The following is a 96,662-nucleotide window of genomic DNA, read 5'->3' as shown; positions in this document are numbered from 1 at the left end:
AACTAGCCGTTAGGACGCAAGCCTGTCCCACACCTCGCTAGCCAGCGCTTCCGCGTCGTCGAGCACGCTGCCGAGCGAATCTGGGGTAGTACCGGGCGTGCCGAACAGCGCGTGGGCACGGGCGGCGAAATGTGCGGGCGCGTTGGGAAGACCTTCAGTGGCCTGCACCGCCCCTTTCTCATTGAGCACCCAGCACCCGGCCTGAGCATGCAGCGCCTGAACAAGAAGGCCAACAACTCGGAAAAGGCTACCGGCGACATAGAAAGCATCGCCGCGAGCTGCTCCCTTACGAGCACCTGACAGAGTAAACGGCACCGCCCATCGCGCATTGGCGATCAACGCCGAGCGGAGCGGTTGTGGGTAGCAGCGGGTCTCTTGCTGCAACGCCACCAGTTCCTGGCTCGGATCAGCAAGGACCAGGCCGAGGGCCAGCTCACCCACGTAGGCGTGCGAGTACACCCCCAGCGGGTGGCCGGCCTGGGTTCCCACCTCGAACTGCCCGACCTGGCACTCCTGCCAGATCCGGTGCACCCGGTTCAGGTCACGATAAATCCAGTACACCTGGAGATCATCCACCCTCAACCAGGCGCCGCCGTCCACCCACGGGCCCCAGCCGCCGGGCTCGGTCACCTCAACCGCCCTGCCTGTCAACTCAGCGGCGAGTAGCCGCAAAGCAGCAGTATCCAGCGGGGGGCGGTAATACAGGCCAAGGTCATAGTCGGAGTCAGGACTGTGAGTTCCCCTCGCCCGGCTACCGCCTAGACACACCCCGACGACACCGCCGATGCTGACGAGCCGGTTTGCGATGTCCGTCAGACGATCCACAGCCCTGAGTCTGCTAGCCGAGACCGGCCGTGGCCAATCGGTTATCCACAAGCGGCCGTGTTGCATGCAGCGATCTCGGTAGGTCCTCGTCCGCATCACCGGGCACCGCCCGTCGTGTCGCCGTGAAGAAGCCGGGCCGATCAAGTCCGCTGCACCGGCAGGCCTCGGTCACCAAGGCTGCGACATCCCGCCTGCGCCTGGAATACGACGCAGTTCGCATACACGTACTCCGCCAGTTGAACCCCGACCAGCGGCCCTCAGGCCGGACATCCCCCTTGTCGCCTCCCGGCCAGCTCGGCCGGAGGTTCCCGCACAAGCTGATGGAGGTTTCACCGTGAGCTGTTCCACCCTCATTGGGGTCACCGCGACCGGCGGCGCCTACGCCGCACGCTGGTTGCATGGGGGCGGCGACCCCGAGCAGATGCTGCGCCTGCTGCGGCGGATCTGGCAGCACGCCTTCGGCCGGCACACCCTCGCCATGAGCGAGGCGCTACTGCGCCACGACTGGGTCACCCTCGACGGTGCGGCCCCCCGCACCGGCCGGCGCACCAGCGAACGCCCGGTGCATGGCGTCGGCTACACCACCGACCTCCAGGACGGGATCCGCCGCGGTCGGGTCGACGACCCGGCGCCCGGCTACCTCGAGTGGATGTACCCCATCGATCTGGCCACCGACACCATCCTCGTGTACGAGGCCACCTGCCACGGCCGCTGGCTGCGGCACAGCCAGCACCCCCTCGACCCCGATCTGGCCAGTCCAGTGCTGGGTTGCGGCGGCCGCTACACCGACCACGGCCACAACTGGGCTTCGGCCCACCTGTGGCTGCCGGATGCCCGCGCCGGGCTCGACGTCGAGATCTGCCTGGCGGCCCACCCGCACGGCGCGCCGGTCATCCGGTTCACTGACGCCGCCGCCCACGCGATCACCGCCGCCACCACAGCCACCACCGGCATACAGGGCGGGCCCGGGCGGCAGGCGCCGTGGCTGCGCAGCGTCGGCACGGAGTTCGACCTGATGTGGCCCGACCGGCGGGCGTCCCGACCGTACCGGCTGCGCCGCGACGCCGACGGGCTCCTGCTGCTCCAGGCCGACGTGCCGGCCTGGTCGTGGCGGCTGCTGCCCACCCCGGCTGAGGGGACGCCGCGATGACCTACCAGCCGGGCGAGCGCGTGGCGCTCGTGCACACCACCGACCCGCACACCCCGCTGCGGCCCGGTGACGAAGGCACGGTCCGCCGCTACGACCCCGACCGGCGGATCGTCGACGTCGACTGGGACAGTGGCTCCCGGCTGGCGATGGTCCTCGACACCGGTGACCGCATCCGCCGCATCGCCGGACAAGACGTGAGGGACCCTGACTGGCAGCGGGTGCTCGACGCGCTGCGCGGCGCGGGCACCGCCGCCGGACGGGAAGCGGCGCAGTGGTGGGCCCAGGACGTTCTCGGTGGCCGCGCCCGCGGCAGCGTCGCCGCGACCGCACGGCAGGTCCTGACCGCGGTCGACGACGGCGATCCCGCAGTGCTCGACGGCCTTCCCGCGGCCGACCGATACTTTCTCACCGAGGACCGGGACCGGTATGCCGAGGCGGCCCCGGACGGAGCGCCGGCGTGGGACGGCCTGACCACGGCCCGCTGCGACCAGACACGGTGGGCGTGGTGCGACGGCTTCGACGCCGCGGTCACCGACGAGGTCGCCCGGCAGTGCCGGGTGCTGTTGAACCCCACCGGGGACGACCGCGACCTGAGCCACCTGCACCCGAAGCAGGTGCGCATCGGTGAGCCCGGGGTGTTCACCGGTGACTGGGCGTGGACACCGAACCCCGACGGCGAGATGCGGATCCCGGTGGGATTCGTCGGGACGCTGGTCGACACCTGGAACGGGTGGGCGGTGTTCACCTGCACCCGGCAGGTGGCCGAGGCGATCGTCGCCGACCAGCAGGCCGCACGCGACCGGTACCGGCAGCACCTCGCCGACCAAGGCGTCACCGGCAGCGACCTGGACGATCTCGTGGACGAGTCGATGGCCCGGATGCGCTTCGACGGTGACGTCATCGACGTCGACGAAAGCCGGGTGCACTACGACCCGGAGGCGATGCAGCGCATCGCTCCGAACGCGGACGGCGAGTACATCGTCATGGGCTGGGCGTGGACGTGGATCCCCGTGCACCCCTACGACTGCGACCACCTTGTCGGCGACATTCCCGCCCCCGGCGAGCAGCCGAGCTCTGCTCCCGGCGCCCCGTGACCCCGCCACCAGTCATGGCAATCCCACGACCACGATCGGAGCAACGCGGATGCGCGACGACGTTGACGACGAGTTCAGCGACTACGCCCACGAGGAGATCCTGCAAGCCCTGGTGCTCCAGCTGCTCACCAGCGACGAGCTGGACCAGCTCTGCGACGACGCCGACCTGCCCCAGCTCACCGCCGGCGACGGCGACGGCCAGCCGGTGCACATCACCTCTGCCCGTACCTACCGGGACGCCCAGGTTCTGACCCTCGACCGCGGTGTGTGGCTGGAGCTGTCTGACGGCAGCGTGTTCGGCCTGACCGTGCAGGTCTCCCGACGGCCAACCACCGAGGTCACCCTCCGCCGCCGATAACGCCGGTTCGCGCACCAGTTGCCCGGCTCGACTTGATCGGTGCGGTGCCAGGTGCGTTCATCGTCGTCGCCCACCGCCGGGTGTGCGCCGGCATCCGCCTACCGGCAGCCCTCCGGGTTGCCCCCTTTGAGCAGCTCATGGAGGTTGCTGGCCGTCCTGCCACGGGATCGGCCCGCCAATCCCCATCTCCGCCGCGCGGACACCGCACCACCGCCGCGCACCCGGAGACGGGTGCGCGGGCCCCACCCCTACGACAGGAGACCAGCATGGACCCTGCAGCCCCACCCGCCAGCCCCGACGACAGCGCCCCGGACAACGCGACGTCCGGGGACCGTCGTCCCGGCTACCTCTACCGGCAGGTCGCCGCCTACCTCGCCAGCCACCCCAACCAGGTGCTCAAGGTCGGTGAGATCACCACCGCGATCGCCGCCCGCTCCTCCGGGGCGGTGTTCGAAGCCCTGAAGAAGATGGCCGCGGCCGGGTACGCCACCCACCACACCGGCCCGCACCGATTCCAGATCACCCAGGCCGGCATCGACGCCGCAGGCACCCTCCCACCACCCCTGCCCCGCACGCCGACCATCAGCGGCGGCGGCCGGTCGAGACGGCAGCCGGTAACACGGCCGAACGGGGACCTGTACTTCCCCCGCAAACTGGCCGGCGCCACCGACGTCGACGTGCTGCGCCGCCTGCGTGAGAAGCGAATCCCGGTGCTGCTCTACGGGCCGCCCGGCACCGGCAAGACGGCCCTCGTCGAAGCGGCCTTCCCCGACCTGCTGACCGTCGCCGGGACCGGGGACACCGTTGTGGAGGATTTCCTCGGCAACTTCATCCCTCTCCCGGACGGCGGCTACGAGTTCGTCTACGGCCCCCTCGTTGCCGCGATGCGGGAAGGGCGGGTGCTGCTGGTCGATGACGCGACCCTCATCGCGCCGAAGGTCCTCGCTGTGCTGTACCCGGCCATGGACGGCCGGCGGGTCATCACCATCCCCGGCTACCGCAACGACCGTGTCGAGGCCGTCGATGGGTTCTACGTCATCGCCGGCCACAACCCCGGCGTGCATGGCGCGATCCTCACCGAAGCCCTCGCGTCCCGCTTCGACGTGCACATCGAGGTCACTACTGACTGGGATCTCGCCCGCCACCTCGGCGTCCCCGCCCCCGCCGTGCAAGCGGCCATCGCCCTCAACACGGACCTGGCTGCCGGCCGGGTGTCGTGGGCGCCGCAGCTGCGCGAGCTGCTCGGCTTCGCCCGCGTCCGCAAAACCCTCGGCCTGCCGGCGGCCGTCGCCAACCTCGCCGGCCGCGCCCCCGAAGACGACCGCGAGTCGGTTGTCGCCGCTCTGCGGCAGCAGTTCGGCACCGACATCACCGCGCTGACCCTCGGCAAGCAACGCTGAAAGGAGCCCCATGCCCCACCCCCGCACCCACCTGCAGCCCGACACCACCACATCCGGCGTCGCCGATCCTGCCTGGCAGGACTGGAGCACCGCCTGGACCCGGCACGTCCCGGTCCTGACCGGCCGCACCGACCTGACCGTGACGGTCGCGCCCGGCGCTGGCGGCGGCGCCCCCGCCTGTTTCTACCCGGACACCGGGCGCATCGAAGTCGACGCCAGCCACATCGGTGCCCCCGATGTCGCCAACCCCCGCCGCGCCGGCCACAAGAAGCTCGTGCCCACCGCCTACGGGCTGCTTGTGCACGAAGCCGCCCACGCCGCCCACAGCCAGTGGCGCACCCCGCCCGGCACTCCACCAGTGGTGGCCTCCGTCGCCGAGGTCCTCGAAGAGTCGCGTATTGAGTATCGGCAGCGCAGCCGCCGGCGCGCCGACCGGCGGTGGCTTCGCCACACCGTCACCACGCTCCTCGACCCCGGCGACGCGCCCGTCGACGACCTGTGGCACGCCGGACACCTCGCTGGACTGCTCCTCGCCCGCGTCGACGCCCGCATCATCACCGCCAAAGACATCCGCGGTGTCCGCGCCGCCGTCACGGCGATCCTCGGCCGCAAACGCCTCCTGCAGCTGCGTGACGTGTGGCGGCAGGCCCACACCGTCGACGACACCGACGCGGAGGCGATGATCGACCTGGCGTGGCGGTGGTGCCGCGTCCTCGGCATCAACCCTGATCAGCAACCAGATACCCCCGTGCCGGATCCGGGTGTGTTCGCCGGCCGGCTCGCCCAGGCCCTGACCGACTACCTCGCCCACGCCGCTGGCCTCACCCCCAGCGAGTACCAGGCCCGGCAGATCACCGCCCGCTTCTCGGTGCCCGCGACGTGGACCCGACGCGACCCCACCGACGGCGAACGCGCCGCCGCCCGGCACCTCGCCGCCCGACTGCGCCGCGCCCGCACCCACCACCCCGAACCCGACACCCGGCCCAGCGTCATCCCACCCGGGAGGCTGCGCACCCGTCACGCCATCACCGCCAAGGCGCAGATCGCCGCCGGCACCATCCCCACCGCCACACCCTGGCAACGCCGCGCCGCGCTGCCGCCGCCGAAGCCGACCCTGCACCTGGGCGTCGTCGTCGACGTGTCCTTCTCCATGCACCCGTACGCGGCGCCGATGTCGTCGGCCGCGTGGATCCTCGCCCACGCCGCCCGCAGCAGTGACGCCATCGCGGCCACCATCGCCTTCGGCAGCGACGTCACCCTGCTCATCGGCCCCCGGCAACGCCCCACCCACGTGCAGGAGATGCGCACCTTCGGCGGCAGCAGCACGTTCATCGACGCCGTGAAACTCGCCGACGAACTGCTGCAGCTACGCCAGCCCGGCAGGCTGCGGATGCTCGCGGTCGTCTCCGACGGCGACCTCTACGACATCCCGGCCGCGCAGCGACTCGTCAGCGCCTTGCACCGCGCCGGCTGCGCCGTGCTGTGGCTCCGCCCCGCCGACCTGGACGGGCACACCTTCACCGACACCACGACCCTCCTGGTGGCCGACCCGGTGCAGGCCATCGGCCACATCGCCGACGCTGCCGTCACCGCCCTCGAGCAGGCCTGACAACAGCCCGCTCCACCCGACCGGACCTGGACAGACGGCCGCCACTGCCGCCGCCAGACGCCGCGGATGACTCCGCGTGCCTGCTCGACCGGCACGGGATCGGGTTCTTTCCCTGCACCGCCTCAGCCGCTTGCCCGGCTACGCCGCGCAATCCGCGCACCCCGGGCACGGCCGCACGGCCGTGCCCGGGACCCCCGCCTCTTACATCTCGGGAGACACCGTGAGCGACAGGCACCGCCTACCGATCACCTCACCGGCTGACCTGATCACCGCCGTGCCCTACCTGCTCGGCTTCCACCCCACCGACAGCCTGGTCCTCGTCGGCCTCAGCGGCTCCACGGTCGCCGTCGTCAGCCGCACCGACCTCCCCGACCCGGCAGATGCGGTCGATTGGGCCGACGAGGTGATGCCTCAGCAGCTGCGCATGCTCCGCCACGCTGACGTGACCGCCGCGATTGTCATCGGCTACGGCCTCGCCACCCAGGTCACCTCAGCCGTTGACACCGTCACATCCCGGCTGCATACCGCTGGCTTCGACGTGTTCGACGCGCTGCGGGTCACCGACCGCCGCCGCTACTTCTCCTACCTCTGCCAGAACCCCACCTGCTGCCCCATCGACGGCATGCCCTTCGACCCCGACCGCAGCGACCTCGCCCTGCATGCCATCGTCGCTGGCCACACCACGCTGCCCGACCGGCAGGCGCTGATCGCCAGCATCGCCTCGATCGACGGCCCCGCCCGCACCGCCGTCACCCGCGCCACGTACCAGGCCCGGGCACGCCGCCGCGCCCTCTCCGCACAGGGTGGCCGTGGCGCGCTGATCCGCGCGGGCGAGGCGATCGTGCGGGAGACATTCACCCGCTACGCGAATGACCAGGTGCTCACCGACGACGAGCTCGCCTGGCTCACTGTGCTGCTGCCCATCACGGCGATACGCGACGCCGCGTGGCGGGCCACCGACTCCCAGCTGTGGCATGTCGCGCTGTGGAGCGACATCACCCGCCGCGCCCAACCCGACCTCGCCGCCCCACCCGCCAGCCTGCTCGCCTTCGCCGCCTGGCGCAGCGGCGCCGGAGCCTTGGCCTCCGTCGCCGTCGACCGGGCCCTGCAGGCAAATCCCACCTACACCCTCGCCCAGCTCATCGACCGGATGCTGCGCGAAGGACTCCCCCCGGCCGTGCTCGACGGCTGGCTCGACCAAAGCGCGCCCACCACGCCCTGACACGACTCGCCGCCGCCCATCAACCCCATCGCCTTCGGGGGACACCTATGTCTGACGACCTCGACATCCTGCGACGACTCACCGACGGTGAGGGCTACGCCCTCGACGCCGACGAACTGGACCAAGCCTGCGCGCAGCATCCCGACACCGTGTGCGCGCTGATCTCGGCGGCCGCCACGATCGCTGCCGCCGACGCGCAGATCACCGCGCTGACCAACGCCGCGAACCTGCTCTGCGACGTTCACGCCGACGGCGGCGCCGACACGGTGCTGTCCATGCGCGAGCGCCTCGACCGGATCGCTGACACTCTCACCCGCGCCCTCGCTCAACGGGACAAGGCCACCGCCCGCCTACGGCAGGAGTGCCGTGCCCTCACCGAGCTGGGCGCCGGCCTGATCACCCGTCCAGTGACAGCCCCAACCCGCCCGCTGACTAACGGCCAGCGCACACCCGGTCACGCCGGACCGCTGTCGCCTACACACCCACCGGTACTCATCGGCACTCACGGACCTCTACCGGCGGCGCCGGCAACTCCCGCGCCCCGCACCTCATCCCGGCTGTGGGGGCGCCTCCATGTCCGCTCACTGAAACCAGAAGAGGAGAACACCACAGATGACCAGCACAGACATCACACCCCGCGAGCCGGCACTCGAAACCATCCTCCGCGCCAGCTGGGAGGCCTTCCACCCCGGCCAGCAGGCGCCACTGGGCTGGCTCACCCACACCACCGCCCAAATCCTGTCCCACCTGCGGCAGGCCCAGACCTGCACCCCATCCGATAACGCCCACCCCGACGCGCCGAACCGGTTCCACCGGCAGGTACGAGAAGCGCTCGCCGACGCCGTCCACACCAAGCAGGTCAGCATCGACGCCGCGAACAGCCTCCTGGAGGTCCTCGACCTGCCGCTGCTGCCCCGCCGCTGGCAGGTCCGCCTCACCCTTCCCCTGCTCATCGACGTCACCGCCACCACCCGCGAGGACGCCTTCACCCGCGCCGAGAACACCATCGAAGCCGCGCTGGCCGACCTGCCCACAAGCATCGAGTGGGACGGGCAGGACGGCTACGAAGCCCTCGGCGGTGACCTCGACGCCGACGAGCCACCCACGTACGACAGGCCGGAATTGACCGACAGTTTCTCGGTGGCGTCCTGCGCAACCGCCGACCCGGCTGATCGCACCGCTCACGGCTGAGCCTCGGCGTCCTTCGTTGACCGCCGCCGACACCCGACCCGTCCTGACGCGCAACGAGGCGGCCAACAATGGTCTCCGCCGTGCGCGATGTCACCCGTTCCTTCCCCGCGGCGTCCCAGTCTCACGTCCTAGCCGGAACGCCGCCGCTGCTCTCTCCGGGCAGAGAGTGATCTCGTATCCCTCGTGCTGGCACACCGAGGACGTGCCGCCCCTCACCAAACCCACCCTGCCACCAGCCCGGGCCGCGATGCCCGACGGCCGCAGCCCCGCTCGTGCGGGGGCCAGGACCTCTCTGTCGAGAAAGTAGGGGGAACAAGGCCTGGCACGGCGTCCCCGGTGCTGGAGTTCCGACGGGTGCTCCCGTGCGTTGCTACCGGATCGGCCGACGCAGCCCGTGGCGCCTACCCCCCGTTCACGCCTTCACCGGTTGCGCTGATCACCATTGCGGTCAGCGCTTCCGGCGGCGGCCGGGTTTGCTGGGAGGCCGCGCGGCGCGGGACGAGCGAATCCGCCCAACGTCACGACGGCGACTTGATCTATCCGAAAAGTCGAGCGTCACTCGTCACGGCCGCCACCCCGGCGAACCCGACAGCGGGTCCCCACACCGCTGGCCAGGGGTGGCGGCCACCCGAGTCGCACCGCACCGGAAGGGCAGCAACTGATGTCGCAGCCGCACCGCCGCGCCATACCGCACCACGTCACCGACGTCCTGCTGTGGCGCCTCGCCACCGACGTCGCCGCCCACCACCTCCCCGACCCCGAACGGCCCGGCCACTGCGCGAACCTGCGCCGCCACGACGAGGCATACCCGTGCCCACCGGCACGCGACGCCCAGCATGCCGACCAGGCCGCGACCCGACCCACGCTTCTCGCCCGCGGCCGGGCAGGTCTCGCACCGGCCGCCGCCGCCGCGGCACGGTTCGCCGGCTGGTTCGGACCCCAACAAAGCCTGGCAACGCCACCGCAGCGGCAGACATCGTCACCACGAGCCGCCTGACCTTGGCCGCGCAACCTGCGACATCCGCCGCCGTCGCGCCCCCCGTCCACGCTGGCGATGCGACCAATCGCCGGTCCCCAAACGAACCGAGGACTTATGAAATCAAGTTGCTCACCATGGGCCAGTGGATGGCACGGCGACCTACGCATTACGAGATCAAGTTGGTGACCTGCGCCTACCTGGACTCGACTAGCCTGACGTGCGGAAATGCCTCTCGGCGTCTCTCAGCGTCGGTGGTCGCGGTCCGGCCTCTTGAGGACTAGATGAGGACTGCTGCCCGCCGCGCACCCGACCGCCTGATCCGTAGATCCCAAAGAGCACTTCGCAACCGTTCGGCGGAGTTCGCGTCGCCCTGGTCGTCCGCACGCTCGGCAGCTCCATCGGTCCGGTCTCGTCCGGCGTCGTTCGCCCCAGTGGCTCCCACCGAGGACTGAGACCTACAGCGGCGCAGTCCTGCACAGTGGGCACGTGTGCCGCCCGTCGGTGAACTCGGCGATGTAGTACTCGGTCGAGCGAGCCGTGCCTGTCTCGTGATGCTGTCCCGTGTTCCGGTCTACCAGGATCGGTGCGTTACCGGCGACCGAGTCGAGGAAGGATCCCGACTCGATGTACCGCACAGACTGGTAGTAGAAGACCCAGCAGGTGGGGTGCTCCTCTACGTTTGTGATTGCAAGCGGTGGCACGCCCGGCTCCGAGGACATGTCCCGCAGCACCGCCTCCGCCGTCCTTCTTGCGTCCTGTTCGTTGATCACCCGCACATCATGCCCATCACGCCGGAAACGCGTGACCTCCGCCTTGCAAAGATCAAGCTCTCTGTCGGCTGGCGTCGCTCCTCGTCGTTGACCTGCGCGAGCTGTCAGCCACCGTCGCCCACTCCCGACCGATGTTGGTCGGCTTGGCTGTACCGGTGGCTGTACCGTTGATCTATGACAGCGGCCGAGAAAGGGTACGCGGGACGCTTCCGCGACCCGAAGTATTGGCTTCGTGGCTTGGCTGCTGGCGAGATCTTCGTCCGTTGCCCACGCTGTGCCGGACGGGCCTCGGTCCTTCCTGATTCTGAGTCAGCCGATGGCACCCGGAATCATGTCTGGCTGCGCCGTAGGCTCAGTTGTCTCGGTTGCACGTATACGGCCGACTGGGATGCTCCTCGCCGCGCAGGCGAAAACGCCCGAATATTGCCTGAGTTCTCGGGCCCGAATGACCCGTACTTTGGCCTACCCCTCTGGCTTTCGGTTGACTGCCGCGGCCGAGTGCTCTGGGCATACAACGCCGAGCACCTGGACCTGCTGGAGGCGTACGTGTCCGCTCGGTTGCGGGAACGCGGGCGGGACATGGGGTGTCAAACCCTTGTCGAGCGCTTGCCAGCGTGGATCAAGGATGGCAGGAACCGCGCCGACGTGCTGGATGGGGTAAGGCGACTTCGGGCACTGCTGGCCTGACCGTCGACGAACGGCACCGTCAGTTTGGAAGAGCGCGCTCAACCGGTCGTGATGCCCGAAACGCCTGCTCGTGGCTGCCGGCCCGCTCACCTCTCGTGCCCGCCGGTGACCGTTCGGCCCGATTGCTACTGGCCCGTCGATGGCCCGGGCGGCTCACCCCACAAGGTTCAGGACCCCTAGGACAATCGACAAGGCGATCGCGACCAGCGTGATGCCGGCGACGGCGCGCACGACTGTCCGGGTGGCCCGGCTGCCTCCGGTGGCCTCAGCAAGGCGGCCCATCATCTCCGTCCGCGCGTCGATGGAGTACGGGTTGGTGCTCGTATCCATGTAGCTGCGCTTCAACCAGTCGCGGTCGGGGTTCGGGTCCTGAATCGTGCCCATGCACCCAGTGTGCGCCGTGGCGCAAGTGCAAGAAAGACTCCGGACGGAGCACGGATCTCCTCGTCGGGCAGTTGAAGACCGTCCAGCCTCCCCGGACGGGGACAAGGTGGAGAGCCCTACCGGACGAGTCTCAATGGCGGTTGCCAAGCGTCGGCGTGGGCGCCGGCGACCGGAGGGCCTGGGGTTTGGAAGAAGATCGCGGATGACTGGTCACGGTAACCTGCCCTGCTCAAGCCGTCCGCCGCTGTCGGATTACGTCGGCGTTGGTTGGCGGCCTTGGCTGTACGAATGGCTATATGGCGGTGGGGCGCTGGCCACACCACGGCGCGGGCCGGGCTCGCTGGGCACCAGGCATGGATCTCCACGGCTACGCTGTGACGCACCATGGCAAGGGGAGGGTCGGTGCGACATCGACTGCGGGGCGTCGCAATGCTGCTGCTCGGCGCGGTGCTACTAGGCACGGCCGGCCTGAGCATCGGCTCCTGGTATGGCGGTCGCGGCACCGTACCGCTCAGCCCCGACCGGGCTCAGGAGGTGGCAGCGGAGCTGCTGCCCGGGGCCGAGCCAACCGGCAGCAACATGCTCGTCCGCGCCTTTCGGTACGGCGTCGTCCTGGCTCCTGATGATTTCAGGTCCGCTCACGCTGACTTCCACTACGGCGACGGCTACGGCGACCGCGCCGACTGCGCGCTCTCAGACCAGCTACGGCGCAACGCCGCATCGCGGGGGTGGCAGGACCTCCATCGCGTTCCGGGCGACCCGTGCGACGGCTGGCGAGCCGAGGCGGGCGGTCTGATGGTCACGCTCACCCACCGGCCGGCCGGGTCGACGCTGAACGTCATGCCGGCCGCGCCGGACAGGTTCCTCATCTCCACGCTCATTGGCACCCTCCTCGGCGCCGCCGCCGGCACGGCGCTTTTCTGGCTGGTGGCGCGGCGACGTCCGCCCGTACCCCGGCTGGTGCGCACGCTTGTGACGGTCGCCCTACTCCCGGGGGCCGCCCTCACCTGGGCGGACCTGTTCACGTACCGGCTCGCCGAGCCGGTGTGGCCCATCTGGCGGTCACTCGCTCCCCTGCTGGTGCCGCTGTGGCTTGTGCTTCTGCTGGCCGGATTGATCGTTCTCGCAAGGCGGCAGAAACCGACCGGCCCCGCCATCGAGACCACGGCTGCCGTGAATGGAACTAGCCCAAGTGCCAGCAGGGGTGGCTAGCAGGTTGTGCCCGTCGAGCTGGCGCGGGATGGGATCTTGCATCCTGACGGACTGTGCGGATCTCCTCGTCGGGCAGTCGTAGACCGTCCAGCCTCCCCGGACGGGGACAAGGTGGAGCGCCCTGCCGGACGAGTCTCAATGGTGGCTGTCAAGCGGGGCTTGCGGCGGGCAGGGTCTCCTCGGTCGGGCAGGCTTGCTCCTGCCCGGGGTTCTCGGTCGGGTCAAGGCTCGCCGTAGGCGAGCGCGTAGCGGCTTGGCCTTGATCCGACCAAGGTTCTCGGGCAGCCCCTGTGGTGCCCGGCCGAGGAGACCCGTTGCGGTCTCTGAGGGAGGGTCGGGGGTGCGGGGCAGCGCCCCGCTCCTTAGGGACGGCAGGGTTGGTGGCGTCGACGCGTCGTGCCTGTTCGGGTCAGGGTTGAGTACCGCGCCGTGCTGCGAAGTTCAGGAAGTCTGGTGCCTCCAGCATTGGGTCGTCGGCGTCGTGGTAGTGGAACCACACCTCGTCGCTGCACCGGCGGTCGAGGACGGGGAAGTACCAGTAGTCGCCTGTGCCGACGGGTGCCACCGCGACGAACGATCCGTCCGGGAACTCGGCCTGGCTGACGGAGACGACGTCATCGACGTGCTGCGCGGATCCTGCTGTGGGTATGGGCAGCAGGTCGAGGAATCCGAACTGCCCGCCGCCGTAGCGCCTCATGAATGCCTTGTACTGCTCGGGCAGGGTCGCGCCCAGCGCTCGCTCCGCCGCGGCGACGTCCTCCGCCGACGCGGTCAGCCCTTCGATCACCTTGAAGTCTTCGATTTCCTCGAAGCCGGACCTGGCCTCCCGGGCGCGGAGTGATTGAACGTGCTGGTCGAACTCCTCGAAGTCCATGCCGTCGATCATCTCCGACTCCTAGCCCGGTGTTGTTGGTGCTGGTGGTTGGAGTTGGAAGCAGCGGTTGTCGCGGAGCAGTGCCCAGAGGACGTCGACGCGGCGGCGGGCGAGGGCGATCAACGCCTGTTGGTGCTTGCGTCCCTCGGCGCGTTTGCGCTGGTAGTAGTCCCGGTTCGGGCCGTTCATCCGCAGGGTGCTCAGCGAAGACATGTAGAACACGTGGCGCAGCCGCCGGTTGTAGCGCTGCGGCCGGCGCAGGTTGGCGACGCACTTGCCGGAGTCACGGGCCACCGGCGCCAGGCCCGCGTAGGCGGCCAGGTGATCAGGGCTGGCGAAGGTCGACAGGTCCCCGACCGCGACGATGAACTCTGCCGCTGCCAGTGCCCCCATGCCGGGCAGGCTGCGGATGATGCCGGCCTGCGGGTGGCTGCCAAACGCCTGCTCAATGGCCTTGTCGGTGTTCTTCAGGCGCTGGTGCAGTTGCAGCAGGTGGCTGGCCAGCCCGGCGGCGAGCGCAGCAGCGGTGTCCTGTCCCGGCAGGGTGAGATCCTGCTCAGCCGCGGCGGCCAACGCCTGATCGGCCACCTTGGCGGCGTTCACTGCCCGATGCCGGCGCAGATGAGCGATGAGCTGCTTGCGTCCGGCGGCGCGGATCTGCTCGGGCGTCTGATAAGCGCTGATCAGAATCAACGTCGCGACGTTGGTGAAGGTCAGCGCCCGTTCCAACACCGGGGAGATTCCGAGCATCAGCCTGCGCAGCCGGTTCACGGTGCGGACCCAGTCTTCGACCAGGTCAGCGCGGTGCGCGACCAGCAGCGCCAGCTTGGCGATCAGCTCGGTCGGCGTCTCGACCGGCAGGAAGTCATGCCGCATCCGGGCAGTGTTGGCGATGACCACCGCATCCCGGGCGTCGGTCTTGGCCTCGCCGGCGAACCCAGCCGACATCGTCTTGACCGTGCGGCCCGGGATATACACCGTCTGCTGCCCGGCCAGCGCCAACATGGCCCGCAGCAGCGCGGTCTCGCAGCCGACCAGGTCGATTGCCCACACCACCTCGTCATCCGCGCTGACCCGGCCGATCAGGTCCGAAATCGCCTGCTGATCGTTAGCGACCCGCGTCGACCACAGCACCCGCCCTGTCGTGTCCACCGCCGCGGCGTGGTGAGCCTGCTTGCCCGCGTCAACGCCTACCCATACCTGCGCCAAGCCGTCCTCCCGAAGCACCCTGATCCAGGTCACCTCGGACAACCCCGCCGGCAGTTCCTTAGCAAGCGACGACTCGCAGATCTCAATCAGCGGCCAAGGCGCCCTGGGCTGGTTGGGCGGCCGCTCGTCCATGGCCACCTAACGGCAAACGACCTTGAGCCACACCCAACCAACCCGGCGGCCCGGAACACCATCCAGACGCAGCAACCCTAAGGAACGACCTTGTCACCCTGGCCCTGGCCTGATCGGCTCGCCTGGGTCGGCGGTAGGCGGGGTGGCATCCCACCACCCACGAACCGGAACCGTTCGGCAACCCCATCCCGGAGTCGTCTGGCCCCCGCCGGAGGCATGCCCGTAATCTGCCGGCGCGCCGGCCGATGCCGGCGCTTGCGCCGCCAGCAGGCCGAGCGCGTCCGGCGCGGCCCGCCTGCGGGCAGCCTTGATCTAATAGAGCGGAATTCGGCAATGCGCGTGGCCGGCGCAGTGTCCTCCGTCGACTGATGTGCGAACGTGTCCGCCAGCTGATCTGCGACACCTCAGCGCGCTGATCGCGGCCATGAGCGGTCATGCGGCTACCGGGCATGTGGTCGGTTCAGAGGTGTGCTTCGGCCATGGAGTAGGGCACCATCTGCGGTATGACGCGACCCGGCGGCAGCCATCAGGCCAGAGTCCTTGCTGCTACCTCGTTGTTGCTCCTCGTCGGCATTGCCGCGGGTGCCTGCTCATCGGAGGATCGAGCAGCCGTGGCTTGGCGAAGTGTGCGCTGCCGGTGGCCCAGAACGCCGGCTTCCCGGAGGGCTCCTCTCCTCGGCGCGAGGGGATCGAGGTTGAGGATCTCGGCAAGGGCAGTTACCGGGTCACCGGTCGATCCGTGTTAGTCGGCGAGCAGACCAGCTCCGTGAGCTTCGTGTGCGAGGTGGCGCCTGACGCAAGCGACAAGTTGCGCGGGTTCAAGGTCACCCGCCTGGACGTCACGCCAGACTGAGCCGACTTGGGCTCACCGCCGTTGCGCACCGACGGCGGCAATTGCGGAAACCGCCACGCGTGTTGCGGGATGGTCAGGGGCGTTCCGTGGCCGGCGCAGCGGACGTGCCTAGCTTTGGAGCTCCTGGGCGGCCCGGACGATCAGTCGGCGTGCGTCTTCGCCGGTGACGGCTTCCTCCCAGAGTCGTTCGATGGCTCTGGTGTAGGTGGCTGCTTCGTCGTCGCGGTAGGTGGTCTCGCCGACGAAGGTTTCCACGATGGCGACGTCGTCGTACATCTGGAAGGAGTTCTGCGGGGTGGTGGCGAGCGGGACGCCGAGCGGCAGGATGCCGAACCGGATGTTCGGAACGCCGACGACGGTTTGCAGCCGGTCGAGCTGGCCGCGCATGACTTCGGGCGAGGTGAGTAGCCACCGGAGCACGGGCTCGGCGAGCAGGAACTCGAACCGCTTGCTGGTGTCGTAGAGGAGCTGTTGGCGCTGCATTCGGGTGGCGACTGCGGTGTCGACGTCGGCGATGTCGAGGTTGTGCAGCTCGACCATCTCGGTCAGGACGCGGCGGGCGTAGTCGGCGGTCTGGACCAGCCCGGGTACGTACACGGTCTCCAAGTGCCGGATCAGGCGCGACTCGACGACAAGCTGGTTGTAGCTGTCCTGAACGGCGGCCTGACCTTGACGCATCCGGCGACGCCAGCTGCGGTGCGCGGCCTGGACCTGGCCGAGCATCCGCAACAGGTCTTGAGCGGCGGTGTCGTCAGCACCGCAAGTCCGCGCCCACGCATATAGGTCGGCGGGGGCCGGCATTTGGCGGCCAGACCGGCGCGACCCTGGCCGACCTGATGAAGCGACTCGGGCACTCGTCCATGGCAGCAGCTCGCCGATACCTGCACGCCGTCGACGGCCGTGACCGGGAGATCGCCAAGGCGCTGTCGGAACTCGCTGGGCACGGCGACGTTGCACGGCTACCTCGGCACATCACGATGCGGAACTAGTCGCACGTCGGTTGCACGACGGCCCTCTGCGGCTTCCTGACCTGCGGAAATGTACGTGCCTGAAAATCGGAAGGTCGGCGGTTCGACCCCCGCCCCTGGCCACATAGCCTTTCGCCGGGCTACAGAGATCCCGACCAGCGGAAACGCCGGTGGGGATCTTGCTTTCTGCGCTCCGGCCGCATCGGTCGCCGTTGCCCGTGGCTGCCCGCTCTTGGCTCGCGATCACCGCCACTAATCGCACGCAGATCGCACGCCGCCCCGCTTCTGCTGCCATCCGGTACGCCGCTGCCGGCTTCGGGGACTCGGCCTCGTTGTCGATCAAACGTAGACTTGCAGGCATGAAGCGCCCGCGTCTCCGGATGACGCAGCTCGTAGGGCTCCTGCTCCTGCTTGCGTCGGGTGTCGGGTTGTGGCTGGGCTGGCCCGAACAGGTCACGTCGCCACTTCTCCTCGCTGGGGGACTGGTGGCTCATGGTCCGACTGCCATTGCTGCATGGCGGGAGAGGGAGTCCAAGCCGCCGAAGTCTGCGGAAGAGGTCCTGAGGTGGTACCCGAAGTGGTGGGCCTGACCGCCTCCCGCTTCTGCTGCCATCCCCGTCACCCCCTGGCTAAGCAGGGGTCTAAGGAGGTGGGGCGGGCGGGGCTCGAACCCGCGACCGAGGGATTATGAGATCAAGTTGCCCGCCCCGCCGACCTGGGCACATGAGGGCCTAGCAGCGGAAAGGCCTCTCGACATCTCACACCACTCCCCCGCCGTCCGCCGACCTCTTGCGGACCAGATGCGGACCGCTCACGGTCAGGAGCCGGGCAGAGGTGACCGCAGCGTCCGCCTTACCCCTGACGGCTTGGCAGACTGACTGCGTGACGGATGAGCACGGCCAAGACGAACCCAACATCGGCCAGCCGCCCCGGACACCAACTCTGGAAATCGCGAGGCAGTTGGCAACGGAGTTGGCAGGGGTGGCGACTGTGGAGGTGGACAGCATCGAGGGCGGGATAGCGGTGGGCGTCACACCACGTAACCCCGATGCTCGTGCCTTCGGATGGACGGACTTCTCCGATGAACTCATCCTGGGGGTCGGTGACTACGGCGGCCGATGGGAACTGGAAGCCGGCCCTGAAGACGTCGCCCTGCTCCAAGACATCGCCCGTTCAGTGATCGCCGGCAGGGTCCGGGAGGTGTTCGCTCCCGGCCGCTCGGCCGTCTCGGTCACGCTCGCCGATGGATCAGTGGAGACCGAGATCGGAGGCGAAGCGCCGGCCGGCTGCCTGCCGCTACCCTTCTGGCGGCGTTGGTCCCGCAGCGTCCACTACGCCCCCTACAGGTAACCCGGTGTGAGCGTCAGATTGGAAGGGCGCGCTCAACTGGTCGTGATGCCCGAAACGCCTGCGACCGGCCGCTCGCCGGGTCGCTTCTCGCGCCCGCTCGTGACAGCTGCGCGCCACGGTTACTGGCGCGCAGATGGCCCGAGCCGCCCCCGGATCCCTAGCTGGGTCGCCCCGTCAGCTGTGGCAGCGAAGGTCTTCCCCACCGGGCTTAAAGCTGATGTTAATCCCGAGCTCGCCGTAGGTGTGCGTGCCTGGCGTAGCACGCCCATACCCAAGGAGTAGACGGACTTGCTGCCCGTTCGTTGTCCGGTCGGCGCAAAGCAGATTCCAATCTCCTGGCTCCGAGGCGATCCTCCAATGACCCGCCGTCAACAAGGTGCGGTAGTGGTCAAGGACCGGGTCCATCGACGTGCCCGGCGGCAAGCCGATATCCGCCGAAACAAGCCCCCAATCGTCGCTTTCACCCCCGCACGGGGCCTGATCGACACGGTCGAGGGTGGTGCCGGATGGAGGAGACTTCAGCACCCGGTCTCGTGTCAGCTGCTCGGCCAACCGATGATCGGCATCCGCGCACTCGATCGCCCGCGCGCCAGGGCTCTTGATCGGCTCGCCTAGCTGCTGGACGACGACGCCACACAGCACCAGAACACCGAGCAGCGCCGCGCCGACTACGGCGATGCGGGCAAAGACTTGCTGGGGCATCCGCCGAGGGTAGAACAGTAAACCGTCGGGGCGGTCCTGGAGGATCTCCTCGTCGGGCAGGTGTAGACCGTCCAGCCTCCCGGATGGGGCCAAGGTGGAGCGCCCTACCGGACGACCTTGGCCCCATCCGGGAAGGCTGGTAGCCCTTGTGGTGCCCGGCGAGGGGATCCGCAGCTGATGTCTGAGGGGGGTCGGAGTTCGGGGCGGTCCCCGAGGTCTTCCCAAGGTTTGTGCCCGTCAGCGGGGCCGGCCGGCCCGGCCGGTGCCGGCCGGAGGTCGCCTGCAGGCCGGGGCGGACTGCTAGTGCTTTTGCCCGCTTGAGGCTGCGCGCGGCTGCCGGACTTCTTTTTCGGGGATGACGTGCTCCATGCCGGCGTCGGTCAGCCGTCGGTTGAAGGTGGTGAACAGGTCTTCGGCAGCGGCGTGGTGGCCGAGCGCCTCGAGGGCGTGTATGGCGCGGCGGTGCAGGTCTTCGTTGTACGGGTCGACGCGGATCGCGTCTTGCAGCAGGGACAGGGCGCGCCGCGGGTCGGGCTGGGTGGCGGCCAGGGCGGTGTAGGCGTCGATGACGTGCCTGCGTAGGGCTTCTCGTGGCGGGTTGAGCCATGGCCAGTCGTGTTCGGCGGCGAGGTTGCCGGTGTAGGCGTTGATGACGGTCTGCCAGGCGGCGGGGCGTGCGGTCACAGCGGTGGCGGCATGTTCTACCGCAGCGTGGAACCGCCACAGGTCTACCTCGATGTGGTCGCGGCGCAGGCGGTAGCGGTCGCCGGCGTGCTCGATGAGCGGAACGTCGCTGACGGCGGCGACGGCTTTTCTGAGGTCGCTGAGGGTGGTGTAGAGGCGGGCGGTGACGGTGTGTGCGGGAAGGCCGGGCCAGATGGCGGTTGTCAGGTCTCGGCTGTTGGCGCCGCCGGAGTGCACGGCGAGGAAGACCAGGGCTTGGCGGGCGGCGGTGCGCCGGATCGTCACCGGCTGGCCGTGGCTCTTCAGCGTGGTGTCGCCGAGGATTTGCAGGTGCAGAGGCTGTTTGGTGGTGTGGCGGGGCGTGGTTGGCGCTTGGCCTCGAGCGGTCTGCCGTGGGACGCGCGCCCGGGTCGGCGGTGGGTCGGCTGCCGAAGTGAGTGGCGTGTTGTGTCCCGGGTGGGGCTGGGCCTGGCTGATCACTGTGAGCAGATCGGTGGCAGCCGCCGCGTTGAGAACGCACATTCTTGGCGTTGCCGGCTGCTCCTGGGTGCCGTCGTAGGCGTGACCGGTTGCCGTGATCTCCCAGGTCGCGCCGTGCCGCCAGGCTCCGACGAGGACTGCGATGGCGGTGCCGCCGGTGGCTGCGAGTGCGGCCTTGAGGCGGCGTGCGGTGCCGGGATCCTGCGGTGTGTGGGTGAGCAAGACCCGGGGCGGCTGGCGGGATGGGCAATTCGCCGAGCTGCTGCCCTGCCCAGTGGTGGTGTCAGGAGTCTGATGGTGCGGGTGTTCCTCCAGCACCGTCACTGCTTCCTGAAGTGATGCGGCGACGGTGAGACCCGAAACCGAGTGGATCCGTTGTGCGGAGGGGCCGAGCAGCCTGGTCAGGTCCCCGATTGTGGTGATGAGCGCCGTCCCTGCGCTGCGCTGGTGCAGGGCGCGCAGCAGGACGGTGACGAGAACGCCGCGAGCAGCATCGTCGGCGGCAACCCCTGTGAGCCCGACGCCCGCCGGGGGCACATCCGCCAGCAATGAGTCCGGCGGCTGTTCCGTGCGCTGATTCGGTGCGGTGAGATCGGATGGACCGGTGCCGTCAGAGGCGGCCAACGCTGCGTGAGTTGCGGTGACGGTCTCTGGCAGCGGGGCGAGGTCGAGGTTGTCGCGTTGCGCCGGCCCGGCCTCATCCGGGCGGTAGGCGCGCCGGCGGCGCAGCCACACGAGTGCTGCGGCCGCGGCAACCTGTTCGGCGCTAGCGTGGGGTATCCAGCCACCCGGCACCGTGACCCCGTCTGGGTCGATGGTGACCGTCGTACCGCGCGTCTCGGCGGTACGGGTGGTGGTCGTGTGGTGGTCGGCGGTGCCGACCGTCGTCGAGGGGATGTCTGCCGGTGGTGTGGGCGTCGTACTGGCGGAGGCGCTGAAGACCGCGGCGCCGGCCATGCCGGTGGCGGTGGCCTGAAGCGGTGTGGGAAGCGGTACCCGGCGCAGCCACCGCATCCCGGTGCGGGTCCTCGCGACCAGTCGGACGAGGAGTGTGCCGGCGAGCAACAGCCACACCAGCCAGGCGAGGATCGCCAGGGCGCCGGTCAGGGTCTGCTCGGTCAGGGGCTGTTCCAGCCACTGCCGCGCCTGCTGCGGGCTCGGCCACCGGCGAAGTGGCCATCCGACAGTGCGCGCCAGCAGCAGCGGCGGGCCGGTCAGCAGGAAGACGAGGAAGAGGCTGGCGCCTATCCTGCGCGGCCACCGCATCGCGGGCACCTCCCCCCGCAGGTTGCGGACCCGCCGTCGGGTCGGCTGACGCTGCCGCGCCGGCTCGCGCACGTCGCCCACCGGCAGCCGATGCAGCGTCTCGCGGCGGCTAAGCCGCGGTCCGCGCTCGTCATGGCGGCCCCGTTGCCGTGGGACGGATCAAGGGGCATGGGCGGCGGGTGCGGCGGGGCGGATGACGCGTGTCCACAACCGCGCGGCCCACCAGACGGCGATGGCGATGGCGTAGATGACGCCGAGGATGCCGGCGGCCTGTGAACTGACGATCGCGGCGGTGATCACGGCAAGGGGTGCGGCGAGGATGAGACGGAACACCAGCGGCGTCACGACTGCCATGACCACCCCGACGCCGAGGAGCAGGCCACCGACGCGGCCGGCGATGTCGATCCACAGGATGAGGTCGGGCCACCGGTCGGCGGTCAGGGAGTACTGGATCAACGCCATGCCGACGGCTGCGGCGACGACGGAGCCGGTCGGCACGGCCAGCAGCGCCGACCAGCCACCGTGGGGTGCGCGCCATTGCCGGGCGGCGACGACCGCCATGGCGGCGGCCATCAGCACAGTCGGGGTGATCGGCCAGAGGGCCCATCGGAGGAACGCGCCCACTGGCTGGCCTAGGTACTGGCTGGCAACCACTGCGTAGAGGCCCGCGATCGCGAGGCCGAGGGAGACGGCGGCGAGGATGCCGATGCTGATCTTTCCGCCTTCGGACCGGGTGTCGGGGGTGGGGCTGTGGGCGGCGGCGAGGGAGCCGAGGATGGTGCCCGCTCCGAGGCATGCCAGCAGGGCGAACACGGCAGCCATGGTGAGCTCGCCCCAGTTCAGGGTCACCCAGTAGTGCACGTTCAGCGTGCTGTGCTGCTCTGCGGTCATGAGGCACTGCCAGATCAGCGCCAGGGACGCGAAGCCGGGCACGGCGATGGCGACAGCCCGCCGCACCGGCGGCACCGGCACCTCGACGGCGCTCGCCATGCTGGGGTTGGCGGCGCCGGCGTCCGCGGCGCCTCGGGCGACAACGAGCGCCGGCTCCGTGACCACCGTCGGAGCGACGCCGGTCTCATCGGCGATGAGTTTCTCCAGTTGCGGCAGGTGCGCGCCGCCGCCGACGCAGTAGACGCCGGCGAGTTCATCGGTGCTGATCTCGGCTGCGGTGACCGCCTCGCTGGTCAGCCGCGCAGCGCGCTGCAGGACCGGGCGGGCGGCCTCCTCGAGCATGGCGTTGTTCACGATGATGGGTGGCCGGTCGGGAAGCGGCACGGTCACGGCCGGGTGATGCGCCAGGGCTTCCTTCGCAGCTTGAACGCTGGCGGCCACCGTCCACCGCAGTGCGCCATCACCGCCGTCCTCGGGCATGGGGTCGCCGGTGAGGAACGCGGCGAGCGCTTGGTCGATGGCGCTGCCACCGGCGCCCGGGTCGGCGAGGGTCGCGAGGACCTCGAAGCCGGCAGGGCCACGGCGCAGCACAGTGACCTCCACGCCCGCACCCAGATCGCAGACAGCGATGAACGACCCCACCGGCCATTGCAGGCCGGTGGCCACCAAATGCTCGGCGACGGCCACCGGCGCTTCCACCAGGCGTGGCTGTGGAAGACCGGCCCGGTGGGCGGCCTGCCGCATCCAGGTGCGCCGCCGCGGCCCCCACCCCGCCGGCACCACCAACCGCACATCCTGCACCGGGCCCCCGACGACCCGCTCGGCCTCGGCAGCGACGCGGCGCAAGGTAGCGGCCGTTAGCTCGAGAGCGTCAACAACAGCTCCGTCGACGGTGAGCCGGTCGTCGGCGGGACGGCGCGGTGCCGGGATGAACCGGTTCGGCTGCTCCGCCCCAGCCTGCCAGGCCCGCTGCCCTGTCCACATCTCGCCGTCCGGGGAGAGATAGACGGCGCTGGGCAGGTGCGGTGCGCCGTCGAAGGACAGTGGCGACCAACTGCCGTCGGGCCAGGCAAGGACGGCGACGGTGCTGGTGGTGCCGCAGTCGATCGCTAGCCGCGCCTCCCCCGCCTGCATAGGCATAGTCAAACATGAACATCTCGCATACGTCACCCCGCCACTACAGCCAGGAATGAGGGCCCGTCCGCTTCGCTTCTCGTGACGTCGCATCGGTGGCCTGTGCGCAGGGCGTCCTGACCTTTGCCGTCGTCCTGCGCCCGCCGGTCCCGCGTGGTACGTCAGTCGGATGGAGGTGTTGTTGCGCGGCGGGCCAGGCGACGGGCACGTCATCGACGGGGGCGGCGAGTCCGTGGTGTGGGGTGCGTGCCTGTACGAGCGCACCTCGAACATCGGGCGATCCCGCGGCCGGGACCTGCGCGTGTACCAGCACAGGCCCGACTGTTGCCAGCCGTACGGGCGCGGCTCGGAGGACCGCTGCGAATGACCTCGACGGGTGGACGGCACAGCATCCTCAACCAGTCAGCCCAGCGACTGGGTTCCTGCCGGACGTGCGCGTCGTCGCCGACCGCGTCGAGGGGGCCGGGTCGGCGGGCTCCATGTGCAGGGGGCACTCCGCTTCGGCGACGGCGGTCCACCACAGGTGGTCCCCGGTCGCCGAGGCCGATGAACCCGATCGGAGGTTGCGCGGTGGTCGTGTTCACGACGCGATGGCGTTCAGTTCGGTCAGTGCATCCTTGGGGAGGGTCAGCCCAGCAGCGTTGACGTTCTCACGCAGGTGCGTGACCGATGAGGTGCCGGGGATGAGCAGGAGGTTCGGAGAGCGCTGGAGCAGCCACGCCAGCGCGACGGCCATCGGTGTGGTGTCGAGGCGGTTGGCGACGGCGTTCAGTTCCTCGGACTGCAGCGGGGAGAAGCCGCCGAGCGGGAAATAGGGCACGTAGGCGATGCCCTGTGCGGCGAGGGAGTCGATCAGGTCATCGTCGTTGCGGTTGGCGATGTTGTAGAAGTTTTGGACGCATACGATCGGCGCGATGAACTGTGCTTCGGCGATCTGCTCAGCGTTGACGGTGCTGAGACCGAGATGCTTGATCAGGCCCTCCTGCTGCAGCTGCGCGAGCGCGGTGAACGGCTCGGCGATCGGGCCGGGAGTGGGTCGGTCGAGCCCACCGACGCGCAGGTTGACCACGTCGAGTGCGTCTAGCCCGAGGTGATCCAGGTTGTCGTGCACAGCCTGGCGCAGCTGCTCAGGAGTGAGCGCCGGCGGCCAGTTCCCCTCGGCGTCCCGCAACGCTCCAACCTTCGTCACAATGTGTAGATCGTCAGGGTACGGGTGCAAAGCCTCCCTGATGATCTCGTTGGTGACGTACGGGCCGTAGTAGTCGGCGGTGTCGATGTTGTTGATACCCAGGAGAACGGCCTCGCGCAGCACCGCCACGGCAGCGTCGCGGTCGGCCGGCGGACCGAAGACGTGCGGGCCGGCCAACTGCATCGCGCCGTACCCCATCCGGGTGAACGTCAAATCCTCCGCCAAGGTGAACGTCCCGCCAGGCAGTGGGGTCGATGTCATGAGAGTCCTCTCCTCGTTGTCGCAGGTCCACGCGCTTCCCGCCGACGCGGGCGCCAAACCGCGGCGCCCGCCAGAGGTGATGGCTAGCGGCGGATGTCAACGAGCGCCCATAGGCCGGCCGCAGGACGCGAGCGGGACTCGCAGGTGGCGCTAGGGAGCCGTCTTCTGACGCGATTCACAGCCGAGGACACCGATTATTCTGCTCCCCTTACACCCCGAAGCCCCTGCGGCGCCCCGCCGGCATCGCCGTGGTCCCACTTCATGTGCGTGGTCGATCGGCGAGGCCGCTACCTCGCCGGACCCTGCTGCGCGGCCTGCTGCACCGCCGCCACCACAACCTGCCCGACACCGACCCGGAACGGATCCTCGCCCTGGTCGAGTCGGGGCGTACCGCCCGGTCGGACGCGGCCGACCTGACCGAGCTGCTGCGGATCCTGGTCGACCAGGGCCGCTCCCTCGGCGAAGACCACACCCCTGGTCTCCCAGCTGCATCAACTGACGGCTGCAGTGCGAGCGGGTGCCTCCGTACGCACTCGCGCCCTCAGGACATACCTGTGTTGCGAAAGTTTGGTGACCGCCGATGTAGCACATAGATAGGCGTCACACACGCTTCCAGAGGAGTCCCCTCATGCTTCGAACCACCCCTCCCCTGATCGCCGGCGTCCTTGCCGCGGCGCTCGTCGCGCCGGTCGCGCCGGCGCAGGCGAGCAACCCACTCGCCCCGATATCCAGTTCCCTGGCGCGGACGCTGACGACAGCCTCCGGCGCGATCCCGGTGTTTGTGCACGGTACGAGCATCGGCGCCGCCCGGCAGGCGGCCGCCGATACCGGCCTCAAACTCATCACCACCTGGAACAAGATCGGCGTCGCGGTTGCGCGCGGCACCGCCGAGCAGATCTTGGCCGTTCGCGGTCATGCCGGTGTCACCTACGTCGAAGGTGACCAGCCGCTGCGGCCATACCTGTCGACCTCGAACGTCGCTACCCGAGGCGAGCAGGCGCGCGCTGAGCTGCGCGACGGACAGGGACGGCCGGTCGACGGGCGCGGTGTGTCGGCGGCGATCATTGACACGGGCGTGGACGGCACGCACCCGTTCTTCCGCAACGCGGACGGTACCAGCGCAGTGAAGCTCAATCTGAAGAACATTTGCGGCCCGCTCACCGACCTGGGTCTGCCACTCCCGCTACCCAACGACTCGTGCTTCCTCGACCTGACCGCGGCCAACGACACCGACACGCTGTCGGCCGGCGGGCACGGCACGCACGTCGCGGGGATCGTCGCCGGGCGGGACACGACGCTCACCGACGGCACCCGGCTGCACGGCGCTGCCCCTGACGCCACGCTGATCAGCCTGTCGGTCGGCGCGGGACTGAGCATCTTCGGTGCGGACAGCGCGCTGAACTGGGTGCTCGACCATCACCTGAACCCGTGCGCGGGCTGCCCACCGATCAAGGTGAGCAACAACTCGTACGGCCCCAGTGGCGGTGGGGCGTTCGATCCGAACTCGGCGACCACCAAGTTGCAACGGGCGCTGGCCGCCGAGGGTGTCGTCACCGTCTGGGCGGCCGGCAACGACGGCCCGGACAACAGCGCCACCAACCCTCCGGGTCAGGACGCCACTCCGGGCATCCTCATGGTCGCCTCCTACGACGACCATGGCACCGGCACCCGCGACGGTAGCGTGTCGACGTTCTCCAGCCGCGGGGCGGCGGGACACCCGGAGACCTACCCGGACGTCTCGGCACCCGGATCGAACATCACCTCGGCCTGCCGGCCATACCTGCTGATCTGCTCGACCGGTCTGGACCCGCACAACGGCCCCGGGCCCCTGGACCTCGGCACGTTCAACACGATCAGCGGCACCTCGATGGCAACCCCGCACGTCGTGGGCATCGTTACCCAACTGTTCCAGGTCGCACCGAACGCGACCCCGGCCCAGGTCGAGGACGCGCTCAAGGCCACGGCGTACAAGTTCACGGACGGCGCGGCCTACCAGACCGTCGGGCCCTACACCACCGCGGTCGACAAGGGAACCGGCCTCGTCGACGTATACGCCTCGGCAGTCCTGCTGGGGGCGACACCTGCCTGACGGCCGATCAGCTCAACGGCGCAGTAGCGATTTCAGCCGGCACCGTCACCGACAACAAACAGCACCACGGAGCGGACGATCACCGGCTGGCGACATGCCGCGATGACCGTGTTTGCCCTGGCACAGCTCACGATCCACGACCAGGACCGCCCGTACGCCGGGACGTTCATGAACTAGTACCGGGGGAAGACTCCTCGCCGCCGACGAGGCGCCGGAGCGCCTGACAACAGGAGAAGGTCATCCCGACGGCGTCCGAGGACAGGCAACACTTCGAACGCTGGGCCTGCTCCCCTGAACACCGGAAGCCTTCCGGAGACCGGGCGTCCGCGACGGACAGCCCGGTCCTCCGGGTCAGGCCGGCCCGGCTGCCCTCTACACCGAGCGACGCGTCAGCACCTGCCCACCATCGGCAGGCTGCACGCTTCATCGCCACCGTGGTCCTGGTGTCGGGTGCGCCGACGGGCACCGCATTAGTTCAGCCGAGTGGGCCGCCTCGGTTACCACCATCCAAACAGCAGCGAAAAGATTGGCAGGACCGGGCCACCATGACCCCCCCCCCGCTCATCGACGTGTCCGGACGTCTCTTCGGACGCAAGCGGTCAAAATCCGTAAATTGCGGATCGCGGCAGAAGCGGATGTTCGCTGCGAGACGATGCTCTCGGTCTGACCCATCTTGAATGTGCTGGTGAGCCCGCAGTGGGTGGTGTCAGGAACGCTGAAGGGTCGCCCTGATGCTGGAAATGGCCCCGTTCCGGCGCTGAGCCGTTCACGACCGGTCACTTGGTCTGCTCGGCCAGCGCGACGATAATGCCCGCGGGGCCGCGGAGGTAACAGAGCCGATAGCTGTCCTCGTACTGCACCAGCTCGCCGATGAGTTCGGCGCCGTGTGGTCGCAAGCGGTCGAGGATGTCGTCGATGTCTTCGACGGCGAACATGATGCGATGTGCGCCCAGCGTGTTCGCCGGAGCGCGCGGGTCGCCCTCTCGGCTCGACGGCGTCTGGTACTTGGTCAGCTCGAGCCGTCCGTGGCCGTCCGGGGTGCGCATCATTGCGATGTCGGATCGGACTCCCTCGAGCCCGACGAGGCGATCCACCACACTGCCCTCGACTGTCGCCTCGCCTTCCAGCTCCAACCCGAGCTCGACGAAGAACGCCTTCGCAGCCGCGAGGTCGTCGACGACTATGGCGATGTTGTCCATCCGCTGGATCGTCCCGGGGTGGGGGCTTCGCTGGTCGGTGTCGTTCATGATGATCTCCTTTCCGGGGGCGGCCGGCGGGTCTGGCGGCGCATGTGCGTGTTCAGGCGCGCTGGCGTTCGTTCTGTTGCTGCATAAGCTCCTCGATGGCGGTGGGCAGGGTGGTCTCGAAGTCGATCAGCTTGGCCCAGGTCGGCTTCACCACGACCCGGACCATGCCGGTGTAGAGCGACTTCACACCTTCCTCCCACTCGGCCCGTTGCTCCGGCGTCATCTCGTAAGTGCCGTTCCACTGGAGGTACTCGTGCGGGATGCCGTCGACGACATCCAGCTCCGCCTGGCCGCGGATGAGCAAGACCCTCGGTGGGTGCGACTCGGTGTCGATCGTCAGCGCGACCGCGGGATTGCGGCGCAACGCTGGTAGTTTCCGCGCGTTCGTCGCGGTGCACATGACGATTTCCGTGCCGTTCCAGACGATTCCGATCGGGATCGACCTCGGGGTGCCGTCCAGTGCGATGAAGGCCAGCCTGGCCAGGTCACGGGCCAGCAGTTCCTGGCTGAGTGGGCGGTTCAGTACCTCGTCGATGGCGTTCTGGTCCATGGTTCGAGCTCCTCAGTTGTAATAGCGGCGGGCGCTGGACCCGACGCGGGAGATGTCGGTGCCGTAGATGTGCAGGCTGATGGCGGTCTCGTCGCCGGCGTTACGGATGCGGTGGATGTCGCCGGGCGGCGCGAAGCCGCTGACCTCGCCGGGACGGTTGTCCCGCCCGCCAATGGGGTTCAGCGCTTCGTCGAACAGTTCCTCGTGCTCGATGCCCGACAGCACGCCCACGACGCACCAGGTGATGTGGTCGTGGATCCGGGTGGTCTGCCCAGGGCGCCAGACCAGGCCAAGTATGGAGAACGCCCCGTCGGGCTCGGCGTGCAGCAGGTGGCCCGCGACCCGGTCGGGCCGGCCGAGACGCTGATCGGGCGTCAGGATCTCGGGGCCGGGCAGGTGCACGCGGAGCTGATCGGCTACCAGTTGCGAGGTGTCCGTCCAGCCGGTCCGCACGTCGATCGCCTGGCGCAGGGCCGCGACGAGATCGGTGAGCGTTGCCAGAGAGCGGGTCATGGCCGCGTCCTCCTTCACAGAGCGGGTTTGTCCCCCTTCAGCGTCCCGCGCGCCGACTTATTCGTCTAATGACAATTCTTGGGCTAACTCATGTGTATCGTTTATGCATGCTGGATATCCTGCGGCTACGGGTTCTCGCAGCGATCGCCGCGCAGGGCTCAGTCACCAAGGCCGCCAAGCACCTGAACTACTCCCAGCCCGCCGTCAGCCACCATCTGGCCAAGCTGGAGGCCGAGACCGGGGCCAGGCTCGTCCAGCGGGTCGGCCGGGGCATCCGGCTCACCCCCGAGGGCGAACACCTGGCCCGCCGCGCCACCGAGATCGTCGGCCGGGTCGACACCGCCGCCGCGGAACTGTCCGCGATGGTGGGCCTGCGTACCGGCCGCGTCCGGGTCGCCGGCTTCCAGTCGGCGCTCGCCGCGCTGGTGCCGCACGCCGCAGGCACCCTGCGCCGCGAGCACCCCGGCATCGAACTGCACCTGATCGAGGCGCACCCGCGCGTGGCACTCGATCTGCTGCGGGCCGGGCAGGTCGACGTCGCGGTCGTCTTCCGCTACGACGACACGACCCCGGACGACATCCGCGCCACGCACCTGTTCGACGACCCGATGTACCTGCTCAGCCTCGAACCCGGCCAGACACTGGCAGGCAACCGCGACTCCGCCTGGATTGCGGGCTGCGAGAACTGCCGCCGCGAGTTCCTCGATGCCTGCGACAAGGCGGGCTTCGTCCCGCCCATCGCGTACACCAGCGACGACATCATCGTCCAGCAGGCACTGGTCGCCGCGGGCATGGGCGTGACCACCATGCCGGGGCTGGCCCTGCGCACCCACCACGCGCCCGGAATCGAGGCCAGCATCCTTCGCGACTTCCAGCGGCACGTCTACCTGGCCACCTATGGCGACCCGCCGGATCCGCCGGCGACCACGGCCTTCGTGAGCGCACTGCGCCACGCCGTCCAGCAGGCCCGACCAGGTGAGCCGACCCCACCCACGTAGGGTCCCGCACTCGACGAGCACCAAGGAGCGACCAGAAGATACCGAATCCACAAAGCCATCCCGGACGTCCGCTGACCGAGCCGTCTAGATCGACACAGGCGAGTCCCAGCTCAGTGAGTCGACCAACCGTCAACCTGATCAGGACGGGATGTCAGCTGGCACCCGCAGCCTGTCTGTCCCACGTGGATTGACAGGCAGAGGCGTGCCAGGACCGGGATCCAGCCGGCGTTGACGCAGCACGCCAAGACAAGCACAAGGTCACACATTCACATCGACAGAAGCGGATGCGCCGCCATGTCGATGGCACATCGCTGGTCACGGAACGTCAGAACAGCCACCGACACTACCCATGGGTCTCGCTGAGGCACCGCTGGTCGGCTCGGGAGCGGTTGGAGGTGCCGGGTGGCGTGCGGCTGGCGGCGGCCAGTACCGGCGGACGGTGCGTTCAGACCGGCCGATCCGCGCGGCTATATCGGCTGGGTGCAGGTTGGGCTCACGCCAATACCAGTAAGCCACCGCGCCGGCGGTCTCCGACGGCACGAGTCCCCCATCGGAGACCGCGCCCCCTGCGGTATCCGTCTGCGTTCTGGGTCCCTTGTCCGGCCTCCGTGGCGGCGGATCCACGCGCTGCGCGTCGTCGAGCCGACCTAGCGTCTGTCGGTTCGCGGATCGCTGGTGCGGGCGCGCGGAGCGGGACCCCTTCCCGTTGGCGGTGTCGGCGGGCGTGGCGGGGTCGCTGGCAGCGGCCGCCTGCGGCAGGTGGTCATCGACGGCAGCGGCATCAACGTTGGCCGTGTTTCCGGCATCCCGGCGGGCACCGTCAGGTGCGGCAGTGGGTGCGCCGGCCGTTTCCTGCAAGGCGGTTGGCACGGTGACGGCTCCGACCGGCCGTCGAGTCCGTGTGCCGGCTGGCGCGGCCTCCGCCCGAGCGGCGGGGCGCTGCTCGGGAGCGAGTGTGCTGGGCTGCGCCGATCGCTGTCGGGGCACGTGGGTGGCGGACTCTGTGGCGGCCGGTGGGGATTCGGGCGATGCGATCAGCGCAGGCTGGTGGTCAGGTGTCGCCGCGCGGATCCTGGCGGTGAGCTCGACGAGGCTGACGCTGGCGACGATGACGAGTCCGTCGACGGATATGGGCAGCAGGTATGCGGCGGCGGCTTCGGTTTCCCCGTATCGGGTGGCGACGCCGACGAGGTGCCAGTAGCTCACCCAGGTCGCGATGGCGGCGATGATAGCGGTCGCGATGATCCGGATGATGCCGAGGGAGCGGCGGTGGTGCGGGACGCGGGAGATCAGCTCGACGGTGAGCAGCAGCGCCAGTGGTGGCCATGCGGCGATGATCTGGCTGATCGGGTTCGGTCGGGCGTGCAGGACGTTCGCCGCCACGGAGGTGGCGACGCCGAGGGTGAGCGTGGCCCGTACGGCCCAGCGCAGCCGCCGCAGATGCACACTGCTGTCAGCCCACGCCGCGGCGTTCGTGGTGGTGGTCGGATTGCCGGTGTGCGGTGAGGTGCTCATGCGGGCGCTCCGTCTGCGCGCGTCGCGTGTGGCGTCCGCGCATGATGGCCGGGGTGGTGCAGGTCGGCGGTGAGCTGGTCGGCCAGGGCGAGGGTGTCGTCGGTGGGTTCGGCGTCGATCTCGGCGAGCCGGCGGGTCAATGTCCGGCGCAGCGCGCGCACGGCGTCGAGGTGACCGAGGTGGGCGCGGGCGCGCATAGCGGCCTGGTACAGCTGTTCGGCGTAGGGGTGTTGGCTGATCGCGGCGTCGAGGACGGCGAGTTGCTCCGTGGGTTGGCCGGCGAGTTCCTCGGCGAGGGCCACGGCGGCGTCGAGGGCGTCCTGGCGGATGGCCTCCCGGTAGGGCTCGAGCCATTCGTATTCGCGGCCCTCGGCCAGTGGCCGGTAGGTGTCGACGGCGCGGCGTAGCGCCGCGACCCGCTCGGGTTTAGAGGCGGCGGCGTCGGCGGCACGGATCGCGGCGCGCATCCGCCACAAGTCGATGTCAAAGCGTTCGGGGTTGAGTTCGTATCGGCGGTGGGGGTGGGTGAGGTAGGTGCCGGGGCCGCCGTTGCGCCGCAGGACGCCGCGCAGGTCCGAGACGTAGGTGTGCAGCCGGTGCACCGCTTTGCTGGCGGGCGCGTCGGGCAGCAGGTCGTCCAGGATCGCCTCCGTGGACGCGCTGCCATCGCGGACCGCCAGATACACCAGCAGTTCGAGGGACTTCGCGCGCAGGCTGCGTTGCGGGTCGCCGTCGACGATGGCGGGTACGCCGAGCACGTTCACCCTGACTCGTCCGGGCTGCGTCGTCGGCTCGACGCCAACATCACGGTGACTCGCGGCTGGCGACCGCCCGGCGACGGCGGCCCGCCGGTGGTTAACGGCGGTGGTCGGGTCGGCTGGTGGGTGGGCGTCGCCGCCCTCGCGGGCTACGCCGGTCAGCTGGGCGGGAACCGAGACAGCGCTGCTGGCGACGGCGCCCGCCAGGGCCTGTTCGTTGTCGGTGGCGCCGGTCCGGTCGTGGCCGGCCTGCACGTTCTGCTCGGCGTCAGCGTCTGTGTCAGGCGGTGCGACAACCGGTGTTTCTGTCGGTGTGGTCGCGGCGGCCGGGATGGGCGTCGCGCGCTGCGGCGGTGATGCGGCTTCGGTCGGGGCCGGCGGCCGCGGTAGGCCGGTGTGCGACTCGGCGAGGGTGGCCAATAGGTCCGCGGTTTCGGCAGGCGTGAGGATCGCAAGCCGGCCCACGTCGGCGGGATGCCTGCCAGGGCGCTGGCTCTCTCCATCGGCGGGGGTGGTGACGCCATCGTCGGCCACCATGACGGTGTTGCCGTCGGGCCACGGGCCGAGCAGCACCCCGCGGATGTCCAGGCGTTGGCCCTGCGCGAGCAGTGCGGCGACGCGGGCGCGTTCGTGGCGGGTGCTCACGTCGGCCAGGAGCATGATCGGTGGCTGTGGTTCTTCGTAGGGGTCGGTGTGCCGCAGGTCGGCGACAGTGTCGACCTCATGCCGGTCGACCAGCCGAGTGCGGTGCATGGTCCGCGCCTCGAGAATTTCAAGGGCTTCGTCGAGCCCGGCGGTGATGGTCAGCCGGGGTGTGCGCGGCAGGTTGACCGCCGGGGTGCCGAGCAGCGTGGCCGCGGTCGGGGACGGCATCACCACCTCGGTGCGGGCGTCGGGGTGGTGCAGGCCGCCGGCGGCCAGGGCGGCGGTGAGGAACCCGCGGGCGGCGGCGTGCGCACCGGGACCGGTGAGTCCGAGTCCGGCGGGCGGCCACAAAGCCGACAGCGGGTTGGCCAGCGACGGCAGGACGGGCCCATCGCCGTCTGCTGTGGTTTCGCGGCGGGTGTCGGCCTGGTTCGGCTCGTCAGCGCCGGGATGGGTATCGGGGCGGGTGCCTTTGCCTTCGTTCTCCGTTTGGGCGCCACTGCCTACGGTGAGGCCGTCGGTGTGCATGTCGACGCCCACCGCGGGGATCGTGTGGGGGGCGTCGCTGGTCGGCGCGTTGGCGTGGCCGGTGGTGAGCCGGCGCAGTCCTCGGCGGATCTGGCCGATCACCGGTGGCATCGGCGCGAGATCGGGATGGGGCGTGCGTGGTGTGGCCGTGGGCGGCCGGGGAATGTAGCGGCGCTGGCGATGCGCCCACACCAGCGCTACGGCGCCCGCGATGGCCAGGGCTAGGCCGATGTCTACCCAGCTACCGCTCGGCAGAGACACGCCGCGCGCATCCCGATCGTGGGTGGGGGCATCGCCCGCATCGGCGTTGGCGGCAAAACCGGTCGCGGTGGGGGCGGGCTCCGGGGCGCCGCTGCTCGGCGCTGCGGCCGTCCTGGTCGACGCGGGTGTGTTCGGCGTGACCGTGGCCGGGGCCGAGCTGCCTGGGGCGGGGGTGGGGCCGTTCAGCGAGGGTTGCGGTGCCTCGGCGTCGGGTTGATCGGTCGGCGGCGGCGTAGGCGGCCCCGCATCTCTTGGGCGGCCGTCTGGGCTGGCGTGGGCTGGCAGGTTGAGGGTCCAGCCGGGATAGATCAGGTTCGGGTTGCGCAGCGTCCCGCCGACGCCGGGGAAGCGGGCGCCGCGGTTGAGGGCGAAGATATCCGGCCAGCGGCGGGCGTCGCCCAGGCACCGCTCGGCGATCTCGGAGAGCGTGTCTCCACGCTTGACGATGTAGGTATCCCCCTGGCCGGTCGCGACACTGTTGAGCTTGGTGCCGCTCGCCGCCGCGTGGCTGGGGAGGGTGTGACTGACTTGCGGCGGGGTGAGGTGCACCGCGTCGGGCGAGTTGGTCATCTCAGCGTTGGCGGGCGCGGCGGCGTTTGCGGGGATGGCACCCGTGCTCGCGCTGACCGCGGTGGCTCCCAGCACGGCCGCGGCCAGTCCCTGCAACGGTCCCGGCAGGTGCAGCGTGGGTAGCCACCGCAGCGTGCGAGTGACCCGTGTGTAGGTGCGGGCGCCGACGGCGGTGACGAGCAGCGCCCAGATCAGCCAGGCTGCGGCCTGCGCGAGGCCGGCAAGGAATCCGCCGGTCAGCGGTTGTCGGACCCAGTCCCAAATCGCCCCGGTCGATGGCACGTCAGGCGTTGGCCATTCACCGAGGTGGAGGAGCGCGGCCGGAACGGCCGCGACCAGGAGCACGGATGCCATCGTTGTGGCGATAGAGCCCGTTCTGGTTCGCATCACTGCCTCCTGCCGGATTGGTGTCGCCTGGCTAACATGCGCGCCACGGGACATCGCAGGCGTGGAGCTACAGGGGCGACGGGCGGTGAGTGGGGGTTCCTGGCCGTTGGGTCGACGGTATGACCACAGGCGGTCGAGGAAGGTGCCGTGAGGGCTGACAGTGCCTCACACAGCCTTACAAGACCTCACATCAGCAGGTCAGAGGCCCGCGCCGCGACCACCAGAGAGAAATCGAGGGACTCCAGGGCCTCGCCCATGCCCTTCCCCAGTGAGGTACGTAAGGGGCTTGGGCTCGCTCCTGTGCTTCCGCCCTGACATGGGGTGGGCGTTATTGTGACGTGGTGCCGACCTATTAGTGGGGTGGTCAGCTCCTACCGTTGCCCGACTTGGGGCCGCTTCACCGCGCCAGCGTGGCAGTGCGCCGATGGCCGTTCGTCGTGGACCTTCTGCCGGTAACGGACGCGGTCCTCCCGGGGGAAGGCGCCCTGCGAGACGTCCCTGCCCATGTGTCCTCCCGACGCCCGGCGCCGTCGGGATCCACGCCCATGATCTGGTACCGGACGTAGCCGGCCCCAGGTCGACACGGACACCAATCTGTCCTGGCCTCATTGCTGTTCCTGCTGTTGTCGCCCGGAGCTCGGGCCTAAAGTCGGCGAATAGGGAGCCGAGGTGCACGTCTCAACTCAGACCGGGTCCACGCACGCTTTGAGATCCCGCGTCGAATCGCCGCCCAGTACCCATGTCCCACTCCCGAGTGCTTGCCGTGCCGTCGCAGCCGACATGGACCTGCCGTTACTAGTGGCACCGAGTGGCGGGGCCCTAAAGGACGCCCGCAGACAGTGGGTCAGTTCTCGGACGGCATGAGGCAAGGGACATGTGGGAGGGTTGCCGCGCCGTGAAGTCACGCCGAGAGGACCATGTCGATGGACAGTATCCTGGCCCACCTCCTGTTGGGAGTATTTGCGGTCACGGCGATCTTCCTCGCTGTCATCCTCGGCGTCGCCCTGCTCGCCGGGACACCGCTTCGTCCGCGCACACCCAAGGCCATGGAGATCGGCGACAAAAGCGCAGGTAGCAGGCGTGGATGAGCCTTAAAGCCTGGCCTTATACCTACCTCTCGTGCGGCTCACGTCCGGATAGCGAGGGTGGGTGTCGAGGTGGTGTGTCCGCTGCTCGCAGCACCTGGTGATCGTGGAAGAGTCGCGGGCACGACACCTGGAAGCAGGAACGCAGCGACATGGGCGGCCGACGGCATGCCGACGGAACGAACCACACAGGACAGACGACGAATCAGACGGCGAGCTCAACCAGGCCAGCATAGGCAGCCCAGCAGCTCACGCGACCGCAGTTCGTCATCGCCCCGGCGACAGTCTGCCATTGTCCTGACCGGGTGCCGGACGTCCACGAGGAGCAGCCTGCCCGGTCAAAATCTGATCTGGACGCTCATTCGCTACGCAGGCCAGCCGAGCAGTCGAGCACCGAGCACGGCTGCTTGCAGGGTGAACCGTTGGGTGGGCTCGCCGGGGTGGTAGCCGGTGAGGTCGCGAATGCGGTCGAGGCGGTAGGTGATCGCGCGGACGGACAGATGCATCTGCCGAGCCGTCGCGGTGTGGTTGCCCTGGTTGTCGAAGAGCACGGACAGGGTCTCGAGGTACGGCTTGGCGCCGCCGCGGGCCGTGGTGAGCGGCCCGAGGACGGTGGTCACCAGGTCGGTGATGGCGTCGCGGTCGCGGAGGAGCACGGGGAAGACCAGCAGGTCGGCTGCGTTGAGTACGGGCGCGGTGAAGCCGAGTTTGGCGGCGTGGTCGAGGGTGTGGCGGGCCTCTTCGAGTGACGTGGCCAGGCCGTGTACGCCGGGTTGGGTGCGGCCGACGGCGATCTGCCAGTTGCCTGCGCCGAGTTCGGTGAGGAGCAGGTGGGCGAGTTCGGCGGCGATGCCGCGGAGGCCGCCGGCGCTGATGCAGACCGCGTCGCCGTCGCGGAGGGTGGTGAGGGTGTTGCCTTCGCCGAACCTGGCTGCGAGTGCGACATCGATGCGGTGTGTGATGGCGGGATTCAGGCTGGCTGCCCGGGCGATCAGGACGGTGTGGGTGGCCGACAGGCGGATGCCGTATCGGTGTGCGCGCTCGGCCAGGCCTCCCGGGTCGGCGCGGCCGGTGAGCAGGTCGTTGACGAACACGGCGCGTTCATTGTCGTGGCGGTCCAGCTCGGCGCGGTTCTGCCGGGTGTATCCGTCGACTGCGGCGGTGAGCAGGACACGGGCGGTGTCCAGCAGTGTTTCGGCGCGGGCGTGCACGGCGGTGGTGGTGTCGGCCTTCCCGACCGGGGTGGCGCTCCAGTGGGCGGTGGTGGCATTGAGCAGGCCGGCGACAAGGTCGCGCAGCTCCAGCCCGTCGTTGGCGGCGCGGGCGCCGAGGTTGACCGCTGCCTGAAGCCGGGCGCTGGCTGGGACATCCAGCAGTCGGTGACAGTCGGCAGTCAGCCAGATGTGGTCAGTCATGGGTTGTTCCTTGTCGGGGTGCTGGTGGCCGCCGGTGCATGGCGGCCACCAGGCTCGGCTTACACACCGATGTCGCGGCGGTTGAACAGGATCACCCCGGTGGTGGTGGTTGCGGCTCCGAGGAGCACAAGGGTGAGAAGCTCGACCGGGTGCCAGCCGGTGTGCAGCGGGTCCGTGCCGATGAAGTAGTGGAACGGTGACAGCCATCGCAGCCAGTGCCATCCGTCGAGCATCCCGCCGATGGCGTTGGCCATGTAGGTCGCCACAGCGAGGCCACCGGTGATCGCGAGAACGGCAGCCCGCTTCCCGGTAGCAGCGCCAACGAGGAAGGCGATGCCGGCGAAGCACCACACCAGCGCGACCAGGCCAGCGGACGCGGCAGCGACGTTGGACAGGGGAATGTCCATGCCGATCCGAGGAACGATGATCATCAACAGGATCCAGGGCACCGCGGCGATCGCGGTGAGCGCGCTGCCGGTCGCAGCCACACGTTGCCAGGCGAAAGCGGCTCGCGAGATCGGGTTGGCCAGCATCAACTCCATGCCACCGTCCTCCTCCGGCCGAGCGATCGTTCGGGCGGTCAGCGTGACGGCGCACATCAGGACGAGCAGTGGGCCGACCAGGCTGAAGATGGTCGCCTGCAGGTAGCCGGCAGCCGACAGCATGTCGGCGATGCCGAGAAAGTCCAGCATGCCCTGGGGCAGAGCGTCCTGCTTCAGCTCCGCGGCCCCCTGGAACTGGCTGTAGAACGAGGTGTAGATCCCGGTGAAAGCGGCGACGCCGACGGCCCAGCCGATCAACGACGAGCGGTCGTCACGCCAGGTCTTACGCACCAGCGCGGGAAGCATCGCCGGCTCCTTCCGCGTGGTAGTAGAACGACAGGAACGTCTCTTCCAGGTCGGGCTCGGCGGACAGCATGTCCACAACCTCATGCCGCGCTGCCGCCTTGATCAGCGGGTCGATGCGACCGTCGACGGTGCATTTCAGCACCGGTCCGGACACGACCACGTCGCTCACCCCGGGCAGGGCGCTGAACTCGGACGGGTCCACCGGGTCATCGAAGTGGATCTCGACGGCGCGGACTGCCCGCTTCCCGAGTGACTCGACCCGTTCGACCGCCGCCAGCTGGCCGTCGCGGACGATGGCGACCCGGTCGGCGGCCTGCTGCACCTCGGCCAGGACGTGGGAGGACATGAAGATGGTCTGACCGGCGTCGCTGGCGTCACGGACCATGGCCAGAAATTCCTGCTGCATGAGTGGATCCAGACCGCTGGTCGGCTCGTCCAGGATCAGCAGCGCCGGCTGGTGCATGAACGCCTGCACCAGGCCGACCTTCTGCTTGTTGCCTTTACTCATCGTGCGTACCGAGCGGGACAGGTCCAGGTCGAGCCGCTGCGCCAGTGCGGTCACCTGCGACCAGGCCAGGCCACCGCGTGCCTCAGCGAAGAAGCGCAGCAGGTCTTCCGCCCTGTCCCGACCGGGGAACATGAGCTCACCGGGCAGGTAGCCGATCTGACGATGCAGTGCAGCCTTGTCACGCCGAGGGTCGAGCCCGAGGACGCTCGCGCGTCCGCGAGTCGGGCGCAGGAAGTCCAGCAGCAGCCGGATGGTGGTGGTCTTCCCTGCACCGTTCGGTCCCAGGAACCCCATCACCTCGCCGGCACGAACCTCCAGGTCGAGGCCTTCGATGCCACGGCGCTGGCCGTAGAACTTGGTCAAGTCCTCCGCCAGCAGGGCGATGTCGCTTGTCATGTCCACATCGTCGCGAGCACCCCGGTCCGGCATCCAGGTCAACATCCGGCCGACATCCCGCTGATGCCGTTGCCGGGAATCGGCAAACCAGCAGCCTGTGCCCTCGAGTCGACCGCCGCCACAGACACGGCACAGGACACCGATGCCACTCCCCCAGTCCGAGACGGCGCCCGCGGCGTCCCGGAAACCCCAACCTCGACTCCGAGGACGAATCGCGCGCGGAATTTCACCGAGCAGCCCGGTTGTCGGGGACACGTCACCTCGTCACCCGCGCAGATCACGTCGCCGGTAAGCCGCCGCGCCGCCGGCCGTCAGGGCCGCTGCGAGGCCCGCCATCACGAGTGCACCCGGCCAATTGGCGGGGGCCAGCGGCACCGGGGCGAGATGAGCGAAGGGCGAAAGGTTCCCCACCCACGTCGGCGCGCTGGTGCTGTCCGCGGTTACCTCGAGCAGGAAACCGCCGGTAGCCGGTAGGCAACCGACGGCGGTGACAGCACTGGGCGCGACGCCGGTGGCGAGGACGGCGGCGCCGACGCTGAGCAGAATGATCGGCACGGTGTTCCACGTGCCCCGAAGGGCCGCGGTGAGTGCGAAATCGCCTCCGATGGCGGCGACGCCGGCCCAGGTGGCGATCGCGGCGATGGTGACGAGGACGAGCGCACCGCCGATCGTGGCAGTTGTCTCGGCTGCGAGCAGCCGGAGCCGGCTCAGCGGCTGGGCGGCCAGCAACGTCAGGCGCCGATCGGACTCCGCAGAGACGAACGCGCCCAGGCGTACCGCGGTGAAGGCGCCGACAGGGAGGGCGAGTAACGCGAAGATCGTGGCGGTGAAACCCGCGACCGTGTCGAGCCGGGTGAAACCCACCTGGGCGGCGGCGTCGACGAAGGCGGAGTTGTCAGCCAGAAAGTCCGTCACGGACGTGGTGGTCATGCCGATGAGCAGAAAGTACGCGGTGATGCCGGCGGCCCAGGCCGCCAGCGGAACCAGCATCCGGCGCACGGCGAACGCCTCCACCGTCGCCAGCAGCCACAGGCGAGCTGGCCGACCCGTGGCTGGCGCCACCAGACCAGCGCCAAGATCGCGGCGCCCGGCCGCCGCCAACGCGGCGCCGTACACGAGGACCGCCGCCGCGAGCAGGATCAGCAACGGCAGCGGACGGTTCCGTGCGTACGGTGCACTGAGTTCCAACAGGCCGAACGGTGACAGCCAGCGCAGCCAGGCCAGGGCGGTGAGACCGTCACCGACCATACGCGCCAGCAGGCCAGCGCCAAGCACGGCGATCGCAACGCCGGTCGCAGAGGCCCGGGCCGGGAAGATCTGCGCGGTCAGCGCGGCGACGGCGACGGCGAACAACCCGAGGACGGCCAAGCCCGCGCCGTGCACCACCGGGCCAGCCCGATCGGGCCCGGCGCCCCACAACACGGCGGTGACCACGAGGCCGGCAGCTACCGGCACGAGAGCGACGACGGCGACGTGCCGAACCACGACACCACGCAACGCGGTCCTGCCAGCCAGCAGCACATCCCACCGCCCGGCGTCCTCCTCCCCTCTCGTGATGCGAGTGGTAGCCAGCACCGACCACACGCCCAGGACAACGGCGACGACGGTCCCGACCCGCCACACGGTGAACCCGCCCGCTTCGCCGAGCGCGACCGGCTCACCGAACAGGGTACGAATAGCCGGGTTGCCCGCCAACGCATCGAGTCCTGCCACTGCGGCCGGGTCCGCCATCATGCTGTCGTAGCCGGCCAGAACGATGGCCGGCATTCCCGCCGCGAAGGCCAGGACGAGCAGGCCGCCGCGGCGAATCTGCCGGACAGCCAGACCGGTGACGCCAAACCCCGGCGCGGACCGCACGATGAGCGCCGCGCCGGTCATCGTGCCTTCTCCGCGCCGTAGTAGTTAAGGAAGATTTCCTCCAGGCCAGGTTCAAGCACGGTGAGCGCCGTGACGTCGGCCTCGGCGAGCACCTTGAGGACGGGTGCGGGCGGACCGGTCAGGGAGAACCGCAGCCGCCCGTCACCGACGGCCGCCACCGCGTCGACGCCCGGCACGGCAGACAGCGGCGGTGGGGTGCCGGTGAATGCGACGGTCACCTCGGCACGGTGCAGAGGCCGCAGCCGCGCCACGGACGCGACGTCGACGAGCTGACCGGCGCGCAGAATCCCCACCCGGTCGCAGACCGCCTCCACCTCGGCGAGCTGGTGAGAACTGAGAAAGACTGTCTGCCCACGGTCGCGCGCCTGCCTCACCACGGCCCGAAACTCGCGTTCCATCAGCGGATCCAGGCCGCTGGCCGGCTCGTCCAGCACCAGCAGCGGCGCGCGGGTGGCGAACGCCGCGACCAGCGCGACCTTCTGCCGATTGCCGCTCGAGTAGGTCCGAGCCGGCTTGGACGGGTCAAGCCGAAACCGCTCCACGAGCGCGTCCCGGTAGGCCAGATCTGTGCCCGGACCGATGCGCGCCAACAGATGCAGGATCTCCCCGCCGGTCAGTCGCGGCCACAACGCAACATCGGCGGGCACGTAGGCCAGTACCCGGTGCGCGCGGGCCACGTCCGCGGCGTCGATTCCGACGACGCTGGCATGCCCGGCGGTCGGCCGGATGTGACCGAGCAGCATCCGGATGGTCGTGGATTTGCCGGCGCCGTTCGGTCCGAGAAATCCGAACACCTCACCGGACGCTACGTCGAGGTTCAGGTCATCGACAGCCGTCAGACGACCATATCGTTTGGTTAGCCCGACGGTACGCAGCGCGGAGTCGCTCATCGAAGAAGCCCTCTCGGTCGACACGGATCATGACCGCCGACCAGACTTCCCGGCACACCTGTGGCTCACCGTACTCGGCCGCGACCTGTCGCGTCAGTAGCCGCAGGGTCGTGATTGACGGTCAGCACCCCGCGCCTTGAGCAAGTTTCGACCCGGCTCGCAGTCGCCTGGTGGCCCGATATCCACCAGCCGTGGGTCACGGCCCTGGTCGATGCAACGCTTTCTGGGCGGACTGCGAGGTAAGTTCCTTGGCTGAGCTGCCTACCGGATTCTCAGCTGCGCCTGGGGTGGCAAACGTCGGGTGATCTGCGAGGCCAGCTGCGGCGGTGCGCCGGCGAGCAGCCGTACCAGCCGGGCCCGACGCTCGATCGGTGGAGCGCTGAGCACAGGCTCCGGCCAGCATCTGAATGAATCCCCACGCTACGGCTAGATGGGCGTCACGGCCGGGTCGAGGCCGACGCGTTCGGCCACCATCGCCTGGAAGTGCGGGCATCGGGGGATGCAATCGTGATCGCAGGCGAGTGCGCAGTCGATCAGTTCCAGTGATGCCTGGGTCTGCGCGATGCGCTTTGCCAGCTCGGTTCGGTGCCGCCGCAAGGTTGCTGTGCGCTGCGTCGGACTGGGCGCGACGGACATCTGCCGGATGTTGTCCAGGGCAATCCCGGCCTCCTCCGCGCACAGCATGACCGCGATCTGGTGGAGGTGCTCCGCGCCGTAGCGGCGACGGCAGGCCACCGCGCGCGACGGTGACAACAGCCGTACAGACTCCCAGTGCCGCAACACATGCGGGGCGAGATCGAAGCGGCGGGCGATCTCGCCGATGCTCATCGAGCCAGGATTGACGGTTGACTTCACGTCACATTAAGTAGCACCGTATTGCGGATTATTGTGTCCCCTTCTCACCCTAGGCCCTGTAATCCCTCACCCGCTGCCGCCTTGGGCCAACGTCACTGCTTGGCCGGCGGTCCGAATGTCACCGGATCGCAGTCCGACCTGCTGCACGAAGATGGCCCGTCGAACCACGGCATCGCCCTTGATGTTGAGTAGGTAGCCCTCGAGCCAAAGCAACCCGTAAACGTCCGCCAGTCGAGCACCCGGATTACCCGGAAGAAGATCGGGTTGATGAACTGCACGCTGGCCGCCCGGGTCACGTAGAGAACATCACCGGAGCGGGGGTGCGGTCACCGCACCCACCCGAGGAACCGGCGATGGAGAAGCCCGGCCGGCGCCCAGCCCATGTCCTGGCTCGCGGCCACCAGGCACGACCCCATGTACAGAGCTAGGGATATCGGCGCTTCTTCGAACTCGGCTTGCAACTCCTGCCTCCGAGTACGGCACGGCCAAGGGGCACCACACCCGCCGCAACTCCATATAGGCAGAACAGGCCCGTGGGCGGTCATTCCGCCTCCCCTGGCCAATGCCGACGGCTGACGGGGATGCGGTGTCTCGAGCGGCACGGCAGCTCGCCGCCGCAGCGACAAATCCTCTGGGCTCTCCTCCAAGACCACACCGGCCGATGCCGGCGCGCCAGGGTCAGGGCGACTGCAATGACGTACTGCTCGTAGGAAACCTGCCTGCCCATCGTGACCCTCCTCGCGTGAGGGGCATGGCAGCCGGGCCACGCTGGGTCATCCGACCACCACACCCAGCAAACACCCTGCCATGCATCACGCCGATCCGCAATATGCGGAATGCGGTGATGCGTTCTGCGTGTCTGCGAGCGGAAGTCGGGTCTTCCGCATGGCAAGATGGCGGGGTGTCTCAACGCCAAAGCCCAACCGTCAGGCGCCGACGACTGGCGCTGACCCTGCGGCAGCTCCGCGAGAGGGCTGGCATCACCTCGGCTGAAGCAGCCAGGCGAGTGGATCACGACGCGAGCTGGCTCAGCCGTATCGAGACGGCAGAAGTACGCCCCCATCCCAATGACGTGCGGGCGCTACTGGCGCTATATGGGGTGGAAGGCAACCAGGCGGAAGCCGTTATTGCGGTAGCGCGCCAGGCTAAGCAGCGCGGTTGGTGGCAGCGGTACAGCGACGTCTTGCCGGACTGGTTCGCCGCGTACGTCGGGATGGAGTCCGAGGCGTCGGTGATCCGCACCTACGAATGCCAGATGGTGCCTGGCCTCCTACAGACCGCGGAGTACGCGCGGGCCGCGTTCCAGGGTGCGCCAATTCCCATGCGGGACGACGAGGTAGAGCGCCAAATCGCGCTGCGGATGGAGAGGCAGGCCATTCTGTCAGGAGACGATCCGCCGCTGCTGCGTGTGGTCATCGACGAGGGAGCAGCTCGGCGGGTGGTCGGCGGGCCCGAGGTGCTGCACAGGCAACTCAGCCGCTTGATCGAGGACTCAACCAAGAGCAACGTCCAGATCCAGCTCCTTCCCTACTCCGCCGGAGTTGGCTTCGACGGGAGCTTCGTAATCCTCGACTTCCCGCCGTTGCCCGAGCCCTACCCCGACGCCGCCGAGGAGCGGATGGTCTACGTCGACACGCTGACCGGCGCGCTGTACCTAGACCGGCCGTCCGAAATCGCCGCATACGCCGCAGCACATGAGCAACTCCAAGCCCAGGCACTGGCACCCAAGCCCACGCGAGATACGCTGCGTGCGATTGCTGCCGAGCTAATTACGTAGGAGGCCACGAGCCATGGACCTGTCTCGCGCTGTCTGGCGCAAGAGCACGAGGTCCGGTTCAAGCGGTAACTGCGTCGAAGTGGCCACGCCACCCCAGGTCGTCATGGTCCGCGACAGCAAGCAGCCACAGGGACCCATGCTCTGCTTCTTCCACGACGATTGGGTCGCCTTCATCCAGAGCATCAAGGCCGGTAGCTCCCAAGCGTAGAGCGATTCCGCGCGGGCACAGGCTCGTCCTTCGCCTCGATGACGTAGCTAGTCCGAGGCAGCACCGCACATCGCTGAAGTGGTTTACACCTCGCTCGACCTGGAACGTCGGACCGTCGGCCTCGTCTCGCGTGTTCAGTTCGCTATCGAACTGCCGACGGGCGAGGGCGAGGTGGTCCTCGCCGGCCTTTTCCCGCCGCTGCACGGTCTCGGCCGAGTCCTTGGCGCTATTGGCCTGACTCTTGGCGCTCGCCGCCTGCCAGACCGCAACCCCGGCGGTCACGACCGCGACCCCCGTCGGTCCCCAGGTCGACGAGTCGTTGGCCATCGTCCGCCCTCACGCCCGCCTCTACGGTCGAGCAGGCTACGCGACCCTGCCGAGGTTGCCGACCCCGCTCCACCGGCAGCCCAGCGTTGAACGGCAGCGGCAGTGTCGGCCCCGGCCGATACCCTCGGAAGACGGCGCATGCACCTCTGCCGATTCCGATGGCTGAGCACCGCCTTGGGGGACCGACTAGTGACCCAACCTGTCTGGGAACAACTCGACCCGCTCGCCTACAACGACGGGGTGTTCTACGTGCCCGCCATGGTCGAGTTGCAGCCACGGCTGCCCGCCTGGGGGCACCCCGACGAGCCCGATCTGCGTGACCGCCTGGTCAGCGATCGCCCCCACGGCATCGGCGGTGCAAAGCTGCTCTGCCTGCTTTGCATGCGCCATCAGGCCCAGAGAGGACTCCCTCAGGCGCCGGTCTGGCTGACCTTCGTTGAGGGGCGGCACGGCCCCATGTTCCGGCACGAGGACGGGCGCTCGCCGCACCCGGAGCACCAGCCGGAGACCGACACGCACAAGGCGCTCAAGGAGCGCAAGGCCCGCACATGGGCGTCCGTCGGCGGCACCGTCGAGATCGAGGTGTGGCGGCCACGCGCCCGCCGCCGCCCGGATGTCGTGGCCGTCGGCCCAGTCCTGACCGTGGCAGGCGAGATCCAGCACTCCAAGGAGACCCCGCGGACCATCCGTGCCCGACAACGGGCGCTTCACAAGGCTGGCGACCGCGTGGTGTGGACCACCGACCGCGGCGCCGACGACATCACCTTCCTGCACCCGGTGCCGCACCTGTCGGTGCCCGCTCTCAGCGACCATCGCCTGTACCTGACCGAGCCCCGGCTAGAGATCGGCGCGGGTGCCATCACGTTCGAGACGCAGAGGTGCGGGTGGGCGGACCTCTGGACCGGAACGAGCCGCTGCCCGGTCACCCGCAAGGCCGTACCGTGTGGCCGCTTACACCTCTACCCGACGTTCAATCCCCGCAGCTACAGCCGCCAGAAGGCCGCCACAACCGCTGTATTCCCGTGCGGTCCGCGCCCTCACCTGGACCACCTGCTGGAGGGCATCCTGCACGGGTCCTGGCTGCCGTACCGGCATCGCGACCGGGTCACCTGGATCCCGGCCGGCGACCACAACGAGGTCATCGTCGAACGGGGCGGAACTGTGGAGCTGGCCGAGAACGGCAGCGCCCCACGCCGTGACCGGACGACTGAACGAGCCTGCGAGCGCCGATACGGAACGGGCATCGCCCAGGGCGCCGCGCCCGAGGTGGAGAACCTGCCCCTGTGCTGCGGCGAGAAGCCGCCCGGGCGGGCCGGTCAACCGCTGATCCTCGCCTGTCAGCTCTGCCGGAACTCGCCGACCTACTACCGGCGCGACGAACTTAACGCGTAGGGGCTGGCAGCAATCTGTGACCGGTGATCATGGGCCCGTCTGGTATGCCGACCGCTACCCTGCAGCCGGCAGGGTCAGGCGGTAGTCGAACGAGTCGCCGTTGCCGCGCTGGGCGATCAGGCCGCGACGGGTCAGTTCGTACGCGGCGTCCATGAGCACCAGTTTTACAGGTAGCCGGACGGCACGCCAGCTGGGCTGGACGCAATCCAAGGTTTCGAAGGTAGAGACTGGCAAGCAGATGCCCACCGATGAGGACCTGGATGGCTGGATAGATCCCTGCCAGGCGTCTGATGTCGCAAGCGCCACGCTCAAAGACGCTTCTCGTCGAGCTCAGGGTCTGCACCAGGAGTGGAAGCAGGCAAGTCTGACTCGGCCAGTCCGGATCAGCTACCTCTGCGTGATCAACAGATGACGTGAACGAGATCTTCATGTTTGACTGTGTGTATGCAGGCGGGGGAAGCGCGGCTGTCGATCGATTGTGGTGACGCCGCGAAGGATCGGATCGAGGCGAGCCTCCTACCCACTCGCATAAGATCGCGCCACCCACCCTTCTTGGATTCCGCCTCGATTCCCTTAACCATCCATCGAATACCTGGCCCCGTAAACGAGCTTCAGCCGTCTCGCCGAAACAGTGACGGCGCGGGTGGGCTGGGATGCTCGGAGATTGGGTAAGACTGGTCTATGCGTATCCCAGCCAGGTGTGGGCGGGATCCGTTGGTCGAGTTCGAGGCGCTTCTTTAGGCAACGGGGCGCTGGCGCAACGACCCTGCCCACCTGGCCGATCGGTCGAAGCGGCGAGAGGGGCGTGAAACACGCGCCCTCTCGCCGCTCCTTTCACGTCGCGCGCCTACCGTCGGCCAATTTGCTCAGACGCTCGCTGGTGGATCGATGCGCTTGGCTCTGCTTCGATGCCGATGCCAGAGAAAGTTGGCGAACTGCGCTCCCAGGACGATCATCATCGCGCCGGCCAGAATTCGCGAGAGTAGATTTTCGTGACTGAGGAAAAACGCCAGCGCAATTAGGAAGTACACCACCAGAAACGCAGGATGGTGAGCTGACTTCCTGCGAGGCGCCTGCTCTCCGATCGGATTTTCGTTACTCATACGACAAGATCACCTGCATCCTGAGTACATTCCGCGGGAAGCCCAGCGGCTCACTTTTCGGGCACCTCTGCAGTATTTCGCGCCACCGGCGCGCTTGGTGTCCCCCCAGGCACCCCGGAATCCCCGCCAATCATTCTTGAAATCGTGGTAGCCCATCCAAGATGCACCACCAGATACACCGTATTGAAAGCGCTCTTTCCAGCTCATCCTTTTGATCGGCCGCCAGGTCGCCTTGAAGCCGCTCTTTTTGATGGACTTGTAGGTCTTCCAGCTAGAACGGAGCCCACGGTAGCCGGCTCGCGCTGAGCTGATCGGCGCGACCATTGCCACTTCGTCGGCCTTTGTCCCGGTCCCCCTGCAACGCTCTCCGGCCGCCCGCTTCTATCCGAGGAGCGCGGCGGCGGGGCGCCGTCAGGAGCCGTTCATCGCGCGCACCCACGCGCGTTCGCCGACGTGTCCCTCGACGCAGAACGCGACGCTCGACCGCGCTGGGTCCCCGCATGTCACCAGCCACTGCCCGTTGACGGCGAGCAGCCGTTGGGACCGCGCTGGCGGTGGCGCCTCTGTGACCTCGACCGACCACAAGTCTCCCTTGCGGCGCAGCGTCCGCCATCCGTCGGCGCCGCCGATGACCCGGTAGAGCCTGCCGACTGCATCCGGCAGGTGGGCTGATTCGGCTACTAGACGGTCAAGGGGCTCGTCCGACTCGGTGCGCAGGTACCGCTGTCCCGCCTCAGCGGATAGGTTGGCCTGAAACGCCGCCTGCTGCGGTCCAACCAACACAATCGCCCGGCCGGTGCAATCCGCTGATGGGTTGTCTGGGCAGCCGACCCCCACGAGCGTCTGATTAGGTGCCTGCGCGGTGGCCGCTTCGCCGGCCCACTGTTCGGCCAAGTGCTTCCACCGATGTGCGGGCAGCGCGCCCTCGTTTGCTGGAAGCTCCTCCCACCAGCCGGCGCAGACCCGGGCCAGGGCTGCGGCGATCCCTGGATCGGTGAGCCGAAGTGCAGGCCGCAGCTCGCCGTCTCGCTCTGCCCCGCCGAACAGACCTGCTCCGATGGCGGCCACTGGCCCGTCCGCCGTCGTGGTGATGATCATGTCGGCGACCCATTCCGTCCGCGCCCGGTTGAACTGCACCTTGCCCGGCAGCGAGTCGTCGGCTCGGATCGCGGTGACCCGTCGCTGGATGCTGTCGACTGCCGCTTCGTCGTCGCATGACCAGAGCACGTCGCAATGCACACCGCGGCGGCGCAGCGCGATCGCCGCGTCTTTCGTGGCGACCGCCGTTGGCTCGTCCAGGTTGCCGGCGACGATCAGCACGCTACCCTCGGCCCGCGCTAGGAGCTCCTCCGCCAGAGCCCGACCGTGGTCGCCCCTCAGTGTCAGGTCGGCGCACGTGACGGACGCCTGGGCGTACGGCACAGCCCAATGCGCGACGGTCGGGACGTCGTCGTGCACGGCCTCCGTCGAATCCTGCATAACTCGCTGCAGCTCGGACTGGAACGCCGGGTCGGCCTCAAACTCCTCGCGCCGCTCGCGGGCCTCATGGCAGATCATCTGGGCGAGGTGCTGCCACTGGTAGGGCAGGCCAAGCACTTTGCCGCTGTCTAGGTCCACCCGCACCGGCAGGTAGTGCAGGTCCTGGCTAACGCGAGCCGCCGAATCGATCCACCGCACCCACTCCTGATGTTGGTCGGAGCGGGGCAGCAGCCGTTCAGCCTCGCCGCCGTTGATCTTGGTACGAATCACGCGCGGCTGCAGCGCCTCCTTGTGCACCGCCCGGTTGGCGGTCCGGCGCAGAGCATTCACGGTGATCAGCGGCAGGTCTGAGGCGCGTGTCATCTGGCCGGTCAGCCGCTCCCGCACGATCTTTGCGTGCGCGGTACGCACTCGCAGATTGCTCGGCCGCCGCCCGGACGCGACCGTCGCACGTCCCTGCTCGGTCACCAGGTAGTAAATCTCGGAGCCGCGCTGCTCCATCACGACCCACCCCTCCTGGATTAGCGTCACTAGTCCCTCGGTCAGGAGCCGGATATGGACCTTGAAAATGTCCCCGAGTTCGCGTGAGGTGCGGCCTCCCGTGTCTGTCGACTCGTTGATCGCCTTGAGCAGCAGCTCCTCGAACTTGCTGTACGGACGGCCGTAGGCGAGCTGGTAGGTGACCACGTACATATTCAGCGGCACCAGGGTCCGGACCATGGTCATGATGCTCACTTCCCGGCAGAGAGCTTGGGGCGAACAAGGGCAGCCGGGGGTTCAAATCCGGCCAGATCGGCGGGTATCAGCGCGGCTCGTCCCTCCTTGAACCACGCTTCCAACCGGTCGACCATCAGCGCGAGGTGCTGCAGCGGCGCCTGCTGCTGTGGGTCTCGTGAGACGTAGTGGACCTGCGAGCGGAAGAATTCCCACGATCCGACCAGCACCAGCAGTCGCTCGGCCCGGGAGATGAGCACGTTCATACGCTGCGGTTCGACGAGGAATCCCAGTCCTGCCCCGCTGGCGGCGGTGTTGTTGCGGACCAGGCTGATCGCAATCACCTCGGCCTGGTTGCCCTGGAAGGAGTCGACGGTAAAGAAGCCGTCCCTGGCCTGCGGGCCGGTGTCGTACTGCGACCGCTGCGGGTCCGGTGCCAGGCGCAGACCTGCCTCGGCGAGCGTCTCACGGAACTCCGGCCCGTCGAGCTGTTGGCGCAAGTAGCCGACCTGCTGCGCGTACGGCGAGAGGATTGCGAGGTCCATCGGCGGCTTGTTGTCAACGCGCAGGGTGCGTAGGAACCGGTCAAGCGCGAACGCCTCGGCGGGGTTGCGGTATTTCGGGGTGCCGTGTTCCATGGCCCGGGTTTCGTCGGCGGACGCCATCGGCAGATCCAGCCACACTATGGCCCGGCCGCCGATCTCTGTTGGAGCGTGCAGGTTGTGCAGGATGCCAGGCTTGGGCTGGCCGCTGTCGGGATCACGGGTGTAGTGCGAAAGTCTCCCCTTGTAGTAGACCTCGGACACCAGTTCGCCGATGTCCGGGTGCATCCGGTGCTGTCCGGTAAGTAGACCTTCCTGCGGTTCGTGATGGGCGCACAGCTTGTGTAGCTGAGCGAACAGCTGCAGCCAGCGCTTGCAGTACTGCTGGAATTCCCCACGCTGCTCCGGGGTTCGGTCACGCCAGCTGAGCAGTACCTCCCGGTCGACGTTCTTGTTTGGCGCCGGCAACGCCTCGAGGGCGGCAACAGTCGAGCTCAGCTCGGCCACCGCCTTTTCGTAGTCCTCAATGCGGTACGGCGACAGCTGCTTCGGGTCACCGATAAGGAGCCAGCGATGCCCTAGGAAGAGCGGCAGGGCGAGTTCGAAGCCGTGGACCTTGCCCGCCTCCTCCACGATCGCCCAGTCGTAGGACACCTCCCCAGCTAGTGCGGCCAGGTCGCCATCCCCCGTCGTGCTGTAGGTGATGCTGGCGCTGCGCTTGACCAGCTCGCGGAACTCCTTGGGGGTCGACGCATCACGTGTGTTGAGTTCCGCCACCATCCGCTTGCAGATGGCCAGCCATTCCGCCTGCACGGGCGAGGTGGCGCATGCGGGCTGGACGGCCTCGATCCGATTGATTGTCTGCTCCAGCAGCTCCCGGGTCACTTGCTGTTCCGAGCCCTGCTCCTCAGCGCTGAGGCCGCCGGGCTGGTCCGGCTTGGCGCGGCGCAGCCGGATTGTCAGCGGCTGGCGCTCCTCAGAGACGTCGGCGAAAGCGTCCTGCTCGACCTTCGCTCGTAACACGTCGACCGCGTGGTGCGCCTGGGCCGTGATGAGCACTTGGGCAACGGGATCCTCTTCCAGAATCTCCCGCAGGAGCCAGGCAACCATGTGCGTCTTGCCGGTGCCCGGAGGTCCCTGGACGGTGTAGATGGGCCGAACACCGAGTATTGTCTCGATTTGCGTGAGCTTGCTCGAGTCGACGGTCTTGGGTCCCAGCGGGACCGGCAGCCGCACCGGACCGCTGTCCATGAGGACCTGTCCCGGCGTGGTCAGGCTTTCCAGCAGGTACGTGTGCTTGGCGAGCTTGGCGATTGCCTGCTTGCGCCGTTTGATCTGCAGCACCTGCCCGCCGAGCCCCTTAGTCCGTAGCACGTGCACGTCGCCGGCCTGTGGCATCTTCGGCAGATCTTGGGTCGGCGTCAGCTTGGCGGTACGTCCGGGTATATCGACGCTGTGCACCACCCACTCAGGAGCCGCCGGCCGATCCTCAATGCTCTCTGAGTTTGGCGAGCAGAGCTGGATGAGGTTGCTGCCTGGCTTGCCGCTGTGCTTCTCGCGGAATAGGAACTCGGCCATACCGCCGTCGATGGCAAACATCCCCGACGGCGGGTGCTCTCGAGCGATCTCGCGCACCTCGACCTGTGTGCAGCTGCCGTCCTCTTCCTCGACCTCGACAATCTCGCAGCGGAACAGCTCGGCGTCTCTGACGAGGATGTCGACCTGATTAGTGATGCGCAGGAAATCACTGAAGCGCTCCTGCTCCTCGCGCCGCTCGCGGGCTTTGTCGACGCGCGGCAGCAGGGCCTCCCACCGGGCCGAGGTGGCGAGGTGGGAGCCAAGGGCGCGCCGTTCGCGGGTGTTGAAGAACTCCAACTGTCCCGGCGGGATGCTGACCTGGTTCGCCGCTGCCCCTGACAGATAGTCGGAGGTCCCGCTGCAAAACGCGTTCTGCCAGGTCGGCTTGCCGTCGACCTCGCTGACAGAGGGGCCGATGATCAAATGCATCCGCCGGCCGGAGAGCACGTACTTCTCGCGATTGGGCACGGGAGTCAGGGTGGCGCCGTCGGCGAAGTCCTTGTACAGAAAGGTGTGTAGCGCACTACGGTGCTCCGCCCGCTTCGGGTCGAACGTGTCGCCCGGTTCGAGCCGTAGCAGCTCGCCGAGGCCGCGGTCGAAGCAGTCGGTCACCAGCCGGCGGTTAGTCGGATCGATGATGACAAGGTGCCGACGGGAAGTGTCGTCGTTCTGCCCCGGATCCTGTAGGACGCCGACGATCTCCCTGATGGTCGCCGAGATGTCCGACTGATGCCGCAGCCGCGTCTCCGGATCCTCGGCGATCAGCCGACTAATGAAGTCGACTTCCAGCGCGGTGAGCTTTCCCTTGGGCTTGGCCAGCAGCTTCAGGACACCGCGGTACCGGTCCCACGGAGCGACAGACGGCGTGTCAAAGTGCTCGAGGTTGAGCATGCAACGGGCGGCGAGCATCCCGAAAGCGAACCAATCGGCGTCCGGCCCGAACGGCGCCCGCCCGGCGAACGCCTCTGGGACGGTCTCCCAGCCGATCCGCGCCGCCCGCGCCGCAGGCCTGCCCAGTCTGATGCTCCATTCGAAACCGCCAAGTCGGGCGGACTCAGGCCCCTCGCCCGGCTCCAGAAAGACGGAATCAGGCACCACGTTGCGGTGCACGACCTGCTGGTCGTGCAATAGTCCCAGCCCGTCGGTAAACCGTTCGAGCATCTGCCACAGCGCGACCCGGTCCTCGGGCCGCCCGCTCAGCCACGCATGGTCTCCACGCTGCAGACCGAGGAGGCTGGCCAAATTTTGCAGTCCCTCCGTCTTGAACACCATCACAAAGCACCGAGCGTCATGATCGATGCCGACGTCGCGCAGCTGCAGCAGTGACTCCTCGGAGCCGGGCGTGCTACGCACCCGGTAGAGCGTTCGCAGTTCCGCGTCCCACAAGGCCCGTTGGACGTCGTCGGGCCGGTCATCAGTGAAAGGCCAGGCCTTGAGTAGCAGCGGCTTGGAGACCTCCTCTTGGTCGAGTGCGCCCCAGAGCCCGCCGTCACCGGGCTTGGAGATCTCTGAGCCGATAAGTTTGTAGCGGCTGTTGAGCAGCAGCGCACCGGACCCGAGACTCATGTGGACCCCCACCTTCGCCGGATGTTCATCACGAACCTAGCCAACGCCGGAGGCGCAGACATCCCGCACGCGTTCGTCTTACCGGACCGAAGGTACGAGCCGGTCCGCGTATCGCGGTTCACCGCGGCAAGGGACTCGCGCACACGTGAGCCATTGCCGCTCCGGCGGAGCCGCGAAGTATGAACGGCACTTCAAGACCTGCCCCCGCCGGAGCAGGCGACTTAATAGTCCGAGCGGACGGCACGGTGCGTCGCGGGGCGGGGCGGGGCGGGTTTACTCGGTTCACCGGAGCCGCAGCCGTCCCCAGTACCGAAGCGACGCCCAGCTAAATGCCATGCATGGTGCAGTGGACCTTCGTGCAGTGTTGCCGATTCTCAAGCACTTAACAATCCCCGCAAAGCCGATCCGGTTGACGGCCGCCGTATCCGGCTGGTCGGGGCCCCGCCAACGCGTCCCCACGTGCAAGTCAAGGGCTGAGCAAATTCTCATGGGGTTGGGCTTCTCTGATCGCCTCTAATCTGCTTGAGTATGCACGTGACCTGGACACCGGCTGGCATGCTCCCTGCAGCGGTGAAGCTCGTCACCTACTCGATTTTGCCTCCATCCAGGAGCTGCCCGTGATCTCGCAGGAGATGTTGGCCGGGTATTTGCTTGAAGAGGTTCTGGCGAGCCTCATGCAGAGCGCCGGATACCGATTGCTCACACACTGTTCTCAAGATCCGGCAGATCTCAGGAGGGGACGATCGGGAGATTTGCAGGTCCGAGGCCGCGGAGCGGATCATCAGGTAGATGTACTCGGCGAGTTTACCGTTATCCCCGCGTTCAGCCATCCATTGCGCCTGTTCGTTGAAGCGAAGGCCCGGGGCGGACGTGTCCGACTACCCGTTATCCGGAACGCTGTCGGAACCATAAACGACATCAACGACGCATGGATGGTCAACTACTCAGAAAATCGGGCCCGGCGTCAATACCGATACGCGCTTTTCTCGACTAGCGGCTTCAGCGAGCCTGCTCAGAAATACGCGATCGCTCACCAGATTTCCATCATCGATTTGTCTGGTCCTGAGTGGGCGAGGCTTCGAGGGGCAGTGAATGACAGCGCGAGGGAGCTATTGCGCAATGTCCCGCCATGGTTGGAGCAATACCCGGTCCGTGTCCTCCGGCAGGTCTTGCGTGGCGTTTTGGGCACCGCACCCGAAGGCGAGTCCCTCGGGCCAGACACGGAGGCCATGGCGGCGGATCTGGGATTGCGCCCAGCTGCCCATAGTGTCAAGCAGCGCCTTGATCACGCCGTCGACGGCGCCCTGCTGGCCTTCCCCGCGGGTCCGCAAGTGCTATTGGTGCGACCCGACAACTTAGATGCGTTCTTGCAGATGGCGAGCGAAGAGCCAGAACACCAGGTCAGCTTATCTGTCGCTCGTGACCAAAGCCATGACACGGCAACCACGTGGGTAGTGCGGCCAATGTCCCGAGACGGCGGCCAATACACGCTACGGTTGACGCTTCCGTCTGCGGTGGAAAGACGAGCGCTCGCGGAAACCGATCGTCGGCTGCAGTCGTTGGCAGCGAAGGGGGAGCTTGGCGGCCGACTTGACATCTTTTGGGATCCACATGGGAGCGGGCCCTCCCGGCTTCGCGGACCACGTCTGTTCCGCCTGATCTTTTCTCGACGAGAACTGCGTCGCCGTAGAGTGGAGGACGGCAGTTCCTAGGCGATGTCCCCCTGCCTCGGCGTCGACAGGGCCCGGTACGTACTCGACCTCGGCAAGCAATAGCAGGACTCAGAGCACTCGATCAGGCGGGCCGCCTACCGATCATGTTACGAGCGCGGCGGCCATAAGGGTCACTATGGTGTTCCCCTTAAGAAGACTCACCCACACACTTGTCTCGACCGAACGCGCATCGAGGAGCCCCAGGCACGCCAAGTGGCAACTACCGGGCGGGTGTGCCGGCCAGTCGCGCACGGCGGAGGTTCGGTAGCCGATCATCACGATCACCGCCTCGCGCAGGCCGGCGAAGAACTCCTTTGACGGCCCATGGCGGCTGCGGCCGTCCGTACCCGTCGGCTCAGATCGCCACGGCGAGTCTGGGCGCGCGGCCGGTGCGGAGTTTTACTGACCTCAGCCGAGTGGGAGCGGCGGTGGGCAGTGAGGTCAGCCGGCGGAACCCGGCGGCGCAGGTTATTGCGGTGAGCGACGTTGTAGGTGTCCTTGACGGAGCGCGGGTCGTCTCCGTCTCCGGCACGCGCTGTCAGGGCCTCCGCTGGTCTAGCGAAGGCCCGTGGAGTCCTCTGGCAGGATCGAAGTCCTTCATAGCGTGCCTGCCGGGAAGTCTGATGCCAGCTGAACTACTCGTCGGTCGGAGGGACGAGCAGTCTGCGGTCAGGGCGCTGATGAATCGCGCTTGCAGCGGCCGTGGCAGCTTTCTGATCATCACCGCAGTTCCTCGCCAGCCGGCGCATGCCGGCCGCAGGCCTCGGTCTCCCGGACCACCTCGGGCCAACGCAGGTATCACATCTTCGCGCTCAACGACAAGTTTGTCAGGTGCGCCATCATGTAGCGATGCCGCGACGCCTGTCCTATGCCGACGCCGTCAAGATTCTGGGTGGTTCCGGGCCGTTTGCCAAGGCTGTCGACAACCTGCTCGGCAGCGCACTTACTGCGGCGACCGCCGGCGGCAGCGATCTCGCGATCAGTCTCTTCGACGCCAAGACCGAGGGAGTCCGACTCGGTAGCCAGGTAGCGGCCAAAATCGGTGATTCGCTACGTGGGCTGGGGCGCCACGACCGCAGCGAGCGGCTCCAGGCCGCGCACACCGTCCTGGTGGTCGCCGCGTTCTTCGAAGAGCTTGACGTTTGCCTGACCTCGGCGGGCATTCACGACCCGAAGTTCACCCGGGAGGACCAGCTTGCGTTTGCCGGCGGCCAGGGCGAGGGGACGCTGGTTGGCCGCTTCCTGCACGCACCCATTCCGTTGCCGACGCCCGATCGTCCGTACGCGGCTCTCCTGACCGCTCTTTGGCGCTGGTTCGCCGACGAGTCGGAGCACATGAGCCGCCACCTCACCGGGCTGGCCGTTTGGGACCGGGCCGACGAGCGCGCGCGTCGTAAGCTGGCCGACCTGCTCAACCGGCGACTGCCCGATGCCGCCGTCGACCGGTATGACGAGATACACCGCCGCCTCGCCGAGGAGATCCCCGAGTTCGCGTTCTGGACCGATCGCCTCGAAGCGCGGGCTACCGCCCGTGGCCTCGATCGCCTCGAGGCGCTGCTGCTGCAGGCCAGCTCGGGACGCGACCCCGGCCTACACCGGGCCGCACTGTCCCGCGCCTATCGCGCCGAACTCGACCGTCCGATCCTCGGTGGCAATGCGGGGGAACTGCTCATGCCTACGCTCGAGACGGCGTACCTCGATCCGCGCTTTCGCGTCCGGCCGGCCGATCCAGGTGCCCGCCCTGCAGACGACCAGTGGTGGGCCGCCGTCGACGTGCGCAACGACTTCGCCGAATTCCTTGCCGCCCACCTGACCACGACCCGTGCCACCGAAGCTCCGATGCTGCTGCTCGGCCAGCCAGGCGCCGGGAAGTCCTCGCTGACCCGCATCCTCGCCGCCCGGCTGCCCGCCGGGGACTTCTTCGTCTGCCGGGTCCCGCTGCGCGAGGTGCCCGCCGAAGCCGAGATCCAGGACCAGGTTGAGCAGGCCTTGCGCCTCACGATCGGCGAGACGGTGTCCTGGGCAGAACTGTCCCGCCACACCGACGGCGCCCTACCGGTCATCCTGCTCGACGGCTTCGACGAGCTCCTGCAGGCCACCGGCGTGCACCAGTCCGACTACCTGCACCGGGTCGTCGGGTTCCAGCAGCGAGAGGCGGCGCTGGGGCGGCCGGTCGCGGTTGTGGTCACCACCCGAATCGCCGTCGCAGACCGCGCCCGCCTGCCCGCCGATGCCCTTGCCGTGCGCCTCGAGCCGTTCGACGAGGCCCAGATTGGGCGCTGGCTGACCGTCTGGAACGAGACCGGTCGGCGAGTCAGGCCCCTGATGCCGGAGGTAGTCCTCCGCTTCCGCGACCTCGCCGAACAGCCGTTATTGCTGCTCATGCTCGCCCTCTACGATGCCACCAGCAGTGGTCTACAGGACGACGCCGCAGCCCTCGATGACGGCCAGCTTTACGAGCGGTTGCTGGCCTCCTTCGCCGAGCGCGAGGTGCGCCGGGTGCACAAGGGCCAACCTGAGTCAGTAGTGTCGGAGTTGGTCGAGCAGGAGCTTCAGCGACTGTCGGTGGTCGCGTTCGCGATGTTCCATCGCCTGCGACTGTGGGCGACGGAACGCGAGCTGGACGATGATCTTACCGGCCTGGGCATCACCCCGTCGAACCCGGGCCGCACCCGGGCCTTCCGCAGCCCGCTCACCGCCGGTCAGGAGATGATTGGGCGCTTTTTCTTCGTGCAGCGGGCTCAAGCCGTTCAGGAGGACCAGGCCCGGCAGACTTACGAGTTCCTGCACGCGACTTTTGGCGAGTACCTCGTGGCCCGGCTCGTCGTACAGGCCATTCACGACACCGAGGCGCGTGAGTCGGCGAGCACACTGGCCCTGCGCATGGGCCCCTCGAGCGACGACGACCTGCTGCGCTCCCTGCTCGGCTTCACGCCGCTGACCGCTCGTGCCACCGTTCTACCATTCGTCGCCGGTCTGCTCGATAGCCTCGACCGCGACCGCACCCGCGCCTGGTTGACCGGTCGCACCTCCCAGGCCATGACCCGCCCGCACTACGTCGAGAGCCGATACCGCCCAGTCGACAAGCGCATCGACCACTGGATGGCCACATACTCCTTCAACCTGTTCCTGCTCACGTTGGCCTGCGGCGGCGAACTGCGAGCGTCGGAGCTGTTCATCCGGACCGACGACCCGGCGGCCTGGCTGCGTAACTCCGCTCTGCAATGGAAGGCCGCTGTGCCGGCGGAGATGTGGATGGACGCCATGGAAGTTCTCAGGGTCAGCCGCGGCTGGCACGACGGCCGCCGCGACGTCGTGCTCGAGTACACGCGTGACTGGACGGCGGACATCCCGGACCCGACCGATATTTACTGGACCAACAGACTCGCGCCGGGCGAGAGCCGCGACGAGATCTTCAGAGCCGCCTTCGAGGTACCGCCCGCGCTCAGGTCCATGCAGCTGAGCAACGACGTGAGCGACGACATGCTGCTACACGCCCTGGAACCGTTGATCCGCCGGATGCCGGCGGCGTTGACCCAGGTCGGAGAGCGCGAACGCGGCGGCCATCTTTCGGTCGCACAGGCCCTCATCCGGATGTGGCTGGCGGTCTCGCTGGAAACTCCTACAGAGGAGCTGGTCACCGCTTGCGGAGATGCTTCCTCGGCCGTGGGGGAGCTGGCCTCGCTCGACCAGCGGAATACACCAGCGGTCCGGGCCGCCACGGAGCTGGTGTTAAGCACCATGCGGACGTCCGCACACCGGCTGCCGCCGGGCAGGGTGTGCGAAATGGTCCACGAGCTGATCGACGAAGGGTGCATGACTTCCCGTGCGGCGATCAGCGCGATCAGTTGCCTGGTCGTCTCTAGAGCGGCGGAGGACCCGTACGGAGCCTCGCTCGCCTCGGACCTGATTCGACAGCATGCACGGGAAGTTCCCGGTGCCCTGCTTGTTCCCGCATTGCGGGCCATCCTCGGTGGCGAGGGAGCCGGGCCGACGGCCATCGCTGGCCTGTCCGAGGCCCTGGTCGGGGCCGGACGCCGGTCCGAACTCGAACGAGCAACCCCGGACCTCGCCGATGCCCTGTTCAACCATCCAGGCAGCCGCACCTGCGACGCGCCCTCGCGAACCGAGTAAGCAGGTCTCCTTGAACGGCTCCACGTCGTTGATCGGCTCGGCCAGTTTGCCGGGGGCAACGTCGAGAGCTTCACCCTCGCAGACGCCATCTCCGCGCGGGTCAGCTGGCACTCGTACCGGTCGAGGTCGTAGGCAACAGCACGGACGAGGGTTTGAAAGGGTGTCCGCAGCGACTCGGCCGCCGCCACTCACGAGGTGCGGGGCGCTTGCCGGCGTGCGAGGAGGGCCTCCGAGTGGCCCTGTAGCCTCGGGGCATGCCTTCGCCGAGTAGCCGGGCGCGTGACCGTGGCCCAGCGTTTCGTTGAGCGACTCGCGGCTCTCGCCGACGAGTTGCAGGCGATGGATCCCCCTCGAGGCACGGCCATCCGCAGTGAGCTCCGTGAAGCCCTCGCGGCTGAGACGAAGCGGCTAGACCAGGCCGCTACTCGCTTGGACCCAACACTGCGGCCACGAGGGCTGTTTGATCCCAGCGCTCCCAGCACCACGGGTCGTATTGTCGCCCTGACCATGATCGCCCAACAACGGCATCCGTTGATGTCTGTCAGACCTTTTTATGGTTCCGGGGTATATGCGCTGTACTACAATGGCCCCTTCGACGCGTACTCACCGATATCCCGCACTGAGCAGCCGATATACGTCGGAAAGGCGGATCCGCAAGTAGCCGAGGCCAAGGACGCGGTTAGCCAAGGAACGAGATTGCATCGTCGTCTTAGTGATCACTGCAGGAGCATTCGGAAGGTCACCTCGCCCTTGCGCCTGGAGGATTTTGAATGCCGGTTCCTCATCGTTCAGACAGGGTATCAAAGCGCAGCGGAGAAGCAACTCATTCAATTTTTCCGACCGATTTGGAATAATGATACGAAGATCTGCTTCGGCATGAGCAAGCATGGCGATAAGGCCAAGACTCGCAAGAACAAACGATCACCGTGGGACACACTTCATCCAGGCAGGCAGTGGGCGGATGCATTGCCCGAAGACCAGAAGCCGGCGAGTGTGATCCGCAAGGAGATCGACACCCATTTCAGGCGATTGCCACCGCACCAAACGCTTGAATCGATCATGGCGGGCGTCATTGGCGACCTGGCGCAGCTGGCACCCACTAGCTTCACCACCGCCGCAGGCAGAGACATACCTATTGAAGCCGGCCCCGATGGGGATGTGCCCAGCGTCGGCTGACTAGGGTGTCGCTGTCGAGGCGAGGTGAGTCCGAAGGCTCTCGATGACAGCGATAGCTTCTTCTTCCTCGATGTCGTCAGCCCATCGAAGCCGCCAGGCTGAACCCTCCGCTAGTACTTCGCCGAGCGCTCGCACTGCCAGATCTCGAATTGATGAATCGACTGCCATGGCCTCCCTGTCGAACAGGAAGCGTGGAGCGTATGCCGAGTTCGAGAACGGTACGCCGCTGAGGGATTGGAGCGCCGTGGCGGCCGCCGCAACGGCTCGAGCGGCTTCCCCCGCCGTAAGGTTCCGCCCGGCCGCCGCCACCGCCAGGGTGACACGCAGAAGTTCGGCGCGTTGGTCGAGCGGGGCGGCCTCGATGGCGTCGCACCACTCGACCGCGTCGTCGTTGTCGAACGGGCCGAGCTGCCAGGTTGCCATCGCCCTCCTCACGTTGGCGATACCCAACCACACCCCGGGTTGCGCGGGTGCCGCGGCTCGGACGGAGTCACTCGGCCACCGAGGCGGGGTGACCGCCACGCGGCGGTTCGACTTTCAAGATCCACAACTCCGCGGTATGCTCCGCCCATGTCTGAGCCGCCCGGAGAGCAGGTTAGGGACCGCACGTCGGTAGAACTCTTCGCGGGCGGCGGCGGCTTGGCGATGGCTGTTCACCGGGCGGGATTTCGCCCTCTCCTGGTCAACGAACTAATGAAGTACGCGTGCGACACGCTCGAGGCCAACGCCGCCATCGACCGCGGCGAGACGGAGCGTGTTCCCGCTCCCGGCGAGAGGTGGCCCTTGGTCAGGGGCGACGTCAGCGGGGTCAGGTTCGACTATCTCTGGGATCGGGTGGATCTCCTCGCGGGCGGGCCCCCGTGCCAGCCTTTCAGCCTGGGCGGCGTCGCGAGGGGCGACGAGGACAAGCGGAACATGTTCCCGCAGATGTTTCGCGCCACCCGCAAGATTCAGCCCAAGGCCGTCATGTGCGAGAACGTACGAGGCCTCCTGCGCCCATCCTTCCGACCGTACTTCGAGTACATCGAGCGCGAGTTGCAGCTTCCGTTCGAGGAGCGTGACCACGACTCGACGTGGCGCGACCATGACGAGGTACTGAAGGAACGTCTGGCCGAGGAACCGCCTGACCCCAAGCGGCGGTACGACGTGGTCACCACCACGGTCAACGCCGCCGATTACGGCGTTCCACAGATCCGCAACAGGATCATCATCGTGGCGTTTCGATCGGACCTGGGTGTCGACATCGAACGCTTCAAGCGGTCGGTGCGTCCACGGTTCTCGGAGGCGGCGCTGGTTCGATCAATGCTCGACGGCACCTACTGGCGGAGGCATCCCCAGGTGCCGGAGCACGTACGCGAGCGCGTTATGTCACGACTGCCAACCACCCCTCCCGAGGATGACGGCAGACTGCCGTGGCGGACCCTGCGGGATGCCCTTCAAGGACTTGACGGACAGCCTCCCCTTCCGCCCGTTCCGTGGGACCAACTCGATCGGCGAGAGCACAATCTCGGTGGGTTCACCGACCATATTGGCTGGCCAGACGCGCGCATCTACGCGGGACACACACCTAACGAGCTGGATCGACCTGCCAAGACGGTCAAGGCAGGGGTGCATGGTGTCCCTGGCGGCGAGTCCGTGATCTTGACCGACGACCTGTGGCCTGAACCGGCCGGCGATAATCCATATCCCTACAGGCATCGATACATGACCGTACGGGAGACGGCACGCGTCATGACCTTCCCGGACAACTGGGTGCTCGCTGGTCCTCGGGGCGAGAAGATGCGCCAGCTCGGCAACGCTGTACCCGTCCTCCTCGGCGAGTTCTTCGCCAAAGCCATTGCCACAGCCCTCGACGAGGCCGAGAGCCATCGGTGACTACCACTGCCGCCAGATCCGAGAGTCCCTGGGCGGACAAGCCCCCAGACTTAAGAGCGTGGAGGGGCCGGCGCGGCCGCAGCCGGAAAGCGGCATCCCTCGAGCAGGACCGCGCCGCCGGCGGACCCGACCGGCGGTGGGTCGACCTCGGCGATGGACGTCGAGCCCGCGCCTCCGTGGACCTCAAACTGCTCCCCCGAACTCGCCGCATTCGGGCCTACCTGCGATGGTCTGACAGGGGCCGCTCACCCGCTCGATACCTCGGCGAGGTCGAACACGCCACCCGGGCTGACAACCTGGCCGAAGGATGGCGGTTGGCCTGGGACCGAGGGCTCCTCATCCCACCGGACACCACCTCATCGTCCTGGGCGAAGAGCCCGGCCGTACGGACAGTCATGCGCGCGAACAAGGCGCGAGACACAGGCCCAGAGCGACGAATACGCTCGCTTCTGCACAAGATGGGCTTGCGGTACCGAGTAAACGCCAGACCACTGACCGGCCTACGTCGAACCGCTGACGTCGTCTTTCCCGCGGCCCGCGTCGCGGTCTTCATCGATGGCTGCTACTGGCACGGCTGCCCCGAGCATTACCGCCCCGCTCGCGCCAACGACCGCTTCTGGAGCGACAAGATCTCTGGAAACCGCGCCCGTGACGCGGAGACCAACGGACTGCTCGCCGAAGCCGGCTGGACCGTGATCAGGATTTGGGAGCACGAGGATCCACACGACGCTGTCAAACGCGTCGCGGCCGCCGTTCGGGCGGCGGCCAGTCGGCGAGTTCATTCGGAACGGTCCGCTCCGTCGTCTTGATCTCGCGCCCGGCGCGAGTGGTTCGCCAGGTCGCGGGCAGATACTGGCGACGGAGAGCCAGCGGGTTCCGGCCGCGCTCGCGGTCGGAGTTCGCTGGGCGCCATCGATGGCGTGCCTCCATAGACATGGTGGTGATGCCAGTTCAGATACCTCGCCCGCGGAGACGGCGCGGTCGCGGGCAGCAGAAGGGAATCCGCCAGTGGCGGTCGGCCAAATGCGGCTCGAGCCGCCGCGTCCTTAAGCACGGCGTCTGCAAGTGACGGCTTCAGATGGATACGCAGGCCGCCGTTGACAGTCATGAGCCCAGTGTCGAACGCGACGTCATGCGTGGGGCAGGCGGTAAGGCCGTTACGTGCGTCCAAGCGCTCGGCCGGCGTACTCACCCGCCATGGCTTGATGTGGCTGGCCACCAGCATTCGAGCGGCTCTGTCACCCGCAATCTTCACCGACAGGCCGCAGAAGACACAGCGATGGTGATGGTTGCGTAGCACCTCGTTGGCGAAGCGGTGCTGACCAACACGCACGGCTGCGACAAGGAGACGTTCCGTCGTCTGTTCGTCGAGATCGGCCCGCGACTTCAGCCATTCAATCGAGGTAGCTTGTACCGCGCTTTCAACCGCTGCCGTCTCTAGTCGGTCCTGACCGCTAAGTCGCAGTTCACCGCCGTCGTCGGCGAGGCTGAGGAAGTCCGGTAGGTTCTTCGAGCCGATGCCAAGGTCTCGCGCGGCGGCGAGTATGACCCGGTAGATGACCCCAAGGCGCCCAGGTACCGCGAGGAGATGAGCGGCCACCTCGATCTCGTGTTTGGCACCATTGCGTCGACTGCCGTCAAGGTTCGCCATCTTGGCCAAGACGCTGCTGTTCGGACGCTGGAACAGGCGCCCGAGCGTGGGGACAGGCTCCTCGGCCAAGTGGGCTGTAGAGCCACCGTACTTCCGGTGGTTGACCAGGAAACTCGCGGCGAGACACGTCAGCGTCTCGACAGGAAGGAAGTTGACCTGCCGGCCCGCCGTGACCGGAGTACGCGCAAGGACGGCCTGCCACTGCGAACGCGCGGCGGCGGGACCAATGTCGACGTAATCGATGAAGTTGGGCATTTCAAAATGCCTCTACTAATTGCCGTTACGCGTCGAGCTCGAAGAGTGATGCGGCATCGCCACTTCCCGAGTCCGCTGCCTCCGCGTCCACCGCTCCCGCGGCGAACTGGCGGGGACCCGGGGTGAAGAGGACATCACCGCCCGGCTCCTGTCGCCACCAGCCGAGAGCGCTGCCATACCGTCGATGCTCTTGATACAGGATGAGGTAGCCAGGCAAGGCGGTCATCTGCCATCCCGCGGGTAGGGCGGCGACCAGATGCTGGGCAAGGTCCTTTGCGGTCAAGGGCCCTGCGGGGACGACCATCGACAGGTCCCGGAAGGTCTTCCTGGCGGAAGCGCTACTTTCGAAGCGGAGAAGGTACGGGAGCTGGGCCTTCGCGGCCTCCAGCACGACCGCGACCGACTGCTCGCTACGCCGCAGCTGGCACTGGTACTCAAGGTCGATGGGATAGGTGGCGTCGAAGTGCGCCGCCTTGACCACGCTCGTGTCGCGATTGCGCCCCGGGTCCTTGTTGCCGAACCCGTTGGTGTTCCAGGGGATGCTGTCGTGTTTCCGATACTTCTTGATAAGCAGCTTTTCCGGTGCCGCCGCGTCCAGATCCTCGTCAACGTAGACACAGACGAACTCAACGGCTGCGGAGTCGAGCCCTGTTCTGCCGGACAACTTGCGCAGGTGTTGGGTCAGCCGGTCCTGCAGTGACCTAGCGGCCTTCCCGACGTAGACGCGTTCCCCCTTGAAGAACAGTGCGTACACGCCGGGGCGCCCTAGCACCGCGGAGAGCGCGACGGCTGTCAAGGGGGCGGGCTTGAGTGGCCGTAGGGTGGTCTCTAACTGATCGGCGAGCGCGCGAGTGATGCTGAGGCGAAATTCAGCCGCCCACTCTTCTGCCAACGTCGCCTCCGAGAGTTCGCCGATCCGGGTTTCGCAGTCTGACATGTCCCGCCCGGCGTGCCAACCAGTCGGGGAGACCTTCGCTCCGGCCGCCAGCACCGTCAGTCCAAGTTGGCGATGAGGCGGCAAGCTGTAACCGGTCGAGCCGCGACAGGACAGCGCCCGGGGGTAATCACCCTCGCGGGTCAGGACCCGGCCACCCGCGCACCATTGCCGCCGCCCCATTCAGGCCGACCGCTCCCGGGGTCGATTCTGCGGACAGACCACCGATGGCATCTGCGGCATGATCGCTTTCCAACATGGTCGGGAACCCGACTGCCCGCGTGCGAGCAGGCCTCACGTTTTCCGAGCAAGGCCAGATCACCCGAACGGATGATTTTCAGAGTCAGCAGATCAGCCAGTGAAGGCCCGTGCATGCGAACAGAAGGTACCGAGTAGCCGGGGGCCCTTCGGCCACGACTGCTGCCGGAGCAGGGCATACGCCTCGCGAAGCGGGCCACGCCTACATCTGGGCTACGGCAGGAACCTATCTGAGCGAAAGGCGGCCGTCAACGCTTCGGGCGTAACGCGCTTTTACGGCGAACCATATCGAGTGACATTGACACGCTCGAAATGGACTCTTGCCGATCCCTTGCGGGACGAGTGGAAGTCCTCCATGTTTCTCAGGGCAGGCGAGAGCGGGGCAGGGCCCACGAGGGCCTATCAACCCGATTGGCTTCGAGCCGTGGGTTGCCAGGTTGGAAAGCGTGAGATGGAGGAGACGTTCGGGTGAGCGAGGGTGATGACTTCGCCCGTTGCGTGGCCGTACTGGCCGACGACGCGGAGCGCGCGGGGAAGCTGGAATGGACCGACGTGGTACGTGTCGTCACGGCACGCGGCCTGGGTGACGCGTTGGCAGAGGTCGTCTTGGCCCTGCGCGACCTCCGGGTCGAGGTCGACGCGCCGGTCGGCATAGCGCCTGACAGCGGGCGGCCGGCTGGAGGCGATGCCGCCACCTTGCCAGCGTCGATGCGGACCCACGCCATTCTTCGAGCGGAGGACGAGGTCAACCTCGGCAGGCGCGTCCAACTCGGCCTCAAGGCCGCTGAGACTGCGGCCAGCCTGGGGGTCGATCCCGACCCGCCGGCGCGGGCTCTGATCGAGGACGGCCGACAGGCCCGCGACGCCCTCATCCTCGCGAACGTTCGCCTTGTGACCAGCATGATGCGCAGGTACACCCACCGGTCAGGCGACCTGGACTTCGACGATCTGGTGCAGGAGGGTGTGAAAGGTCTTCATCGAGCCGCTGAGAAGTTCGACCCCGAGAAGGGTTTCAAGTTCTCCACGTACGCGTCGTGGTGGATTCGGCAGTCGGTGGAGCGCGCGATCGCCGACACCGGAACTCTCGTCAGGCTCCCTGTCCACGTGTGGGAGCAGGTGCGCAAGGTCGAGAACTACGCGCGCTCCTTCGAGGCGCGAAACGGCCGCCCTGCTCGCCTCGCGGAGATTGCCGATGGCGTACAGGAAGACCCGGCACGAGTGCAGGCGCTCCTGGATTGGTCTTCACCCGTCGTTCATCTCGACGCCTCGGTGGCCGCCGGTGATGGCGACGCGACTCTCGGCGATTTTGTGCTGGTGGCCACCGAGCCTGGCCCCGAGGAAGCCGTCGTCACCTCGGACGTCGCGGTTGGACTGCGACAACGGTTGACCGAGGTTCTCGATCCCCGGTCGCTGCGCATTGTGGAAGCCCGCTTCGGCTTCGGGGATCAGGACGAGGCGACCCTGGAGTCCATTGGGACCGACCATGGCATCAGTCGGGAACGGGTGCGCCAGCTTGAGGCCAAGATTTTCAAGGTCCTTCGCGAGGATCGAGATGTTCGCGCGTTGGCGGAACTGGTGTTGGGGAGAGCGGCATGAGAGAACACGAAGCCCACACTCGTTTCGTGCGGTGGCTCGACGAGCGAGTCACCGCGGAGGGCCGTGGCGACCACACGGAGACGCTTGACGTTGACCCGGCGGGGGTCTTTTGGCTGGGACGGCTCGCGCCGGAGAACGCCGCCATCGCCCGTCCCGGCCGCGAACGACGAATGGATCCCTGCGCCATCGGCATCCGGCTGCGGCCTGCCGCACCTGGGCCCTGGGCATTCACCGTCCGGGTCACCGCCTGCGGCTGGTACCAGATCGCCAACGGCGAAGGTAAGAAGTCCTCGAACAAGTGGGCGAAGACTGAGGTGATCGAGGTCGATGTTCCGATCACCATGGCTCTAGGACTTCCAGAGATGATCTTCGGCGCGGATGAGATCACCGCTCGCCTACGCGCAGTGGGTATCGCTGCGTCGGCGGAAATCCGGGTCAATGACGAGTCGTGGCGAGACGCAACTCCCGAACTCACCGTGGAGTTCGTGAACACGACAGAGGAGAGCAAGGGGCTGCCTCGCGGAGAGCGTTACCTGTTCCAAGCGCAGATGACGATCTTCAACATGCCGACGGTGCCCTACACCCTGGAGAGCCTGCCGGACAGCTTCCGCTACGACCGGAGCCTCACCGCGATCGGCATCAACTGCGGCGTCGAGTCTCACTCCAACGGCGATGTCCTCACCACCGCCGACACCATCGTCGTCGAACGGAAACGCCCCGAGTACACGTTCGACGGCACGGCGCCCGACCAACTCGACCTTGGCTTCGACATACTTGCCACGGACCCGATCCCGCAGCTCACCGCGCTGACACTCGCCTACGAGGAGTGGGGAATTCAGCATTGGTCCGATGACACGCTTACCCGCCGCGCGAGCACCGACGGTTGGAGCGCGGAGATGCTCGCTGAAGCCCGCGAGGCCGCCGGCCATCACCGCGCCGAGGTCGAGCGGGTGCGCCGCGGCGTGGCGATCCTCGGGGAGAACGACGTCCTGAGGCGGGCGTTCCAGCTCATGAACGAGGCGATGTCCAGATCGGTCCGTGGCCGCTACCACGGCTGGCGCCCGTTCCAGATCGGCTTCATCCTTTCGGTCCTACCCAGCCTCACCGACGGACCGAGCGAGTGGGACATGGTGGAGATCGTCTGGTTCGCCACAGGGGGCGGCAAGACCGAGACGTATCTCGGCCTGCTCATCCTCGCGGCGTTCTTCGACAGGCTGCGTGGCAAACCTTCCGGCATAACCGCCTGGAGTCGGTTCCCTCTTCGGATGCTCTCTTTGCAGCAGACGCAGCGGTTCGCTGACGCGCTCGGCGCCGCGGAGGTCGTGCGGCAGGACCGTGCCATCAAGGGGCACCCGATCTCGTTGGGATACTTCATTGGCGCGTCGTCCACGCCCAACGACATCCCGAAACAGCCCACTGAATACAACTCGATCGACGTCGAAGACGACGCCATGCCCCAGCGGTACAAGGTGCTCAGCCGGTGCTCCTTCTGCGCCGAGCCGAGTGTTGAGGTGCGATTCAACCGACGCGTGTGGCGCCTGGAACATTTCTGCGCGAATCCCTCGTGTCGCACCAAGGGTGAACCGCTGCCCATCTATGTCGTCGACGCCGAGATCTACCGGTTCCTACCCACCGTCGTCATTGGCACCCTCGACAAGGCGTCGGTCGTCGGCATGCAAGCGAGCATGCGGGGCTTCGTACACGGACCAACGGCATGGTGCACTCGCGACGGGCACGGCTTCACCTACGCCAAACGGGGCTCCCGCAAGGGTGGCTGCCTCGTCCCGGACTGCGACGCCGTCACCACCACGATCAACGAAGAGCAACGAGCCCGATTCGCCCCGAGCTTCCGGCTGCAAGACGAGCTCCACCTACTCCGGGACTCACTCGGCGCGGTCGACTCGCACTACGAGGCCATCCTCGACGGCCTTCAGCGCGAGCTCACTGGAACGGCGCCGAAGATCATCGCGTCGTCGGCGACCCTAGAGGGCTACGAACGGCAGGTGGACGTGCTGTACTCCCGCCCCGGCCGGGTGTTTCCACAACCCGGACCTCAGGCGGGACAGAGCTTCTGGAGCCGCGAGACCGATCAGCTCCTGCGCCGATTCGTCGCCGTGTGGCCCCGCGGCGTCACCCTGGAATGGGTGTCCGATCGGACCACTACGATCCTGCAGGACAGTGTCCGAAGGCTGATCAGGGCCCGAGACGCCACGTGCGCCGAGATCGGAATCGATCCTGCCGCCGCTGACGAACTGCTCAACCTCTATGGCACCGACGTGATCTACGGCAACACTGTTCGTGACGTCGAGGCAGCCCGACGTTCGATGGGCACCCAGGTGCCCATCGACCCGCTCCGGGTGGAGTCGCTGACCGGCCAAACGAACTTCGCTGACGTCCGCGACGTACTCGACGACCTACTTAGCCCCGAAGACGAGTTCGCCGAACGCATCCACGTCGTCACCGCCTCATCGATGCTCTCCCACGGTGTCGATGTGGACCGCCTCAACATCATGACCGTACTCGGCGTCCCGCTCACCACGGCGGAGTTCATCCAAGCCACCGCTCGGGTGGGCCGCACCTATCCCGGCCTCGTCTACGTGATTCACAAGGTAGGCAGGGAGCGCGACTCCACCGTCTACAGCCACTTCCGAGCCTTCGTCGAGCAAGGCGACAGGTTCATCGAACCCATTCCGGTCACCCGCTCCAGCCGCCGAGTACTCGAACTCACCACACCCGCTGCGGTCGAGGCCCGACGCCTGTTCGTGCATGAACCAAAGTCTCCGCGGCAGCGCCTCACCACCGTTGACCTGCTCCGCGACTACGTGAACCTCACCGGGCTGTCGCCGCAGGCCGAGGTCGACGCGGTCGCGGCCACCCTTGGCATCCGGGACACCGAACACCTGCTACGCGAGGACCTCGAGGTCGACCTGCTCGAGGGCTACTTCGTGCGCCTGCAGGAATACGGAACCGGCGCGCGGTGGCCCACCGATCTGCTCGGCCGCGACCGCAAGCCGATGCTCTCGCTACGCGACGTTGAAGCCCGCATCCCGATCAGCGACGACCAGGCCAAGGACTCTTGATGAAAGACAACCGCAGCGGCTCACAAGTCCTCTACGGCTTCCTACCACAGCAGACCGGTGACCTGCGAGGCGGCATCTACCGCACCGTCGAGTGGAAAGACCCGCTCCGCGTCGACGTCGACGACACAGTCCTCCGCCGCAAACTGATCGAACAAATCAACGGCTGGTCCTTCCGCGGCGACGACGCGGGCATCGCTCGCGGCTTACACGCCGGCCACCCAATCGAAGTCGTCGAGGTCAACCCCGACCGTGGCGTACGCGTCGAACAGTTCCCCAACGTCTACATCTGCCGTGCCTGCCGCGTCGTGGAAGATCGCCACCACCCCAACTGTCCAGTCTGCGGAGCAAAGAAAAGCTGGGACCAGCTTCACTTCGTCGGCTACCACGAATGCGGCATGCTCGAAGCACCTAGCATTCCGCGCTGCCCCGTCCACAACTTGTGCCGCATGCCCTACCAAAAAAGCATGGAAGCCGCCCGCATCCGGTTCGTCTGCCCCATCTGTGACAGGCAAACCCGCCAAGGGATGGGTTTCCGCAAATGCCCGTGCGGTCGGTCATGGAACAACACCCGCAGCAACCCAACAATGCTCGTCTACAACATTCACCGAGCCTCCACCGTATACACCCCTCAGACGTTCACCCTGATCAACCCACGTAACCGACGAAGAATGGCCGAGATCACCGAAGCCGGCGGCCCCCGTCGCGCCCTCGCCTGGGCCATCGGCGGGTTCGTCTCACTCAAACCAGGATCCGACAAGCCAACCAAGTCATCGGCCATCGACAACTTCATGAGCCAAGGCTATTCACGCTCCAGCGCGGAGGCCATGGCCGCCATCGCCAGCGCCGCCGGTGAACTCGCTCCCGAGGAGGAAATCGGTCGCCTCGCGAGCGCGCCAGCCAGCCGGATCGAGGCCACTGAACGCGAGGCGGTGGAAATCGCCCTGGCCACGATTGAATCACGCATCCGAATCACTGACTTGACTCGACCCGAAACGCCAGCCAACGCCCGCGTCATGTACCAACATGACTACCCGACCGCCATCAACAGGGCTGGCCTCGAAGCCATCGACCTCGTCGACAAATTCCCAGTCCTCCGGGCCGTCTACGGCTTCACGCGAGGCGGCCTCGAACCTGGCAAGGGGCGCCTCAACCTGTTCCCAGGCCGCCGCGGCACCCGCGTCTACGCCGACCCCCAAGAATCCGAAGCCCTCATGTTCCGCCTCGACCCGCAGCGCGTCCTCACCTGGCTCAACCGCCGCGGCCACGCCCTACCCCACCCTGTCAACGCGAGTGACGCCCGCGCCATCGTCGCCGGCCAAGTGGTCACGCCCGACCGCTTCACCGACGAACCCGACGCGACCCCCGCCGGCCGCGACCTACTCGAGCTCGTCCACTCCTACGCCCACCGCGTCATCCGTCAGCTATCCGTCTTCGCCGGCGTCGACCGCGAAAGCCTCGGCGAATACCTCGTACCCAGCCACGCCACCTTCTTCATCTACGCCGCGACGCGTGGAGACTTCGTCCTCGGTGGCGTGCAAGCCGTATACGAGAACAACCTCCACCACTTCCTCAACGCCTTCATGGCCGCCGAAACCCGATGCGCCCTCGACCCGGCGTGTCGCCGCCACGGCGGCGCCTGCCACGCCTGCCTCCACCTCGGCGAGCCGGTCTGCGACCGGTTCAACCACTACCTCGACCGAGCGACCCTGTTCGGCCACGACGGCTACCTCGCCACCCACATCTAGCCTTTCGGCCGCGACAGAGAGGACGCAAGCCGGAGATGACCACCACAACAGCCACCAAGAGCAAGCGCATCGCTCCGCAGGCGTACGAGGCGCTCGCCGAGGCGCTCGCGGTGATCCACTGGAATAAACAGCCGTACGAGACATATCTCCGCCGCCACCTTCGCGATCACCTCGAGCTGCTCGCACGCCTCGACTTCACTCAGACGAAGCGCGTCGTCGCCGCAACCTTGGTCGACCTACTTCAGAGCGCAACCGCCTACGACGAGACGACCCTCACGATCATGACCGAGATCGCCGAGATGACGACCTTTCCCAACCTCGCCCGGCAGACCGACGCCGCTGACCGAATAGCAGTCGCCCGCAGCGCGGTAAGCGTCCTCGCGGGCCTGACGAGTCAGTACCGCCGCGACCTCCACCAGAGGGAACGCCTTCGGGCAACCCGCGAAGCAGAAGCCCAAGCCGCCGAGGCCACGAGACTGCAGACCCGTGCTATGTCCTCCATCAAGGCCGACTTCCTCGGCCTGCACGAAGCGACTGACCCTCACCGGCGGGGCCGCCACTTCGAACATCTCCTAAATCGCCTGTTCGAACTTCATGACATGGAGCCGCGGCTCGGCTATGCGGTAGCCAACGAACAGATCGACGGATCGCTGCACTTCGACACGGACGACTACCTCATCGAAGCCAAGTGGTGGAAACAACCCGTCGACCGAGCCGAGGCGGACGTCTTCACCGCGAAGATCTGCCGCAAAGGCCGCAACACGCTAGGCATCTTCATCGCCGTGAACGGCTTCACCAAAGGCTTCCTCCAGGCCACCCACCCAGGCGGAACACCCTTCATCACCGTTGACGGAGAGGATCTCTTCTATATTCTCGAGGGCCGCATCGCTCTGCCAGAATTGCTTCGCACCAAACGCCGTCACCTCAACGACACCGGCAGCTGCTGGTGCCCGGCACGGGGACTGTGGATCTAACGGCCGGGGTGAACACGCTCCTCGCGAGCCCGTCATACCCGCCGACAGTGGCTGAATGAGAGGCGATTCGGTCAGCGCTGACGCCCGCAAACAGGTGTCCGGCGGGTCGATCCGCCTGGCAGGATTGTCCCGGCTCCGACCGGCTCGAGGTTGGTGCCGCTGGTGGGACGGGGAGGGGCGAGTTGAAGCAGTTTGACGAGGGCCTGCGATGCCAGGACGTGCACGCGGGACTACGTAACGTTGATCCGAACTCAGGAACCCTCACGCCGCTGGCCGATACCCAGCTGATCGGTATGGCGGCGAGTCTAGCGGCGCTGATCCGTGGCCAGGATGTGATCGCCGATGCCCAGGCGCTGCGGGCGGTGGCTGCCGAGCAGCTGGACGTTAATCAATTCGCTTTCGACCCGGTGATCATCGCGTTGGCCGAGGTGGGCTTCGTTGAGGGTGTGCAGCGTTCCGGCGGGAAGATCACCAGATTCACCGAGAGCGTCCCGTACTACGACGACCTCTACACCCGGCTAGGCGAAGCTTGGCGGGATCGGCAGCCTACAGAGCTTGAACAGCAGTTGGTGCTCCTGGTCGACCACCTCGCCGACGCACCCGCGCCAACCGAGGAACTCGCCCAGCGCATCGGTCTGGATAGCTCTGCGGTGCCTGCCCTGTTAGAGGTCGGAGGCCGCGCCGAGTTGGTGAAGACAATCCCTTTACTCGATGGCGACGTGGTGTACTCGCCGTTTTTCGGCTTCGAGAACCCGGACTTGGTCGGCGATCTCGTGCGTGAGCATGGGGCGCATCAGCTGGCCGACGCGTTCGCAGCGTTGCGTGGCGAGCAGGGGATGCCGGTCACCGCGGCTGAACCGGTCTTGCAGGATGCGATCGCTCGCGGTTTGCTTCTGGCTCCGGCCGTGGAGCTGCCCGGTGGCACCGTGCAGCCGTTCGCGGCTCTGCCGTACACCCTGGATCGGGAGTTGTTGCGCGGGCGTAAGCCGGTGCTGGAGAAGGCGCTGGCGGTACTGGCGTGTCTGCGGTGTGGGCAGCATTTTGGTGGTGCGACCAGCCTGCCCGCCGGCGCACTGGTGGACGTCATCGACAAGTTGCTGGACCCCAACCGGGGGTTTCTCCGCCCGCATGAATCGCATGAACGGCAGTATCGCCTCATGCATGCTGCTGGTTTGCTCGCTTTCGCTCCCGACCTGTGGCCTGGTGGTAGCTGGGTGACACCCCGGTTCATCGACACCCCAGACAACCGGGAAGCCCTGCACATTGCCCGTGACCTGATAACTCATGGCGAGCCACTCGCGGGACGCGCGGGGGACGAGCAGGCTCGGGCTGCTCTTTTGCTCGGCCAGCCGTTCACGGCACCGATGCAAACCGTGACGCGGATGCGAGGCAAGGCATCGGTCTCGCCGAAACAGTGGCAGAAAGTCATTGACGCAGCGATGGGTCGAGGGCAGGTACGGTGAGCGAGCAGGATCTCGGGTTGAAGGTCGCGTCACGGCGACTGCTCTGGAGGATGGGCTACACCACTCGCCTGGATGTGCAACTGCGCGGCGTGTGGGGCCCCGACCGATCCGGTCGGACCACCGATCGGGCCCGGCGCGGCGCGCAGCCGGAGTCGTTCACCGACCTCGACGTGCTTGGCCTTGGCTTCACCGGCGGGTCGCGGCTGCACAGCGCCATCGTTGACTGCAAGACCACACCCGGCGGCTCAACCAGCCGCATGTTTTGGGTTCGGGGAGTCGCGGACTTCTTCGCCGCTGACGACGCGTATATGGTGCGCGACAGCGTCGTGACCGACGCCGCCCGGCAGCTCACCACCAAACTCGGAATCACTGCGCTAACCAGCGAAGACCTCGGCAAGCTAGAGGCATTACACCCCCGTGACCTGCCACTGGACGTCTCGCCACTGGCACGGCTGTTCGACCAGGACAGCGCAGCCAAGGTGCTCGCGGCCTTCACCGGGCTCGACGGGCGACTCAAGCCGCTGCTGGACTACCGTGAGTTCGGGTACTGGCTCTACGACGAGTACCGCAATCCCGTGCAACTCGTCGAGCACCTGCGTGGATGTGCCAGCCAGCTCGACGCCCGGAACCCCCGTCACCTCGCGCTGGTCCTCGACTTGACCTGGCTATACCTCGTAACCCTGACCCACGCCATTCACGCCATTCGGGCAGCCCACGTAGCTGACCCGGACCGCGGCCTGCAGGAGTACCTCTTCGGTGGGACGGTGGGGCTCCGGGAAAAACAGCAGTTGGCCCAACTGTTGGAGGGCCTACGCAGCAACGGTGCCGTACCCAGCGAGGTCAGCGTCGATCTGCTGCCCAGCTACTACACGAAGCTGCGGGAGTTGGTCATCCGGATCATGCGCCGGCCCGATCGCGTGCTGTCGGCACTGCGGCTGCTGGAGCTGATGACGGCAGTGACGGCGTTGGGCGACCGCGTTGAACCTGGCGATATCGGGAAAATTTATGACGACGTGGCGGCTAAACAGGCGGCCGATGTCGTGGGATTCCTGGTCACCACCGCTGGACTGAACCCTGGATTCCGCGATCGCGCCCGATCGCTTCTACTAGGTGAACCGCTGCCGGCGCCACCCACCTAGCCGACCGCGAGAGGTGGCTTCCACGGCAGGGCCCAGTAACTGCGGACAGGGACGACGAGGAAGACCGGTACGTCTACGTCGACCACGACGCCAGATAGGCGGAGCACCGGAAGATGCCCATCGTCCGACTCACGGGCGGTGGGCATCTTCGCCGCCTATCCGGACTCACCCCACATGAGTGGCCAGCCCCCGAACGCACCATGCGCTTCGGCTGGCCGCAAAGTAACACCAAACTTCGCGCCGCACCTGAGCAGGGAATATCTACTCCTCTAGATGATTAATTGATCTTAGCCGACAAATCCTCTACCACCGCTCCCACGCGGCTCCCACCAGGCACCGAAAAGGGACATCCTGGACCATTGGAATCGCCGCCCAGGTAGGCGTTTTGGCTGCTCAGCGTGGGTGCCCCAGCAGGATTCGAACCTGCAACACACGGTTTAGAAGGCCAGGCGCCTTGAGCTGGTGCCGCACTTCGCACGCCACCAACGCGGCGATCCATGCAAAGTGACACTGAGCAGTGCTTATGCACTTCTGCTGATCTTCAGCAGGCGATCACAGCGCCCCGCGCGTGCGACCGGGGCAGGAAGGCCGGAAAGAGAGAAGCTGCAGGTCATCAGCCTGGGTACACAAGCGGAGCATCGGGTTAGGAAACCGATGCTCTGCCCCTGAGCCACGAAGGCGGGAATGGCTAGCGCAACGACCTGCAGGTTGACTCGCGCTGGCAAGGGAGTGGCCGAGGTTGAGCTACGTTGACCCGGCGAACCGCCTCGCATCTCAAGCCTAATCGCTCCTCTTTGGACCTCGCCACCACCGACGCGGGCGCGAGCAGGGCGCATCGAAGCGCTACGACTGTAGACGACCACACGATGTGGGCGAGGTGTCTTCTCACCGATGCGGGATCGGCCCGGGTCGCGGCACACGTTGATGTACCTGCGCCAGCAAGGCAAAATCGCGGGATGATCACGAGCGTGTTCTTCGATGTGGGCGAGACGATCGTTGACGAGTCTCGCGAGTACGGCACCTGGGCCGACTGGCTCGGCGTCCCGCGGCACACCTTCTCGGCCGTCTTCGGCGCAGTCATCGCTCGCGGTCAGGACTACCGCGAGACGTTCCAGGTGTTCCGGCCCGGGTTCGACCTCGCTGCGGAGCGGCAGCGCCGGGCCGACGCCGGGCAGCCGGAGCACTTCTCCGAGGAGAACCTCTACCCGGACGCTCGGCCATGCCTGGCCGCCCTGCAGAAGCTGGACGTGCAGGTCGGCCTGGCCGGTAACCAGACCGCCCGAGCCGAGACCATCCTTCGCGCCCTGGATCTGCCAGTCGACGTGATCGGCACCTCGGACGGCTGGAATGTCGAGAAACCGTCGGCCGCGTTCTTCGACCGCGTAGTCGCGGAGGCCGGCTGCCCCGCCGCTCAGGTCCTGTACGTCGGAGACCGACTGGACAACGACATCCGGCCGGCACAGGCGGCCGGACTCGCGACGGCCCTGGTAAGACGCGGCCCGTGGGGACACATCCTCGCCGATAAGACCATCAGCGAGCGCTGTCTCTTCCGTCTCGACTCGCTGGCAGAGCTGCCCGAGCTGGTACGCAGGCACAACGAGTCAGCAGCTTAGCTCCCCGGGAGAGCGGCCCGGCTGGTCGCGAGGGCGGCGAGGCGTTCGTCGAGTTGGCTGCCCTCGCGGCTGTCGCCGAGTACCTGCCGGACGGCTCTGACCCGCTCCAGCCCCGTGCCGTACCAGTCGGCCTGCAGGGCGTCCAGGGCCTGGTTGAGGTAGTCGGCGGCGTGGTCTCCGTCGCTGCTGTGCGCCGAGGCCAGGTCGGCGAGGACGACGCTGCGCTGCTTGGCGCCCGTCGCGGTCAGGCCGGCGAGGGACTTGGCCAGGTGGCGGGCGGCCTCGGCATGGTCGCCAGCGGCGAGAACTGCATAGCCAGCGAAGGAGTGCAGTCGGTCGGTGTCGTAGTAGTCGAACCATTCGGGCATTTCGGGTCGCGTCGTGATCGCGGTGGCAGCGAGGTCGATCTGGTGGCGGCTTGCTGCCCCAGCCCCGGCGCGGGCTTCGACTTCCGAGGCCACGCAGTGCAGCCAGGAGCGGACGGCGGGGCTGACGCCGTGCCAGGTGTGCTGGAGCGCCGCGTCGATCAGTGATCGGGCAGCGGTCCGATCATGTCCGAAGGCCGGGATGAAGGCCATGTGGCCGAGGACGGTGGCGGCCAGCGCGTGGTCTCCGGCCTCACGGGTGGCGGCGAGGGCGACGTCGTAGCAGCGTTGCGCGACGGCAGGCTGGTTGAGATCGAAGAATGCCAGTCGTGCGGTGAGGAGCGCCGATTCGGCGAGGGCGCTGGCGACGTTCACCCGGCTGGTGCCGGTGGCCGCGCGGACGAGTCCGGTGCCGAGCTGTGTGTGGGCGTACGCGGCCTCATAGAGCGGGCGTGCGGGGCTGGTCCAGTACAGCGTCCGCTGGCACCGCACGATCTCGGCGTAGGCCCTTGGATCTATGGCCTTGGCTTGGGCGTACGCAGCCTGCGGATCGAGTGATAGCAGCGGCGCCACCAGGGGAAGCATGCTGGCGCCGAACAACGCGCGCAGGACGCTGGCCCGATCCCAGCCGGTTTCGTCGCCTCCAGTGATCATGTCCCACAACCTCCTGAACTCGTGCAGTGTCTCTGCCTGCGGACGCATCGCCAGCTCGTCCGGAGTGAGCAGTCCCAGCTGGTCGGCTGGCTTGTCGAGGATGGCCACGAGATGTTTGCGGTAGCGCGGGTCGGGCCACCGCTCGCCGGTTTCCCACCGCCGCACTGTGTTGGCGTTCAGTCCGGTATCGGTCTCGCCGGCGTGACTCATCTCCGTGCGGATGCGCTCGGCGACCTCCTCGTAGGACCAGCCCCGCTGGAGCCTTTCCCACGCTAGCCGCCGGTTGGCGGGGTAGCGCCGTCCGGTCATGCGGACACCTCCGTGCGTCCTCTGTCGACGACGGTCACGTTAGCCATCTTCGCTACGGCCCGTCACTACCTGGTTGCGAGCGGACGGGTGGTGGACGGTACCGCTCGGCTCCGCTGGACGGTTCGCTGTTGACGAGCATCGACGGACGCTGCCGGGCAGCTCCAGCTCACCAACTCATTGTCATCGACGCCAGGGGATTCATGATGGAGAGATCGATCGGATCGGGCAAGGCGGCCGGAGAGCTGATGCCGCTTCTTGTGACGGCGGCCGGGGGTGCGGTCGTGAGGTTGAATCCTCGCCTGCGTACTGCCGTCGGGGCTGCGCGGGCGGGTGACCGGCGGGGTGTTCCCAGCCGCCGCCTCACCTCGGCGGGCCCGCCGAGATACCGGCGGGCCCGCCACGACCGGGACAAGCAGCGGGAATCGGCCAAACGTCGGGCGGCGGCGTCATGACCGTGTACGTCTCGCGGCACGCCTCCGCAGGCGCCACGGGTGCGCCCGGTCCGGCGGCGCAGCCCGGTTTGCCGGCGACGGATCGGACGACGATCTCCCGGGTCGACCCGCCTCTGCTCACCTTCGTGTGGCAGCGCGTGCTGACTCAACCGGCTCAGCGTGGTGGTTGCCAGTGACGGCGCGGGTGCTGGTGACCGGCGCCGCCGGCTTCATCGGTTCGCATGTCGTCGACGCGCTCCTGGCCAGAGGTATTCAGGTGGTCGGCCTGGACCGCCGCCGGCTCGGTCAGGATGCTCTCGCCGATGAGAATTTGGCGGCCGCAGCCGCCAATCCGCTGTTCACACCACTCTGCGGGGATCTGGCCATCGACCGGCTCGATGACGCCGTGGACGGCTGTGACGTCGTTTTCCACTTGGCTGCCCGGCCGGGCGTCCGGCCCTCTTGGGGTTCGGAGTTTCACGACTACGCCCAGTCCAACGTCCTCGGCACCCAACGGCTGCTCGACGCGTGTGTGCGATTGGGCGTTCGGAGGCTCGTCTTCGCCTCCTCGTCCAGCGTCTACGGGCCGGCAGACCGACCCAGCCGCGAGAACGACCGGACCAGCCCAGTCTCCCCGTACGGAGTGAGCAAGCTCGCCGCCGAGCAGCTTTGCGTGGCCTACGCGTGCCGCCCCGACAACCGGCTCAGCGTCGTGGCCCTGCGCTACTTCACCGTCTACGGGCCGCGCCAGCGACCCGATATGGCCATCGGCCGACTGCTGTTCGCGGCCTGTACCGGTCTGCCGGTCACCCTTTTCGGCGACGGCAGCCAACGGCGGGAGTTCACGTACATCACCGACGTCGTCGCCGCGACGATCGCCGCCGCTCAGGTAGATGCCCAGTGCGCCGTGGTGAACATCGGCGGCGGAGCGAGCGTCTCCATGCAGGGCGCGATCCAGGAGGCGTCCACGGTCACTGGACGGCACATTCCGGTCCAGGTAGCCGACGTCCAGCCGGGGGACGTTCCCTCGACGGCCGCTGACCTGACCCTTGCCGGCCGGCTGCTGGGCTACTGGCCCACCGTCGGCCTGCACGAGGGCATGGCCCGGCAGTCCGCCTGGTTGGTCAACCTCTCCCGCGACCGACTCACCGCGTTCGCCTCCTGACGGAAGGAAACCCTTTCATGATCGTCTTGACTGCGGACTCAGCGAGCGAACTCTTCGCCGCCGCCAGTCAGGCGGTGCTGCTCAACGGCCGTATCGCCTGCCCGCGCGACATGATGACCACCGAGGTCGTCGGCGCGCACCTGTGCCTGACCAACCCTCGGCGCCGGCTGGTCTCCGTGCCACCCGTACGCGTCATCAACCCGGCATTCGCCGTCGCTGAGGCGCTCTGGATCCTCTCTGGCTCGGATGAGCCGTGGATCTTCGACTTCAACGACAACCTGCGGCGCTACGCGGACGACGGGATCCTGCAGGGCGCGTACGGGCCGCGGATCCGCCGGTGGGGCGGCAACCTCGACCAGCTCGACGCGGTCGTCCGGAAACTGACGGCCGACCGAGACTCCCGACAAGCCGTCGTCCAGATTTACGACCCGGCACGCGACCACCGCGGCTACCGGGACGTGCCGTGCACTCTCGGATACCGGTTCCTGATCCGGCAGGGCCGGCTCGAGATGCACACCAGCATGCGCAGCCAGGACCTCTGGCTCGGCTTCCCGTACGACATCTTCGCGACGACGCTCCTGCAGGAGCTGATGGCGGGCTGGCTCGGTGTCGAGGTCGGCGAGTATCACCACCACGTCGACTCACTGCACCTCTACGCCGATCATGCTCCGGCCGCCGCTGAGTGTCTCCACCACGAACCGACCGTCACCGAGATGGATCCGGTCGGCGTGGACTGGCCCAGCCTGGATGTTGTCCTCGCGCAGGTCATCTCCGGTGACGGCGACCTGCCCGACGGCACCCTGTGGGACACGTTCGGGCAAGTGCTGACCAGCTACCGGACATGGAAGCTCGGCGAGCGGGACCTGGCTAGCAAGGTTGCCCACAACACCCCAGGGCCGCTCGGCGCTGCCCTCGTCGCCTGGTACCAGCACCTCACCCGGCCGGCTCTCGTATCGCCGGAGTTGGCATGACCGCGGATGTGGTGCTTGGGCTGTGCGCGTATACGCATGACTCGGCGGCGGCGCTGCTGGTTGACGGCCACCTGATCGGCTTCGTCGAGGAGGAACGGCTCGACGGGGTCAAGCACAGCAAGGCGTACCCGGCATACGGTGTCGCCTGGCTGCTCGGCGAGGCCGGCCTGTCGCCGTCGGACGTGACCACGGTCGCGTACAACTTCGACGGGCGCCGCTACCTGCGCGCGCTGGGGCAATTGCCGACCCATTTACGACAGGCTGCCAACCGCGCCCGAGCCGTACCACGGGCCCGCAGCTTCACCACGGTCCACCGCCGCTACCAGGCCCGAATGCGAGATCTGTCCGAGCGTTTTTCATCCGCACACCTCCAGCCAGTGCCGCACCATCGGGCGCATGCCCTGTACGCCTTCGCCGCCGCCGGTGTAGATGACGCAGCGGTCCTGATCGTCGACAGCCTCGGCGAGTTGCAGACCACCACCACCTGGCACGCCCGTCAGCGCAACTCGCGCCTCAGCCTCGACCTGGCGCACGCGATCGACGACCCGGCCTCCCTCGGCTACGCCTATGGGGCTGTCACCGAACACCTCGGCTGGCGGCGCGGTGACGAGGAAGGCACGGTGATGGCGCTGGCTGCCCTCGGCGACCCCGCCCGATTCCGGGAGCTGATGTCCCGGGCGATCCGGCCCACCGCCGACGGGTTCACCCTCGACCCGGCGCTGATCGCCCTTCGGGTGCTCGCCAGCCGGTACGGCCGAATCACACCCGCGTTCACCGCCGCGACCTGCCCGCCCCGCCTGCCGATGACACCGGTAGAGCCCGTGCATGCCGACCTGGCCGCTGCGGTGCAGGAGCGCACCGAGCAGGTGATGCTGCAACTCGCCGCACGAGCCCGCCGGCTGACTGGCTCCGGGCTGCTCTGCCTGAGCGGCGGGGTCGCGATGAACTGCGTAGCCGCCGGCCTCATCGCCCAAGCCGGCATCGTCGACGAGATACACGTACCACCCGCCCCCGGCGACGCGGGCACCGCGATCGGCGCCGCCGCCCACGCCTGGCTCGAGGCGACCGGCCGCCCACCCACCGGCATTCGCCACCACTGCTACCTCGGCCCCACCTATCCCGACCTGGCACTGCCGACCGCACCGCGACCGGGACTGCACGCCAGCCGTCCCGCCGAACCCGCCCACCATCTGGCCCGACAGTTAGCCGACGGGGCAATCGTGGGCCTGTTCACCGGCGCGCTGGAGGCTGGACCACGGGCCCTGGGGCACCGGTCGATCCTCGCCTCTCCCCTGGAGGCCGGTGTGGTCGAGCGGCTCAACGCCACCGTCAAGTTCCGCGAACCGTTCCGACCTTTCGCCCCTGTCGTACTCGCCGATAAGGCCACCGACTACTTCCGGCTACGCCAACCGTCGCCGTACATGTCGCTCGCGGCTCCCGTGACCGAGCTGACCCGCGACAAGCTACCCGCGATCGTGCACGTCAATGGCACCGCCCGAGTCCAGACCGTCACCCGCGAGCAACACCCCTTCCTCGCCGACGTCCTCACCCGCTTCGGCGAGATCACCGGCCACCCCGTGCTGATCAACACCTCACTGAACATCAAGGGCGAGCCGATCTGCGGCACGCCGGAGATGGCCCTGGACTGCCTGACCGAATCCGGCCTCGACGCACTGCTCATCGAAGACCAGTGGGTGACCAAGTGAAGATCGGTTACAGCTTCTGGGGATTCCTCGGAACCGGCATCACCGACACCCCGGACGGAGGCCGCAGCCACCGCCGGACTCTGATCGACGGACTATGCGCGGCCGGCCACGAAATCGTGCTCCTCCAACCCAACCGGGACCTGTGCGAAGCCAGCGACGACCTCACCGGCCACTACCGCTGGGACGTCGGCCTACCCGATATCGACGCCCTGTTCCTCGAATGGCGCTGGCCCATTCCCGGCCGCAACACCACCGTCTGCGGGCGACCCGGCCATACCTGCGACCTGCATCGGCAGGCCGATCTACTCGACCACTACACCCACCAGCTCGGCACCCCAACGATCCTGTGGGACAAGGACCGTCGGCTGCCCGCAGCGGATCCCCTCCGCCGAACCCGCAACGTCACCATCTGCGAACCCGCTCTGCACCCGACTCCGGGCGCGGTACCACTGCTCTTTCCTGTCGCCGACACGGCCATCGACGCCGCCGACCCCAGCGCGCTTGTAGCCCAGCCCCGTCGCACCCCGCTGGTCTACATCGGCAACCGGTACGACCGCGACCACCCGTTCGACACCTACTTCGCTCCGGCCGCCGCGCAACTCCCTCACCTGATCGCCGGCAAATGGGACGACACCAGGCGCTGGCCGAATCTGAACTTCATCGGCCGAGTCCCGTTCCCCCGCGTCTCCGCGATCTACGCCGACGCGCTCGCCACCGTCCTGCTGCTGCCCGCCCGATACGCCGCCGCCGGGCAGATGACCCAACGAATCTTCGAGGCCGTCCTCGCCGGCTGTGTGCCGCTGCTGCCCGCCGACGTCCGAGGCGCCAATGCGTTCGTTCCCTCGTCGCTGATCGTCGGCGACGCCGCAGACGTGCGGCACCGCATCGGCTGGCTCACCGAGATCGCCGGCACCGGTGAGCACGCCAGCCTCATCACCGAGTGCCTCCGTCACCTCGACCCGTTCCGGCTCTCAACCCAACTCGAAGTGCTCGACTACCTGCTGCGTCACCCGGAGCCGGTGCGGTCATGACTCACCGTGTCACCACCGAACGAGCTCACCGCACCTTTACCCTGGAGAACCATGGACAGGATCGCCATCATCGGCTGCGGCGGCAGCGGCAAGTCCACCGTCGCGCGCCAGTTGGCCCGAATCCTCGACGTACCGCTGACTCACCTCGACGCGACCTACTACGACGAGCACTGGATGCCGCTACCGCAGGACGAGTTCGCCGCCCAGCAGGAGAAACTTGTCGCTGGCGAACGATGGATCATCGAAGGAAACTACGCCGGCACCCTGTCCATCCGGCTCGCCGCCGCCGACACCGTGATCTTTCTCGACCTGCCGGCCGTGACCTGCCTGTGGGGTATCGCCCAACGCCGCTGGCGCTACCGCGGCGGACAACACCACCAGGACGGCGTCTACGACCGCATCACCTGGAACTTCGTCCGCTACGTCCTCAGCTACCGACGTACCATGCGCCCACGGGTCCAGTACCTGCTCCGCGAGCACGGACCACACGTCCGCTTGATCACCCTCACCAGCCGCCGCCAGGCCGCCCATCTGATCAACCGCGTCCGCGACGAGCATTAGCCCGTGACCTGACCGCAGCGGGACGGGAGGCGACAGATGTCGACCAACCCGTTCCTTGACCCCAGACTGGTCCACGGCGACCTCTACCGTGGCAACGGCCGGCTCGCCGACCGCACCCACGCGCTGCATCGCGCCAAGATCAGCGGAAGCGACGTCGCCGACACGATCGCCCACCTGCTCGCCGCTCGGGTTCCACGCGGGGCGGTCGTGCTCGACATCGGTTGCGGGCGCGGCACCACAGCCCTGCGCCTGGCCGACCGGCTCCGACCCCGGCAGCTCGTTGCCGTGGACGCCTCGACCGCACTGCTTGACACCACCCGCGACCGCCTCGGCCACGCCGACGCGCGAGGTTCCGTGGTCTGCGCAGACTTCCACCACCTGCCCCTGCCCGACAAAGTGGCTGACGCCGCAGTCGCCGCCTTCTGCCTGTACCACTCACCGACGCCGGCCACCGCCGTCGCGGAGATTGCCCGCTGCCTAAGCCCCGGCGGCACTGCCATCCTGGTCACAAAGTCGCTGGACAGCTAGGCCGAACTCGACCATCTCGTGCACGCCGCCGGCCTCGACCCGCACGCCATCAATCGACCGAGCCTTTACGAGAGCTTCCACAGCGGGAACCTGCACACCATCGCCGCTAGCAGTTTTACCGTCCTCGACGTCCAGCACGAGGACCACGTTTTTCACTTCGCGGACGCCATGCACCTCGCCCGCTACCTCACCACCACACCGAAATACCGGATCACTCTGACCGGCGGGATCCCCGCTATCGCAGCGACCCTCCGACAGTGGCTGCCCGCACCGCCCTACACAACCCAATCCACCGTCAGCTATGCCATAGCGGTGCGGCCTTGAGCGGGGCCATCTTCGTCAAGCGGTACGACGACCCCGAACGCTGCGCCGCCGCTGCCGCCCACCACACCTGGCTGGCCGTCCTGGGGTCCGGCGTACGTCTGCCCGCGCTTGTCGCGCGGGGTGTCCAGTATCTGATCTTCGAACGGCTGCCGGGGTGCACACCGAAGGTGGGCGATCTTCCGCGCGCCGCTGCGGCACTCGGCCGGCTCCACGCTGCCGCGCACCGACACGAACTACAGGCCGCCAGCCTCGATAAACCCCACATCACCTCGACCGGACTCGTTATCCCCGACTTCGCAAGCCCGCGGAAGGAGGCGCTACACCGCGCCGCTGCCGCCTTGGGCGTCCACGGGTCGGCCATCGACGCGTTACTCAACAGAGCCGGACAGCCCGCTGCGTTCTACAAAGACCCAAACATCCGGAACTACCTCGCGGAAGGCGATGACGTCGCCGTCGTCGACTTCGACGACATGACGCTCGCCCCCTTCGGCTACGAACTGGCCGGCCTGCTGGTCACCGCCTCCATGACCCACGGCCGCCTCGACGAGCAAACCATCGCCCACTGCTTGCACGCCTACCGCGTCGTGGTCGCGCCCCAGGTCTGCAGCTTGGCCGACCTGAAGCAGTACGCCGAACTGCACCACCTGCTGACGCTGCGATACCTCGGCCGCAACGGCTACCGGCACCCCTGGCCCACCGTCCGACCCTGGCTCAACCCGTTCCCCGCCGAGCCGACGAGAAAAGGAGCCCTCGGATGGCCTCCATGACCGAACTCGTGATCGCCCGCCACGGCGAAGCCGCCTGCAACGTCGCCGGAATCGTCGGTGGCAAACAAGGCTGCACCGGCCTCACCGTTCTCGGCCGGAACCAGGCGGTGCAACTCGCCGCCCGGCTGGCCGCCGAGCACGCCCACCGACCATATGCCGCCTTCTACGCCACACCCCGACTCCGCGTGGCCCAGACCGCCGAGATCATCACCCGAGCCCTGCGCTTGCCCGCCAGGATCGACCTGGACCTCTGCGGCCCTGACCACGGCGACGCCGACGGCCGACCCTGGGTCGACGTCAAGACTTCCTTCCAGGGGCCGCCTCAGCACAACCCCAACCACCAGTACGCTTCCGGCTCCGAGACGTGGAACGAGTACCTCGACCGGGCCGCGGCAGCGTTACAGAAGATCCTCACCCGCCACGACGGTGAACGAATTCTCCTCGCGGCCCATGGGGAAACCGTCGAAGCGGCGCACACCCTGCTCCTCCGTCTCCCCCGGAACGCCTGCCTGAGGCTTGGCTTCGTTACCGACCATGCATCCGTCGCCCGGTGGCAGCAGCCAACTAACCGCTTCGGCCGCACCATCTGGCAGCTCGTCACCCACAACGACACTGGACACCTCCGACCCCGCCATGGCTGACCTGAACGATCACCTCGCGCTGTGCCACCGCCTCCTCGACGCTGATGCCGAGCCCGTGAGCTGGCACCCCGGCCACGCCGGCACTCGCGCCCTACGCGCCTCGACGACCGCACAGGGTGAGGTGATCGTCAAGATCCACCGCAGCCCGGAACGCCACACCCAGGAAGTCCACGCTTACCGCACCTGGGTCCCCGCCCTCGGTGAACGGGCACCCCGGCTGCTCGCGACAACCGACTACCCACCGGCCATCGTCATCACCGCCGTACCGGGCCTCCCACTCAGCCAGCGACAGCTCGACCCCGCAGCCGAGCAGGACGCATACCGGCAGGCAGGACAACTACTCAAGACGCTGCACGCCGCCAGACCGCCCCGCCTCGAACCAGACTGGACGGCCTCGCTTGCCGAACGCGCCGAGTACTGGATTCGCCTCGCTGGAGATCAGATCACGCCCAGCTACCGCGCCGAGGTTCGCGCCCACATGCGAGCACTACGAGACCTCGCACCGCTAGCGGCCGTGCCGTGCCACCTCGACTTCATGCCTCGCAACATGCTCTACGGCGACGACGGCAAAGTACGGCTGATCGACTTCGAGCACAGCCGCTACGACCTCCCCGCCCGCGACCTCGTACGCCTCGCCACTCGCATCTGGCCCCGCCGGCCTTACCTCAGCAGAATCTTTTTCGATGCATATGGCCAGCTCGACAACGTCGACCGCGAGGTTCTCAGACACTGTGCTCACCTCGATGCGCTGATGACGTGGTGCACCACAACCCCGGATGATGTCAAGCGTGGCGGCGACGTCCAATGAGTGCCGGCTCCGTAAACGCCGCTGCGGAGGCCCGACTACCGCGCCTCCACCAGTGATTCCACCGGCAATGCCCTCGGCCTCCCACGGCATCAGTCCATCACCACTGCCTCCGTTCTCGCCGACGGCTGGTACTCCGACCTAACTCGCCCACAGGAACCGTGCGCAACTCCCGGCTGCCACGACCATCACTATGGACCAAATCCTCACTATTGAAGCCTCGAAGCAGTAGGGACGGTGCACAGGCGACCGCCGTATCCTCGTTTCTCCGCTGCCTACGAACCAGCGGACCCGCCGGACTAAACGAGTCTGTCAAACGAACGTCTATGTCTCATGGAATTGGATGACGATCTTGGCGGGCGCAAAGAACGTCCTCCTGAAGTCCTGACGCGCAGGGCGAGCTGGCGCACCGCCTCATCGAAGCCTTCGGTGGGGCACGTGGTGCACCAGCAGCAGAACCGCGGGTATATCGAGGCTGATCCCGGCGTACGAGTCTTGCCAGCGCCCGGCGACGGTGTCCACGGCATCGGCGGTCGTCGAGCGCCTGGCAAGCGGGTCAGTGCGGCTTCTCAGCATTTGGCGACTTCGGGTGTGGCCGACGCGGACGGCAGGGCGCACGCGACGACGCGTTGGCTCACCGGCGACCGCGAGCTTCGCCGCTGCTCCCCATCTGCTCCCAATGTAAGCCACACGTACGGCAGAGCCCGTTACCGACAACTCCGGCAACGGGCTTCTGACCTGCACAAACTACGGTGGGCGATGCTGGTATCGAACCAGCGACCTCTTCGGTGTGAACAGAGTGGTCTCCAGGAGGCGTCCGAGTCCACGCAGTACCCACAACCAAGCCGCGTCGCCCAGCAGCGCTAGCCGGTCTCAAGGCCCCTGAGGAACATGACCGACGCATAGATGTAGCGCCTCCCCTGCTCAACAAGCGGCCGATGCCTGACGGCGTCGGCCGCTTCTTCATGCCCGCCGGAGCGACCGGCACACGGATCAACTTCGGAGGACCTTTCCATGACAACCGACCCATCCAACACAGCGCGCGTCTCTAACACGATGCCCTGCCACCGACGGATGTCGCCGCCGGGTGAGCCACCGGACGGAGGCGAATGACTCTGCCGTCCGATCACCAGAATCAGCAACGCAAGGAGTCCGACCCTGGGACGGAAACACGACTTGACCAACCCATTGGAGGCGACGGTTCATGGACGGTCGACGACGCGAACGGGCGAGCGACGATCAGGGTGGAAGCTCCCCAGAGGCCACCGGAGCTGCACCCTGGTGCCGCTGCCGCCCTGCTGAAGCTGCTCAGACGGGTCAACGACTGCCGCACAGACAACTCGATCGAGGAGAACGGATGACCAGCCCCCAACCGAAAACCTTCGCCTTTTACGGCCGCGTCTCGACCGAGGACAACCAGGACCCCGAATCGTCCCGGAGCTGGCAACTGACTCGGGCGAGCACCCTCATCCAGCCACATAACGGCCGAATTGTCACGGAATACTTCGACATCGGCCAGAGCCGTTCCCTCCCGTGGCAGCGCCGAACCCAAGCCAGTCTTCTTCTCGCGGCTCTGCGTAACCCCGGGCGAGGGTTCTCCGCCGTCGTCGTCGGCGAACCGCACCGCGCCTTCTACGGCAACCAGTTCGGCCTCACAGCGCCGCTCTTCGTCCACTACGGCGTCGAACTCTGGGTCCCCGAGATTGGCGGCCCCATCGACCCCGACAACGAGGCACACGAACTCGTCATGTCCGTCTTCGGGGGCATGAGCAAGGGTGAGCGCAACCGGATCAAACTGCGCGTTCGAACCGCCATGGCCGCCCAGACCCTCCTTGAGGGCCGCTACCTGGGTGGGCGCCCACCTTACGGCTACACACTCCGCGATCTTGGACCCCACCCCAACCCCGCCAAGGCCGCCGACGGCAAACACCTCAAGGGCCTAACTCCGGAAGAACGGACCGCTCCAATCGTCCGACAGATCTTCGCCGAGTTCCTCGCCGGTATCGGCCTCTTCGCCATCGCCGAGGGACTTACCGCCAACCACGTGCCTTGCCCATCGGCACACGACCGGGCCCGCAACCGGCACCGTAGCGGCATCGCCTGGTCCAAGAGCGCCGTCCGCGTCATCCTCACCAACCCCCGCTACACAGGGCGGCAGGTGTGGAACAAGCAACGCACCGACGAGGTGCTGCTCGACGTCGACGACGTGGCAATGGGTCACACCGGCGTCATGCGCTGGAACGCCCGCGACAAATGGGTGGTCTCCAAGGACATCACCCATGAGCCACTCATCGACGACGCGACCTTCGAGCAGGCCCAAGCGATACTGCAACGACGCGGACGGGGAACCGGCGGACAACACGTCCGGCAGCGCACCCGCAACCCGTACGTCTTCCGGGGCATGATCTACTGCGCCGCCTGCGACCGACGCATGCAGGGCCAGTACAACCACGGCGACGCCTACTACCGCTGCCGCTTCCCACAGGAATACGCCCTCGCCAACCAAGTTGAGCATCCCAGCAACGTGTACCTGCGCGAGGATGCCCTCACCGACCCGATCGACACCTGGCTGGCCTCCGCCTTCGCACCCCACCACATCGAATCAACGATCACCGCGATGACCGAAGCCCAGCCCTTCGATCATTCGCCCGCAGCGGGCACAGCAGCTAATACGATCATCACCGAGTGCGACGCCAAGTTGGAGCGCTACCGCGCCGCCCTCGACGCTGGAGCCGATCCGGCGGTGGTCAGCGGCTGGATCGCACAGACCAAGGCCGAACGCGCCCGGGCGGAGGCAGGCCTCCGTGCGAACACGGGCACCGCCCCGCGCAGGATGAGCCGAGCAGAAATCACCACCCTGGTGAACGCGCTCGGCGACATCACCGCCGTGCTCCGCGACGCCGACCCCGCCGACAAGGCCGAGGTCTACCGGCAACTCGGTCTCCGGCTGAACTACCAGCCTGAAACGCAAACGGTGCGCGCTGCAATCGATCTCAGCGCGCACCGTGGGGTAATGGTTCGTGTCCGAGGGGGGACTTGAACCCCCACGCCCTATACGGGCACTAGCACCTCAAGCTAGCGCGTCTGCCATTCCGCCACCCGGACCTGCTCGTTCAGCCTACCTCGCCGACCCGGATGATCTTCACACCCGATGTCGGCCCGGCGGGCCGCACGGGGAGTTACTGTACACGGCACCCGTGGATCATGCACATCGCCTTCCGACCCCTCCGTAGAGGCCTTCCCACCGCTGCTCAGACCGCCTCGCCAGCCGTTCCGGAAGCACCACCCAGGGCGTGTCCGGGTAGCGTCCGGCAGCCCTGTGGCGGCAGCATTGCCACCGTGCCCCATCCCTCTCCCCTGGCAGCCGCCCAGCACCGGGCTCTCGCCCTGCGTACCGCGGGCGACCTCAGCGCCGCCCGGCAACTGCTGGCGGAGGCCGTCGGCTCCGCCAGCCCGCCGTATGGCGAGGACCACCCCGAGGTGCTGCACACCGCGCACCTGCTGGCCCGCCTGCACCGGGAGGCGGACGATCCGCTCGCAGCACGCCGGGTGCTGGAGGAGGCGTTCGCGGCGGGCGAGCGGCGCTGGGAACACTCCGACCCAGTGATGCTCGCGCTCGCCTTCGAGCTCGCCGAGGTCGCCGAGGAGCTGGGCAACCGGCACGAGGCCCGCCGCAACTACACCCGCGTCGCCACCGCCGGGCCCGCCGTGCTCGGGGAACACCACCCGGCGGTACGCGCCGCCCGCCACTACCTCGGCGACGCCGCACCTGGGCGCGCCGGGCCGTACGACTCGCCGCCGACGCCACAGCCGGCCACCGCGCCGGCCACCCCCGGCGTCCGGTCGGCGCTGTCCGGCCCGACGCTGTCTCTGGCGACCCTGGCCGCGATGCGTCCGGCAGCGGGCGGCCCACCAGCTGCCGCGTCGCCGTGGGCTCCGCCGCAGGCACCGGCGACGCACCAGCCAACCCCACCGGTGGTACGCGAGCCCGCCACACCCGGCAGCGCCAGCCGACCGCCGGTGGCGGCTCCCGCCCCGAGGATCTCGCCGGAGGCGCGGCCGGCACCGAACCCCGTCGCGCCACCGCAGGCCGGTACGCCGCCCGCGACCCTCGCACCTGCCGTGCCGGCGCGCCCGCGTACCCCGGAGCAGCAGCCCCGGCCGACGGCGGATCCCGCACCCCGGCCACCGGCCGACGGGCAGCCGACGAAGCCGGCGCACCAGGTCGGCCAGCAGCCGGCACCTCGGCAGCCGTCCGCCTCGGCGATGCCGCCGCGTCAGCGGACAGGCGACCAACCGACCCGCCCGCCGGTGGACGCGCCGTCCCCGCCGCCACCGCCATCCGCCCAGGTGTCGGCCGCGGCGCCACCCGCACCGGCGGTGCCCCAGGAGCCGGTGCCCCGCTGGGACAACCCGACGATCCAGGTACGCCAGATCGAACCGCTGCTCGCCGAGGAGGCCGCTCGCGTCGCGGCCAACCGGACCGACGCGAGCGGGTCAGCCAGCACAGCCCCGGCCGCACCGGTGAGCGGACCGCCGAGCCATGCCCAGCCCGTCTCCGCACCACCCGGCCAGGCCCACCCGGTCTCCTGGCCGCCGGCTCAGCCTGTGTCGGCTGTTCCTGCTCAGCCCTATCCGGTGTCGGGGCCTCCCGGCTACGCGCAGTCCGTCTCCGCTCCCCCCGGCCAGCCCTATCCGGTGTCCGGGCCGCCCGGCTACGGGCAACCCGTTTCCGCACCACCCGGGTACCCGGTCTCCGGCCCGCCCGGCTACGGCCAGCCAGTCTCCGGTGCGGGCCACCCCTATCCCGTGTCCGGACCGCCGGGTCAGCCCTACCCGGTGTCGGGGCCGCCCGGCTACGGTCACCCTGTCTCGGCGCCCCCGGTGAGCGGGCCACCCGTACCACCATGGGGGTTGACCGCGCCGCCGTGGAGCCGCACCGCGCCGCCGCAACCGGTGCCCACGGCCGACGGCGAACGGGCGGGCCGGTCCGGGATGGACACGGACGGGACCGACGGGGAGGTGAAGCCGGACGTCCCACCGCAACAGGTGGACGTCGCCGCCTCCGCTCCGACCGAGGTCATCCCGGCCGTCCAGGCGTTCGCCCCGAGCGGGCCCGGCGGTGACCCGGGCCAGCCGGTCGACGCCCCGCCGAACCCGGCCGCGTGGCAGGCAGGCCCACCCGCGTACGCAGAACCGGTATCGACTCCACCAGCGGTCGGTGGGTCTGGCCCGGATTCGTTCGCGTCGCCTGCCGGGGCAGCCCCGACCGACCCCGCGCCCCGACCGGCCTCGGAGCCCTATCCATCCCACGAGCCGTACCCGGGCCAGCAGTACCACCCGGGCCAGGCGATGTATCCGGGCCAGCAGTACCACCCGGGTCAGGGCGGGTACCGGCCGGCGTACGCCGACGAGGGTGGCTCGGCGGGCCGGAGCCGGGCGACGCTGATCGGCGCGGTGGTGGCGGCCGGGGTGGCCGTGGTCGCGGCGGCCGGTCTGGGTGCGGTGGTGCTGACCCGCGACGACGCGCCGCCGCCGACCGGGACCACGCCGACGGCGACAGCGCCGACGGCAGCCGGGCCTCCGCCGGGCGACCTCAAGCTGCGGGACGACACGGTCACGATCACGCTGACCTGGACGGACCCGTCCGGCGGTGCGGTGCCGTTCATGGTCGCCGGCGGTCGGGCCGGGCAGGCGCTGGGGGTGATGGCCACCGTGGACCCCGGGCGGACCAGCCACACGATCAACGGGTTGAACTCCCGGGTGGACTACTGCTTCACGGTGTTGGCGGTCTACGCCACCGACAGCTTCGCCACCTCGGGGCAGGTCTGCACCGCGCGGGAGCGCGGCACCCCGACGAGCTGACCGGGACCGGATCGGCCGTCACCGAGCTGAGCTGGGCGTCCACAGCGCACACGCTCAGTATCCACAGGGGTGACCGTGCGGGTTCCCCCGTCACCGGCAGGGCCATATGATGGCACCCGGCTCAGGGGAGGGGTCGCCGCGAGGCGCGCACCTGCCACGACTCAGGGGAGGCAGCCGGCTGTGGCCACCATCGACGATGCCGTGGAGACCGACGCCCCCCGTTCGCGGTCCCGGCTGCGCGGTGGGCTGGTGACCGTCGGCACGGTGACGGCGCTGCTGGCCGCCATGGGGCTGACCGTCCTCGGGCTGGGCGCGGCGGACAACGCGGTCGCCAACTACGACGCGAGTTCGTGGCTGTGGAGCGCGGCGCGCAGCGAGCTGGCCCGGGTCAACGGGGTCACCGCCCGGGTCGACACCCGCACCGAGGTCCCCGGCGCCCGCCGGCACCCCATGCAGGTCACCCAGACCGACCGGCTGTTGATCCTGCGCGACCTGCAGAGCGGGCAGGTCAGCTCACTGGACCTGGCCACGCTGCAGCTCACCGCGACCACCCCGACCACCCCCGGCCTGGGTGTGAGCGTCGCCCTGCACGAGGACGCGGCGTTCGTCGTCGACGCCGTGCAGGGCATCGTGCGGCAGCTCGACCCGCGTTCGCTGACGCCGGTCGGCGAGCCCGTGCGCTATCCCCCGGGCATCACCGGCGGCACCTTCGACGGCGAGGGTCGTCTCTGGATCGCGGTGCCGAGCGAGGGCACGGTGTCGGCGGTGACCGCCGCGAAGCTGCCGTCCGCGCCGGCCTCGGCCGCGCCCGCCGGCGGTGGGCTCAGCCCGGAGCGGGTCGAGACGTACGACGTCGCGGAGGCCAGCCACGAGCTGGTGGTCTCCACGCTGGACGACGGGGTGGCGGTGCTCGACCGCACCGCCGGGAAGCTGGTGCGGGTGCAGCGCGGCGAGGTGCGCCCGACGCCGTTGACGCTGTCCGGGCCGGCGGCCCTGCCGGCACGCACCAGCGGGCCGCGCGTCCCGGTCACCGTGCCCGCCGAGCGGCGGGTGCTGGTGGTGGGTGACGCCGGCGAGGAGCGGGCGTTCACCGTGCCGGGCACCGGTGACCGGCTCAGCCCGGCGGTGGCCTGGGCCGACAGGTTCTACTGCGCCGACGAGGCCACCGGCACCATCTACGCCTTCGACGCGGGTGGCCAGTTGGTCGACACCGTCCGCGGCCGGGCGAACGGGCCGCTGGAGTTGGAGGTGCGGGAGAATCACCTGTTCATCAACTCCCCCGACTCGGCGACCGCGCGGGTGGTGGACGACAAACACCAGGTGCGCGAGGTCAACAAGTACGCCAACGACGTGCTCGGCGGTGACCCGCCGCCGGCTCCCCCGCCGCCGCCTCCACCGAAGAAGCCCCGGGTGGGCAAGCCGAGCGCGCCGCGGAGTGTCACCGCCGCCGCCGGCAACGCCCAGGCCCGGGTGAGCTGGCGGCCGGCCGCCGCGAACGGCGCCGAGATCATCCGGTACGTCGTGGAGGGCGCCGGCCAGCGCCTGGAGGTGGGCGCCAACCAGCGTGCGGTGGAGGTCAAGGGGCTGACCAACGGCGAGACGTACCGGTTCGCGGTGCACGCCGTGAACGCCAAGGGCGACGGCCCGTCGCGCAGCAGCAACCCGGTGACCCCGACGGCCGCGGTGCCGGATCCGCCGGCCAGCATCACGGCGCAGGAGCGGCCGGACGGCACGGTCCTGGTGAAGTGGCCGGCGGCGAACGGGCAGGGCAACAAGATCGCGAAGTACGCGGTGACGGCCAGCTCGGCGGGGACGAACGCGCCGGCCGGCGAGTCGACGAAGACGGAGCTGGTGGTGCCCGCCGGTGAACTGGAGTTCGGCACCCAGTACGCGTTCACGGTGGTGGCGGTCAACGACAAGGGCGCCGGCTCGGCGGCCTCTCCGGTCAGCAACACGGTGGTGCCGTTCGCGGCGCCCGGCCGGCCGGTCGACCTGCAGGCCGGCACGGTCGCCAACCAGCCGGGCGCGGTCACCGTGCAGTGGGCGCCGGCCGAGGCGAACGGCCGTCCGGTGACCAGGTACCTGGTGGACGTCGGTGGGCGCACCAGCGAGGTGACCGACACCCGCACCACCGTCACCGGCCTGGGCAACGGTCAGAACGTCACGGTGAAGGTGAAGGCGGTCAACGAGGCCGGGCCGGGTCCGGAGGCCACGGCCACGGCCCGTACGGTCGCCGAACCGCGGGTCACGGTGACCGGCTCGTCGGCGACGGCCACCTCGGCGACGGTGACGTTCACCGTGGACGCCGGCGGCGGTCAGGCCACCTGTTCGGTGAGCACGCCGGGCGAGCCGGCGAAGGCCGGGGCGTGCTCCAGCATCACGATGCCGGGCCTGACCCCGGGCACGAAGTACACGTTCACCGTGACCGCGAGCAACGCGGCCGGCAAGGGCACGGACACGAAGGTGCAGGACACCGCAGCGCTGTACGGCATCGCCACCTGTAACAACGGGCCGGACGGCGACCAGCGGACCTACTGCAACAGGGACGTCGACGGCCGCAACGGCAACGAGATCTTCAAGGTGGCCCGCCAGGACAACGACCAGCAGGTCGGCTGGGCGGAACCGGGCACTCGGCTGAAGGCGTACTGCAAGAAGTCCGGCACCAACGTCGACTCGTGGATCTACAACAACCAGAAGCAGAGCACCTGGTGGGTGCAGGTCGAGTACAGCGGGAAGAACTACATTCCCTGGGCCTGGCTCAACCTGGAGGGCGGCGACAACATCAACGTCCTGCCCACCTGCTGAACCACCCAGGCAAGGAGCACCACCGACCGTGAACACCCACGAGCCGCTCACCCAGCCGGAGGTGCAGGGCTTCGCCGCCCTGGCCGCCCGGCTGGCCGAGAACGTCAACGCGGTGGTGCTCGGCAAGCCGCAGGTGGTCCGGCTGGCGCTGACCGCGCTCTTCGCTCAGGGTCACGTGCTCCTGGAGGACGTCCCCGGAGTCGGCAAGACGACCCTGGCGCGGGCCATCGCCGCCACCGTGAAGGGTGAGTGGCGCAGGATCCAGTTCACGCCCGACCTGCTCCCCTCGGACGTGTCCGGGGTGACGATCTTCAACCAGGCGACCCGCGACTTCCAGTTCCATCCGGGGCCGGTCTTCGCCAACATCGTCATCGCCGACGAGATCAACCGGGCGTCGCCGAAGACCCAGTCGGCGCTGCTGGAGGTGATGGAGGAGCGCACCGTCACCGTGGACGGGGTGCGGCACCCGGTGCCGGAGCCGTTCCTGGTGGTGGCCACGCAGAACCCGGTGGAGATGGACGGCACCTACCGGCTGCCCGAGGCGCAGTTGGACCGTTTCCTGGTCAAGCTCTCCGTCGGCTACCCGGACGAGGCGGTCGAGGTGGAGGTGCTGCGCGGCGCGACCGTCCGCTC

At 68.1% G+C, this 96,662-nt stretch carries 75 protein-coding genes, 1 tRNA gene and 1 pseudogene (1 of these 77 only partly in view); 46 read left to right on the top strand and 31 right to left on the bottom strand.

Features of this window, described 5'->3' with window-relative positions:
- Nucleotides 1–9: 9 nt before the first annotated feature.
- Nucleotides 10–825, bottom strand: coding sequence for a nucleotidyltransferase domain-containing protein (locus tag ACTWLT_RS21695; RefSeq protein ID WP_445319967.1), 816 nt, complete (start codon nucleotides 823–825; stop codon nucleotides 10–12).
- 334 nt (nucleotides 826–1,159) lie between these two features.
- Here ACTWLT_RS21695 and ACTWLT_RS21690 point away from each other — a divergent pair, with 334 nt between their 5' ends.
- The 8 genes from ACTWLT_RS21690 to ACTWLT_RS21655 all read left to right on the top strand — a co-directional run bounded on the left by ACTWLT_RS21690 (nucleotide 1,160) and on the right by ACTWLT_RS21655 (nucleotide 9,846).
- Nucleotides 1,160–1,975 carry a hypothetical protein gene (locus ACTWLT_RS21690; RefSeq protein WP_445319966.1) on the top strand — a complete coding sequence of 272 codons (816 nt, stop codon included), beginning with the start codon at nucleotides 1,160–1,162 and terminating at the stop codon, nucleotides 1,973–1,975.
- Nucleotides 1,972–3,069, top strand: a complete 1,098-nt coding sequence (locus ACTWLT_RS21685) for a DUF4314 domain-containing protein (protein ID WP_445319965.1) — start codon at nucleotides 1,972–1,974, stop codon at nucleotides 3,067–3,069. Before ACTWLT_RS21690 ends, ACTWLT_RS21685 begins: the two co-directional genes overlap by 4 nt.
- Before the next feature lie 49 nt (nucleotides 3,070–3,118).
- A complete protein-coding gene (locus ACTWLT_RS21680) occupies nucleotides 3,119–3,427 on the top strand; it encodes a hypothetical protein (RefSeq protein ID WP_445319964.1) in 309 nt (102 codons plus the stop codon).
- A 266-nt stretch (nucleotides 3,428–3,693) separates the two neighbouring features.
- Nucleotides 3,694–4,827 (top strand): AAA family ATPase, encoded by a 1,134-nt coding sequence (locus tag ACTWLT_RS21675; RefSeq protein ID WP_445319963.1) that lies wholly within the window; start codon nucleotides 3,694–3,696, stop codon nucleotides 4,825–4,827.
- 10 nt (nucleotides 4,828–4,837) lie between these two features.
- Nucleotides 4,838–6,436, top strand: coding sequence for a VWA domain-containing protein (locus ACTWLT_RS21670; protein WP_445319962.1), 1,599 nt, complete (start codon nucleotides 4,838–4,840; stop codon nucleotides 6,434–6,436).
- Nucleotides 6,437–6,656: 220 nt separating this feature from the next.
- Nucleotides 6,657–7,658, top strand: a complete 1,002-nt coding sequence (locus tag ACTWLT_RS21665) for a DUF4192 domain-containing protein (RefSeq protein ID WP_445319961.1) — start codon at nucleotides 6,657–6,659, stop codon at nucleotides 7,656–7,658.
- A gap of 612 nt (nucleotides 7,659–8,270) precedes the next feature.
- Complete coding sequence (locus tag ACTWLT_RS21660) at nucleotides 8,271–8,849, top strand: hypothetical protein (protein ID WP_445319960.1); 579 nt, start codon at nucleotides 8,271–8,273, stop codon at nucleotides 8,847–8,849.
- Nucleotides 8,850–9,510: 661 nt separating this feature from the next.
- Complete coding sequence (locus ACTWLT_RS21655; protein ID WP_445319959.1) at nucleotides 9,511–9,846, top strand: hypothetical protein; 336 nt, start codon at nucleotides 9,511–9,513, stop codon at nucleotides 9,844–9,846.
- A gap of 437 nt (nucleotides 9,847–10,283) precedes the next feature.
- On the opposite strand, the gene ACTWLT_RS21650 is transcribed toward ACTWLT_RS21655, so the two are convergent.
- Both ACTWLT_RS21650 and ACTWLT_RS21645 read right to left on the bottom strand, forming a co-directional pair.
- Nucleotides 10,284–10,598, bottom strand: coding sequence for a YrhB domain-containing protein (locus ACTWLT_RS21650; RefSeq protein ID WP_445319958.1), 315 nt, complete (start codon nucleotides 10,596–10,598; stop codon nucleotides 10,284–10,286).
- 840 nt (nucleotides 10,599–11,438) lie between these two features.
- Nucleotides 11,439–11,669: a hypothetical protein gene (locus ACTWLT_RS21645; protein WP_445319957.1), complete on the bottom strand. Its 231-nt coding sequence runs from the start codon at nucleotides 11,667–11,669 to the stop codon at nucleotides 11,439–11,441.
- A 429-nt stretch (nucleotides 11,670–12,098) separates the two neighbouring features.
- Between ACTWLT_RS21645 and ACTWLT_RS21640 the strand changes: the two genes are divergently transcribed.
- Complete coding sequence (locus tag ACTWLT_RS21640) at nucleotides 12,099–12,881, top strand: hypothetical protein (RefSeq protein ID WP_445319956.1); 783 nt, start codon at nucleotides 12,099–12,101, stop codon at nucleotides 12,879–12,881.
- A gap of 409 nt (nucleotides 12,882–13,290) precedes the next feature.
- On the opposite strand, the gene ACTWLT_RS21635 is transcribed toward ACTWLT_RS21640, so the two are convergent.
- Together ACTWLT_RS21635 and ACTWLT_RS21630 are read right to left on the bottom strand one after the other, a co-directional pair.
- On the bottom strand, nucleotides 13,291–13,767 hold the full coding sequence (locus ACTWLT_RS21635) for an SMI1/KNR4 family protein (protein ID WP_445319955.1): 477 nt from the start codon (nucleotides 13,765–13,767) through the stop codon (nucleotides 13,291–13,293).
- A gap of 9 nt (nucleotides 13,768–13,776) precedes the next feature.
- A complete protein-coding gene (locus ACTWLT_RS21630; RefSeq protein WP_445319954.1) occupies nucleotides 13,777–15,102 on the bottom strand; it encodes an IS110 family RNA-guided transposase in 1,326 nt (441 codons plus the stop codon).
- A gap of 631 nt (nucleotides 15,103–15,733) precedes the next feature.
- On the opposite strand from ACTWLT_RS21630, the gene ACTWLT_RS21625 reads away from it, so the two are divergent.
- Nucleotides 15,734–15,949: a hypothetical protein gene (locus ACTWLT_RS21625; protein WP_445319953.1), complete on the top strand. Its 216-nt coding sequence runs from the start codon at nucleotides 15,734–15,736 to the stop codon at nucleotides 15,947–15,949.
- A gap of 108 nt (nucleotides 15,950–16,057) precedes the next feature.
- Here the strand turns inward: ACTWLT_RS21625 and ACTWLT_RS21620 are convergent, their stop codons facing one another.
- Nucleotides 16,058–16,627 carry a DUF5753 domain-containing protein gene (locus ACTWLT_RS21620; RefSeq protein ID WP_445319952.1) on the bottom strand — a complete coding sequence of 190 codons (570 nt, stop codon included), beginning with the start codon at nucleotides 16,625–16,627 and terminating at the stop codon, nucleotides 16,058–16,060.
- 1,172 nt (nucleotides 16,628–17,799) lie between these two features.
- Between ACTWLT_RS21620 and ACTWLT_RS21615 the strand changes: the two genes are divergently transcribed.
- Entirely contained in the window at nucleotides 17,800–18,267 is a 468-nt protein-coding gene (locus ACTWLT_RS21615; protein WP_445319951.1) for a hypothetical protein, read from the top strand.
- Nucleotides 18,268–18,441: 174 nt separating this feature from the next.
- Here the strand turns inward: ACTWLT_RS21615 and ACTWLT_RS21610 are convergent, their stop codons facing one another.
- The 3 genes from ACTWLT_RS21610 to ACTWLT_RS21600 form a co-directional block, all read right to left on the bottom strand.
- The gene (locus ACTWLT_RS21610; protein WP_445319950.1) at nucleotides 18,442–18,969 is read right to left on the bottom strand and encodes a hypothetical protein; all 528 of its coding nucleotides are present in this window, start codon (nucleotides 18,967–18,969) and stop codon (nucleotides 18,442–18,444) included.
- A 300-nt stretch (nucleotides 18,970–19,269) separates the two neighbouring features.
- Nucleotides 19,270–21,480 (bottom strand): AfsR/SARP family transcriptional regulator, encoded by a 2,211-nt coding sequence (locus ACTWLT_RS21605; protein ID WP_445319949.1) that lies wholly within the window; start codon nucleotides 21,478–21,480, stop codon nucleotides 19,270–19,272.
- A 78-nt stretch (nucleotides 21,481–21,558) separates the two neighbouring features.
- A complete protein-coding gene (locus tag ACTWLT_RS21600; RefSeq protein WP_445319972.1) occupies nucleotides 21,559–23,688 on the bottom strand; it encodes an Hsp70 family protein in 2,130 nt (709 codons plus the stop codon).
- Here ACTWLT_RS21600 and ACTWLT_RS21595 point away from each other — a divergent pair.
- A complete protein-coding gene (locus ACTWLT_RS21595; protein WP_445319948.1) occupies nucleotides 23,594–23,791 on the top strand; it encodes a hypothetical protein in 198 nt (65 codons plus the stop codon). The two genes, ACTWLT_RS21600 and ACTWLT_RS21595, sit on opposite strands and share 95 nt — an antisense overlap.
- Before the next feature lie 213 nt (nucleotides 23,792–24,004).
- On the opposite strand, the gene ACTWLT_RS21590 is transcribed toward ACTWLT_RS21595, so the two are convergent.
- Together ACTWLT_RS21590 and ACTWLT_RS21585 are read right to left on the bottom strand one after the other, a co-directional pair.
- Nucleotides 24,005–24,874, bottom strand: a complete 870-nt coding sequence (locus ACTWLT_RS21590) for an aldo/keto reductase family oxidoreductase (protein ID WP_445319947.1) — start codon at nucleotides 24,872–24,874, stop codon at nucleotides 24,005–24,007.
- A 287-nt stretch (nucleotides 24,875–25,161) separates the two neighbouring features.
- Nucleotides 25,162–25,344 carry a hypothetical protein gene (locus tag ACTWLT_RS21585; RefSeq protein ID WP_445319946.1) on the bottom strand — a complete coding sequence of 61 codons (183 nt, stop codon included), beginning with the start codon at nucleotides 25,342–25,344 and terminating at the stop codon, nucleotides 25,162–25,164.
- A 158-nt stretch (nucleotides 25,345–25,502) separates the two neighbouring features.
- On the opposite strand from ACTWLT_RS21585, the gene ACTWLT_RS21580 reads away from it, so the two are divergent.
- Complete coding sequence (locus ACTWLT_RS21580; protein WP_445319945.1) at nucleotides 25,503–26,963, top strand: S8 family serine peptidase; 1,461 nt, start codon at nucleotides 25,503–25,505, stop codon at nucleotides 26,961–26,963.
- A gap of 776 nt (nucleotides 26,964–27,739) precedes the next feature.
- Here ACTWLT_RS21580 and ACTWLT_RS21575 read toward each other — a convergent pair.
- Genes ACTWLT_RS21575 through ACTWLT_RS21565 form a run of 3 tightly spaced genes read right to left on the bottom strand, consistent with a single transcriptional unit; the run spans nucleotide 27,740 to nucleotide 29,273 of the window.
- Nucleotides 27,740–28,210 carry a VOC family protein gene (locus ACTWLT_RS21575; protein ID WP_445319944.1) on the bottom strand — a complete coding sequence of 157 codons (471 nt, stop codon included), beginning with the start codon at nucleotides 28,208–28,210 and terminating at the stop codon, nucleotides 27,740–27,742.
- A gap of 52 nt (nucleotides 28,211–28,262) precedes the next feature.
- Nucleotides 28,263–28,760 carry a pyridoxamine 5'-phosphate oxidase family protein gene (locus tag ACTWLT_RS21570; protein WP_445319943.1) on the bottom strand — a complete coding sequence of 166 codons (498 nt, stop codon included), beginning with the start codon at nucleotides 28,758–28,760 and terminating at the stop codon, nucleotides 28,263–28,265.
- 12 nt (nucleotides 28,761–28,772) lie between these two features.
- On the bottom strand, nucleotides 28,773–29,273 hold the full coding sequence (locus ACTWLT_RS21565; RefSeq protein ID WP_445319942.1) for a cysteine dioxygenase family protein: 501 nt from the start codon (nucleotides 29,271–29,273) through the stop codon (nucleotides 28,773–28,775).
- Between the two features lie 107 nt (nucleotides 29,274–29,380).
- Between ACTWLT_RS21565 and ACTWLT_RS21560 the strand changes: the two genes are divergently transcribed.
- On the top strand, nucleotides 29,381–30,271 hold the full coding sequence (locus ACTWLT_RS21560; protein ID WP_445319941.1) for a LysR family transcriptional regulator: 891 nt from the start codon (nucleotides 29,381–29,383) through the stop codon (nucleotides 30,269–30,271).
- Nucleotides 30,272–30,586: 315 nt separating this feature from the next.
- Here the strand turns inward: ACTWLT_RS21560 and ACTWLT_RS21555 are convergent, their stop codons facing one another.
- Both ACTWLT_RS21555 and ACTWLT_RS21550 read right to left on the bottom strand, forming a co-directional pair.
- Nucleotides 30,587–31,786 (bottom strand): DUF2637 domain-containing protein, encoded by a 1,200-nt coding sequence (locus tag ACTWLT_RS21555; RefSeq protein WP_445319940.1) that lies wholly within the window; start codon nucleotides 31,784–31,786, stop codon nucleotides 30,587–30,589.
- Nucleotides 31,783–34,902, bottom strand: a complete 3,120-nt coding sequence (locus tag ACTWLT_RS21550; protein ID WP_445319939.1) for a BTAD domain-containing putative transcriptional regulator — start codon at nucleotides 34,900–34,902, stop codon at nucleotides 31,783–31,785. The genes ACTWLT_RS21555 and ACTWLT_RS21550 overlap by 4 nt, the downstream gene beginning before the upstream one ends.
- Before the next feature lie 956 nt (nucleotides 34,903–35,858).
- Here ACTWLT_RS21550 and ACTWLT_RS21545 point away from each other — a divergent pair.
- Complete coding sequence (locus ACTWLT_RS21545) at nucleotides 35,859–36,023, top strand: hypothetical protein (RefSeq protein WP_445319938.1); 165 nt, start codon at nucleotides 35,859–35,861, stop codon at nucleotides 36,021–36,023.
- 362 nt (nucleotides 36,024–36,385) lie between these two features.
- On the opposite strand, the gene ACTWLT_RS21540 is transcribed toward ACTWLT_RS21545, so the two are convergent.
- The 7 genes and pseudogenes from ACTWLT_RS21540 to ACTWLT_RS21510 form a co-directional block, all read right to left on the bottom strand.
- Nucleotides 36,386–37,435 carry a PucR family transcriptional regulator gene (locus ACTWLT_RS21540; protein WP_445319937.1) on the bottom strand — a complete coding sequence of 350 codons (1,050 nt, stop codon included), beginning with the start codon at nucleotides 37,433–37,435 and terminating at the stop codon, nucleotides 36,386–36,388.
- Between the two features lie 59 nt (nucleotides 37,436–37,494).
- Nucleotides 37,495–38,283, bottom strand: a complete 789-nt coding sequence (locus ACTWLT_RS21535) for an efflux permease Rv1217c-related protein (protein ID WP_445319936.1) — start codon at nucleotides 38,281–38,283, stop codon at nucleotides 37,495–37,497.
- Nucleotides 38,261–39,187, bottom strand: a complete 927-nt coding sequence (locus ACTWLT_RS21530) for an ABC transporter ATP-binding protein (RefSeq protein WP_445319935.1) — start codon at nucleotides 39,185–39,187, stop codon at nucleotides 38,261–38,263. The genes ACTWLT_RS21535 and ACTWLT_RS21530 overlap by 23 nt, the downstream gene beginning before the upstream one ends.
- Nucleotides 39,188–39,451: 264 nt before the next feature.
- On the bottom strand, nucleotides 39,452–41,065 hold the full coding sequence (locus ACTWLT_RS21525) for an efflux permease Rv1217c-related protein (protein WP_445319934.1): 1,614 nt from the start codon (nucleotides 41,063–41,065) through the stop codon (nucleotides 39,452–39,454).
- Nucleotides 41,062–41,955, bottom strand: coding sequence for an ABC transporter ATP-binding protein (locus ACTWLT_RS21520; RefSeq protein WP_445319933.1), 894 nt, complete (start codon nucleotides 41,953–41,955; stop codon nucleotides 41,062–41,064). The genes ACTWLT_RS21525 and ACTWLT_RS21520 overlap by 4 nt, the downstream gene beginning before the upstream one ends.
- Before the next feature lie 426 nt (nucleotides 41,956–42,381).
- The gene (locus ACTWLT_RS21515) at nucleotides 42,382–42,783 is read right to left on the bottom strand and encodes a helix-turn-helix domain-containing protein (RefSeq protein WP_445319932.1); all 402 of its coding nucleotides are present in this window, start codon (nucleotides 42,781–42,783) and stop codon (nucleotides 42,382–42,384) included.
- Nucleotides 42,784–42,876: 93 nt separating this feature from the next.
- Nucleotides 42,877–43,106: pseudogene (locus ACTWLT_RS21510) on the bottom strand (hypothetical protein).
- A gap of 605 nt (nucleotides 43,107–43,711) precedes the next feature.
- Between ACTWLT_RS21510 and ACTWLT_RS21505 the strand changes: the two are divergent.
- The 4 genes from ACTWLT_RS21505 to ACTWLT_RS21490 all read left to right on the top strand — a co-directional run bounded on the left by ACTWLT_RS21505 (nucleotide 43,712) and on the right by ACTWLT_RS21490 (nucleotide 46,926).
- Entirely contained in the window at nucleotides 43,712–44,587 is an 876-nt protein-coding gene (locus tag ACTWLT_RS21505) for a helix-turn-helix domain-containing protein (RefSeq protein ID WP_445319931.1), read from the top strand.
- A 13-nt stretch (nucleotides 44,588–44,600) separates the two neighbouring features.
- The gene (locus ACTWLT_RS21500) at nucleotides 44,601–44,795 is read left to right on the top strand and encodes a DUF397 domain-containing protein (RefSeq protein WP_445319930.1); all 195 of its coding nucleotides are present in this window, start codon (nucleotides 44,601–44,603) and stop codon (nucleotides 44,793–44,795) included.
- A 516-nt stretch (nucleotides 44,796–45,311) separates the two neighbouring features.
- Entirely contained in the window at nucleotides 45,312–46,514 is a 1,203-nt protein-coding gene (locus ACTWLT_RS21495) for a competence protein CoiA family protein (RefSeq protein WP_445319929.1), read from the top strand.
- A gap of 151 nt (nucleotides 46,515–46,665) precedes the next feature.
- Nucleotides 46,666–46,926: a helix-turn-helix domain-containing protein gene (locus tag ACTWLT_RS21490; RefSeq protein ID WP_445319928.1), complete on the top strand. Its 261-nt coding sequence runs from the start codon at nucleotides 46,666–46,668 to the stop codon at nucleotides 46,924–46,926.
- Between the two features lie 454 nt (nucleotides 46,927–47,380).
- Here ACTWLT_RS21490 and ACTWLT_RS21485 read toward each other — a convergent pair whose 3' ends face one another.
- The 3 genes from ACTWLT_RS21485 to ACTWLT_RS21475 all read right to left on the bottom strand — a co-directional run bounded on the left by ACTWLT_RS21485 (nucleotide 47,381) and on the right by ACTWLT_RS21475 (nucleotide 53,496).
- Nucleotides 47,381–47,617: a hypothetical protein gene (locus tag ACTWLT_RS21485; RefSeq protein ID WP_445319927.1), complete on the bottom strand. Its 237-nt coding sequence runs from the start codon at nucleotides 47,615–47,617 to the stop codon at nucleotides 47,381–47,383.
- 411 nt (nucleotides 47,618–48,028) lie between these two features.
- Complete coding sequence (locus ACTWLT_RS21480) at nucleotides 48,029–49,822, bottom strand: hypothetical protein (RefSeq protein ID WP_445319926.1); 1,794 nt, start codon at nucleotides 49,820–49,822, stop codon at nucleotides 48,029–48,031.
- Nucleotides 49,823–49,827: 5 nt separating this feature from the next.
- Nucleotides 49,828–53,496, bottom strand: a complete 3,669-nt coding sequence (locus ACTWLT_RS21475; RefSeq protein WP_445319925.1) for an AAA domain-containing protein — start codon at nucleotides 53,494–53,496, stop codon at nucleotides 49,828–49,830.
- A 617-nt stretch (nucleotides 53,497–54,113) separates the two neighbouring features.
- Here ACTWLT_RS21475 and ACTWLT_RS21470 point away from each other — a divergent pair.
- The 3 genes from ACTWLT_RS21470 (at nucleotide 54,114) to ACTWLT_RS21460 (ending at nucleotide 60,518) form a co-directional block, all read left to right on the top strand.
- Nucleotides 54,114–55,208 carry a restriction endonuclease gene (locus ACTWLT_RS21470; RefSeq protein ID WP_445319924.1) on the top strand — a complete coding sequence of 365 codons (1,095 nt, stop codon included), beginning with the start codon at nucleotides 54,114–54,116 and terminating at the stop codon, nucleotides 55,206–55,208.
- Between the two features lie 849 nt (nucleotides 55,209–56,057).
- Nucleotides 56,058–59,342, top strand: a complete 3,285-nt coding sequence (locus tag ACTWLT_RS21465) for an NACHT domain-containing protein (RefSeq protein ID WP_445319923.1) — start codon at nucleotides 56,058–56,060, stop codon at nucleotides 59,340–59,342.
- Nucleotides 59,343–59,621: 279 nt separating this feature from the next.
- Entirely contained in the window at nucleotides 59,622–60,518 is an 897-nt protein-coding gene (locus tag ACTWLT_RS21460; RefSeq protein ID WP_445319922.1) for an Eco29kI family restriction endonuclease, read from the top strand.
- Here the strand turns inward: ACTWLT_RS21460 and ACTWLT_RS21455 are convergent, their stop codons facing one another.
- On the bottom strand, nucleotides 60,519–60,941 hold the full coding sequence (locus ACTWLT_RS21455; RefSeq protein WP_445319921.1) for a DUF4259 domain-containing protein: 423 nt from the start codon (nucleotides 60,939–60,941) through the stop codon (nucleotides 60,519–60,521). It abuts the gene before it with no gap.
- Nucleotides 60,942–61,088: 147 nt separating this feature from the next.
- On the opposite strand from ACTWLT_RS21455, the gene ACTWLT_RS21450 reads away from it, so the two are divergent.
- Nucleotides 61,089–62,393 (top strand): DNA cytosine methyltransferase, encoded by a 1,305-nt coding sequence (locus ACTWLT_RS21450; protein WP_445319920.1) that lies wholly within the window; start codon nucleotides 61,089–61,091, stop codon nucleotides 62,391–62,393.
- Nucleotides 62,394–62,788: 395 nt separating this feature from the next.
- Nucleotides 62,789–63,202: a very short patch repair endonuclease gene (locus ACTWLT_RS21445; protein ID WP_445319919.1), complete on the top strand. Its 414-nt coding sequence runs from the start codon at nucleotides 62,789–62,791 to the stop codon at nucleotides 63,200–63,202.
- On the opposite strand, the gene ACTWLT_RS21440 is transcribed toward ACTWLT_RS21445, so the two are convergent.
- Together ACTWLT_RS21440 and ACTWLT_RS21435 are read right to left on the bottom strand one after the other, a co-directional pair.
- A complete protein-coding gene (locus tag ACTWLT_RS21440; protein WP_445319918.1) occupies nucleotides 63,172–64,299 on the bottom strand; it encodes an HNH endonuclease in 1,128 nt (375 codons plus the stop codon). The genes ACTWLT_RS21445 and ACTWLT_RS21440 overlap by 31 nt on opposite strands.
- Nucleotides 64,300–64,324: 25 nt before the next feature.
- Entirely contained in the window at nucleotides 64,325–65,290 is a 966-nt protein-coding gene (locus ACTWLT_RS21435) for a GIY-YIG nuclease family protein (RefSeq protein ID WP_445319917.1), read from the bottom strand.
- Nucleotides 65,291–65,959: 669 nt separating this feature from the next.
- Between ACTWLT_RS21435 and ACTWLT_RS21430 the strand changes: the two genes are divergently transcribed.
- From ACTWLT_RS21430 to ACTWLT_RS21400, 7 genes are all read left to right on the top strand, one after another.
- The gene (locus ACTWLT_RS21430; RefSeq protein ID WP_445319916.1) at nucleotides 65,960–67,087 is read left to right on the top strand and encodes a sigma-70 family RNA polymerase sigma factor; all 1,128 of its coding nucleotides are present in this window, start codon (nucleotides 65,960–65,962) and stop codon (nucleotides 67,085–67,087) included.
- Complete coding sequence (locus ACTWLT_RS21425) at nucleotides 67,084–70,167, top strand: DEAD/DEAH box helicase family protein (RefSeq protein WP_445319915.1); 3,084 nt, start codon at nucleotides 67,084–67,086, stop codon at nucleotides 70,165–70,167. Before ACTWLT_RS21430 ends, ACTWLT_RS21425 begins: the two co-directional genes overlap by 4 nt.
- Nucleotides 70,167–71,912: a DUF8724 domain-containing protein gene (locus ACTWLT_RS21420; protein ID WP_445319914.1), complete on the top strand. Its 1,746-nt coding sequence runs from the start codon at nucleotides 70,167–70,169 to the stop codon at nucleotides 71,910–71,912. Before ACTWLT_RS21425 ends, ACTWLT_RS21420 begins: the two co-directional genes overlap by 1 nt.
- A gap of 35 nt (nucleotides 71,913–71,947) precedes the next feature.
- Nucleotides 71,948–72,886: a restriction endonuclease gene (locus ACTWLT_RS21415; protein ID WP_445319913.1), complete on the top strand. Its 939-nt coding sequence runs from the start codon at nucleotides 71,948–71,950 to the stop codon at nucleotides 72,884–72,886.
- Nucleotides 72,887–73,068: 182 nt separating this feature from the next.
- Nucleotides 73,069–74,349, top strand: coding sequence for a hypothetical protein (locus tag ACTWLT_RS21410; protein WP_445319912.1), 1,281 nt, complete (start codon nucleotides 73,069–73,071; stop codon nucleotides 74,347–74,349).
- Nucleotides 74,346–75,488, top strand: a complete 1,143-nt coding sequence (locus ACTWLT_RS21405; RefSeq protein ID WP_445319911.1) for a hypothetical protein — start codon at nucleotides 74,346–74,348, stop codon at nucleotides 75,486–75,488. The genes ACTWLT_RS21410 and ACTWLT_RS21405 overlap by 4 nt, the downstream gene beginning before the upstream one ends.
- Nucleotides 75,489–76,444: 956 nt before the next feature.
- On the top strand, nucleotides 76,445–77,101 hold the full coding sequence (locus tag ACTWLT_RS21400) for an HAD family hydrolase (protein WP_445319910.1): 657 nt from the start codon (nucleotides 76,445–76,447) through the stop codon (nucleotides 77,099–77,101).
- Here ACTWLT_RS21400 and ACTWLT_RS21395 read toward each other — a convergent pair.
- Nucleotides 77,098–78,429 (bottom strand): helix-turn-helix domain-containing protein, encoded by a 1,332-nt coding sequence (locus tag ACTWLT_RS21395; RefSeq protein WP_445319909.1) that lies wholly within the window; start codon nucleotides 78,427–78,429, stop codon nucleotides 77,098–77,100. The genes ACTWLT_RS21400 and ACTWLT_RS21395 overlap by 4 nt on opposite strands.
- Before the next feature lie 448 nt (nucleotides 78,430–78,877).
- Between ACTWLT_RS21395 and amcA the strand changes: the two genes are divergently transcribed.
- The 12 genes from amcA to ACTWLT_RS21335 all read left to right on the top strand — a co-directional run bounded on the left by amcA (nucleotide 78,878) and on the right by ACTWLT_RS21335 (nucleotide 90,399).
- Nucleotides 78,878–79,057, top strand: a complete 180-nt coding sequence (gene amcA, locus ACTWLT_RS21390; RefSeq protein WP_445319908.1) for a multiple cyclophane-containing RiPP AmcA — start codon at nucleotides 78,878–78,880, stop codon at nucleotides 79,055–79,057.
- The gene (locus ACTWLT_RS21385) at nucleotides 79,009–80,025 is read left to right on the top strand and encodes an NAD-dependent epimerase/dehydratase family protein (RefSeq protein ID WP_445319907.1); all 1,017 of its coding nucleotides are present in this window, start codon (nucleotides 79,009–79,011) and stop codon (nucleotides 80,023–80,025) included. Before amcA ends, ACTWLT_RS21385 begins: the two co-directional genes overlap by 49 nt.
- Nucleotides 80,026–80,042: 17 nt before the next feature.
- A complete protein-coding gene (locus ACTWLT_RS21380) occupies nucleotides 80,043–80,996 on the top strand; it encodes a thymidylate synthase (RefSeq protein ID WP_445319906.1) in 954 nt (317 codons plus the stop codon).
- On the top strand, nucleotides 80,993–82,702 hold the full coding sequence (locus ACTWLT_RS21375; RefSeq protein WP_445319905.1) for a carbamoyltransferase family protein: 1,710 nt from the start codon (nucleotides 80,993–80,995) through the stop codon (nucleotides 82,700–82,702). Before ACTWLT_RS21380 ends, ACTWLT_RS21375 begins: the two co-directional genes overlap by 4 nt.
- Nucleotides 82,699–83,733 carry a CgeB family protein gene (locus tag ACTWLT_RS21370; protein ID WP_445319904.1) on the top strand — a complete coding sequence of 345 codons (1,035 nt, stop codon included), beginning with the start codon at nucleotides 82,699–82,701 and terminating at the stop codon, nucleotides 83,731–83,733. Before ACTWLT_RS21375 ends, ACTWLT_RS21370 begins: the two co-directional genes overlap by 4 nt.
- A gap of 51 nt (nucleotides 83,734–83,784) precedes the next feature.
- Nucleotides 83,785–84,294, top strand: coding sequence for a P-loop NTPase family protein (locus ACTWLT_RS21365; RefSeq protein WP_445319903.1), 510 nt, complete (start codon nucleotides 83,785–83,787; stop codon nucleotides 84,292–84,294).
- A 36-nt stretch (nucleotides 84,295–84,330) separates the two neighbouring features.
- Nucleotides 84,331–84,822 (top strand): class I SAM-dependent methyltransferase, encoded by a 492-nt coding sequence (locus ACTWLT_RS21360; protein WP_445319902.1) that lies wholly within the window; start codon nucleotides 84,331–84,333, stop codon nucleotides 84,820–84,822.
- Nucleotides 84,823–84,840: 18 nt separating this feature from the next.
- Nucleotides 84,841–85,146, top strand: coding sequence for a hypothetical protein (locus ACTWLT_RS21355; protein ID WP_445319901.1), 306 nt, complete (start codon nucleotides 84,841–84,843; stop codon nucleotides 85,144–85,146).
- Complete coding sequence (locus tag ACTWLT_RS21350; RefSeq protein ID WP_445319900.1) at nucleotides 85,143–85,913, top strand: phosphotransferase; 771 nt, start codon at nucleotides 85,143–85,145, stop codon at nucleotides 85,911–85,913. Before ACTWLT_RS21355 ends, ACTWLT_RS21350 begins: the two co-directional genes overlap by 4 nt.
- Nucleotides 85,901–86,554 (top strand): histidine phosphatase family protein, encoded by a 654-nt coding sequence (locus ACTWLT_RS21345; RefSeq protein WP_445319899.1) that lies wholly within the window; start codon nucleotides 85,901–85,903, stop codon nucleotides 86,552–86,554. Before ACTWLT_RS21350 ends, ACTWLT_RS21345 begins: the two co-directional genes overlap by 13 nt.
- Nucleotides 86,547–87,362 carry an aminoglycoside phosphotransferase family protein gene (locus tag ACTWLT_RS21340; protein WP_445319898.1) on the top strand — a complete coding sequence of 272 codons (816 nt, stop codon included), beginning with the start codon at nucleotides 86,547–86,549 and terminating at the stop codon, nucleotides 87,360–87,362. The genes ACTWLT_RS21345 and ACTWLT_RS21340 overlap by 8 nt, the downstream gene beginning before the upstream one ends.
- A 1,354-nt stretch (nucleotides 87,363–88,716) precedes the next feature.
- Complete coding sequence (locus ACTWLT_RS21335; RefSeq protein ID WP_445319897.1) at nucleotides 88,717–90,399, top strand: recombinase family protein; 1,683 nt, start codon at nucleotides 88,717–88,719, stop codon at nucleotides 90,397–90,399.
- Here the strand turns inward: ACTWLT_RS21335 and ACTWLT_RS21330 are convergent.
- A tRNA-Leu gene (locus ACTWLT_RS21330) sits at nucleotides 90,381–90,464 on the bottom strand. The genes ACTWLT_RS21335 and ACTWLT_RS21330 overlap by 19 nt on opposite strands.
- Before the next feature lie 234 nt (nucleotides 90,465–90,698).
- Here ACTWLT_RS21330 and ACTWLT_RS21325 point away from each other — a divergent pair.
- The 3 genes from ACTWLT_RS21325 to ACTWLT_RS21315 form a co-directional block, all read left to right on the top strand.
- Nucleotides 90,699–93,224, top strand: coding sequence for a tetratricopeptide repeat protein (locus ACTWLT_RS21325; protein ID WP_445319896.1), 2,526 nt, complete (start codon nucleotides 90,699–90,701; stop codon nucleotides 93,222–93,224).
- Between the two features lie 180 nt (nucleotides 93,225–93,404).
- Complete coding sequence (locus ACTWLT_RS21320) at nucleotides 93,405–96,029, top strand: fibronectin type III domain-containing protein (protein WP_445319895.1); 2,625 nt, start codon at nucleotides 93,405–93,407, stop codon at nucleotides 96,027–96,029.
- Between the two features lie 28 nt (nucleotides 96,030–96,057).
- Nucleotides 96,058–96,662, top strand: the 5' portion of a protein-coding gene (locus tag ACTWLT_RS21315; protein WP_445319894.1) for an AAA family ATPase. 391 nt of this gene lie beyond the right edge of the window; only the first 605 of its 996 coding nucleotides appear in the window; the start codon lies at nucleotides 96,058–96,060; its stop codon lies off the right edge, out of view.

Source organism: Micromonospora yongxingensis (assembly GCF_052601155.1).
The sequence above is the reverse complement of the archived record's forward strand: the minus strand, read 5'-3'. Positions and strand labels throughout refer to the sequence as shown.

Coding starts and splice junctions, on each gene's coding strand:
- ACTWLT_RS21680 (WP_445319964.1), top strand. CDS start 3,119: ATGCGCGACGACGTTGACGACGAGTTCAGCGACTACGCCCACGAGGAG.
- ACTWLT_RS21490 (WP_445319928.1), top strand. CDS start 46,666: ATGAGCACCAGTTTTACAGGTAGCCGGACGGCACGCCAGCTGGGCTGG.
- amcA (WP_445319908.1), top strand. CDS start 78,878: ATGACCGTGTACGTCTCGCGGCACGCCTCCGCAGGCGCCACGGGTGCG.
- ACTWLT_RS21375 (WP_445319905.1), top strand. CDS start 80,993: ATGACCGCGGATGTGGTGCTTGGGCTGTGCGCGTATACGCATGACTCG.
- ACTWLT_RS21645 (WP_445319957.1), bottom strand. CDS start 11,669: ATGGGCACGATTCAGGACCCGAACCCCGACCGCGACTGGTTGAAGCGC.
- ACTWLT_RS21575 (WP_445319944.1), bottom strand. CDS start 28,210: ATGAACGACACCGACCAGCGAAGCCCCCACCCCGGGACGATCCAGCGG.
- ACTWLT_RS21640 (WP_445319956.1), top strand. CDS start 12,099: ATGCTGCTGCTCGGCGCGGTGCTACTAGGCACGGCCGGCCTGAGCATC.
- ACTWLT_RS21515 (WP_445319932.1), bottom strand. CDS start 42,783: ATGAGCATCGGCGAGATCGCCCGCCGCTTCGATCTCGCCCCGCATGTG.
- ACTWLT_RS21685 (WP_445319965.1), top strand. CDS start 1,972: ATGACCTACCAGCCGGGCGAGCGCGTGGCGCTCGTGCACACCACCGAC.
- ACTWLT_RS21525 (WP_445319934.1), bottom strand. CDS start 41,065: ATGACCGGCGCGGCGCTCATCGTGCGGTCCGCGCCGGGGTTTGGCGTC.
- ACTWLT_RS21480 (WP_445319926.1), bottom strand. CDS start 49,822: ATGACCATGGTCCGGACCCTGGTGCCGCTGAATATGTACGTGGTCACC.
- ACTWLT_RS21395 (WP_445319909.1), bottom strand. CDS start 78,429: ATGACCGGACGGCGCTACCCCGCCAACCGGCGGCTAGCGTGGGAAAGG.
- ACTWLT_RS21425 (WP_445319915.1), top strand. CDS start 67,084: ATGAGAGAACACGAAGCCCACACTCGTTTCGTGCGGTGGCTCGACGAG.
- ACTWLT_RS21500 (WP_445319930.1), top strand. CDS start 44,601: ATGGACCTGTCTCGCGCTGTCTGGCGCAAGAGCACGAGGTCCGGTTCA.
- ACTWLT_RS21535 (WP_445319936.1), bottom strand. CDS start 38,283: ATGCTTCCCGCGCTGGTGCGTAAGACCTGGCGTGACGACCGCTCGTCG.
- ACTWLT_RS21595 (WP_445319948.1), top strand. CDS start 23,594: ATGGAGGTGTTGTTGCGCGGCGGGCCAGGCGACGGGCACGTCATCGAC.
- ACTWLT_RS21340 (WP_445319898.1), top strand. CDS start 86,547: ATGGCTGACCTGAACGATCACCTCGCGCTGTGCCACCGCCTCCTCGAC.
- ACTWLT_RS21445 (WP_445319919.1), top strand. CDS start 62,789: ATGCGCGCGAACAAGGCGCGAGACACAGGCCCAGAGCGACGAATACGC.
- ACTWLT_RS21440 (WP_445319918.1), bottom strand. CDS start 64,299: ATGCCCAACTTCATCGATTACGTCGACATTGGTCCCGCCGCCGCGCGT.
- ACTWLT_RS21530 (WP_445319935.1), bottom strand. CDS start 39,187: ATGACAAGCGACATCGCCCTGCTGGCGGAGGACTTGACCAAGTTCTAC.
- ACTWLT_RS21675 (WP_445319963.1), top strand. CDS start 3,694: ATGGACCCTGCAGCCCCACCCGCCAGCCCCGACGACAGCGCCCCGGAC.
- ACTWLT_RS21520 (WP_445319933.1), bottom strand. CDS start 41,955: ATGAGCGACTCCGCGCTGCGTACCGTCGGGCTAACCAAACGATATGGT.
- ACTWLT_RS21415 (WP_445319913.1), top strand. CDS start 71,948: ATGACCACCACAACAGCCACCAAGAGCAAGCGCATCGCTCCGCAGGCG.
- ACTWLT_RS21635 (WP_445319955.1), bottom strand. CDS start 13,767: ATGATCGACGGCATGGACTTCGAGGAGTTCGACCAGCACGTTCAATCA.
- ACTWLT_RS21545 (WP_445319938.1), top strand. CDS start 35,859: ATGGACAGTATCCTGGCCCACCTCCTGTTGGGAGTATTTGCGGTCACG.
- ACTWLT_RS21670 (WP_445319962.1), top strand. CDS start 4,838: ATGCCCCACCCCCGCACCCACCTGCAGCCCGACACCACCACATCCGGC.
- ACTWLT_RS21550 (WP_445319939.1), bottom strand. CDS start 34,902: ATGGCATCCGTGCTCCTGGTCGCGGCCGTTCCGGCCGCGCTCCTCCAC.
- ACTWLT_RS21450 (WP_445319920.1), top strand. CDS start 61,089: ATGTCTGAGCCGCCCGGAGAGCAGGTTAGGGACCGCACGTCGGTAGAA.
- ACTWLT_RS21560 (WP_445319941.1), top strand. CDS start 29,381: ATGCTGGATATCCTGCGGCTACGGGTTCTCGCAGCGATCGCCGCGCAG.
- ACTWLT_RS21660 (WP_445319960.1), top strand. CDS start 8,271: ATGACCAGCACAGACATCACACCCCGCGAGCCGGCACTCGAAACCATC.
- ACTWLT_RS21420 (WP_445319914.1), top strand. CDS start 70,167: ATGAAAGACAACCGCAGCGGCTCACAAGTCCTCTACGGCTTCCTACCA.
- ACTWLT_RS21580 (WP_445319945.1), top strand. CDS start 25,503: ATGCTTCGAACCACCCCTCCCCTGATCGCCGGCGTCCTTGCCGCGGCG.
- ACTWLT_RS21610 (WP_445319950.1), bottom strand. CDS start 18,969: ATGCCCCAGCAAGTCTTTGCCCGCATCGCCGTAGTCGGCGCGGCGCTG.
- ACTWLT_RS21485 (WP_445319927.1), bottom strand. CDS start 47,617: ATGAGTAACGAAAATCCGATCGGAGAGCAGGCGCCTCGCAGGAAGTCA.
- ACTWLT_RS21540 (WP_445319937.1), bottom strand. CDS start 37,435: ATGACTGACCACATCTGGCTGACTGCCGACTGTCACCGACTGCTGGAT.
- ACTWLT_RS21555 (WP_445319940.1), bottom strand. CDS start 31,786: ATGAGCACCTCACCGCACACCGGCAATCCGACCACCACCACGAACGCC.
- ACTWLT_RS21360 (WP_445319902.1), top strand. CDS start 84,331: ATGTCGACCAACCCGTTCCTTGACCCCAGACTGGTCCACGGCGACCTC.
- ACTWLT_RS21335 (WP_445319897.1), top strand. CDS start 88,717: ATGACCAGCCCCCAACCGAAAACCTTCGCCTTTTACGGCCGCGTCTCG.
- ACTWLT_RS21565 (WP_445319942.1), bottom strand. CDS start 29,273: ATGACCCGCTCTCTGGCAACGCTCACCGATCTCGTCGCGGCCCTGCGC.
- ACTWLT_RS21365 (WP_445319903.1), top strand. CDS start 83,785: ATGGACAGGATCGCCATCATCGGCTGCGGCGGCAGCGGCAAGTCCACC.
- ACTWLT_RS21455 (WP_445319921.1), bottom strand. CDS start 60,941: ATGGCAACCTGGCAGCTCGGCCCGTTCGACAACGACGACGCGGTCGAG.
- ACTWLT_RS21655 (WP_445319959.1), top strand. CDS start 9,511: ATGTCGCAGCCGCACCGCCGCGCCATACCGCACCACGTCACCGACGTC.
- ACTWLT_RS21475 (WP_445319925.1), bottom strand. CDS start 53,496: ATGAGTCTCGGGTCCGGTGCGCTGCTGCTCAACAGCCGCTACAAACTT.
- ACTWLT_RS21620 (WP_445319952.1), bottom strand. CDS start 16,627: ATGCGTCAAGGTCAGGCCGCCGTTCAGGACAGCTACAACCAGCTTGTC.
- ACTWLT_RS21465 (WP_445319923.1), top strand. CDS start 56,058: ATGCCGCGACGCCTGTCCTATGCCGACGCCGTCAAGATTCTGGGTGGT.
- ACTWLT_RS21400 (WP_445319910.1), top strand. CDS start 76,445: ATGATCACGAGCGTGTTCTTCGATGTGGGCGAGACGATCGTTGACGAG.
- ACTWLT_RS21380 (WP_445319906.1), top strand. CDS start 80,043: ATGATCGTCTTGACTGCGGACTCAGCGAGCGAACTCTTCGCCGCCGCC.
- ACTWLT_RS21590 (WP_445319947.1), bottom strand. CDS start 24,874: ATGACATCGACCCCACTGCCTGGCGGGACGTTCACCTTGGCGGAGGAT.
- ACTWLT_RS21345 (WP_445319899.1), top strand. CDS start 85,901: ATGGCCTCCATGACCGAACTCGTGATCGCCCGCCACGGCGAAGCCGCC.
- ACTWLT_RS21570 (WP_445319943.1), bottom strand. CDS start 28,760: ATGGACCAGAACGCCATCGACGAGGTACTGAACCGCCCACTCAGCCAG.